Source organism: Streptomyces sp. NPDC034111 (genome assembly GCF_055575375.1).
In genome coordinates, this window is the sequence record NZ_JBVIST010000003.1 from 510,264 (window position 1) to 605,187 (window position 94,924).

Below are 94,924 nucleotides of genomic sequence, written 5' to 3' on the forward strand. Positions count from 1 at the left end.
GTACGGTCATCGCGGTCAACGGCGTCCTCGTCGTGCTGCTCCAGATCCCGGTCACCCGCTTCATCGAACACCGCAGCCCCGCGATGCTCCTGATCGGCTCGGCCCTGCTGGCCGGCTACGGCTTCGGGCTGACCGCGCTGGCCGGCTCGGTCGCCATGTACGCGGTTGCGGTCACCGTCTGGACCCTCGGCGAGATCATCAACTCCCCCACCCAGATGGGACTGGTGGTCCGCCTCTCCCCGCTCCACGGCCGCGGCCGCTACCAGGGCATGTACTCGCTGTCCTGGTCCATCGCCTCCCTGACGGCCCCTCTGCTCGGCGGCACGGTCATCGACCACTACGGCGCGGACGCGCTGTGGGCGGGCTGCGCGGCGGTGGGCACGGTGGCGGCCCTGGGCTATGGGCTGCTGCTGCGGAACCTGCCGTCGTCGGGGTCGGCGCCTGCCGCGGCTTCGGCATCGGACTCGGCGTCTGTTGCGGCTTCGGCGTCGGCGTCGGACTCGGCGACTGTGGCGGGGTCAGCGTCATCGTCGGCTTCGCCCTCGTCGTCGGCTTCGGGCTCCCCCTCGCCGTCGGCGCAGAGCGAATCGGTGGTGTGACGAGCGGGGACGGCCCCGGCACTCAGTCGTAGTGCCTGAGGGCGTCCGCCAGCCGGCGGCCCTCCGGGGCTCCGCGGCGCAGGAGCGCCGAGGCCGTGGTGTGCAGTTCGTTCCACGCGTGGGGGCGGCCGATGTCGGATGCGTCGGGGACGCTCGCCAAGGCTGCGGCCACGGCTTGTTCGGCTTCCCCCGCTGCCGCGTGGGCATGGGCGAGGCAGGCTCGGTACCAGGTGAGGTCCCGCCGGTAGTCGGCCGGGAGGACAGCGAGCCCGGTCGTGAGGTGGCGGGTGGCTTCGTTCCAGTCGCCGAGGTGCATGGCGGCCATGCCGCGCTGGAGGGTGAACCACGTTTCGTCGTAGAAGTACATCCACGGCGGCTCGTCCTCCGGGTGCTCGGCTGCACGGCCGATCAGGTCTTGTGCCTCATCGAGCAGACGGCGGGCGTCGTCAGGGGCCTGGCTGAGCGCATGGCCTCGTGCCTGCATCTGGGCGGCCATGCCCCGTACGCCCAGTGACGTACCAGGCGCCGACCATCGGGCGGCCTCCGCGAGCCGTACACACCGGGGTCCGCGTCCGCCGGACCAGGCCATATGGGCCTTCATGCTGAGCGTCGTGGCGGCCATGTCGGCGTCACCGGCCTCCAACGCCCACTCGTGGGAGCGGTCGTACCACGCCAGTGCGGCGGCCGACTGCCCCTGATCCTGAGCCATCCACGCGAGGAATTGGGCGTGCTCGGAGGCGAGCCGTACGACGCGCTCCGCCAACGGGCCACGCGCGCCTGCGTAGAGGTTCACCACTGTGCGGAGTTGCTGGCTCATCACCTCGACGAGCGGCCGGGAGCCGATGAAGTCCTCGGCCCTGCGGTGTTCGGCCAGGAGCCGATCGAGCCAGTCCAGCGTCGCGCTGTCGACCCGGTGCGAACCATCCACCGCGTTCGTCACGCGCGCCAACAGGTCCTCGTCAGGCGCGGTGCCCGAGAACGCGAGCCCGGGGACCGGCAACGCTTCCGCACCCTCCGCTGTGACCGGCAGCCGCTCCGGGGGGATGCCGAGCCCCGCGATGATGCGTTGCCGCACCTCGACGGACGTAACCCGGCGCCGCCCGCGCTCGATCTCGGAGACATCGGGCTGGACGAGGCCGACATGCTCACCGAGCTTCATCTGACTGACGCCCGTGAGCCGTCGGTACGTACGGAAGACGGCCCCCCAGTCCTCGTCAGCGAGGGCCGCCATGAGCCGAGGGTGGGACCACAGGTCCGTATCAAAGTCACCCATGCCTCCAATATAGGGCGGCCCTATAGCGAGTTGGGATGGGATCGCCCGGCGATCAGCACGAGGGTCATGCACGACAGCGCCCGCGACCGCGCCAACGGTCCGGGCACGGCCTACCGACGAAAGCAGATCTCCATGACCGAACCCGACCCCGGCCCCACCCCCCGCCTCCTCCCCTGGACCGCTCCCGGTGGCAAGCCCTGTTACTTACTCACCGACGGGGACGGGGGGTATCTCTCCCGGTATGCCGATGACATCGAGGCGTTGCAGCTCGGGATGGGGGTCGGGCTGCTGGAGCATGCGCGGGTGATGGTCGACGATCCGGCGTCGGATGCGCGGCAGTTGCGGTTTCTGGCGGTGCAGTTGAGTGCGGCGCTGCGGGATGCGGTGCGGGTGGCGGAGAGCCGTGGGGTGGTGCGGGGTCGTGGTAGCCACACCCCCGAGAGGGGAGGTGCCACGGTCGATACGGACGGTCCTCCCCGCGAGGCTGGAGGCTGACGGCGCGCGGCAACAGAGCCGACCGTGCCGGCAGTGGCGACCGAGGGGGAGTTGTGCGGGCGAACGGTACGGGGGGACGAGGGGCGCGGCGGGCCGTGCTGGTCGGGGCGCTGGCGGCGGGGGTGCTGGTCGCGGTGCCGGCGGGGGCACAGTGGGCGTCGGCCGGGCCGGGGGAGGGCGGGGGCGCGAACGGCCCCGTACACGCGGCGGGCGCCGCCACCCACCGGGCTCGCCTGACGCTGCCCGCGCCCACCGGTCCGTATCAAGTCGGCACGGTCGCACTGCACTTGGTGGACCGGAAGCGTCCGGACCCGTGGGGCGGCGGGCAGGCGCGGCCGGCGCACCGGGAGCTGATGGTCAGCGTCCGGTATCCGGCGCGGGCGGGTGCCGGGCGGTATCCGCGCGCACCGCAGATGTCGGCGCGCGAGGCGGCGGGGTTCGACGCGCTGAACAACTTCTCGGAGCGGGTGCCGCGGGGGAAGGTCGCGTGGGGGGCGACGCGTACGTACGCGCATGAGGGGGCGCCGCCCGTGGCGGCGGCTCGGCATACCGGGGGGCGGTTGCCGGTGGTGCTCTACTCCCCCGGCGCGGGCGATCCGCGCTCGTTCGGCAGCTCGCTCTGCGACGATCTGGCGTCCCGCGGCTTTGTGGTGGTGACCATCGACCACACCTACGAGGCGCCCGCGGTGGAGTTCCCGGACGGGCGGGTGGCGCGCAGTGTGATGCGGTCGGAACTGGCGAAGGCGAAGAAGGCCGGGCGGATCACGCAGTTGATGAGGAAGGTCAGCGGGGTACGGGTGGCCGATACCCGGTTCGTACTGGACGAGTTGGCGAAGCGGGGACAGGCCTCACCCCTTCCGGGCGGGCTTCGGGGGGCGCTGGATCTGGACGCGGTGGGGATGTTCGGACAGTCGGCCGGCGGGTTCACGGCGGCGCAGACGATGCATGACGACCGGCGGATCAGGGCCGCAGTGAACATGGACGGGGTGTTGGGGTACACCGAGCGGGATGACGATCCGTCGAACCCTTCGACGGTCGGTCGCGACGGTGTGGACCGACCGTTGATGCTGATGGGCAGCGAAGGGGACACCCATCACACGGTGGCGTCCTGGGGCGCGGTGTGGCGGCACAGTACGGGCGCCGGGGCCTGGCTGCGGGACCTGACGCTGCGCGGCAGCCGGCATGCCGGCTATACGGACGCGGAGGCGCTGATTCCGCAGATCGCCCGGCAGTTGGACCTGCCACGGAAGGACGTGGTGGAGATGGTCGGGACGGTCGATCCGACGCGGGCGATCGCGGCACAGCGGGCGTATGTCTCCGCGTTCTTCGACCGGTGGCTGCGGGGGCGGGACGACGGCGGGCTGCTGGGCGGTCCGTCGGGGCGGTACCCGGAGGTGCGGTTCGTGCCGTAAGGGGACGTCAGGGAAAGCCGGGGGGAACGGGGGAACGGGGGAACGGGGAACGGGGGGAACGGGGGGGAACGGGGGGAACGGGGGGAACGGGGGCGGGGCGCCCGGCCGGATGAACCGGTCGGGCGCCCCCTTGGCTGCCTTGGCTACGTTCTCTGCCTCGGCTGCCGGGCCCCGTCAGGCCGCGGTGCCGAAGTGCACGGTCTTCGCGGTCAGGAGGAAGAGGTCGGGGCGCCGGTCGACGCCCGCCGGGTCGGACGGGTCGAGGAGGCGGTCCAGGGTGGTCAGGTCCTCGTCGTCGAGGAGTCCGGTCAGCACGTCGCGGTAGCGCTCCAGGGTCCGCCGTGCCGAGAGCCGTACAGACCCGCCGACGGACCCGCCGACGGACCCGCCCGGGCCCTCCGCGAGCGGTGCCGGGTGGTCCACCAGGAAGGTCTTGCTCCGTACGCCGGTGAGTCCCGCGGCCCTCAGCATGCCGGGCCAGTCCTCGACGACCGGCACCGATCCGGGCAGCTCGGCCCGCATCCGTCGGTAGCGGTCCGCCTGCGCCACGTCGAGCCGTTCCTGGAGGCCGGGACGGCCGAAGCCCAGGTCACGCGGCAGCCAGCGGGGCGGCAGACCGCCCTCGACGAGGGCGAGTACGCCGCCGGGGGCGAGCAGCCCGGCCAGGTGGTTCAGCGCGTTCTGCTGGTCGCCTACGTGGTGCACGACCTGCGCCGACCACACCAGGTCCGCCGGGCCCAGGCCGGCGAGGCCTGCCGGGAACTCGGCCACCTGGGTCCGCAGCCGTACGCCGAGCCGCTCGGCCCGCTCCTCGGCGCGGGCCAGCAGCTCCGGTGTGCCGTCCACGGCCGTGACCTCGGCCTGCGGGAAGGTCTCCGCGAGCCGGCAGGCCGCGACGCCGGGGCCGCTGCCGATGTCCAGGACGCGGCGTGGGGTCAGATGCTTCAGCTCTTCCAGGGCCTGGCGCACGTAGGGGCTGTGGGTCTCGCCCTCCAGCTCCAGCAGATCGGCCATCGCGGCCCAGTCGAACTCGTCGTCGTGGCCGAGGTTGTGGTGACCGTGGTTGTGGCCGTGGTTGTGGTGGCCGTGACCGTGTGCGTGGCGGTGGTGGGGGCGGGTGTCGGCCCCGCCGGCCGGTACTTCTTCCATGGTGGGCACCTCCTGGCGCCGACCATGCGCCCGGGAGGGAGAAGGCGGCAAACCTTGTTGCCGTTTCCGCAAATGGCCCCGGGGCGGATGCCGCGGGAGCGGCTTGGGGCCTGTCTCGTTTCCCCCGGAGTTTCCCCCGGACAGGACTACGCCTCGGGGCCGCTGTCCCGCGTCAGATGCGCGAACGCCTCCAGGTTGCGGGTGGACTCCCCGCGCGAGACCCGCCAGGCGTACTCCTTGCGGATGGCGGAGGCGAATCCCAGCTCCAGGAGGGTGTTGAAGCTGCCGTCGGCGTTCTCCAGGACCGTGCCGAGGATGCGGTCGAGCTCGTCGGGGGTGACCGCGGCGAGCGGGAGTTTGCCGACGAGGTAGACGTCGCCGAGCTGGTCGATCGCGTAACTGACGCCGTAGAGGCGGGTGTTGCGCTCCAGCAGCCAGCGGTGCACGGCCTCGTGGTTCTCGTCGGGGCGGCGGACCACGAAGGCGTTGATGGAGAGGGAGTGCTTGCCGACGATGAGCGAGCAGGTCGTGGAGAGCTTGCGGGTGCCGGGGAGTTTGACGACATAGCTGCCGTCGGAGGGGGATTCCCAGTCGAGGCCGGCCTCGTCCAGAGCCGTCTCGATCACCTGTCGCGGGTCGTCAGCCATGGGCCGATCGTAGGTGACGGCGCCGTTCCTGCATGGCTGCGGTGTAGACCTCGGCGGTCGCGGCGGCGGCGGTGTCCCAGCCGAAGGACTGGGCGTGGCGGGCGGCGTCGGCGCCCATACGGCTGGGCAGGGCGGGGTCGTCGAGGAAGCGGCGCAGGGCGCGGGCGTAGTCGGCCGGGTCGTGGCCGGCGACGAGGAAGCCGCTGACGCCGTCGCGTACGGCCACCGGCAGACCGCCGACCGCGGCCGCGACGACGGGGGTGCCGCAGGCTTGGGCCTCTATGGCGACCAGCCCGAAGGACTCGCTGTACGAGGGCATGACCAGCACGGAAGCGGCGCGGTACCAGTCGGCGAGCTGCTCCTGGCCGACCGGCGGGCGGAACTGCACCAGATCGGCGATGCCGAGCCGGGCGGCCAGCTTCTGCAGCCCCTCGGGCTTGGCCAGCCCGGTGCCGCTGGGCCCGCCGACGACCGGGACGATCAGGCGGGAGCGCAGCGAGGGGTCCTCGGCCAGCAGGGTGGCGGCCGCGCGCAGCAGGATGTCGGGGGCCTTGAGCGGCTGTATGCGGCCGGCGAAGAGCGGAATGACCGCGTCCTGCGGCAGGCCCAGGCGGGCGCGGGCGGCGGCCCGGCTCTCGGCCACATCACCACCGGTGGGCCGGAACCGGTCGAGGTTGACGCCGGGGTGGACGACGGCGACCTTGCCGGGCGCGGCCTCGTAGTGCCGTACGAGCTCGTCGGCCTCCTCGGCGGTGTTGGCTATCAGGCGGTCCGCGGCCCGGACGATCTGGGTCTCGCCGATGACCCGGGCGGCCGGTTCGGGGGTGTCGCCGGCGGCCAGTGCCGCGTTCTTGACCTTCGCCATGGTGTGCATGGCGTGCACCAGCGGGACGCCCCAGCGTTCGGCGGCCAGCCAGCCGACGTGGCCGGAGAGCCAGTAGTGGGAGTGGACCAGGTCGTAGTGGCCGGGGCGGTGGCCGGCCCAGGCCTGCATCACGCCGTGGGTGAAGGCGCACAGCTGGGCGGGCAGGTCCTCCTTGGCCAGGCCTTCGTACGGGCCGGCGTCCACATGCCGTACGAGGACGCCGGGGGCGAGCTCGACGGCGGGCGGGAGGGTGCCCGTCGTGGCGCGGGTGAAGATCTCCACCTCGATGTTGAGCGAGGCGAGCTTCCTGGCGAGCTCGACGATGTAGACGTTCATGCCGCCGGCGTCGCCGGTGCCCGGCTGGTGCAGCGGGGAGGTGTGCACGCTGAGCATCGCCACCCGGCGCGGGCGCCGCGGGCCGCCGGGCAGGCGCAGCCGTGCCTGGGCCGCGAACGGGCCGTGGGGTCGGCTGCGGAGCCGGGACACGTATTGGCTCACGTCGAGCTACCTCCTAGCCGGGGCGGGCGGCACGCCTCCGAACCCCTGCAACAACAAGCCCCGGCCATCCATTTCCGTCCGGCGCACCGAGTGCGTACTTTGCCAAAGCGTGACCAAGGCCCGAGGCTCGGGTACGGAGCCCGGCCGGCGAGCCCATACTCTCGAAGCCATGGCCCGCCGCTCCGCCCCCTCCCCCGCCCCGCCGTCCCGGCCCGTCGGCAACGCCACCCGCGGGACCACCAACCCCAACCGGCTGCGCCGTATGGACCGCTGGATAGCCGCCGAACACGGCGCCGTGCTGCGCCGCGCCGCCGACCCCGTCGCGGTCGACCTCGGCTACGGCGCCGCGCCCTGGACCGCGGTGGAGCTGCTGGGCCGGCTGCGTACGGTCCGGCCGGACGCCCGGGTCGTCGGCATCGAGATCGATCCGGCGCGGGTCGAGGCGGCCCGCCCGTACGAGAAGCCGGGCCTGGACTTCCTGCACGGCGGCTTCGAGGTGCCGCTGCCGGGCGCGCGGGGGCGGGCGCCGGTCCTGATCCGGGCGGCGAATGTGCTGCGGCAGTACGACGAGGACGAGGTGGCCGTGGTCTGGCGGCGGCTGTGCGCCCGGCTGGCGCCCGGCGGGCTGCTGGTGGAGGGCACCTGTGACGAGATCGGGCGGCGGCACGTATGGGTTGCCCTCGGCCCCGAGGGCCCCCGTACGGTCACCTTCGCAACCCGGCTCGGCTCCCTCCAAACCCCCTCCGACCTGGCAGAACGCCTTCCGAAGGCGCTGATCCACCGCAATGTGCCGGGCGAGCCGGTGCACGCCTTCCTACGGGACTTCGACCGCGCCTGGGCCGCGGCCGCCCCGCTCGGGGCGCTGGGCGCACGCCAGCGGTGGCGCGCCGCCGTCGCGGCCCTGGCGACGGACTGGCCGCTGACCGGCGATCCACGGCGGCGGCGCCAGGGCGAGGTCACGGTGCGCTGGGAGGCGCTGGCTCCGCGGGGGTAGGCGCCGGTGCGCTGAGAGGCGCCGGTTCCGCGGGCGTAGGCGCCGGTGCGCTGAGAAAGCACTTGCTCCTCCGCGGGGGCAGGCGCCCGTGCGCTGGGAACGTCCTAGGCAGCACCCGCCGGCGCGACCCGGGCCCGTGCCGTGCTCACCTCGGGCCGGGCGGCCGTGGCCGGCCGGGCCGCAAGCTCCCGCAGCCGCCGCTCGGTGTCCGAGCCCCGCGGGGCCGTGTACGTCACCAGGGCCTGGTCCTCGTCGGTGGGCAGCCGGAAGCTCTCGAAGGTGATGACGAGCTCGCCGACGTCCGGATGCCGCAGGCGCTTGGTGCCGCGCAGACACTCGTGCACCGACTGGGCCTCCCAGAGCCGCCGGAAGTCCGCGCTGTGGGTCAGCAGTTCGTTGACCACCTCGCAGATCCGCGGATCGTCGGGGTGCCGGCCGCTGTCGGCACGGAGGTTGCCCACCACGTCGACGGCGTTCGCCTCCCAGTCCGGGTGCAGGGCGCGCGCCGCCGGGTCGAGGAACATCAGCAGGGCGCCGTTGCGCCGGTCCGGGTCGAGTGCGTCCAGGTCGAAGCCGACCCGGGCGCCGAGCGTGTTCCAGGCCAGGACGTCCAGACCGCGGCCGACGATCATGGCCGGGACGGTGCTCTCCATGGCGTCCAGCAGCTGCCGGATCTCGGACCGTACGGTCTGCCGCGGGACCCCACCGTCCGCACCGTCCGCACCCCGCGCACCGTCCGCACCGCCGCCCGCCGCGCTCCGCCTCCGCGGCCCGGCGACATTGCGCAGATACGTCACCTCGCCGCCGGACAGCCGCAGCGCCCGCGCGATGGCGTCGAGCACGGAGTCGGAGATCGCGTGCGCCCGGCCCTGCTCGATCCGGGTGTAGTAGTCGACGCTGATCCCGGCGAGCTGGGCGACCTCCTCACGCCGCAGCCCGCGCACCCGTCGGCGTCCGGCCCCGCCGAGCAGGCCCAGGTCGGCCGGGTCGAGCGCGGCGCGGCGCGCCTTGAGGAACGAGCTGATCTCGGTTTCCGCGTGCAGCATGCGTCCAGTATGCGGCGGGCGGGCCGCCGCCTGGGGGGTTCTGCCGGACCCAGGCTGCAACGGGCCTGGTCCGCCCTCCGCCGCGGCGCCAAGGTGGTGCAGGCACCCACTCGGGCACGTATCACCAACGAACAGACGGCAGGAGCAGTTCATGCAGCGCAGGATCCTCGGCGGCACCGGCATCTCGGTCAGCGAGTACGCGCTGGGCACGATGATGCTCGGCGCCTGGGGCAACACCGACCACGACGACTGCGTACGGATCGTGCACCGCGCGCTGGACGCCGGTATCAACTTCGTCGACACCGCCGACGTCTACGCCGCAGGCGAGTCCGAGGAGATCGTCGGCAAGGCCCTCAAGGGCCGCCGCGACGACGTCGTACTGGCCTCCAAGTTCTTCAACCCCATGGGCCCGGACGCCAACCACGGTGGCAATTCCCGGCGTTGGATCGTCCGCGCGGTGGAGGACAGCCTGCGCCGCCTCGGCACCGACCACCTCGACCTCTACCAGGTGCACCGCCCCGACCCGGCCACCGACATCGACGAGACGCTCTCCGCGCTCTCCGACCTCGTACGGTCCGGCAAGGTGCGGGCGATCGGCACCTCCACGTTCCCCGCCGAGCAGATCGTCGAGGCGCAGTGGACCGCCGAGCGCCGCGGCCACGTCCGCTTCCGCACCGAGCAGCCCCCCTACTCGATGCTGGCCCGCGGTATTGAAGGCTCGGTGCTGCCGACCGCGCAGAAGTACGGGATGGGCGTGCTGACCTGGGGCCCGCTGAGCGCCGGCTGGCTCTCCGGCCGCGACCTCTCGGTCAGCTCACGGGCCGGTATGGAAACCCAGAAGTTCGACCTCACCGTCCCGGAGAACGCCCGCAAGGCGGAGGCGGTCACCGCCCTCGCCGAGGTCGCCGCCGAAGCGGGCCTGACCCTCCCCCACCTGGCGACCGCCTTCGTCCGCTCCCACCCGGCGGTGACGTCCGTCATCATCGGCCCGCGGACCATGACCCAGCTCGACAGCCTCCTGGAGGCCTCCGACACCACCCTCGACACCGCCACCCTCGACCGCATCGACGCCATCGTCCCCCCGGGCACCGACCTCAACCGCGCCGACAGCTACTACCTGCCGCCGGCCTTGACGGACGTTTCACTGCGGCGGCGGTGACGACGGGGACGGCGGGCCTGTCGAGGCCTGACCAGGAGGGCGCGGCACAGTCAGCGGGCGGCGCCCTCCTGCCGAGCAATCAGACCGCGCAGAGACGCCAGCGCGGACTCGCGCGGCTCAGCACGGGCAAACCGGCGCACCAAACGCTCACGTGGAGAGAAGGCTTTACGAGGCGAAGAGCCAGGCACCGGCGAAGGCCACAGCCACGACACCCAGGCCCGCCGCAAGCAGCATTCCGTGCCGTTCCTTGCGCCATCCCACCACGGCGAGGACCGAACAAAGGAGAAGGACAAGGTTGATCACGATGAGCATTGCCTTGGAATCGCCTCTGCTGATGCCGACGACATCCGAGGCAGTGACCAGCAGCGTGATCCCGCATATTCCCACGGCGATGCGAGGGGGATAGTGGTCCGGCACAAAGGACATGGCCCGCCCTTTCCTTCAATCTGCTCGGAACAGGCGGAGAAGTTCGGCGCCGCTCGTGGTCCGATACGCCCCGTGAGTACCGTAGCGCAGGCATAACTTGGCTCAGTACTAGGCCAGATGCAGCGCCGCCAGCAAAGCGTCCACCAAGGGCCGGTCGCGTTCGTGGGTGAGGCGGGAGCGGGCGGCGGCGGGGGGAAGCCAGACGAGGCGGTCGACCTCGGTGCTGGGGGTGAAGGCGCCGGCCAGGGCCTCGGCGGCCCAGTAACGGACCTGCTTGGGGCGGCCGTTGGCGAGGTAGGAGGAGGTCGGGAGGGGGGCGCCGGGGCGGCAGTCCATGCCGGTCTCCTCGGCCACCTCGCGCACCGCGCCCGCCAGGGCGTCCTCACCGCGCTTCAGTTTGCCCTTCGGGTGGGACCAGTCGTCGTACTTGGGGCGATGGATGAGCGCGATCTCCAGGCCATCCTTGCGCCGCCGTTGACAGGCAGACGCGCGCCGGGCGCCGCCTCCGACGAACGAGGGCCGCCCGGCGGGCCCGGACAAGGTTCAGCGGGCGGCGCCCTCCGGCCACAGCACCCGCACCGGAACGCCGTTCCGCTCGGCGTACGCCACCACATCCGCCGTACCGCCATACCCCCGCGCCGGGTTCCCGTCCCACACCGCCAGCAGCTCGTCCACCAAGCCCACCAGGATTTCGGAACCGGCCATGTGCGCCTCGGAATCCGACGTCGTCAACCCGGTGTCGTGCACCTCCGCCGCGCAGCGCACCAACTCGTCATAGACGGGATGATGCGATGCAGGCAGGCCCTCTCGGTACTCGGCCGCCGGGACGACAGCCTCAAGCCGACCGCCGTGAGCGAGCACCGCCTCGGCAAACCAGGCGTCGGGCCCGTCCGCGAGGCACGAGACGCCCACCAGATCACCACCCGGCGAGCAGTCCCGTACGGCGTCGTCCAGAAGCCGCCGCACCTGCCGCTCCACGTCAGCGCCCAGCCCACGGTGCCCAGTGATCCCCACTCGCATCGGATGCCCTCTCACATATAGACGCCGTGCAGGCGCTCATCAAAGTCGCGCACTACCTTGGGCGGCGTGGCGGTGGTGAGGAACCGGCGCACAGTCCGCGCGCGCTCCACGATCCGGCCGGAACGGTACGTCAGACCGGTATCCAGCGCACGACCGGCAAGCGCAAAGGCCGCCTCGATACGACCGCCTGCCAGATGCCCCGCGGCGATGTCGAGCACGAGCAGCGCCTTCTGCTTGGCGTGGCCGGTGGCCAGGGCATCGACGCCACCCCCGGGAACCCAATCCGGGAGACCGAGCCGCGCCCCACAAGCAACCCGGCAAGCGGCGACCTTCTCCGGAGTAAAGGTGAATACCCACGGCCAGGGTGGCGTCTCCTCCGGCAGCGCTTCCGCAGCCGCGCGGCTTGCCGTCAGTGCTTTGTCGGCCACCCGCCGGTTACCTGCCGCTGCATGCGCAAGAGCCTCCACCGACCACAGCCACGCATCAGCCACGGCAGGACGCTGCTCGCCCAGCGCCCTCCGGGCCCGGCGGGTGAGGTTGAGAGCTTCGATGGCGTTCCCGGCGTGGGCCTCGAATTGGGCGAGGCTGCCGGTCTGGTAGGCGAGCAGAAGCGGGCTACCAGCTGACCGTGCGGCTTTGACCGACGAGCCGTACCAAGTGCGTGCCGACCCGTTGTCGCCCATGTCCCATGCCAGCCACCCGGCAAGGCTCGCAGCCTCACTGCCGACGGCAGCAAGGCGGGACCGCTCGGTGTCGGTGGATGCCGAGCGCGTGATGGTCTGGATCAGCCGCACGTGGGAGTGCACGGACTCGGCCAGGTCTCGGGATGGGGTGGAGCCGTCCAGTCTCCGGTACGCCGTGGTGCTCAGGCGCAGAGCTGCGGCTTGCCCAAGGGGGCCGTCCGCCGGCTCGGGCAACGCAGCCAATAGCGGGGCCGCCGCCGCAGCCGCAGCCCCGCCGAGAAATGTCCGTCGTTCCACGTTGTCACCGTTCACCTGCACCTGCGTGCGGCTGTCCGCGAGCCCCACCAGTGCCGGTGGGATCCCGAGATGTGCGGACGCCGCTGCCAGAATGTCCGTGCTGTAAGCGCTCGTGCCGCGTTTCTCCAGACGGGAGACGGCGGACTGAGAGAGCCCGCACGCCTGGCCCAGCTGAATCTGGGTCATGCGCTGGTCCCGCCGGCGGGTCAGCTCGATGACTCGCCCGTAGTCCCCGGCCCGGGACGCATCCCGGACCGCCACCGACTGCCAGTTCACTGCACACCCCCACGCTAAAAGTCCCCGCGGCACTGGACGCGCGTCCGTACCCGCCCAGTGCATATCCGGATGCGGGTGCCGCATACGCAATGGTCCCACGACCGTGTCCGCTCGTTAACTGTCAGTCACCACCCGCCAACTCGGGCCATGGTGAACCGAGTTCGGTGCTGCACATCGCGGGCGCGTCCGCGTACTCCCCTCTGGATACGCCCGCCTCAGACCGAGACGAAACGAGGCGAGGACTTGACGAAGCGAACACCCACCTCCCGGCACCTCGGACTGGGTCACTGGGACCATCCGCTGCTCGGCCGCCGGGTCGTCGACCACGGCCATGGCAACCGGATCGGCGTCCTGCGGGCCATTGCCCCGGATTCGAAGGACAACCCGTTCAACTTGGTGGTGATGGTGCCCGATACGCCGCCGGTCGCCTGGCTGTCGCCTCCCGGCGGAGGCCGGGAGTGGACGACCGCACTGGATGCGATCGAGGAGGCGGCGCGATGAGCGACGGCCGAGGCCCGCGAGTCGGCGACGAGGTTGAGTACGGCCACGGCCGCCTGGCGATCGTGACCGATATCCGGAACGACGTTCCGTACTTGCGTGTTGACGGGCGCGAGGAGTGGCCCGCAGCGGACCCCGAAAACCTTCGGGTGTGGCGGTCCCGAGAGCAGCGGATCGCGGATGGCGATTTCCGGTGAGGGGGCCGTACGCCCAGTTCTCGCCACAGCGGTGCTGCTCTGGGCGGCGCGGATGGGGGGGTGGGCGGTGGGGGTATTGGGCGGCCGCCGATACCCAGCCCTAAGGCCGCGCCGATTTGAGGCGAGCAAGGCTCCGGGCCCGTGCCGACAGGCGCCGGACGGCGGGGAGTTGGCGGTAGGGGCGTAGGCCCTTTCTCAGAGTGGCGAAGTGCTCGTCACCGCGGGCGCTGGAGATGCCGGTGTAGTCGTCCAGGAAGCGGTCCCACTCGGAGCACGCCTCCTCCACGTGCCGCATCTCCGTCAGGCGCGTGGCGAGCAGCCCGGTGGCATGGACGCGGCCCTGCCGCTCACCCTCGGGCCGGTGGTGGTTCGACCGGCGCAGCGCCTCGACCGAACCCTCACGGTCGCCCAGCTCCCACAGCACATGGGACACATGGAACTCGTAGGCTGCGCGGTCGTAGCCGCCCAGGTGGTCGTTCCGGCCATCCGCCCGGCTCAGCGCGTCCTCGGTCTCCCGGAGCCGGGCAAACGCCTGTCGGCGGTCCTTCACCATCGCCGCCCCGTGGGCCTGCTGTCCGCGAAGGAACGCCACCAGGCGCGGCCCGGACGCCGGGGCGGCTTCGGCAGCGGAGTCGGCCAGTTCCAGGGCCCGCTTGCCGTAGCCGAGGTTGGACGCCTGCAAGGCCATGCCGCGCAAGGTGCGGCAGTAGGTGACGTGGTCTCCGGCCTCGCCTGCGAGCTTGAGGGCCTGGACGTAGTACTTCTGCCCCAGGCCGTGCTCGCGCTCGTACATCGCCATCCACCCCGTCAGATACACGAGGTCGGACGCCGCGCTCCGCATCGCCTTCTGTGCCGCTTCGGTGCCTGCCGCCCGCAGGTAGGGGCCGACGGTGTTGACGAGGAATGCCGCGGCCATCGGCCGGGCGTGGCCGCCGCCAAGGTCATCGAGGATGTCCGCGACCTTCTCCGTCATCCTCCGGACCGTGGCGACTTCGCCCCCACCGATCCGGACCGTCGGCGCGGCCGCGGCCGTCCCGCCCCTCGGGGTCACCTCGTCGAAGCCGGGCACCACCAGCGCCGCCGAGTACAGCCCGGTGCCCAGTACCGCGCGCCGCGAGGGATCCATGTCGCTCCTACCCAAATCCACCACTCCCGCGGCCACATCAGGCGATTCGACCTGCCCGGCGGCCTGGCCGAGCTCGCCGAGACCGGCCTCCGTGGACGTTACGGGCCGCCCCAGCAGCCGGGAGAGTGCTTCGGTCACCGCCGGTCGCGCATGCGGTTTCGGCATGGACCCCTTGAGCCAGTGGGACACCGAGCTTTTGTCGTAGTGCAGAGGGACTGAGAGCTCAGCGCCGACACGGTTCACCGCCCGCGCGAGCTGCGCATTTCCGATTCCCCCTTCTCGCATCAGGCCCGCGAGGGCGAGGTTCGGCGTTGTTGATCGCGGTGCCATCTCGTGGACCCCCAGGCGTTCAACCAGTTCAACGGTCTTTCCACTGTGCTCTCTTACCCACGACGCCGCAGGAGAGTTGAGTGATTACCGGCCGTCGGGAGTCCGCTTCCGGCGGCTGGTTGACAACTCTGACGCGTCTCTCTGAGAGGGAGCGGCAGGACACCGACTCTCGATAGCGAGCTGCACGATGACCACGCGAACTCCCCCCTACCGGGACCTCGGACTGGGTCACCGGGATCACCCGCTGATCGGCCGCCGGGTCGTCGACCACGGCCATAACGGGCGCATCGGCGTCCTGCGGGCCATTGCGCCCGATACAAAGGACAACGCCTTCAGCCTGGTCGTCGTGGTGCCGGACACACCGCCCGTCGCCTGGCTGTCGCCCCCAGGCGGCGGCCGGGAATGGACGACCGCCCTGGACGCGATCGAGGAGTTGGCGCGGTGAGCAGCAAACGGCGACCGCAGGTCGGCGACGAGGTGGAGTACGCCCCAGGCCGCCTGGCGATCGTGACGGACATCCGGAAGGGCGTCCCGTACCTGCGGGTGGGCGGGCGCAAGGAGTGGCCGGCAGCGGACCCCGAAAATCTTCGTGTCTCGCGGCCCCGGGCCCAGCGGATCGCGGAGGGTGATGTGCGGTGACCGGGCATGCCCAGCCGGCGGGCTGTCGCGGCTGGGCGGTGTCTTCCCCCTAGATGATCAATTCCAAGGGATGCCTGCGGAGGGTGTGGGGTGGGCGGCGGCCGAAGCCACCGCGAGACGGTCAGGCGGCGGGCTGCCGGCCCTGGTTGTCGAGGTGGCAGCGGTGGTCAGGCGTCAGGGTCGACTTCGGGGTGCGTGAACCGCACGGGCTTGCCCAGCGACCGGGCGTAGGCGATTTCGGCTCGGGTGCTGTCTCCGATGTAGTCGCCGACTACGAGCACCTCATCAGCGAGCCGGATCTTCGCCCGGTGCAGAACGTCGAGTCGAACCTTCAGCGCCTCGGCCTCGACAGGATCGGACCAAAGTTCGTGCGGCGACTTCATGTCACAGCCCGGTTTGACGACAATCTTTCCGGCTTTGGTCTCCCGCAGATCGGCCTCGTTCATCTCGGTCATGAAGCGGGTGGAGCCGCAGATCACGACGATACGCGGGAGGCTCAACAGCTTCTTCGCGTCGGCGAGCTTCTCCTCGGGGGTGAGCAGTTGCGGGTATGCCACTGGTTCCTCCTGGTGGTGTGGTCCAAGGGGTGCCTGCGGAGACGAGAACGAGGGTCTCCAAGATCGTTTTGTGACGAACGACGTGGACACCCTCGCGACAGCACTCTATGCGACGACCGACGACATGCTGAAGGAGCATCCCGACCTGGCGCCGTGGCGCCCGCCGGTCGGCATTACGCCCCGCCTGAGCGATGCCGAACTGGTCACCCGCGCCACGATGCAGGCCATACTCGGCTACACCTCCGAGGCCAAATGGCTCCGCCATGCCCGTGCCCACCTGCGCCACCTCTTCCCCTACCTGCCCCAGCAGCCCGGCTACAACAAGCGGCTGCGCAAGGCCGCCGGTCTGATGCGAAGCGTCAACTGGATCCTGGCCACCACAACCTCGGTGTGGAGCGACGACGTATGGGTCGTGGACACTCCACCCCGGTGGAATGCGGCCGCTCCCGCGAGACCGTCAAACGCTCCGACCTGGCAGGTTGGGCCGAATACGGCTACTGCGCCAGCCACAGCCGCTTCTTCTGGGGCCTGCGCCTGCACCTGGTCTGCACCCTTCAGGGCCTGCCCATCGCCTTCGCCCTGACCAGGGCCAAGTCCGACGAACGCGAGACCCTCCTTGACCTCCTGGCGGCCGAATGCGAGCTTCTGCGAGAGCGCCCCCGACAGACTCTCATCGGCGACAAGAACTACTTCGGCCGTGGTTTCGAACGCGAACTGTTCGAGCATGGAGTCCAGTTGCTGCGGCCTGCCCGTAAAGGTGAACGGGAACGGCCTGGCGCAGCCCTGTTCAAGCCGCTGCGACAGGTCATCGAATCGATCAACGAGACCTTCAAGGGACAGTTTGACCTCGAACGGCACCGAGGGCGCACACCCGGAGGTGCCATAGCCCGCGTCATGCAACGCATCCTCGCGCTGACCGCCGCGATCTGGCACAACGACGCCACCGGACAAACCGTCCTACGCTCACTGATCGCCTACGATCACTGACTCCTTGGAATAGATCATCTAGGCCAGGTGCAGCGCCGCCAACAGTGCGTCCACCAAGGGCCGGTCGCGTTCGTGGGTGAGGCGGGCGCGGGCGGCGGCGGGGGTGAGCCAGACGAGGCGGTCGACCTCGGTGCTGGGGGTGAAGGCGCCGGACAATGCCTCGGCGGCCCAGTAACGGACCTGCTTGGGGCGGCCGTTGGCGAGGTAGCTGGAGGTCGGGAGCGGGGCGCCGGGGCGGCAGTCCATGCCGGTCTCCTCGGCCACCTCGCGCACCGCGCCCGCCAGTGCGTCCTCGCCGCGCTTCAGTTTGCCCTTCGGGTGGGACCAGTCGTCGTACTTGGGGCGGTGGATCAGCGCGATCTCCAGGCCGTCCTCGGACGCGGCGCGGCGCCACAGCACACAGCCCGCTGCCCGTACCGGCTTCCGAGGCGTCGTCACACCCTCATCTCCTTTGCCCCCTGTCCCCTGCTGTCACGGTCATTGTCCGTCGCCCCTCAGGAGAGCCACACCCGGCCGAAGGCGAAGCGGGCCGCTTCCACCTGGTGGCGCTGGTCGGCGTGCAGCACGCCGAGGGCATAGGCGGTGGCCGGGGCGATTCTGGGGGTGCGGGCCGCGGCGGCGGCTGCGGCGGCGGCCTCGGCGGCGTCGCGGTGGGACTCCAGGGCCCGGGCGGCCTCGTCCAGCCGGGGATCGGCGTACTCCGGGGCGATCAGTTCCTGGGCGTAGCGGCTCAGCCGTACCAGGAGGCGGACCTGGTGCCAGGGCGCGTCCTGGCGGTGGTCGGCGGTCAGCGCCTCGGCGTTGTACGGGTGCCCCGCGCGGGACAGCGGCAGGGCGGCGACCGCCTCCGCGAGCTGCCGGTGGGCCTGCTCGGCGAGCGGCGGCAGCGCCTCGGCGGCCGGCAGCTCGGCGGTGGTACGGGCCAGTGGCGCCTCGGAGGCGAGTACCGCGACGGAGTCGGCGACCGCGTGGAAGCGGGAGGAGCCCAGGGCCTGCAACGCGGCGGAGTGGGCGCGCGTACGGGCGAGGGTGAGCTGGCGGTCCAGCAGCGCCCCGGCCCGGGCGGCTCCGGCGGCCAGCGCGCCGTCGGGGTCCGGTTCGGGGGACGCCGAAGCGGAAGCCGAAGCGGAAGTGGAAGTGGCGACAGAGGTGGTGGTGTTGGGGGTGCGGTCCTGGGTTTTGGTGCGTTCTGCTCTGGCTCCGCGGGGGCTCCGCTCGGCACGCTCGGGCCGTTCCCCCCGGCCCGTCAGCCGCTGGAGCGCCGCCATCAGCCGGTCGCGGCGGGCCGCGCAGGCCTGTTCGCGGGCCAGGGTGCCGGACAACCAGCCGAGTTCGGCGAGGAGCTGGTCGGCCCAGGCCTCCTCGGTCAACGGGTGGAAGGTGTGCAGGGTGGCGCTGATCCGGCGGGCGGCGCGGCGCAGCTGGCGGGCGGCCTCGCCGGCGCCCTCCGCGTCCGAGCCGCTTTCGCGGTGCAGCCGCAGACTGCGCAGGAATTCCGAGGACTGGTGGTGCAGATAGCCCGCCAGTACCTCCTCGGCGGTGCGGTCGGTGAGGGCGGTGCCGAGGGGGGAGTCGGGGCCGGGGTGGGTGGCGGTGACTCTCTCGCCTGTCCCCGTTGCCGTTCCCGTTCCCGTCCCCGTCCCCGTGCCCGTCCCCGTGCCGTGGGGCAGGGCGGGGCCGCGAGCCGCGGGGTCGGCGCCGTACGGGCCGTCCACCACCGCGGAACGGGCTCCGGGCGAACCGCCCGGCTCGTATCCGATACCGAGGAGACCGGCCGGCCCCCCGGTCGGCTGGTCATGTCGCTGGGCCACGCCGGCGCCTCCGGGCGTCAATGAGCATTTCCTGTACGTTGCGCAGCGGCGCGCCGTCCGCGTCCACGGCGCGCCGGGTCCAGTCGCCGTCCGGGCCGAGGTGCCAGGAGGACGTGGAGTCCGAAGTCCCGGTCTCCAGCAGCCGGTTGAGGGAGGCGCGGTGTGCCGGGTCGGCCACCCGCACCAGCGCCTCGATCCGCCGGTCCAAGTTGCGGTGCATCATGTCGGCGCTGCCCAGCCACACCTCGGACTCGCCGCCGTTGCCGAACGCGAAGATCCGGGAGTGCTCCAGGAAGCGGCCGAGGATGCTGCGGACGCGGATGTTCTCGCTCAGGCCGGGGACGCCGGGGCGCAGCGCGCAGATGCCGCGCACCCAGACGTCGACCGGTACGCCGGCCTGGGAGGCACGGTAGAGCGCGTCGATGACGGCCTCGTCGACCATCGAGTTGACCTTGATGCGGACGTAGGCGGGGCGGCCGGCGCGCTGGTGCGCGATCTCCTTGGTGATGCGCTGGATCAGGCCGTCGCGCAGGGACTTGGGGGCGACGAGGAGACGGCGGTAGGTCTCGCGGCGGGAGTAGCCGGAGAGCCGGTTGAAGAGATCGGAGAGGTCGGCGCCCACCTGTGGGTCGGCGGTCAGCAGGCCGAGGTCCTCGTAGAGCCGGGCCGTCTTGGGGTGGTAATTGCCGGTGCCCACATGGGAGTAGCGGCGCAGCATGTCGCCCTCCTGGCGGACCACCAGCGAGAGCTTGCAGTGCGTCTTGAGTCCGACCAGGCCGTACACGACGTGGCAGCCGGCCTCCTCCAGCTTCCGCGCCCACTTGATGTTGGCCTGCTCGTCGAAGCGGGCCTTGATCTCCACGAGGACGAGGACCTGCTTGCCGGATTCGGCGGCGTCTATCAGGGCGTCGACGATCGGGGAGTCGCCGGAGGTGCGGTAGAGCGTCTGCTTGATCGCCAGGACGTCGGGGTCGCCGGCGGCCTGCTCCAGGAACGCCTGGACGGACGTGGAGAAGGAGTCGTAGGGGTGGTGGAGGAGGACGTCGCGGGCGCGCAGCGCGGCGAAGATGTCGGGGGCGGAGGCGGACTCCACCTCGGCGAGGTCGCGGTGGGTGCCGGCGACGAACTTGGGGAACTTCAGCTCGGGCCGGTCCAGTGCGCCGATCCCGAAGAGGCCGGTGAGGTCCAGCGGGCCGGGCAGCGGGTAGACCTCGGCCTCGGAGATCTTCAGTTCCTGGACCAGAAGGTCGAGGACGGCGGGGTCGATGGACTCCTCGACCTCCAGGCGCACCGGGGGGCCGAAGCGGCGCCGCATCAGCTCCTTCTCCAGGGCCTGGAGGAGGTTCTCGGCGTCGTCCTCCTCGACCTCGAGGTCTTCGTTGCGGGTGACCCGGAACATGTGGTGCGCGCGCACCTCCATGCCAGGGAACAGCTCCTCCAGGTGGGCGGCGATGACGTCCTCGATGGGGACGTAACGCTGCGGGGAGGCCTCCAGGAAGCGGGAGAGCAGCGGCGGCACCTTGACCCGCGCGAAGTGGTCATGACCGCTGACCGGGTTGCGTACGACGACGGCCAGGTTCAGCGAGAGGCCGGAGATGTACGGGAAGGGGTGCGCGGGGTCCACCGCCAGTGGGGTCAGCACCGGGAAGATCTGCTGGCGGAAGAGGGTGAACAGGCGGGCCTGTTCCTTCTCGGTGAGCTCGGGCCAGCGGATCAGATGGATGCCCTGGTCGGCGAGCTCGGGGGCGATGTCCTGCTGGTAGCAGGCGGCGTGCCGGGCCATGAGCTCACGTGAGCGGGTCCAGATCAGATCCAGCACCTCACGGGGCTGGAGCCGGGACGCGGAGCGGGTGGCCACGCCGGTGGCTATCCGCCGCTTGAGTCCGGCGACCCGGACCATGAAGAACTCGTCCAGGTTGCTGGCGAAGATCGCAAGGAAGTTCGCCCGTTCGAGCAGGGGGGTGGCCGGGTCCTCGGCCAGTTCCAGCACCCGCTCGTTGAACGCCAGCCAGCTGCGTTCGCGGTCCAGGAAGCGGTCGCCGGGCAGCTCTTCGCCGTCCGCTCCGACCACGCCCTGGTCCTCGTACGCATCCGGATCGGCGTCCAGGTCGGGCTCCAGGCCAGGCACCGTCCCACGGACCGCGTGGGGGCGGTGCGCGGCGATGGAGCCCACGGAAGGCTGAACGGCGGGGGCCGGGGCCTGCGGGGGCTTCGGGGTCGGCATCTCGGGCTGGACCTGTGCCTGAGCGCTGGGCTGCTGGTTCATGGCCTTATTCTTCCGCGTCCCGGGGGTTCCAGGCGCGTCAGGAGGTGCTGGCGCGAGATGAAGCCTCGGGGTGGGGACGTTCGGCACAGCGGGCTGCATTCAGCGATGCTCGCAACCGACATTGAATCGCCGGTAACGCGGATATGGCGGACAGGCAATCGGGGTGCTACGGCGAGGGGCCGCCGGACGGCCGGGGCCCGGGGCCCGGTCCTTGGTGCGCCTGCTGGTGCCTCCCCCGCGCCTGCCCCGGCCACACCCGCCGTTACCCAGGAGATATAAGCCTGGGCCCGGACCTCAGCCGTGCCGGCGCCGCATCACCCGGAAGGCGACGACGGTCAGCGTCACCGCCACCGCCAGCACGATTCCGGCCTCGGCCCAGGCCAGCGGCCAGTGGTGCGAGACCGGGTGCTGATCGACGTACTGACCGGTCACCACGTGCTCACGCACACAGGTGGCGTAGTCGTGCTCGCTGAGGCAGTCCAGGTCCTCTGCGGTCAGCCGGGCGCCGGAGCCGGTGGTGTAGCCCTGCCCCTGGCCCCAGCTGCTGTCCGGCAGCTCGATCGACTCACGGAGCCCGAGCTCGGTGCTCACCACCGGCATCAGATGTGGCCTGAGCAGCGAGAACGCATACTGCGCCGGACCCATCACGGCGAGTGTGACGACCATCGACGCCACCGTACGGCGCACCAGCAGACCGGTCAGTGCCCCGGTCGTCAGGCCCAGCAGGGCGTAGGCGACCGGCACCGGGCCCAGCGAGTTGAAGCCGAGGGTGGAGTACCAGTAGGAGCCGGAGACCTCGTCGCCGCCGACCTGCCAGAGCCAGGCGAAGACGGCGGAGAGCCCCGAGGTGGCGGCGAGCACGAGCACGGCGGGCAGCGCGAGCTTCGCCGCGAACCAGCGCAGCGGGCCGACGGACTGGGTCAGTACGAGCTGGTGGGTGCCGGCCTCCAGCTCGCGGGCGATCAGCGGTGCGCCGAGGAACACGCCGATCAGGGCGGGCAGCACCAGCAGGCCCAGCTCGACCATCCGGAGCGAGGGGCCGTAGGCGAGACGGAAGGCGGTGACCGCTTCCTGGGTGCCCTCGCAGTGAGGCACCAGGGAGATCATGGAGCAGCCCGCGATGTGGTGGTCCTCGATGTACCCGGCCATCCGGCCGCGCAGCACCGTGCACCAGACCGCCCCGGCGGCCGCCCCGGTGAGCAGCAGACCGAGCACCATCCGGTGCTGGCGCCAGACCAGCCAGAGCACCCCGCGCAGGGGTGCGCGGCCGGTCTCCGGCCGGCCGCTGTCGTGGCCGGCGGCGGGTGCGTGCCCGTCCGCCCCGAGGTGTGCCGTGGTGCTCATGCCGCCGCTCCCTTGTCGCTGTGGTGGTGGTACGGGGTGGGGGACGCGCCGCCCCGCACACCCCACTGGCCGGGTACGCCGTTGCGCGGCATACCGGGGATGCCGGGCCGGTGACCGGGCCCGGCGCCGGGCCTGCGGTGCGCCCGCGGGACGAGCGGCCCGGCGCCCGGCGCGAGCGGCCCCGGCACGTCGGGCGCCCGCAGATAGGCGAGCAGCAGCTCCTCCAGGGACGGCTCGGACACCTCCCAGGGCCCGGCGGCCAGAGTGCCCTTGAGCCGGACGACCGCCATGAAGTGACGGGGGGTCAGCTGGGCCTCGATCACCGTGTGCGCGGCGATCTCGCGCGGCAGCCCCGCGCCCCGGCGCTCCCCCGTCACCAGGGCGTGCGCCCCGATGACGTCATCGGCGTCGCCCGCCAGCCGCAGCCGGCCGCCACCCAGCACCAGCAGATGGTCACAGACCCCGTCCAGCTCGGCCAGCAGCCGCGAGGACAGTACGACGGTGGTGGCGTGCTCGGCGGCCCGGGCCAGCAGCAGCGCCGTGATCCGGTGCCGGGCGAGCGGTTCGAGGTCCGCCAACGGCTCGTCGAGCAGCAGGAGTTGGGGGTTCTTGGCGAAGGCGAGGGCCAGGGCGAGGAAGGTGCGCTGCCCGGCGGAGAGGGCGCCGACCCGGGCGCCCAGGGGCAGTCGCCCCTCCCGCACGGTCTCCTCGGCGCACCGGACGCTCCAGCGTCCTGGGTTGAGCGCACGGCCCAGCCGCAGGGTCTCGGCGACCGTCCACCAGGGGTAGAGCGGCTTGCCCTGGGCGACATACGCGAACCGGGCGCGGCCGGACGGGCAGGACGGGCTCTCGCCGCAGACCCGTACGGTCCCCTCGGTGGGCCGGATCAGCCCCGAGGCCAGCGAGAGCAGCGTGCTGGTGCCCGCGCCGGCCGGGCCGGCCAGTGCGCAGATACGGCCGGCCGGCAGCCGGAAGGTGCAGTCACGCAGCACCCAGCGGCGGCGGTACCGCTTGCCGAGGCCGGTCGCCTCGACGGCGGCGTACCCCGCGGTCCGGCCGGCCGGCTCACCGGCGGCTGCCGGCCGTATCACCCTGCCTCGCAAGCCCGTTACCCCCACCGACTCATTCCACTAATTAAGTAGTGGAATGGTGGGGGAAGTGAGCTGCGCCTGTCAACTGTCCTGCCTACGCTGGCTCCGTGCCCACACCTTCCACACACGTTGCGCCGACGCCGTACACCCCCGACTACCCGATACGCACCGCGCGGCTGGATCTGCGCCCGGTCACCGACGACGACTTCGCCGCGATATACGCCTACCAACGGCTTCCCGAGGTCTGCCGCTACCTCTACTGGGGCCCCCTCGACGAGGAAGGCTCCCGGACCTCCGTCGCCGCCAAGTCCGCCCGTACGACGCTGCGCGCGTCCGGCGACGTGCTCCAGCTCGCCGTGGTCGTCCGCGAGACCGGCACGCTGGTCGGCGACGTCACATTCGTCTGGACCAGCCGCGAGCACCGCCAGGGCGGCATCGGCTATGTCTTCAACCCGGCCCACGCCGGGCAGGGCTACGCCACCGAGGCGAGCCGCGCCCTGCTCAAGCTGGGCTTCGAGGAGCTTCACCTGCACCGCATCCAGGCCGAGTTGGACGGCCGCAACACCGCCTCGGCCCAGCTCCTCGAACGGCTGGGGATGCGCCGCGAGGGACATCTGAAGGAGAACGAGTTCCTCGACGGGGAGTGGACCGACGAGGTCGTCTACGCGATGCTGGCGCGCGAATGGCGCGCGCAGCAGGGGCAGCGCGAGCAGGAACCGCGAGAGCAGGGCCGGTAGCGGCCGTCATACGGCGAGCGGGGCGGACCGCCGGTGGTCCGCCCCGCTCGCCGTAGCTGCGCCACGGCGCTCAGGTCTCCGAGCGGTACATCAGATCCGTCTCGTGCGTGACGAACCCCAGCCGCTCGTACACGGTCACCGCCGCCACATTGTCCGCATCGACGTACAGCATCGCGGTCGGCAGCCCCTGCCCCGCCAGATGCCGCAGCCCGATCGAGGTCAGCGCCTTGCCCAGGCCGCCGCCCTGGGCGCCCGGCCGCACCCCGAGCACATAGACCTCGCCCAGGCCCTCCTCGGCATGCACCTTCGTCCAGTGGAACCCGACCAGCCGGCCGCCCCGCTCCGCCAGGAAGAAGCCCTTCGGGTCGAACCACGCCTCGCCCTTGCGGTCGTCCAGGTCGCGCTGGGTCAGCGAGCCCTGCTCCGGGTGGTGCGCGAACGCCTCCGCGTTCACCTCCAGCCAGGCCGCGTCATCGGTGCCCGGCTGGAAGGTCCGTACGGTGACCCCCTCGGGGAGCACCGGTTCGGGCAGCTCCAGATCCGCCAGCGAGCGCCGCATCTGCCGCAGTTCCCGGAACATCGTCAGCCCCAGGGTCTGGGCAAGGTGCCGGGCGGACGGGTGCCCGCCGTGGGCCCAGACCCGCACCCGGCGCCCTGACTGCTCCATCAGCTCGCTGCCCAGTGCCCGGCCGTGCCCGCGGCCGCGGAAGCCGGGGTGCACCACCAGTTCGGCGGCCGGCGCCTCGACCGGGTCGGTGTCCTCCAGCTGCCCGTACCCGACCAGCTCCTCGACGTCGTCCGCGCTCGCGTACACCAGCACATGGCGTACGCCCTCCCGGCGGCCTCCGCGCAGCTGGAGCCGTCCCTGCTCGGACACGGCGGGCTGCCCGTCGGTGCGTGCCGCCCGCTCGATCAGCGCGAGGACGGCCGCGGCCGCTTCCGGCGCGAGCTCGTCCACCACCTGGACCCTGCGGCCGGTCCGGCCCTTCTCCTGTGCAGCGTCAGTCATGTCTGAAGCGTACGACTCCCCCGGGGCCCGGCAGGGCCGCCACCCGCACTCCCGCCGCTCCCCGGCAACCAGGCCGTAACCCGTGCCCCCCTGTTGCGCTACGCGCGTCGACAATATGCTGCGGTCCGCTCAGATCATCCGGGAGGGGAACACATGCCAGCGACACCGCAACGGCGCCGTACGGTAAGCAGATTGACGATCGGGGCCGCCGTACTGGCCGCCGCCGTGGGGGCCGCCACCGCGGGCAGCGCCCTGCCGGCCGGCGCCGACAGCGGCCACGCGGACCGCAGCGGGGGCACCGTCGACGTACAGCTGCTCTCCTTCAACGACTTCCACGGCAACCTCGAACCGCCGCAGGGCTCCTCCGGCACGGTCGAGGAGCGGCAGCCCGACGGCACGAAGAAGGCCGTACCGGCCGGTGGCGTCGAGTACCTGGCGCAGTCCCTGCGCACCGCCCGCAAGGGCCACCCCTACTCGGTCACCGCCGCGGCCGGTGACCTGGTCGGCGCAAGCCCGCTGCTGTCCGGTCTGTTCCACGACGAACCGACCATCGAGGCCATGAACAAGCTCGGCCTGGACGTCACCTCCGTCGGCAACCATGAATTCGACGAGGGCCGCGCCGAGTTGACCCGTCTCCAGAAGGGCGGCTGCCACCCGAAGGACGGCTGCTACGAGGACGGCAGGAAGTTCCGGGGCGCCGGCTTCCCCTACCTCACCGCGAACGTCACCGACGACAAGACCGGCAAGCCGCTGCTGGCGCCGTACACCGTCTGGCGGCACAAGGGCGTCAAGATCGGCTTCATCGGGGTGACCCTGGAGGGCACCCCCGACATCGTCAACGCCGACGGCATCAAGGGCCTGAAGTTCCACGACGAGGTCGAGACGATCAACAAGTACGCCAAGGTGCTCAACAAGCAGGGCGTGAAGGCGATCGTCGCGCTCATCCACGAGGGCGGTCTGCCCGCCTCCACCTCGTACAACTACAACTGCGACAGCCCCGGCCCGGGCGACGGCATCTCCGGCCCGATCACCGAGATCGCCAAGCATGTGACGCCCCGGGTGGACGCCCTGGTCACCGGCCACACCCACCAGGCCTACGCCTGCACCGTCCCGGACCCGTCCGGCCGGCCCCGCACGGTCACCTCCGCGGCGTCCTACGGCAAGCTCTACACCGACACCACGCTGACGTACGACCGCCGCACCCACGACATCGTGCGCACCAGCATCAAGGCGCCCGGCGCGGTCAACCACGTCGTGGACCGCGGTCAGCCCAAGGCCGCGGACATGACCTCCCTGATCACCCACTGGAACAAGCTCGCCGCGCCGGTCGCGAACCGTCCCGTCGGCCATATCGCCGCGGACATCGAGGGCCGCGGCGCCGGGACGCCCGAGTCCCCGCTCGGCGATGTCATCGCCGACGCCCAGCTGGAAGCCACCAAGGCGGCCGACAAGGGCGGCGCCCAGCTCGCCCTGATGAACCCCGGCGGCATCCGCTCCGACCTCGCCTTCAAGGCGTCCGGCCCGGAGGGCGACGGGGTGGTCACCTACGGCGAGGCGTTCACCGTCCAGCCGTTCACCAACATGATGAACGTGGTCGACCTCACCGGCGCCCAGCTGCTGACCGCCCTTCAGCAGCAGGTCAGCGGGCCCAACGAGGCCTCCCCGAAGATCCTCCAGGTCTCCAGGGGCCTCACCTACACCCTCGACATGACCAAGTCGGGTGCCGACCGCGTGGTCAAGGACTCGGTCAAGCTGGACGGCGCCGCCCTCGACCCGGACAAGACCTACCGCGTGGCGATGAACGAGTTCCTGGCCGGCGGCGGCGACGGCTTCCCCGCCTTCAAGGGCGCCAAGAACAAGTACGTCGGCCCCTCCGACCTGGATGCCTTCACCGGCTATCTGACCGCCCACTCCTCGGCGGAGAAGCCCCTCACCCCGCCGAAGGCGGACCGCATCACGATCGTGAAGTAGTCCGCACCGCCCCGCGGTAGCGCACGGGGGCTTCCTCTCGTTGCTCCGGCCGGAGCGCCACACTCGGCCCCGGCAGCAGAGAGGAAGCCCCCGTCGTCATGCCGGTCAGGAGAAGTCGGCGGCGTGATCCCTGGCCCACTGGGCGAACGTCCGGGCCGGGTGGCCGGTGACCCGTTCGACGGCGTCGGAGACCGGGAACGGCGGGGCGTCGACCATCTTGCCGAACATCCGGACCAGTTCCAGCGCGGCCTCCTTGGGGAGGTGCGGCCCGGACATCGCCTCGGCGGCCGCCTCCTCGGTGATCTGCTCGACCCGGGTCTCGCGGCCGGTCGCGCGGCCGATCTCGGCGACCTGCTGGGCGACGGTCAGGGTCTCGGGGCCGGTGACGACATAGGCCTGGCCCTGGTGGGCGCCGGTGCGGTCCAGCAGGGCGACCGCCGCGACATCCGCGAGGTCGGCCTCGTGGACGGGGACGCCCTGGGCACCGGGGTGGGCATCGCGGACCACACCGGTCGCGCGGATCGACGCGGCCCAGGCCAGCGTGTTGGTGGCGTAGTTGGCGCCGCGGACGAAGGTCCACTCCAGTCCGGAGTCGCGCACCGCGCGCTCCAGGGCGGCATGCATCCGGGCGATGAGGTTCGACTCGTCGGCCGGCGTATCGGTCACCGCGACCGAGGAGTTGAGGACGATACGGCGGACACCGGCCCGTACGGCGGCGTCGATCAGCCCGGCCGCGGCCCGGTCGCCGCCCGCCGCGAGGTTGAGGAAGAGCGCCTCGGCGCCGGCCAACAGCGGCAAAAAGTCCTCGCCTCCGGCGAGGTCGGCGCGTACCACCTCGGCGCCGGCCGGCAGCGCGGCGCGCGCCGGATCACGCGTCAGCGCGCGTACCGCGGCGCCTTCGGCAAGGAGCCGGTCGACAAGACTGCGGCCGATGTTGCCGGTTGCTCCGGTTACCACGATCATGGGGCCACCTCACAAGAAAGACGATGACCGGCTGCCGGTCGTTGCAGCCGGTATGGCAAGAGAGGTGACGGTAGTTCAGTTCGCCCTCCGCTGGTGACAATTTTTTCACCAAGAGCGACCGGACAACCGTCATGTACCCGACATACCGGTGGTAGGAGTTGCGTTCAAGGGTCGTACTCATGGTGGGATGAGTGGATGCGAACCCCCATACGCATATCTTCACCGTCGCCCTCGGCCACCGGCCGCCCCGCCTCCCACACCCCTGCCCCGGGCACCGAGGACGACACCACCGGCGACACCAGAACGCTCTCCCCGGTCAATCCGTACGCGGATCTGGCGGCCCTCGCCGAACCCGAGCCGGAGTACGGCTCGTACGACGTCCCCGGGCCCACCCGGCGGCGCAGCTACCTCAACGAGCGTGACGACAGCGACGATCCGCTGGGCCTCGGACTGCGCGCCGATGACGAGGACGAGACCTGGAAGCGACCGAACCACCGCCGGGCCAAGCGCGGCGTCAGCCGCTTCGCGGCCGTCCCGATCACGCTGAAGCTGCTGGTGGCGGTCCTGGTCTGCACCGCTTTCCTCGCCCTCTTCGACCGTTACGCGGTGCTCTACGCGCAGGACAAGACCGCGGAGAAGCTGCGGGATTCGCTGCATCTCAACGCCACCCCGGAAGTCGACATCCAGGGCTTCCCGTTCCTCACCCAGGTCCTGAACAAGCGCGTCGACCAGGTGCACGTCTCCATCCCCGACGTGGCCGCCGACCGGATCTCACTGGCGAAGTTCGAGGCGACCGCGAACGACATCCGCCTCGACGGCGATCTGCCCAGCTCCATCAAGGGCGCCACGATCGGCGGGATGCACGGCACGGTCCTGCTCGCCTTCGACGACATGAACCGCGAACTGGGCGCCTCGCAGGTGAAGTTCAGCGAGCTGGGCCCGAACTCGGTCCGGGCGGTCGGACAACTTCCCATCGCCGGCCATGAATTGCGGGTCCAGGCCGAGGCGCGCATCCAGCGCGCCGGCGACCGCGGCATCTCCACCGAGATCAGCCGGATGCGCCTGGACATCGGCGATGTCGCCGTCTACCGCCCCGGCACCGGCAAGGAGGAGGGCCTGCGGCTGACCCGCAAGGCGGCCGCCCAGCTCAGCCGGGAGGCCGCCAAGGTCAAGGCGATGCTGAGCATCCCGGCGATCGCCGACCGGATCGGCATCCCCAAGCCGTACATCGAGCAGGCGCTGCACAGCGACAACACCCTGCACCAGCTGACCGGCTCACCGCGCTTCGTCCACCAGCTGATGAAGGTCAACCTCGTCGACGTGGTGATGGACCACCCGTGGCTGCTGGAGAAGGTCGGCATCGACCCGAAGATCCTCGGCACGCTGAGCGGGCTGACCAAGCCACAGCTCGCGGACCGGCTGTCGCTGTCCTTCCAGCTCCCCAAGACGCCCGGCGACATCCGGCTGCGCCATATCTCCGTCGAGCGGGACGGCATCCGCGCCGAGCTGGCGGGGTCGGAGCTGCCGGTCGGGGACGCGGCGAAGAAGAAGTAACGCCGCCTCAGCCGCGCTGGTCCGGCCGCGCCGGCGGCTCCTCGGGCAGCCGCGGCGGCGGGGTCGGCGCGCCCGGCAGGGTCAGCACCGCCTCGGTGCCACCGAGGTCCGCGGACCGCAGCCGCACCGCGCCGCCCGCCTGCTCCGCCGTCCGCGCCACGATCGACAGGCCCAGCCCGCTGCCCGGCAGGCTGCGGGCGGACGGCGAGCGCCAGAACCGCTCGAAGACATGCGGCAGTTCGTCCTGCGGAATGCCGGGCCCGTGATCGCGTACGGTCAGCTCGCCGCCCGCCAGCCGGACCTCGACGATGCCGCCGGCCGGGCTGAACTTCACCGCGTTGTCCAGCAGATTGACCACCGCCCGCTCCATCCCGGCCGGCTCGGCCCGTACGTACCAGGGGGCGATATCGGCGGCGAAGGTCAGCGAAGGACCGCGCAGCCGGGCCCGCTCCAGCGCCGAGCCGACGATCTCGTGCAGCGCCACGACCTCGACGGCACCGTGCCCGGGCTCCGGCACCCGCGACAGCTCCTGGAGATCGCCGATCAGCGCCGCCAGCTCCCCCATCTGCGCCTTCACCGACACCAGCAGCGCCTCCTTGTCGGCCGCCGGGATCGGGCGGCCGGACTGCTCGCTGCGCACCAGCAGATCGATATTGGTCCGCAGCGAGGTCAGCGGCGTCCGCAGCTCATGACCGGCGTCCGCGATCAGCTGCTGCTGGAGATCGCGGGAGGCCGCCAGCGCCGCGGTCATCGCGTTGAAGGAACGCGACAGCCGGGCGATCTCGTCCTCACCGTCCGCCGGGATCCGGATGGTCAGGTCCTGGGTGCGGGCGACATGCTCGACGGCATCGGTGAGGCGGTCGACGGGCTTGAGGCCGGCCCGGGCCACCCACCCGCCGGCGGTCGCCGCGCCCAGCACCCCGACCCCGGCGACGATCAGCAGCACCAGCGCGAGCTGGTTGAGCGGGTCGGTGACCTGCTTCATGGGCACCGCCACCGAGATCGCCAGCCGATTGCCCCCGGAGTCGGTGAGCGGACCGCCGTACGGCTTGGTCCACACCCGCATCTCGGCCCCGTCCTGGGCCCTGGTGGTGTGCACCGTGCTGTCCACCCGCCCCTGGGCCACCGCCGCGTCCATCCGCTGCGCGGGGATCGGGGACTTCTCCGGCGAGGTGCAGACATAGCCGCCCGCCGACACCAGCTGGATGGTGTACGGCGTGGGCTGGAAGTGCACCCCGTCCGGGTTGACGCAGTACGCGCTGAGCGCCTGGACGTAGCTGGTGGGCACCTCGACGCTGCTGAGCTGCGCATCGAGCTGTTCGGTCAGCCGGTCGCGGGTGATCAGCCAGCAGGCGGCGGCCGAGAGGGCCACCGCGAAGGCCACCGCCACCGCGGTGAGCATCGCCAGCCGCGAGCGCAGCGGCAGCTGCCGGAACCGGGTCATGGGGCCGGGTCGACGTGCGCTCATTCCGCCCCGCCGTCCGCCCGCAGCACATAGCCGACCCCGCGCACCGTGTGCACCAGCCGCGGCTCGCCGCCCGCCTCGGTCTTGCGGCGCAGATACATCACATACACATCGAGCGAGTTGGAGGTGGGCTCGAAGTCGAAGCCCCAGACCGCCTTCAGGATCTGCTCACGGGTGAGGACCTGCCGCGGATGCGCGAGGAACATCTCCAGCAGGGTGAACTCGGTCCGGGTCAGCTCGACCCGCCGGCCGCCCCGGGTCACCTCGCGGGTCGACAGGTCCATCCGCAGATCGGCGAAGCTCAGCGTCTCGCCCTCGGCGGGCTGCGCCCCGGCCGCCGCGTACGAACTGCGGCGCAGCAGCGCCCGGATCCGGGCCAGCAGCTCGTCCAGCTCGAAGGGCTTGACGAGGTAGTCGTCGGCGCCGGCGTCCAGCCCGGTGACGCGGTCGCCGACGGTGTCCCGGGCGGTCAGCATCAGGATCGGTACGGTCACCCCGCTCGCCCGCAGCCGGCGGGCGGCGGTCAGCCCGTCCATGCGGGGCATCAGCACGTCCAGCACGATCAGTTCGGGATCATGGGCCGCGACCTTCTCGACCGCGTCCAGCCCGTCGACCGCCTGCTCGGTGCGGTACCCCTCGAAGGCGAGCGAGCGTTGCAGCGCCTCACGGACCGCGGGCTCGTCGTCGACGATCAGGATGCGGGCGGGCTGATCACCGTGCTCGGCGGGGCTCATGTGCGTGGTTACCTCGGTGCGGATACGGAACGGTCGGCTGCTCTTCAGCCTTGCACGGCGGCGGGGGCGCGGGGAATCAGACGCCGCGGTTGCCGCCGCCGCTCCCGCCGCCGCGCAGCGCGTCGAGGTCGGCCTTGACGGTGTTGATCGGGATGGCGAAGCCCAGGCCGACGCTGCCGGCCGTGCTGCTGGTCGCCGAACTCGGTGAGTACATCGCGGAGTTGATGCCGATGATCTGGCCCTGCATATTGATCAGCGCGCCGCCGGAGTTGCCGGGGTTGAGCGAGGCGTCGGTCTGAAGGGCCTTGTACGAGGTCTTGGACGCGCCGGTGTCGCCGTTGTACTCGTTGCCGCCGAACTCGAACGGCCAGCCGCCGTCGCCCTGGCCGCGCTGCTGCCGTCCGCCGTCCTCCTTGGGCACGGTGACGTCCCGGTTGAGGGCGGAGATGATGCCGCTGGTCACCGAGCCGGTCAGGCCCTCGGGTGAGCCGATCGCGACGACCTGGTCGCCGACCGCGAGCTTGTCGGAGTCGCCGAGCGAGGCCGCGGTCAGGCCCTTGGCGCCGCGGATCTTGACCAGTGCCAGGTCCTTGTCGGGGTCGGTGCCGACGACCCTGGCGGTCTTCCTGCTGCCGTCGCTGAAGGTGACGGTCACGGTGTCCGCCCCGGCCACCACATGGTTGTTGGTGATGATCTCGCCGCCGCTGGTGATCACGACGCCGGAGCCGGTGGACTCCCCGCCCGCCGTCCGCGCCTTGATCTCCACGATCGCCGGGCTGACCGCCTTGGCCACCCCCGAGACCCCGCTGCCGCTGTTCTTCCCCGCGTTCACCAGCGGCGTGGAGACGGTGTTCTGGCCGTTCTGCGTGGTCGCCCCGGCGATCAGCGCCGCGCTGCCGCCCCCGATGAGACCGGAGGCCAGCGCCACCGCCGCGAGCAGCGCGATCGGCCGCCGTGCCCGGCGCCCTGCCCCGGGCGGCTCTGTGGGCCCGGCGGGGCCCGGCGCGTACGGGGGCGGCGGCGGAACCGCCTGCCCGCCGCCGTGCTCGCCGTACTCGGTGCCGTACGCATACGGCCGGTCCTGTGGCATCTCATCGCCGCTTCGGCGGTAGCTCTCGGTCATGCTGAAGACAATGCGACCGGTCCATGAGAACCGTCTGAGAACGCCCTGAGAGACCCGACAGAAGTGGGTATGCCCGGTATAAAGACCGCTCGCGCGGGCTCGTCAGCCGTCGCAGCCGCACGAGCGCCGGACGACCAGCCGCGACGGGAACTGCCGCAGCCGCTCCCGCCGGGAGCCGACGATCCGCAGCCCGTCGTCCAGCACCAGATCGACCGCGGCCCGCGCCATCGCCTCGCGGTCCGAGGCCACGGTGGTCAACGGCGGATCGGTGAGCGCGGCCTCCTTCACATCGTCGAAGCCCGCAACCGCCAGCTCACCGGGCACATCGATCCGCAGCTCACGGGCGGCCCGCAGCACACCGATCGCCTGGTCGTCGGTCGCGCACATGATGGCCGGCGGCCGCTCCGGCCCGGCCAGCAGCTTCAGCGCCACCTGATAGGCGTCATAGCGGTTGTACGGCGCCTCGAAGTAGCGGCCGTCCGGCGACTTCCCGGACTCCAGCATGGCCCGGCGCCAGCCCTCGACGTGGTCGGTGACCGGGTCGCCGGACTTCGGGGTCTCCTCCGTACCGCCGAGGAAGGCGACGTACGGGTGGCCGTGCTCCAGCAGATGCCGGGTCGCCAGCTGCGCGCCCCACACATCGTCCGTCATCACCGCGACATCGTCGATGGCGTCCGGCCGCCGGTGCAGCAGCACCACGCGCGCATCCCACGCATCGATCTCGGCGGCGGCGTGCTCACTGGGGCCCTGGCTGATCAGGATCAGCCCGGAGACCCGCATCCCGAGGAACGCACGCAGATAGTGCACCTCGCGCTCGTCGAGGTAGTTGGCGTTGCCGACCAGCACCATCTTGCCGCGCTCGGCGGCGGCCTGCTCGACCGCGTGCGCCATCTCCGCGAAGAACGGCTGCCGGGTGTCCGGCACGATCAGGCCTATGAGGTCGGTACGGCGGGACGCCATCGCCTGAGCGACGCGGTCCGGCCGGTAGCCGAGCTCCTTGATGGCGGCGAGCACCCGCTCGCGCGTGGCCGGGGCAACCGGCCGTGGTCCGTTGTTGATGACGTAACTGACAACGGCGGTGGAAGTCCCCGCCAGTCTCGCCACATCATCCCGCGTCACCTTGGCCACGCGCGGCAGTCTACGCGGGTGGTGCTACCGGCGGGCAGGCCGTGCGCCGGCGGAGTCGGAAGCCGCGGCGACCGCCCTCCCGGAGCCGTCACCGTCCCCGGCCCCCGGCCCCTCGACCGGCTCGCCGTTGTGGGCGGACTTCGCCGCCTTCCCGGCGTCGTCCTTCCCCTTGCTCTCCGCCTTCTCCGGCGTCACGAAGCGGTAGCCGACGTTACGGACCGTGCCGATCAGCGACTCGTGCTCGGGGCCGAGCTTGGCGCGCAGCCGCCGGACGTGCACATCGACCGTCCGCGTACCGCCGAAGTAGTCATAGCCCCAGACCTCCTGGAGGAGCTGGGCGCGGGTGAAGACCCGACCCGGGTGCTGCGCCAGGTACTTCAGCAGCTCGAACTCCTTGAAGGTCAGGTCCAGGACCCGCCCCTTGAGCTTGGCGCTGTATGTCGCCTCGTCCACCGAGAGATCGCCGTTGCGGATCTCCATGGGGCTGTCGTCGGTGGTGATCTGCTGGCGGCCCATCGCCAGCCGCAGCCGCGCCTCGACCTCGGCGGGCCCGGCGGTGTCCAGCATGACGTCGTCGACGCCCCAGTCGGCGGTGACGGCGGCCAGCCCGCCCTCGGTGACCACCAGGACCAGCGGACAGCCGGGCCCGGTGGAGCGCAGCAGCTGGCACAGCGAGCGGACATGCGGAAGATCACGGCGGCCGTCGATCAGTATGACGTCGGCCCCGGGGGTGTCGATGAGAGCCGGGCCCTCCGCGGGGGCCACCCGCACGCTGTGCAGCAGCAGGCCGAGCGCCGGCAGCACCTCCGTCGAGGGCTGGAGTGCATTGGTCAGCAGCAGGAGCGAACTCACCTCCGACCACCTGCCCGGTTTCCGGAGCGTTCGAACCTGTTCTGCTCTTGGTCCTGCCTGCTTCGCTCGCCCATGACGTCTGGTTCCTCCTCGGTCCCTGCGACGGGGGCACCACCCGGCTTGGCCGGGGGAGTCTGCGGCTCTGCTTCGTACGGTCCTCGCAGCCACGAAAAGGTGGCTGAAAGCACAAAAGGACCCGGGGGCAACGCTGCCCGGATCCTTCTTGCTCAGCAGGATAGCTCACCTGCCCTCCGGACCGGAGGACGATTTTGCGCGTTCTTGTGTTCCCTCGGTCACGGTGCGCTGCGCTTGGGCGGCCTTCCCACGTTTTCGGCTGTCCCGCCGTGTGGGTTTGTCGCCGTTGCTCCCCCACTGCCTGAAGGGCGTGGGAGGTACCCCCACGCGGCGGGCGGTGCCGCTGCGCGGGGCTGTCGGGTGCGGTGACGGTCCTCCGGGGCAGGGTGTCCGGACTGCTTCGCTTTACGTCCGGACACCCTGCCCCTCCGGCCCGTCCCCTCCCGTTGAGGGGAGGAAAAAGACCGTGGGGGTGCCCGTAAGTGGGCCGGTGCACGCTATGGGGACCCAGTAACCGGCCACCGGACCCTCAACGCCCGCCCCCACCGGCCTCTTCCCACCCACCACGGGAGGGGCCGCGCCGCAGGACGAAGTCAGGAGGAGCGGCACCGCACCCGACAAACCCACGCCCGCCGCCAGGCGCAACGGCGAACAACCACCACGGCGCCGCAGCCGACAACGTGGGATGCCCCGCCAAGGGCGCAACGGCGAGACACCACCACGGCGGGACGGCCAAAAGCGTGGGAGGTCAAGCCACCGGCTCGGCGAATTGGGCCGCGTAGAGCCGCGCGTACGCCCCGCCCGCCGCCAGGAGCGCCTCGTGGGTGCCCTGCTCGACGAGGGAGCCGTTCTCCATGACGAGGATGGTGTCGGCGTCTCGGATCGTGGAGAGGCGGTGGGCGATGACGAAGCTGGTGCGGCCGGTGCGGAGCTGGGCCATGGCGTGCTGGATGAGGACCTCGGTGCGGGTGTCGACCGAGCTGGTGGCCTCGTCCAGGACGAGGATGGCGGGCTCGGCCAGGAAGGCGCGGGCGATGGTGATCAGCTGCTTCTCGCCCACCGAGACATTGGCGCCCTCCTCGTCGATGACGGTGTCGTAGCCGTCGGGGAGGGTGCGGACGAAGCGGTCCACGTGGGTGGCCTTCGCGGCCGCGACGATCTTGTCCATGGAGGTGCCGGCCGGGGCGCCGTAGGCGATGTTCTCCGCGATCGTGCCGCCGAAGAGCCAGGTGTCCTGGAGGACCATGCCGATGTTGGCGCGCAGCTCCTCGCGGGCCATCGCGGCGATGTCGGTGCCGTCGAGGGTGATCCGGCCGCCGTTGACCTCGTAGAACCGCATCAGCAGGTTGACCAGGGTGGTCTTGCCGGCGCCGGTGGGGCCGACGATGGCGACGGTCTGGCCGGGGTGGACGGCCAGGGACAGGTTCTCGATGAGCGGCTTGTCGTCGGTGTAGGAGAAGGAGACGTCCTCGAACGCGACATGGCCGCGGACCTGTCCGGGGCGGGCCGGCGCTTCCGCGTCGGGGGCCTGCTCCGTGGCGTCGAGGAGTTCGAAGACCCGCTCGGCGGAGGCGACGCCGGACTGGACGAGGTTGGCCATCGAGGCGACCTGGGTCAGCGGCTGGCTGAACTGGCGGGAGTACTGGATGAAGGCCTGGACGTCACCGATGGAGAGGGCTCCGGAGGCGACCCGCAGACCGCCGACGACGGCTACCAGGACGTAGTTGAGGTTGCCGATGAACATCATCGCGGGCTGGATGATCCCGGAGATGAACTGGGCCTTGAAGCCGGCGGCGTAGAGGGCGTCGTTCTGCTCGCGGAAGAGCTCGGCGGACTCCTTCTGGCGGCCGAAGACCTTGACCAGGCTGTGGCCGGTGTACATCTCCTCGATGTGCGCGTTGAGCCTGCCGGTGGTCTTCCACTGCTGGACGAACTGCGGCTGCGCGCGCTTGCCGACCTTGGTGGCGACGACGACCGAGACCGGGACCGTGATCAGGGCGACCAGCGCCAGCAGCGGGGAGATCCAGAACATCATGACGAGCACGCCGACGATGGTCAGCAGCGAGGCGACGATCTGGCTGAGGGTCTGCTGAAGCGTCTGCTGGATGTTGTCGATGTCGTTGGTGGCCCGGGAGAGGACCTCGCCGCGCTGCTGCTTGTCGAAGTAGCTCAGCGGCAGCCGGGCCAGCTTCTCCTCGACCTGTTCGCGCATCCGGAAGACGGTGCGCTGGACGACGCGGGTGGCGATCCGGGCCTGGACGAAGCCGAAGAGGGACGCGCCGGCGTAGATCAGGGCGGCCCACAGCAGGACCGTGCCGACCGCGCCGAAGTCGATGCCCTGGCCGGGGACGACCGGCATCGCGTCGAGCATGTCGGCCAGCCCGCCCTGGCCGTGGGCGCGCAGCTGGGCCGCGGCCTGGGCCTTGGTCACTCCGTCGGGCAGCCGGCGGCCGATGATGCCGGACATGATCAGGTCGGTGGCGTGGCCGAGCACCTTGGGGCCGATGACGGTGAGGGTCACGCTGAGCACGCCCAGCAGCAGCGCCACCGCCATGCCGGCGCGCTCGGGGCGCATCTGGGCCAGCAGCCGTCTGCCGGAGCCCTTGAAGTCCATGGACTTCTCGGTGGGCTGGCCGCCCATGAACCGGGCGGGGCCGACCGCCGGGGCCGGGCCTCGGCCGGGGGCCTGCCCAGGGGTAGTCCCGGTGGCTGCCGGGGTCCCGGCGCGCGCGGCCGTCCCCTTGTCCGCGGTGGTCACGCCGCCTCCTGCTCGGTGAGCTGGGAGAGCACGATCTCCCGGTAGGTCTCGTTGTCGGCCATCAGTGCGCTGTGGGTGCCGGAGCCCACGACCCGGCCCTCGTCCAGGACGACGATCCGGTCGGCGCCGCGGATGGTGGAGACCCGCTGGGCGACGATCACGACCGTGGCGCGGTCCGTCTCGCGGGCGAGCGCGGTGCGCAGGGCGGCGTCGGTGGCGTAGTCCAGGGCCGAGAAGGAGTCGTCGAAGAGGTAGATGCCGGGCTTGCGGACCAGTGCCCGGGCGATGGCCAGGCGCTGGCGCTGGCCGCCGGAGACATTGGTGCCGCCCTGGGCGATGGGGGCGTCCAGACCGCCGTCCATCCGCTCGACGAACTCCCGGGCCTGGGCGGTCTCCAGGGCGTGCCAGAGCTCGTCGTCGGTGGCGTCCGGATTGCCGTAACGGAGGTTGGTGGCCACCGTCCCGGAGAAGAGGTACGGCTTCTGCGGGACCAGGCCGATGGCCCGGGCCAGCGTCTCCTGGTCGAGGGTGCGTACGTCCTCGCCGTCCACCAGGACCTGGCCGCCGGTCGCGTCGAAGAGCCGGGGCACCAGCCCGAGCAGGGTGGACTTGCCGCTGCCGGTGGAGCCGATGACGGCGGTGGTCTCGCCAGGGCGGGCGGTCAGCGAGATGTCCTTGAGGACCGGCTGTTCGGCGCCCGGGAAGCGGAACTCGACGTTGCGCAGCTCCAGTTCGCCGCGGCGGCGCAGCTCGGTGACGGGGTTCTCGGGCGGGACGACGCTGGAGTCCGTCGTCAGCACCTCCTGGATGCGCTCGGCGCAGACCTCGGCGCGCGGCAGCATCATCACCATGAACGTCGCCATCATGATCGACATCAGGATGTACATCAGGTAGCTGAGGAACGCGGTCAGCGCGCCGATCTCCATCCCGCCGCTGTCGATGCGCAGCCCGCCGAACCAGACCACGGCCACGCTGGAGAGGTTCACGATCAGCATGACCAGCGGGAACATCATCGACATCAGCCGGCCGGCGCGTACCGACACGTCGTACAGCTCGGTGTTGGCCCCGGCGAACCGCTCCCGCTCATGGGTGTCCCTGACGAAGGCGCGGATGACGCGGATACCGGAGATCTGTTCGCGCAGCACGCGGTTGACGGTGTCGACGCGCTCCTGCATCCCGCGGAAGAGCGGGCGCATCCGGCGCACGATCAGTGAGACGAGGATCCCGAGGACCGGGACGATGACCAGCAGGAGGCCCGACAGCGGTACGTCCTGGTTGAGCGCCATGAGGATGCCGCCGACGCACATGATCGGCGCGGAGACCATCATCGTGAACGTCATCAGCACCAGCATCTGGACCTGCTGGACGTCATTGGTGGTGCGGGTGATCAGGGAGGGCGCGCCGAATGCGCCGACCTCCCGGGCGGAGAAGGACTGCACCCGGTCGAAGACCGCGGCGCGGATGTCCCGGCCGAGCGCCATGGCCGTACGGGCGCCGAAGTAGACGGCTCCGATGGCGCAGACGATCTGGAGCAGCGTGACGGCGATCATGAAACCGCCGAGGCCGAGGATGTAGCCGGTGTCCCCCTTGACGACGCCGTTGTCGATGATGTCGGCGTTGAGGGTGGGCAGATAGAGGGTGGCCAGGGTCTGGATCAGCTGGAGCAGCACGATCAGGGATATGGAGCGCTTGTGGGGCCGCAGATGCGCCCGCGCGAGTCGGACCAGCACCCCATGAGCGTAGGTGAACGCTTGCCTTCGGCAATCGAATTTCCCCGGTTCGCCCAGGACGGACCGGACCCTTTGCCAGACCTTGCCCGGAACCGGATCGGCCGCCGCGTGCGCCATCATGGAGGCGGCAACGACGGAGTGCCCGCCACCACGGGCAGCCCCGACCGACCGACACGACGAAGAGGCCGCCGTGACAACAACTGGCACCGTGCGCTACTGGGCCGCGGCCAAAGCCGCCGCCGGCACGGCAGAGGAGCCGTATACGGCGGCGACGCTCGCCGAGGCACTGGACGCGGCACGCGCGGCACATGCCGCCAACCCCGAGTTCGCACGCGTTCTGCTGCGCTGCTCGTTCCTGGTGGACGGCGATCCGGTGGGCACCCGCGACCATGCGGCGGTGCCGCTGGCCGAGGGTGGCACCGTCGAGGTACTGCCGCCGTTCGCGGGAGGGTGAGCAGCCGATCATGAGCGACCACCAGCACTACGGCCACCGTCCGCACCAGCAGCCGCACCAGCCGCACGATCCCTATGCGCAGCAGGATCCCGCCTACGGGCAGCAGGCGTCTCACGGCCGGCACGCCGGGCAGCCGTCGTACGAACCGCAGACGGGCCATGGCGACCCGTACGGGCAGCAGGCGTACGACCCCTATGCGCAGCAGCGGCAGCCGCACCCGCCACAGCAGCCGCAGCAGCCGCGTCAGGACCCTTACGGGCGCGACCAGTACGGGCGCGACCAGTACGGGTACGACGCGTACGGCCAGCACCAGCAGCCGCAGCAGCCCCAACAGCCGCAGCACCAGCACCAGCACCAGCACCAGCCGCCGCAGCATGCGCAGCCCCAGTACCCACAGCCGCAGCAGCCCCCGCACTACCGCCATCTGCCGCCCCAGCCCGCCCAGCACCAGGGCGCGCTGCCGGCCGAGGAGCCGTACGCCCGCCGGCAGCCGCAGTCCCGGCCGGCGCCCGCCGCGGCCGCACCCGCCGCCGCGGCGCCCGCCGCCCCGTCGCTCCCCACCCGGCCGATGGCACCCAACCAGCGGGCCCGCGCCGAGGGCCGTTCGCCGATCATCCCGCCCGGCATCCAGCCGGCCGCGCTGACCGCCGGGCTCGCCCTGCTGCTGGCGCTGACCGCGCCGCTGGCCCGCCCGGTGCTCGCCGTACCGGTGGCGCTGCTCCAGGCGGTCACCGCCGCCGGCTGGTTCCGGCTCAACGGCATGTGGCCGGCCCGCCAGGGCATCGCGCTGGCGTTCCTGGCCGGACTGGCCACCGATGCCGCGCTGCTGGCCACCGACCGCGCGAGCGCGCCCCTGGTGGGCCTGGGCACGCTCGGGGTGTGGTGCCTGCTCGTGCTCATCCTCCAGCTGCGCAACCGCAGCAGCGCGGACGAGCGGATGTACGCGCTGACCGCCGGGCTGACCTCGACCGCGCTGACGGTGCTCGCCGCCGGACAGCTCGCGGCGAGCCCGCACGCCGTGGTGGTCGGCGCCGCCGCGGTCGCGGTGGCCACCCTCGCCCGGGCGCTGCCGCTGCCCTCCCTCGTCTCGATCGGCGTCTGCCTGGTGGCCGCCGCCGGGGCGGGCATCGGGGCCGGCCAGCTGACCGGCCTGGGGGCGTCCGGTGCGCTGCTCGGCCTGGCGGCCGGCGGCTGCGCCCTGACCGGCCTGCGGGTGGCCAGCTACGACTACCCGTCCCGCTTCGTGCACATGACGGCCGGGGTGGCCCTCCCGCTGGCCCTGGCCGCGCCCGCGGTGTACGTCCTGGGGCGGGCGCTGGGTTAACGGGCATACGGACCGCCGCGGCGGCCGTCGGGGAGCGCCGGGTGCGCTCCCGGGCGGCCGCCGCTCCCGTTGGGCCGAAGGCGTCCTCTAGGGTCTGTCCCGGAAGCGCAGGCCGGGGGCCTGCACGGATGAGCAGGCCGGGATCCGGCCCAGTGTGGGGGAAGTGGTTCGATGCGTGCACTTCGGGTGCTGTTGATCATCCTCGTCATATGCGGCGGACTGTTCGTGGCCGCCGACCGGGTGGCGGTGAATCTCGTGGAGGACCAGGCGGCGGACAAGATCCGCAGCAGTCAGGGGCTCGACAAGGCCCCGGAGGTCTCCATCAAGGGCTTCCCCTTCCTGACCCAGGTGGCGGGCCGCAGTCTGGAGGAGGTGGACGCCGAGCTCGGGGGCATCGAGGCCCGGGCCGAGGGGCGCACCCTGCGCATCGACCGGCTGTCGGCGCAGTTCCACGACGTCGGGCTGACCAGCGACTACATGTCCATAGAGAGCGCCGCCTCGGCCACCGGCAAGGCCCGGATCAGCTACGCGGACCTGACCAAGGCGGCCGGCGGCGGCGTCAAGATCACTTACGGCGGGCAGAAGAACGGCCGCAGCCAGGTCAAGATCTCTCCGAACGTCCCGGTGCTCAGCTCGCTGGACGTGACCGGCTCGCTCACCATCGTGGGCGGCAACACCGTCCGGCTGCGCGCCGACGGCCTCCCCGGGATGTGCCGGGCGCTGCCGGGCTGTGAGTCCCGGGTGCGCGCACAGACCGACCACGACTGGAAGCTGGACCAGCTGCCCGGCAATCTGAAGCTGGAGAAGGTGACGACCCTGGCGGACGGCATCTCGGTCTCCGCGTCCGGCAAGGACGTCAAGCTCCCCGGCTGACCGGGCGCCCACGGCGGGCCGCCCCACCGGCCCGCCGTCCACTTTCTGAGACAGCCCGGTCCGTACGCCAGACCCCCCACCTGCGCGGCCGCCCCCGGGCCCGGCCCCCGACGGCTGCACGGCGCTCCCTATCCCGTAATACGGACAATCACGTCTCGCTATTTGACACGCCGGTGACATGCCCGGCTTCGCGTCCCTACGATCGGTGCCATGCAGAGCGCATTGAGCCGTCTCCGTCCACGGGGACTGGCGGTACTGACGAAGCGGCGGGCAGTCGACCTGTGCCGCGTCGCCGCCATGCTCTGTCGCCCTGCCTGACGGGTCTTCGCACCCCGTCCTCACCGGCCGGCCCCGCAGGCCTGCCTCCGCGTGTCCCGCACCGCGCCAGCCCGCCCCGTACGAATGTGATGGTCCGTCCGGAAACGGTCCGGCGCGCACCCGGCGTACCCGCGTGCCACTCCGCAACCGCCCCCGCAACTGCCCCGGAGGAGAAGAACATGAGCCGTAGCGACGTCCTCGTAGACGCCGACTGGGTCGAGGCCCACCTCGATGACCCGAAGGTCGTGATCGTCGAGGTCGACGAGGACACCTCGGCCTACGACAAGAACCACATCAAGAACGCGGTCCGCATCGACTGGAAGAAGGACCTCCAGGACCCGGTGCGCCGCGACTTCGTCGACCAGGCGGGCTTCGAGGCGCTGCTCTCGGCCAAGGGCATCGCCAACGACGACACCGTCGTCCTCTACGGCGGCAACAACAACTGGTTCGCCTCCTACGCCTACTGGTACTTCAAGCTCTACGGCCACGACAGCGTCAAGCTGCTCGACGGCGGCCGTAAGAAGTGGGAGCTGGACTCCCGCGACCTGGTCGACGGCTCCGAGGTCCCCAACCGCCCGGCCACCGCCTACAAGGCCAAGGCCCAGGACACCTCGATCCGCGCCTTCCGTGACGACGTCGTCGCCGCGATCGGCAGCCTCAACCTCGTCGACGTGCGCTCCCCCGACGAGTTCAGCGGCAAGCTGCTCGCCCCGGCGCACCTGCCGCAGGAGCAGTCGCAGCGCCCCGGCCACGTGCCCAGCGCCCGCAACATCCCGTGGTCGAAGAACGCCAACGACGACGGCACCTTCAAGTCGGACGAGGAGCTCAAGGCCCTCTACGAGCAGGAGTCGGTCGACCTGGCGAAGGACACCATCGCCTACTGCCGCATCGGTGAGCGCTCCGCGCTGACCTGGTTCGTGCTGCACGAGCTGCTCGACCAGTCCAACGTCAAGAACTACGACGGCTCCTGGACCGAGTACGGCTCCCTGGTCGGCGTCCCGATCGAGCTCGGCGCCAACAAGTAACCCCGAAGCTTCTCCCCCGAACCCCTCAAGGAAGTACCGCTATGTGTGGAGCACAGGCCGGCGGCCCGGACGCCTCGACCATCAAGCCCGGTGAGACCACGATCCAGGGCAGCGTGACCCGCGACGGCGAGCCCGTCACCGGTTACGTCCGACTCCTGGACAGCACCGGAGAGTTCACCGCCGAGGTTCCCACCTCCGCGACCGGACAGTTCCGCTTCTACGCGGCCGAGGGCACCTGGACCGTGCGTGCGCTCGTCCCGGGCGGCACCGCGGACCGCACCGTCGTCGCCGAGAAGGGCGGTCTGGCGGAGGTCGCCATCGCCGTCTGACGACGGTTCCAGTACGTACCTTCCGTACGGCCGGAGGGCCGCACCCCAGAGGTTTGGACGCCTTGAGCAGGGGTGCGGCCCTCTTGCGCTGCCCCGTGCGCGGCCGGCTTCTTTCCCGTCCGCCGCGGACTTACCGTGGAGTTATGTACGCGCACCACCGGTCGCCCGCAGAGCGCCGTCATCGCCGGTACTTCCTGCTGATGGGCGTGTGCCTGGTGCTGTTCGTGCTCGCCTGGGGCGTGGTGCGGCTGTGGTCGGTACCGGCCGCGGTGGCCATGTGCCTGGTCGCCATGGTCATCCCGCCGGTCGCGGCGGTCATCGGCAACCGGCGGGAGCCCGGCGAGCGCTGGTGGGACGAGTCCGGCGACCCCGAGTCGGACCGCTGGTGGCGCGAGCTGGACGACCGCGGCGACGACAAGCACCCGCGGTAGCCCGCCCGTAACGGCCCGCGGCCGCTCAGTACACCAGCGCCTGGACGTCGTCCGGCATGATCTCGCTGACGAACACCTGGGCGCCGGCGATGCCCGCCCCCTCGATCAGGTCCTTCTGCTCGATGTCACGCCGGGCCGCGCACTGGGTGCAGACCGTGATCGCCCCGCCGCCCGCGCGGATCCCGTCGATCAGCTCCGGCAGCGGAGCGGCGTGCGGCAGCTCGAACTCGGCCGCCCGGCCCGGCAGCGCGAACCACACCGACTCCCCGGTCAGCCACAGCGAAACTTCCACCCCGCTGGCCACCGCCACCGCCGCCACCGTGAACGCCTGCGAGCACCGCTCGGGCGCATCGGCGCCCGCCGTCACCTTGATCACGAGCTTATTCGCCATGAGGCAAGAGTAGGGCCGGGGCCGGGAGGACGGACCTCACAGCGCCGCGGTCCGCCCCGCCGACTAGACTCGCAGGCGGTCCGTTACACCCTCACTCCGTCCAAGGAGCGCGCTCGTGCTTGAGGCATTCTTCACCACCCTGCTGGTTCTGGTCGCCGTCGGCGTGATCGCGTTCGCCGGGCTGACCTGGAAGAAGCTGTACCAGGGCCAGCGCTGACCTCCCCCGGAACATCCCCTCTCTACAGATCGCCTGAGCTGTCATGATCGAGATTCCGTCCGACCTGAACCCGGCCCTGGTGCCGCTCGCCTTCCTCCTCGGCAACTGGGAGGGCGCCGGCGTCGCCGACTTCCCGGGCACCGAGAAGTGCAACTTCGGGCAGGAAGTCAGCTTCACCCACGACGGCCGTGACTTCCTCGAATACACCTCGCACAGCTGGGTGCTCGACAGCGAGGGCAAGAAGGTCCGCCCGCTGGAGACCGAGAGCGGCTACTGGCGCATCGACGCGGACCGCAAGGTCGAGATCGTGATGATCCGCGACCAGGGCGTGGTGGAGGTCTGGTACGGCGAACTGGCCGACCAGAAGCCGCAGATCGACCTGGCCACCGACGCCATCGCGCGCACCGCCGCCTCCGGCCCGTACAGCGGCGGCAAGCGGCTCTACGGCTACGTCAACAGCGACCTGATGTGGGTCGGCGAGAAGTCCACCCCGGACGTACCGTTGCGCCCGTACATGTCGGCGCACCTGAAGAAGGTCGCCGACCTGAAGGAGTGGGCCGAGAGCCTGCCCGACGACATGCCCGACGGAGTGGCCTTCTTCAACCCGGACGGGACTCCGTACCAGGGCTGAGCTGCCCTCCAGCGTGACGCGCCCCGCGGGGGAAGTCCGGTGAGAGTCCGGCGCTGACCCGCAACGGTAAGCGGAAGCATCCTTTCCGTAAGCCCGATCGCCCGCGGCGGCGTCCGATCCTGACAACTCGCCGTGGACTGCGAGGGGACGCCGCGCGGCCGCGCGCTCCGGGCCGCCGCTCCGTTCCTCCCCAAGCTCTCAAGGAGCAGGGGGGACCCCCACGCCCGCGGCCCGAGCCGAAGGCGTACGTCCCTTGGCACGCCCCGCCCGCACCACCCCGCTGGTCGCCGCGCTCTGCGCCGCCCTCCTCGGCTCCCTGATCTGCGGCGTCGGCCTCGGCGCCGCCGGGGTGAGCTGGGCACAGGTGGTGCGCTACCTCGGCGCCGGACTCACCGGCGGCACCCTCACCCCCGACGAGGTCGCCGCCTACACCATCGTGTGGGAGCTGCGCTTCCCGCGGGCCGTGCTCGCCGCGGTCGTCGGTGCCGGGCTGGCCGCCATCGGCGTCGCCGTACAGGCCCTGGTCCGCAACGCCCTCGCCGACCCCTTCGTCCTCGGCATCTCCTCCGGCGCGGCCGTCGGCGCCAACGCCGTCCTGCTCTTCGGGGCGCTCGGCGCGCTCGGCGTCTGGGCGCTGTCGGCCGCCGCGTTCGGCTCGGCGCTGCTCGCCATGGCCCTGGTCTACGCGGCCGCCCGCACCGCCCACGGCCTCACCCCGCTGCGCCTGGTCCTGACCGGCACCGCCATGTACTACGGCTTCTCCGCCGTCACCACCCTCATGGTGTTCACCGCCGACCGCGGCGAGGCCGCCCGCTCGGCGATGATGTGGCTGCTCGGCAGCCTCAGCGGGGCCGGCTGGGAGTCGCTGCCGATCGCCGCGGCCGCGGTGGCCGCCGCACTGGTCCATCTGCTGCTGTCCGCGGGCCGGCTGAACGCACTGGCCATGGGCGACGAGACCGCGGCCACGCTCGGTGTGGACGCCGGACGGCTGCGCCGCGAGCTGTTCGTGGTCGCGGCCGCGGTCACCGGGGCGGTGGTCGCGGTCAGCGGGGCGATCGGCTTCGTCGGACTGATGGTGCCGCACCTCACCCGGATGCTGGTCGGCGCCGACCACCGCCGGGTGCTGGCCGTCGCCCCGCTGCTCGGCGCGGTGCTGCTGGTGTGGGTGGATCTGCTCTCACGGGTGCTGCTGGCCCCCGTCGAACTGCCCGTCGGGGTGCTCACCGCGGTGATCGGTGTGCCCTGTTTCGTGCTGCTGATGCGGCGGCGCGGCTACACCTTCGGAGGCGGCGCCTGATGCGGCTCGACATCGAGGGCCTGTCCGTGGAGGTGGCCGGCCGCCGCCTCGTCCACGACATCGCGCTACGGGCCGGCAGCGGGCGGCTCGTCGGCCTGGTCGGCCCCAACGGCAGCGGCAAGTCGACCCTGCTGCGCTGCGTCTACCGCGCACTGCGCCCGGCCGCCGGCAGGGTACGGCTGGACGGCACGGATCTGCACGCCATGGACGCGCGGGAGGGCGCCCGGCTGCTGGCCGCGCTGCCCCAAGAGGGCGGTACGGAGTTCGACTTCACCGTGGACGAGATCGTCGCGATGGGGCGGCTGCCGCATCAGCGCGGGTCGGGCCGGCCGAGCGCCGCCGACACCGCGGTGTGCGAGCGGGCGCTGGCCCGGGTCGGCGCCGGACATCTGGCCGGGCGCGGCTTCCTCAGCCTGTCCGGCGGCGAGAAACAGCGGGTACTGATCGCCCGGGCCCTGGCCCAGGAACCGGCGGTGCTGGTGCTCGACGAGCCGACCAACCACCTCGACATCGCCCAGCAGTTGGCGGTGCTGGCCCTCGTACGGGACAGCCGGCTGACCGTGCTGACCGCGCTGCACGACCTCAACCTGGCCGCCGTGCACTGCGATGAGCTCCATGTCCTCGCCGGCGGCCGGATCGTCGCCTCCGGGCCGCCGTACGACGTGCTGACGCCCGAGCTGCTGGCCGAGGTCTTCGGCGTACGGGCGCACCGGGTACGGCACCCCGAATCCGGCGCCCTCCAGCTGCTGTTCGCCCCCCTCACCGACACCCCCTAAGGACCCGTCATGCCCCGCCGCCCCGCAGCGCTGCTCACCGTCCTCGCCCTCGCCCTCCCGCTGGCCGTCACCGGGTGCGGCGCCAGGATCGCCGACGACGGCGCGCACGGCGGGGCGGCCGCCCGGAAAGGCGCCGGACGCTACCCCGTCACCGTCGAGAACTGCGGGGTGCGCACGACGTACGACAAGGCGCCCCGCCGCGTGGTCACCAATGACGTCGGCATCACCGAGATCATGTTCGCGCTGGGCCTGGAGGACCGGATGGCGGGCTATGCCATGCCCGACGACAAGGGGGATCTCGGCGCCGTCCCCTGGAAGGCCGCCTACGACAAGGTGCCCCGGCTCTCCAAGAAGGCCCTCACCAGGGAAATGGCGCTCGATGCCAGGGCCGATCTGGTCTTCGCCGGCTGGAACTACGGCTTCGGCGAGGACAGCGGCCTCACCCCCGCCGCCCTCAAGAAGCTCGGCATCGGTGCTTACGTCCTCACCGAGTCCTGCCGCCACGGCCGCGACTCCGGCAGCCGCGGTGTGATGCCGCCCCTCGAGGCGCTGTACACGGATCTGACGACGCTCGGGAAGATCTTCGGCGTCGAGGACCGCGCCGCCGCCCTGGTGAAGAAGTACCGCGCCCAGGTCGCCGAGGCCGCCGCCAAGGCCCCCGCACCCGGCCGCCGCCCGTCCGTCTTCCTCTACGACGACGGCCGCGACAAGCCGCTGACCGCGGGGCGGTACGCCGGTCCGCACGACATCATCACCAGGGCGGGCGGGGTCAACGTCATGCGGGACCTCAAGGACTCCTGGACGACCGTCGGCTGGGAGACCGTGGTCGCCCGCAACCCCGACGTCATCGTGATCAACAACTACGGCGATACCTCCGCGGCACAGAAGAAGGCCTTCCTGACCTCCTATCCGCCGCTCGCGCACGTCTCCGCGGTCAAGCACCGCCGGATCTACGTCATGGACTACGCCGAGCTCGTCGAAAGCCCCCGCAATCCGGCCGCCGTCAGCGCCCTGGCCCGCTATCTGCGCGGCCTGAAGACGGCCGGCTGAGACCGCGGCGCCTACGCACCCGCCGCCCGCCCTCCTACACTGGCGGTGTGGTGACCACCGACTGGCAGAGCGACCTCCGCAGGCGCGGATACCGCCTGACCCCCCAGCGTCAGCTCGTGCTGGAGGCCGTGGACAGGCTGGAGCACGCCACCCCGGACGACATCCTCACCGAGGTGCGCAAGACGGCGGGCGGGGTGAACATCTCCACCGTCTACCGCACCCTGGAACTCCTCGAGGAGCTCGGCCTGGTCAGCCATGCCCACCTCGGGCACGGGGCGCCCACGTACCACCTCGCCGACCGTCACCACCACATCCATCTGGTGTGCCGGGACTGTACGGACATCATCGAGGCGGACCTGTCGGTCGCGGAGCCGTTCACCGCGACGCTGCGCGAGCAGTTCGACTTCGAGACGGACATGAAGCACTTCGCGATCTTCGGGCGCTGTGCGTCCTGCCGCGCCAAGGCCGCCCAGGGTGACGGCTGAGGCAGCAGCGCCCGGGTCGTAGGCTGGGCCCATGCCGCGACACTCACACACCAGTCCCCTGCTGTCGCTGCCCGGCGCCGTCCCCGCCGAGGCTCCCGACGAAGGCGTCGCCGCGCACTACGGTGACCTCTTCCGGGAGCAGCGGGCCCTTGCCGACGGCGCCGGCTTCGTGGACCTCTCCCACCGCGGGGTGGTCACCGTCTCCGGCCCCGAACGGCTGAGCTGGCTGCACCTGCTGCTCACCCAGCACGTCAGCGAACTCCCGCCCGGCCAGGCCACCGAGGCGCTGATCCTCTCCGCGCACGGCCACATCGAGCACGCCCTCTACCTCGTCGACGACGGCGAGACGACCTGGATGCACACCGAGCCGGGCAGCCAGGAGGCGCTGATCGCCTACCTGGAGAGCATGAAGTTCTTCTACCGGGTCGACGTCGCCGACCGCACCGACGAGATCGCCGTGGTGCATCTGCCGGCCGGCTCGATCACCGAGACACCCGCGGACACCGTCGTACGCGAGACCGCGCACGGCCGCGATCTGTTCCTGGCGCGCGAGGGCCTGGAGGCCTTCGCCGCGGCCCACGGGCCGGCGATCGGCGTGCTGGCACTGGAGGCGCTGCGGGTCGAGGCCCACCGCCCGCGGCTGGGCCTGGAGACCGACCACCGCACCATCCCGCACGAACTGGGCTGGCTCGGCAGCGCCGTACACCTCCAGAAGGGCTGCTACCGCGGCCAGGAGACCGTCGCGCGGGTGCACAACCTGGGGAAGCCGCCGCGCCGGCTGGTCTTTCTGCACCTGGACGGCAGCGAGGTGCACCTGCCGCCGCACGGCACCCCCGTACGCCTCGCCGCGGACGGCGAGGAGGGCCGCCAGCTCGGCTTCATCACCACCTCGGCCCGGCACCACGAGCTCGGCCCGATCGCGCTGGCACTGGTCAAGCGGAACGTGCCGGTGGACGCCGAGCTGATGGCGGGCGGGACTGCGGCGGCGCAGGAAGTGGTCGTCGAGCCGTAGCGGGACACCGGCCACGGCCGCGGCCGCCCGGTGAAGTCCGGTGCCGGTGGAGGCCGGTCGCCTCGTGGCGCCCTACACCTCCACCAGCACCGTGAACGGCCCGTCGTTGGTCAGCGACACCTTCATCTGGGCGCCGAAGCGGCCGGTCTCCACATGGGCGCCCAGTGCCCGCAGCTGGGCGACGACCTCGTCGACCAGCGGTTCGGCCACCGGTCCGGGGGCCGCGGCGTTCCAGGTGGGGCGGCGGCCCTTACGGGCGTCACCGTAGAGAGTGAACTGGCTGATCACCAGCAGCGGCGCAGAGGTGTCCGAGCAGGACTTCTCACCCTGAAGAATCCGCACCGACCACAGCTTGCGGGCGAGCTGCGCGGCCTTCTCGGGAGTGTCGTCGTGGGTGACCCCCACCAGCACGCACAGCCCCTCGCCCACGATCTCCCCGACCGTTTCGCCCGCCACCTCGACGCGGGCGCCGTCAACTCTCTGCACCACAGCTCGCATACCCGCCATCATGCCGGGCGGCCGGACGGCTTCGGACAGCCGTACCCCTACGGGGGCCGTTCGGGTGCCATGGCCCTGCATAAGGACCGCCCAGAGTGGCACGATGCGTGCACGTGGTGCGTTTCACGGACAACATGCCCTGGACGCGTCACCGGACGAGGGGACGGAACCATTCATGAGCACTGTGGGCGCCGGACAGACACCCGGTCCCGTACCAACCGCCCGTACGACACCGGCCGGACGGACCCCGGCCGCTGCCGCGTCCGACACCGGGTCTGCCACACCCACCCCTCCGACACCACCGTCCGCGTCCACGACGCGCACCACCGCCGCCACCACCGCCCCACCCACCACTACGACCACAGCAGCGGCTCCCCCGGAGCCCACCGCCACCGAGGACGGCCCCATGCTCCAGGCAGGCCAGGCGCAGCACCCCCGCCCCCCGCAGCAGCGCGACCACTGCCGCCCGGCCGTCACCCCCGATCTCTCCGGGCTGGGGCTGCCCGAGCTGCGGGTGGTACGGCGTGACTCCCAGCAGGAGGAGGCCGATCTGAGCTACCTGCGGCGGCTGCTTCAGGGCCGTATCGACATCCTGCGGGCCGAGATCGCCCGCCGCAGCGCCCAGCACTCACCGCTGCTCGACCGGCTGCCGGAGATCCTGACGGACCTGCCGTCGCGGCACCGCTCCTCCGCGCGGCATGTGACCCTCGGCACCCCGCACAGCGAGGAGTACCGCAGGCTCGCCGAGGAAATGCTCGGTGAGGTGGAGCTGTCCGACCTCACCGCGCGCACGGACCAGGAGCTGCACGACGCGATGGGCCGGCTGATCCGCTACGAACGGCAGGTGTCGCGGCGGCGCCAGTCGCTACAGCGCACCACCGACGATTGCAGTGCGGAAATCGCCCGCAGGTACCGTGAAGGCGAAGCGCAAGTAGACGACCTGCTGTCCTGACCAGGCCACAAACCTCCGGGGCAGGGTCGAACTCCCCACCCCCGGAAGGCTGCCGATGACCTCGTCCTCGCCCACCCCGATAGCCGAGCCGGCCGCGCAGTCCGCGCCCGTCCCGGTCTCCCCCGTCCTCGCCGAGGTCGTGCGCTCCGGCTTCGTCGAGGGCCGGCACCGCGGCTCGCTGGTGGTGCTCGCGGCCGACGGCAGCGTGGAGTGGGCGCTGGGCGACGTGACCGCCCCGGTCTTCCCCCGGTCGACGAACAAGCCGATGCAGGCCGCGGCGGTCCTGCGGGCGGGCCTGGACCTCTCCGGCGAGCGGCTGGCGCTGGCCGCCGCCAGCCACTCCGGTGAGGCCTTCCACCTCGATCTCGTACGGACCATGCTCGCCGAGCACGGCCTGACCGCCGACGCGCTCCAGACGCCGCCCGACCTGCCGCTGGACCCGCAGGAGGCGGAGAGCTACCTCGCCTCGGGCCAGGTCCGCGACCGCCTTGCCATGAACTGCTCGGGCAAGCACACCGCGATGCTGGCCGCCGCGGCGCTGAACGGCTGGCCACTGGCCACCTACCTCGACCAGGACCACCCGCTCCAGCAGCTGGTGGCCGAGGGCGTGCGCACCGCGAGCGGCGAGGACGTCAGGCACGTCGGCACGGACGGCTGTGGCGCACCGCTGCTCGCGCTCTCCCTGACCGGCCTGGCCCGCGCCTTCCGGCACTTCGTCATGGCGGAGCCCGGCACCCCCGAGCGGCGGGTCGCCGATGCCATGCGCGCCCACCCGGAGTACGTCGCCGGCACCCGCCGCCCCGACACCTGGCTGATGCAGGCGCTGCCCGGCACCCTGTCGAAGATGGGCGCCGAGGCCGTGCAGGCTCTGGCCCTGCCCGACGGCCGCGCCCTCGCCTTCAAGATCGACGACGGTGCCATCCGCACCCTCGGCCCCATCCTCGCCCGCGTACTGCGCCGGATGGCCATCGACGACCCCGTCCTGGCGCGCCTGGAGGACGCTCCGCTGCTGGGTGGGGGCGTGCGGGTGGGGGAGATCCGGGCGGCGTTCTGAGCGGTGGGCGGTCGTACGGGCCGGGCGGAGTCCGGGCGGGGCGCGGGGGCGGGAGGTGGGGGTGACGCGGGCGGGCCGTGAGGGCGTGGACGCGCGGGGCGGCGGGCCGGCTCCGGGGACGCGCCCGACCGTCGCCACCATCGGCCCGCGACCGCTGCCGCGACGACCATGGCCTGCATAAAGTGGCGATGACAGGGCACGCACGCACCATCCACCACAGCAGGAGGCCGGCGACATGAGCGACGCGAATCCCCAGCCGCAGAGGCCCGAGGCGGTCGAGCACGCGCACGACCCGGAGGTACTCCAGCTCGCGGCGAAGGTCTTCGACCTGGCGCGGCACGGCGACACCGATACCGTCGCCGCGTACGTGGACGCGGGCGTACCCGCCAACCTGACGAACGACAAGGGCGACTCGCTCGTGATGCTGGCCGCCTACCACGGCCACCCGGCCACCGTGGAGGCCCTGTTGCAGCGCGGTGCCGACCCGGACCGCACCAATGACCGCGGTCAGACGCCGCTGGCCGGCGCGGTCTTCAAGGGCGAGGACGAGGTCGTCAAGGCCCTGGTCGCCCATGGCGCGGACCCGTCGGCGGGCACCCCGTCGGCGATCGAGACGGCCCGGATGTTCCAGAAGGCGGACCTGCTGAAGCTCTTCGGGGCGGAGTGACGCGGTGACACGGAGCCGCTGAGGCCCTTCCGGGCGGGAGGGGCGCCGCACCGGTGCCCCTCGCGGCGATTGACCTCAAGTTCGCTTGAGGTCCTAGCGTCGAGTCCCGACGGCGACACCGCCGCCGACTCCCCGCTACGCCACGCCACGAAGGGCCCCGCATGTCCCAGCACCCCTACCGCCTCGCAGTGATCGTCGCCAGCACCCGGGAGGGCCGGTTCGCGCCCGTCATCGCGAACTGGTTCACCCGGCACACCGCCGGTCACCCCCAGATCGACGTGGACGTCATCGACCTGGACACCCTCCGCCCGTACACACTCCGCCACGGCAGCGAGGAGTACGAGACCTTCGCCAAGCGCGTCGACGAGGCGGACGCCTTCGTCGTGATCACCCCGGAGTACAACCACTCCTTCCCGGCCCCGCTCAAGCACGCCATCGACCTGCTGCACCGCCAGTGGCAGGCCAAGCCGGTCGGCTTCGTCTCGTACGGCGGGATCTCCGGAGGCCTCCGCGCCGTCGAACAACTGCGCCTGGTCTTCGCCGAGTTGCACGCGACGACCGTGCGCGAGACGGTGAGCTTCGCCATGGCCGGCAACCTCTTCGACGACGCGGGCCACCTGCACGATCCGGCCCCCGCAACCCAGGCCGCCGACACCCTGCTGCACCAGCTGACCTGGTGGGCCGTGGCACTCCGCGACGCCAGGGCGCTCCGGCCGTACGGGGGGTAGCCGCACGGGGGGGCGGAGGAGGCGCGGCGGGCAGGAGGGCGGAGCCTGCGGGCTCCGCCGCCCGAGGCGGTGCGGCTCGTCCGTGGCGCCTACGCTCCGCCCTCCGCCGCCCCTACGCCCTCCGGACCGATCGCGCGGTCGACGAGCGCCGAGATCAGCCCGTCGGTCTCCTCGGCCGGCACCACGCCCGGCAGCGTCAGCTGCTCCAGCATCAGCCCGGTCATCGCGAGGTAGATCAGCACCACCGCCGTACGGTCACCGGGCAGCCCGCCCTCCAGGTGGAAGCGGATGTCGTCGTCGAGCGTCGCCCGGATGGCCCGGGTCAGCTCCGCACGCAGTTCGGGCCGCCGGGTGGCCTCCAGGCGCAGCTCCAGCATCGCCAGATAGCCGGTGCGGTTCTCGGTCACCCGGCGGTTGATCCAGCCCATCAGCTCGGCGACCAGCGCCCGGCTCGGCGGCGCCGCCATCACCGCGGTGACCTCGTCCGGATCGGGCGCGATGCGCTGGTGGATCTGCCCGGTGACCTGGGCCAGCAGAGCGTCCCTGCTGGCGAAGTAGTTGGAGGCGGTGCCCTTGGGCACGCCTGCGGCCGTATCGACCGCCCGGAAGGTCAGTCCGCGCGCGCCGTCCCGCGCCAGTACCTCGATCGCGGCATCCACCAGCGCCGTCCGCCGCTCAGGGTTACGCACCATGCCGTCGCCCACCTCGCTCCATCTCGCCCACGCTCCCTCCGTACGAGCCCTGCCCGGAAAGCCGCCTGGCAGCCTCGCAGCCTCTCCGTACTTTCCGTAAAGGGGCTTACTTTCCGTAAAAGGCTTGCAACCACTACATCCAAAGTACTACAACTGGAGTTGTTGCCGCGGCCGGACCCGCCTGCCGCGAACGGAGAGGATCACCATGCGCTTCACCAAGCTCGGCACCGCCCTGCTCACCGACGACGTCGCCGCCAGCACCCGCTTCTACGTCGACCACTTCGGCTTCCAGGCGCTTGTGGAACTGGACTGGTACGCCAGCCTCCAGCACCCCCAACACCCCGAATACCACCTGGACTTCACCCAGCGCGGCCATGAGGCCATGCCCGAGGACTTCCGCACCCAGGAGACCGGCGGCGTACTCCTCGGCTTCCTCGTGGAGGACGCCAAGGCGGAGGAGGCCGCACTGCGCGCCAAGGGCATAACGATCGCCGCACCCGTCCGCGACGAGCCCTGGGGCCAGCGCCGTTTCAACGTCTGGGCCCCTGAGGGCACCCTGATCGAGGTCCTCCAGAACATCGACCCCGACCCGGAATGGCTCGCCGCCCAGGGACTGTGAGGGACGGTAGCGACGGAGCGGACACAGCGACTGGGCGGACGGCAGCGAGCGAGCGGACTCAGTGACTGAGCGGACGGCAGCGACTGGGCGGACCGCAGCGATGGGGTAGACAACAGCCGAACGGTCCGCGGCTGCCCAATACTTGATCCGCGAGGGGATCCCGGGGTGGGGACGACGCGAGGGGGAAGTGGACCATGAGCGCACGCAAGGGCCCGTACACATGCGGGCTGGACGCCGCGGTGGACGTCATCGACGGCAAATGGAAGGTGCTGCTGCTGTGGGCGCTGGCGCAGCGTCCCCAGCGGTTCGGGGAACTGCGCCGCGGGCTGCCGAAGATCACCGAAAAGGTGCTGACCCAGCAGCTGCGCGAACTGGAGGCCGACGGCATCGTCCACCGCGAGGTCTTCCCCGAAGTACCGCCGAGGGTCGAGTACTCGCTCACCGCGGCCGGCACCTCGCTGAACGAGGCGCTGGCTCCCCTGGGCGACTGGGGTCGCGCCCACATGGCACACCTGGAGGCCACGTACCCCCAGCGCCATCCGGCCTGAGCGGGGCGGTCCAGGGGGTGTCCTTCGGACCGGGCGCGGCGCGCAGCGCTACCCCCGGTCCCCCCGCCGCACGGCCGTGGCGATATGCACCGTCATCGCACACGGAATCCGCCCGTCCGGCAGGGCGGACGCCGCCGACTCGGCCTCGAAGCGGGCCCGTAGCTCCGCCGTGACCGCAGGATCGAGCGGTCCGAACTCGTAGTGACCACCGAGGGTCGCCCAGACCTGCTCCGGCGGTCCGGTCAGATCGATCCGTACGGTCTCCCACGCCACGGGCCCGAACCCCGCCGGGCCGAAGACCGCATCGAACCCCTCGCGGGTCCGCAGCCGCCGGTCCCCGAGCGTCGGAATCCGCTGCTCCGCAGGCGCCGCCCTGAGCAGCGGCCCTGACAGCCGCAGAAACCTCTCGTACGCCTCCCCGCCGGCCGCGCCGCCGCCCAGGACGACCGCCAGCGTGCCGCCCGGTGCCAGCACCCGCGCCACCTCGGCCGCCACCCGCTCCGCGTCGTTCATCAGCATCAGCGCCATATGTGACACACATCCGTCGAACTGCGCTGCTTGGAAGGGGAGTTGCTGCGCGCGCCCGGCACACAGCCCCGCCGTGCCGAGCCCCGGCCGACGGCGCGCCAGCGCCAGCTCCTCACCGGTCAGATCCAGCCCGACAAGCACCCGGCCGGACTCACCTCGCAGGTCCGCGGCTCCGCCCTGGCCGCACACCGCCTCACCCCGCGGATCCGCGGCCTCACCCCGCCGGCCCGCGACCTCACCCCGCGGGCCCGTGGCCTCACCCCGTGGGCCCATGACCTCAGCCCGTTGGCCCGCGGCCTCGTCCTGGCGGCCCGCCGCCGCGACTCGCGGGCTCGTGGCCTCGTCCCGGCGGCGCGCGGCGAGCAGCTCCAGCAACAGCCCGTCGCCACAGCCGAGATCCAGCACCCGCGCGCACTCCGCCACCCGGTCCCGCAGGATCTCGTAACTCGACCGGCCGTCCGCGGCCCGGCCGTGCGCCATCGCCCGCACCGTCACCGCCGGATGCGCCGCGTGAAAGGCCCGCAGAAACGCTTCCTGATCCGTCGCCATCCGCCGATCGTAGGAGCCCCGGCGCACCCTACGGGCGCGTTCCAGCCGCTCACTCCCGGCAGGCCACTCACTCCTCGACCGGCCGCTCCTGGAGGGCCCAGCCGTTCCCGTCCGGATCGCTGAAGTAGACGAACGAGTTCCATGCCCCGCCGGGCCCCTCAGCCATCGCACCGTCCTCGACATGCTGTACGGGCCCGGCCGCCACTCCCCGTTCAACCAACTGCGCACGAGCCGCGGCGATATCGGACACCGCCAGTTGCAGACCCTGCACCGAGCCGGGCGGCACCGCCGTCACACCGTCCCCCGCTCCGATCACGATCGAGCAGCCCGAACCCGGCGGCGTCAGCTGCACGATGCGCACCTCGTCACCGACGCACATGTCGTGATCGACGGCAAAGCCCAGCTGCTCGCTGTAGAAACGCTTCGCCCGCTCCACATCCGACACCGGAACCGGCACCAGTTCGAGCTTCCAGTCCATGGCGCGCCGCCCTTCCGTACGGACGAGGGCCCTGCACGGCCACCGTCGAAACCGGCCTTGTCGCGCTGCACAAACCTGCCGCAGCAACCTGCTGCACAAGCCTGCCGCCAAGACTTGCCGCAGGCCTTGCTGCAAAGACCTGCCGCAAAAGTTGGCTGCGCTGCAAAGTCTAGGGAGCGGGCGGGGGATGCGCGCCCCGTTGACGGAGTGAGCACTCACTCCATACCGTGGGGTGATGACGCCACAGCCCGCCCCACCCCGTCGTCGCGCCCCCGGCATGAGCGTCGAGCAGCGCCGGGCCATGATCGTGGCGGCCGCCCTGCCGCTCGTGGCGGAGTACGGCGCGGCCGTCACCACCAGCCAGATCGCCCGCGCCGCCGGCATCGGGGAAGCCACGATCTTCCGCGCCTTCAAGGACAAGGACGAGGTCCTGGACGCCTGCGTAGCGGAGGCGACCGGCACGGACCACGTCCTGCGCGAACTGGCCTCGCTCCCCCTGGACCAACCGCTCACCACCCGGCTCAGGGAGGCCGCCGAAGCCCTGCGCGCCCATATGGAACGGATGGGCACCGTCATCGGCGCCCTCCAGGCCTCCGGTCACCGTCGCGGCCGCCCGCCCGGGACCGGGCCTCAGAGCGCCGGCGAAGGCCCGCCGCCGGACGCCCGGGCGCAGTCCGTCACCGCCCTGCGCAACGCCCTCGTCGAACTGATCGAACCGGACCGTACCGCCTTCCGCCTGCCCGCCGAGAAGGTTGCCTCCGCCTTCCTGGGCCTCCTCTTCACCCGCCTCCAGTCACCACTCCCGGAGTCCGAGTCCCCCCTCACCCCCGAAGAACTCATCGACCTCCTCCTCCACGGCACCCTCCTCCCCACCCCGACAACGCCTGAGGGCACCACCCCTTGACCACCACCCACCCCGACAACGCCTGAGAGCGGCACCCCTTGACCACCACCTAGCCTGAGACCGCCTGAGGCTGCCGCCCTCAAACGCCACCAGTGGGGGCTGGATGACCGCGCGGCCCAACCCCGCGCCTGAGCCCGCCAGATGGCCATGCTTCCCCGACCACCGGCCTAGAGACCCCGACCCTGACGGCTCGGGCGCCGCCTTCCCCCTGACCCCCTCAGATGAACGCTCTACTTCGGCCAACAGCAGGGAGCCCTGACGAGTGCTCTCGCTCAACCACCGTCCTCGGCCCGCCAGATGAACGGTCCCTGAACAGCGGCGCCCAGGACCGCCTGAAGTCGATACCTGCCTCGACCACCAAGCGGGGCCCCTGACAGCCGCGCGCACCGCTACACCACCGGCCGCGTCCCGGCCCCCGCAACCACCCACCCTCGCATACGAGTTCGCCATGCCACGACGCCCGACGACCACCCAGGAGCGCCTGATGCCCATATCCCTCAACCACACCATCGTCCCGGCCGCCGACCACCGCGCAGCCGCCCACTTCTTCGCCTCCGTCATGGGCCTCCCGGAACTCCCACCGGCCGGCCGCCACGGCCACTTCGCCCCGGTCCGGGTGAACGAGTCACTCACCCTCGACTTCATGACCCTGCCGGACGCCGAGGGCCACCACCTCGCCTTCGACGTCGACCACGAGACCTTCGACGCAATCCTCGCCCGCCTCCAGGCGGCCGGCATCCCCTACGGCAACGACCCCGCCACCCCCGACAACGGCCGCATCGATCACCCCCTGTGCCCCCGCGGCCTGTTCTTCCGCGACGCCTCCGACAATCTGTACGAGCTCATGTCCTCCGCGTAGCCGCCACTCACTTTCCCGCGCTCACCCCCACCCTTTCTCGCGCTCACCACTCACCGTCGGCCGCTCACCGCCGACCGCTCACCGACCACCGCTCCGGGTCTCTCCCCCGGGCCCCGCCCCTCCCCTCCCACCCCCACGCACCTCTCGCCCCACCCCTCCTCGCACCCCTGGCGCCGATACCTGGCGCCCGCTCCCCGTCGCCCGCTCCCCATCACGGGTGCGTCCCGGCTCGCCCCGACGTCCCGACCGCACCCGCCGCGTAGCCGCCGCCACACCGCCCTGCCCGCCCCCGGCCGTCGCCGAGCCCCGCAGTCGACGTGCCCGCGCACCCCGCCTACGCAGCCGCCGCCCCACCGCTGCTGCTGCCGGACTACCGCCCGGCCGCACTGCCGCCACACCGCCCCCAGCGCTCCCGACGGCAGCCCTCGGCCTCCCCTCTCAGCGACCGCCGTCCGCGACCACGGTTCTCAGCCGTCGACGAAGGTCATGCTCACCTCGTCGTAGCGCGTGCCAGCTATCTGGGCGGCGGGGGCCGCGGCGTCTATCGCAGCGAGTTCGTCGGCGGACAGTTCGATGGCCAGCGCGCCGAGGTTCTCCTCCAGGTACTTCTGTCGGCGGGTGCCAGGGATCGGCACCACGTCGTCGCCGCGGTGCTGCACCCAGGCCAGGGCGAGCTGGCCGGCGCTGACGCCCTTATCGGCGGCGAGTTCGTTCAGCTTCTCGACGATGGCCAGGTTCTGCTCAAGGTTGCCGTCGGCGAAGCGAGGCTGGGTCCGGCGCAGGTCGGACTCCGGCAGGCCCTTCACCGACGTGTACCGCCCCGTCAGGAAGCCTCGCCCGAGGGGCGAGAACGGCACCAGGCCGATGCCGAGTTCACGGCACACCGGCGCGATCTCCTGCTCCAGGTCGCGGGTCCACAGCGACCATTCGCTCTGGAGCGCGGCGATCGGATGCACCGCATGCGCCCGTCGCAGCGTCGCTACGCCCGCCTCGGACAGTCCGAGGTGTCGCACCTTGCCGGCCGCGACAAGTTCCGCCATCGCGCCGACGGTCTCCTCGATCGGCACCTCGGGGTCGACACGGTGCTGGTAGTAGAGATCGATGTGGTCGACCCCGAGCCGGCGCAGCGATGCGTCACATGCCTGCCGTACGTAGGCGGCGTCGCCCCGGATCGCGGTCGGCTCACCGAGTCGGTTGGCGAACCCGAACTTCGTCGCCAGCACCACCTCGTCCCGCCGGCCGGATATCGCCCGGCCGATCAGTTCCTCGTTGTGCCCCGCACCGTAGAAATCGGAGGTGTCCAGCAGGCTGACGCCGAGGTCGAGTGCGCGGTGGATGGTGGCGATCGACTGCGCGTCGTCCGATGCGCCATAGCCGTGGCTCATCCCCATGCAGCCGAGCCCCTGCGCGGAAACCACCAGTTCACCGAGCTTGCGTGAAGGAATGTTCGTCGTCATGCTGCTGCTACCTCCTGGACCGGGTCCGTCCCGGAATTCCGTTCTGGACGGTATGAGTTGGAGTGCACTCCAAGTCAACACGCAGCCGGTGGCGGTCCAATGGGGCCGGTCGTGGTCCCGCCGTGCTCCCTCAGACGGCGTCGCCCGCTATGGCCCGCAGAGCCTGGCAGTGGGCGGCGAAGGCGGCTCGGCCGTCGGCCGTCAGGGCCAGCCAGGTACGCGGACGCTTGCCGACATAGCCCTTGGTGACGGCGACGTAGCCGGCCTTCTCCAACGTGGCGACCTGCCGCGACAGGACCGAATCGCTCACCTCGACGGCGTCGCGGACGAAGGCGAACTCGGCCTTTTCGGCGGCGGCCAGTGTCGCCACGATGGAGAAGCGCACCGGTGCGTGAATCACCTCGTCGAGCCCGTGGCGCGGGTGGGTTCCCTGGTTGGGGTCGGTCACCGCCGGGCCTCCATATAGCCGCCTATCAGCCCGGGCAGAGCCACCACCAATGCGCCGGGCACCCACCACGTCACCGCACCATGGAACCAGATCGTGCCGGGCAGCAGCACCGCTCCGTAGAGCAACGCCCAGGCGAGGATCATGCCTATGTGCCGTCGGCCGTAGCCTCGTCGGGCGACGCTCTGGCGAGCCGAATACACCGTCAGCCCGGCGATGGTGGCACACCAGAAGGCGATGCCGATCGCCACCCCGTACGGGTGCTCCAACAGCCCGACGGCCAGCACTAGGACCGCGGCCGCGCAGCCGTAGATGACCTGATGGCGGACGTACCACTTCGCGCCGTCCCGCACCGTCGAACTCAGCTCCTGCGCACGGGCCAGTGCGGCCGCCGCGTCTGCGGCTGTAGGTGCGGCTGCGGGTCCATGCTCCGCCATATCAGTTCCCCCTGACTGCTCTTCGGGCCTTCGACCCTCGGCCCTTCTCCCCGTGCCGGTTCTTCTCCGGCCCCTCGCCGGTCTGGTCCGGCTCGATGTATTCATCGTGACAAGTACTTTCCAATCTGACAAGTACTTTCCAGCCATAGCTGTTCGATGGTGGCTGACGCGCACGCCCTCGCTCGCCGGGATCGGCACCGCGGCGCAGGCGGGAGCACAGCACGGGGAGAGGCTTGGCCCAGTGCTGAGCGGCAAGTTCGCAGGGGTACCCGTCCTCGCCGTCCTCGCCGTCCCCGCCGTCCCCGCCGTCCCCGCTGAGGTCTTACCGCGTGAACGCCAACTCCCCTTTCAGTGCGGCCTTCGTCCGCCTCACCGAGCCGCATGCCGCCTGGGACGTCGAGCAGTTGGAAGCCTTCAACACCTTTCTGCGGGCGCCGCGGCAGCCCGCACCACGGGCGCCAGGTGCACAGACCAGCCCGCCGGACCGCCCAGGTGCACCGACCCACCCGGCCGACGCGCCCCGCCCACCCGGCGCAACCGCCGTCTGTGCGCAGCGCCCCAGGTCAGGTACTGTTGCCCGCTCCAGCAGTGGACCGACCGAGGAGGTGAGACCGATACCCCGCCAGACCAGGCAGGCGCTCCCGTCTCACGCCCGTGCGGTCCCTCCGGTTCGGATGGCCGTCCGACACACGTGACCCGGGAAGCGCCCTCGGCGTCCCGAAAGGCTCACATGTCGTCACAGTCGTCACACCAGAAGCCGTCAGCTCAGATGTCTTCACCTCACCTGTCGTCCCTCCCGTCGCTTCTCCCAGCTCCTCCCTCCGCGCCGCCCCTCCCCCATCCGGACATCGCCGCCAGGCTGCGCGCCGCCGGCTGTGTCTTCGCCGAGGACGAGGCGGAGCTGCTGCTCTCCACGGCACGTACGCCGGACGAACTCGCCGCCATGGTGGAGCAGCGCGTCATCGGCCTTCCCCTTGAACACGTCCTCGGCTGGGCGGAGTTCCACGGTTTGCGGGTCGCCGTCGACCCGGGCGTCTTCGTACCGCGCCGCCGGACCGAGTTCCTTGTGGGCCAGGCCGTCGGCCTGGGCCTCCAGGCCACCGCCCCCGGCCACGGCCGCGGGCCACACAACGCCGACCGCTCCCGGCGGCCCACGGTCGTCGTCGACCTGTGCTGCGGCTCCGGAGCGGTGGGCACCGCATTGGCCGCCTCCCTGGGGCGGGTTGAGCTGTACGCGGCCGACATCGAGCCCGCGGCGGTGCGCTGTGCCCGCCGTAACGTCGCCCCCATGGGAGGCGAGGTCTACGAAGGCGACCTCTTCGACCCGCTGCCCACCGGGCTCCGCGGCCGTATCGACATCCTGGTGGCCAACGTCCCCTACGTACCGACCGAAGAGGTCGGGCTGCTGCCCCCGGAGGCGCGCGAGTACGAGCCGCTGGTGGCCCTTGACGGCGGTGCGGACGGGCTCGATGTGCTGCGGCGGGTGACCGCGGCCGCGCCGCAGTGGCTGGCGCCGGGCGGTCATCTGCTGGTCGAGACGAGCGAACGGCAGGCGCCGCGGGCCGTAGAGGAGTTCGCCCGGATGGGCCTGCATCCCCAGGTTGCCTCCTCCGACGAGCTGTACGCGACGGTCATCATCGGGACCCGTCCCCGTGAGGAGCAGCAGACCATGGAGCAGCAGTCCGAAGAGCCGCAGGACGAGGAGCGGCAGACCGAGGAACAGCAGGCCGGCGAGCAGCAGACCGACGAGCGACCAGAGCGGTAACGGGGAGGGCCCCGGCCCAAAAACCCGCGAGCCACCGAGCCCACGAGCCACCGAGCCCCAGAACCCCCACAGGCCACCGAGCCCGTAAAACCCGTTGGGGGCTCACCCCCACCCCGGTCTACCGTGACGTCATGGCTTCGATGAGCTACGAGCGCCACTGTGCCGAGATCGTCGCGCAGACCACCGAGTTGACCTCCTGCCTCGCGGGCACCGGTCTGACGGCACCCGTGCCCACCTGTCCCGGATGGAACCTCGCCCAGTTGCTGCGTCACCTGGGCGGGGCGCATCGGTGGGTGGAGACGATCGTCCGGACCCGGGCGACGGAGCCCGTCTCCGACGAGCAGGTCAACCACTTCTCCGACCGTACGGACAAGGACCCCGCCGCGCTCGGCGCCTGGCTCATGAAGGGCGCCGAGCAACTGGCGGACACCCTGCGGACGGCCGGTCCCGAGGCCGAGGTGTGGACCGTGGCGCCCGGTGGGACACCGGTCTTCTGGGCCCGCCGTATGGCACACGAAACGGTCGTCCACCGCGCCGATGTGACCTTCACGGTCGCCGCCGCTTCCGCACCCTGGGCAACCGGACCCGCCGGCGTGCCGTCGCCCGGCCGGACGGGGGCCGTCGACGGACCGGACTTCACCGTCGACGAGGACGTGGCCATCGACGCCCTCGACGAGTGGATGAGCTTCGGCTCGCTGCCGCAGGTCTTCGAGACCAAGCCCGGGCTGCGCACGGCGATGTCGGGCGGCCGCACCCTGCACTTCCACGCCACCGACACCACGCCCGGCAGTGCCGCGGACTGGCTGGTCGGCCTCGACGGCGACCGCCTCACCTGGCGGCGCGCGCACGCCCCGGCCACCGTCGCCGTCCGTGGCCCGCTGGCCGAACTGCTGCTGCTGATCTACGGCCGGCGCGCCACCACCAGCAGCCGCCTCGAAGTCCTCGGCGACACCTCGCTCCTCGACACCTGGCTCGACGGCCTCAGCTTCTGGCTCAAGGAATGAGCCCCACGGCTTCTGGCCGAAAGAGTCAGCCCCGCGGCTTCTGGCCCAAGGAGTAAGCCCCGCGGCTTCGGGCCGAAGGAGTCGGCCCCGCGGCTTCGGGCCCAGGAGCGAGCCCGCGGCTTCTGGTGAAGAGCCCCGCGCCGGGCGGCCAGTCACCCGTGGGCAGTCACCCGCGCGCAGCCCACCCCGGCACCGTCGGCAGCACCTTCTCGGCGACCCGGAGCAGCACCGCGTCGTCCGGCACCCCGCCGTCCGTGCGCCACAGGGCCAACTCGAAGGAGCCGCCGCTGTCCTTTGCGTCCTGGGCCACGCTGAGGACGCGTGCCGGGACGCCGGGACCGCTGTTGGTGTCGCTCCCGTCGAGGCGGAAACTGATGCTGATGGTGCGGTCCGAGTAGAGGACCGCCGGGCGGTCCAGAACCTTCTGCTGCCGTGCGCCGTCCCCCAGAAGTGCGGCGGACCCGGCCACCGGAAGACGGTCGTAGGTGGCGGACAGCGTCGCGGTGTAGGTCTCGAACTCGACCTGGGCAGACGGAGTGGCGATCTCCTTGCCGCCGGCGAGTTTGACGGAGCTGCCGCTGCCACCGGCGGTCTTCGCGATCTCCCCCGGTGTGCCCAGCAGTTCAGCGAGGTCGGAGCGGTGCAGCGCCTTGCACAGTTGCGCCCCGGAGACGTGCCGGGACGCCTTGTCGGCCTCCCCGCCCGAGCATGTGGCGGGCGTCGGGGAACTGTCCGAGGCCGACGACGTCTTCCCGAACGTCCACAGGCCGAGACAGAGTGCCGCCACCAGCGCCACGGCCGCGACGGCCTGCCCCCACGCGCCCGCTGCCTTCGCAGGCGCGCCGATATTGTCTGCCATGTCCCCCGCCTGCCCTGATCCCCCGATACGTGCCCGCGGACCTTAACCCGGGATCATCAGGCGGACAAGCAAATTGGCCGTGCTCGCGGTGCCCACCCTGGTCGGTGCGCAAACCCTGCCCGCCTGCGGGCCATGGCGGCGATGATGTCGCCATGGACTTCTCGACAGGGTTCACGAGGTTGTTGGGGGTGCGGCATCCGATTGCGCTGGCGCCGATGGGCGGGTCGGCCGGCGGTGCGCTGGCGGCGGCTGTCGCTCGCGGTGGCGGGCTCGGGGTGGTGGGCGTCGGAGGCGGGGAACGGCCGTTGCTGGAGCGCGAGTTGCCGATCGTCGCCGCGGGCACCGACCAGCCGTGGGGTGTTGGTTTCCAGACGTGGGCGATCGAGGCCGGGGCGGTTGAGCGTGCGCTCGAATTCGGCCCCAGGGCGGTGATGTTGTCGTTCGGTGATCCGAGCCCGTTCGTGGACGTCATCCGCCGGGCGGGGGCAACCCTGATCCTTCAGGTGACCGATCTGGAGGAGGCCCGGCAGGCCGTCGATCTGGGCGCCGACGTCATCGTGGCGCAGGGCACCGAAGCGGGTGGTCATGGTGCCCGGCGCGGGCGGTCCACATTGCCGTTCGTTCCCGTCGTGGTGGATCTCGCGGCGCCGGTGCCGGTCCTGGCGGCCGGGGGGATCGCCGAGGGGCGCGGCCTCGCCGCTGCCCTGGCCCTGGGCGCGGCCGGGGCGTTGATCGGCACCCGCTTCCAGGCCACCACCGAGGCTCTGGTCGGTCCCGCGGTCACCGAGGCCCTTGTCGAAGGGCGTGGTCAGGACACCGAACGCAGCAGCGTGCTGGACCTCGTCCGCGGCTCTCGATGGCCGTCGTCGCACTACACCGCTCGTACCCTCGGCCATCCCCATCTCGACCGGTGGCGCGGCCGGGAAGCGGACCTGGCCGGCGACGCTCAGGCCAGACAGGACTACGAGAGCGACGTGGCGCGGGGCGTCATCCCTCCCCTGCCGGTCTGGGCCGGGGAGGCCGTCGACCTCATCACCGACGTACCCTCAGCAGCCGACCTGGTCACGACCCTGGCCACCCAGGCCGCGGACGCTCTGGCCCGCGCCGGGAGGCCTGACCCCTAGGGCGCCTCCCCCCCGGGTGTTCCGCGGCGTCCTGATGTCCTTGACGCAACGCGGCGTCCTAACGTGGCGGGTCATGAACATCCTGATCGTAGGCGGCAGTGGCTTCCTGGGCCGCGAGTTGGCTCAGCAGGCATCGGCAGCCGGGCACGCCGTGACGGCGACCTTCGCGACCCGCGCCGGCGACATCCCGGGGGCCCACTGGCTGCCCATGGACCTACGTCGCGGCGAGGAGATCACACCGGCACTCAGGGAGGCCCAGCCGGACGTGGTCATCAACGCGGCGTACCGCAAGGCCGACTGGGCAACCACGGCCGACGGCGCGATCCGTTTGGCGATGGCCGCCACTCGGCACGGATCCCGGCTGGTGCAGGTGTCCAGTGACGCCGTCTTCTCCGGCGCCGACGTCCGCTACGACGAATCGGCCACGCCGGATCCGATCACCCCCTACGGGGCCGCGAAGGCCGCGGCCGAAACGGGGATCCGCCTGTGCGCCCCGGACGCCGTCATCGCTCGCACCTCGCTGATCATCGGCGAGGGTGGCTCCGTGCACGAGGCGTTCATCCACGATCTGGCCGCCGGGCGACGAAAGGGCGTGCTGTTCACCGATGTCATCCGGTGCCCCGTTCATGTCACCGACCTCGCCCGGGCCCTTCTTGAGCTGACCACCTCCGGTCACACAGGCGTGTGCCACCTTGCGGGACCGGATGCGGTGAGCCGTCATCAGCTCGGCGCCCTGATCGCCGGCCGCGACGCCTTGGACGTCTCCCTGCTGACCGCCGGCCGCCGCGCCGATACCGGCTACCCGGGGGCACTGGACGTCCGCTTGGACAGCGCCCGGACGCAACGCACCTTGCGTACCGACCTGCGCGGCGCCCGCGAATTCCTGCGTCGCGAGCGCTGATCCGTACCTCTCTCGGCATGGCGCGGTCCAGCGGTTTGGCGTTCAGCTCGCCGCGGAGGAGGCCCTCGCATTCCCCGCAGTGAGCCCAGCGGGGAGCATGAAGCATGCGACCGGATGACTGGCAACTCACCGAAGACGTCGACGACTTCCTCGCCCGAGCCGGACACTTCCTGCGCTCACGGCCCGCCCTGCACAACACGCCACTGACGGTGATCGAGAGACTGCGAACGCTCGGGGCGGACGCATACGGCGCCGGAGCCACCGTATTCGGCCGACTGGAGCTGGAGGGCGAGGTCCGCGCCATCTTTTACCGCCTCCCGTCCCGCGGCCTGAGCCTCACCCCCCTCACCTCCGAGCAAGCCGACACCCTCGCCGACCGCCTGTCCGCCCTCGGGCACTCCCTTCCCTACGTCAGCGCGGACCGCAGCACCGCCACTGCTTTCGCCGAGGCATGGCAGCGGCACACAGGCGCAGCGCCGACACTCGGCAAGCGGATCCGTCTGTACCGTCTCGGCACGCTCACCCCACCGGAGCCGTTCCCAGAGGGCCGGGGGCGCGTCGCGGGCGAGCAGGACCATGAGCAAGTCGTCTGCTGGTGCGGCGAGTTCTGCGCCGCCGTCGGAGAAGTCCCCTCCGTGGACGCCGGCTCCTGGGCCGGCTCGCGCTTCGCCGACAGACACTTCACGTTCTGGGAGACCCCGGACGGCACTCCCGTCTCCATGGCGGCCGTGACCTCGATGGTCGCCGGCATGGTCCGGGTGGACCCTGTCTACACCCCGGCTCACCTCCGGGGGCGTGGCTACGCGGGCGCCGTGACGGTCGAGGTGAGCAGGGCCGCGCTGGCCGCGGGCGCGACGGACGTCGTGCTCTTCGCGGACCCCGCCAACCCCACCAGCAACGCCCTCTACCAACGCATCGGATATGTCCCGGTCACCGACTGGGCCGTGTACGACTTCGCGTATGCCGAACCGGCAGCCGGCCAGGAAGGCGACAGGCAGGCTGACCGTGCCATCAGATGACGTCGCCCGCCGAGACCCCCACCACTTTTGCTAGCGCTTGCTTGCAATAGTTAGCACGAGGGGGCACCATCAAGGCATGGCATCACTCAACGTCGGCAATCTCGGCGCGTTTCTGCGGGAGCAGCGGCGCACGGCGCAGCTGAGTCTGCGGCAGCTGGCGGATGCCGCCGGGGTGTCCAATCCGTATCTCAGCCAGATCGAGCGCGGCTTGCGCAAGCCGAGCGCGGAGATCTTGCAGCAGCTCGCCAAGGCGCTGCGGATATCCGCCGAGACGCTGTACGTCCAGGCCGGGATTCTGGACGAGCGGCAGGGGCTGGACGGGGTCGAGGTGCAGACCGCGATACTCACCGACCCGGCGCTGAACGAGCGACAAAAGCAGGTCCTGCTGCAGATCTACGAGTCCTTCCGCAAGGAGAACGGGCTGGTCAGCGGCGAGGACAACGCTGCGAGCGGGCATGAGGACGAGCGCGACACGGCGTCCCACGAGCACGGCACGGACCCCCGTGAGACAGAGGCCGACGGCGGCCCGCACGCCACCTGAGCAACCGATTCGTTTCCAGGAGGAACAACGCCATGGCCATCAACACCGATGACCTCCGTAAGGCCCTGACCGACGCGACCCCGCTGTATGCGCTGGCCGGCACGGTCGACCTGGCCGCCGAGAAGCTGGGCGAGGTACCGCAGATCGTCGAGAAGATCCGGACCGAGGCGCCCAAGCGCTTCGAGTCCGTGCGCAGCACCGACCCCAAGGACGTCCAGGCGCTGGTCACCAAGCAGGCCAAGGACGCCCAGGACAAGCTGTCCGAGCTGCTGGAATCGCTCGACGGCGACTTCAAGAAGTTCCGCGACCAGGCGCAGGAGCTGGCGCTCCAGGGCGTGGGCCGGGTCGCCGAGACCGCGGTGCGGGCCCGTGAGGGCTACGAGGAGCTGGCCGAGCGTGGCCGGGGCGCGGTGGCGACCTGGCGCGGCGAGGTCGCGGAGCGTGCCGAGGACGTCGCGGTGGCGATCGAGCCGGAGCCGGCCCCGAAGCCGGCGCCGAGGCCCGCGGCCAAGAGCGGTACGAAGACCGAGTCCGCCAACGGGGCCCGGACGACGCAGGCCAAGGCCGGCTCGTCGACGCAGACCAAGCCGGCGTCCACGGCGAAGAAGCCGGTCGCCCAGCGCAAGCCGGCGCCGGCGAAGAAGAGCACCCCGCCGTCCGCGAAGTGAGCCGTCTCACAGTTCACTGAGGACGCGGATTCACCGGGCGGGCCGGGCACACTTGACGTGCCCGGCCCGTTGTCCGGGTACGGTGACCGCACGGCCGGCAGACGGCCGTGGCAGAACGAGGCGACACAAGACGACACGACTGGCGAACGGGCGGTGGATGGCGTGCTGATTTACGGGTTCCAGAGCCTTCTGGACTGGGCGCAGCTCGCCCTGGGCATCTACGCCGCCGTGATGCTGATCGATGCGGCGGTGCGCCGTGAGGACGCCTACCGTGCCGCGAGCAAGCAGACCAAGGGCATGTGGCTGATCTTCCTCGCCCTTGCCACGGCGCTGCTCTTCATCCTTCCGATCATGTCGTTCCTGCCGGTCATCGGCGTGATCGCGGTGATCGTCTACACCGTCGACGTGCGGCCGGCGCTGCGCACGGTCACCGGCGGCGGGCGCGGCCCGCGGCGCGGTGGCTCCAGCTCGGACGGGCCGTACGGGCCCTACAACGGCGGGCGCTGAGCAGCGGTAGGCGAGACCCCTGGGGCAGCGGCACGGCGGCGTGCGGCTGCCCCTTCTTTTTTCCGCTGTCAGCGGCGGTCCAGGAGTCTTTCCGCCGTCAGCGGCGGTCCAGGAGTTATTCCGGCGTCAGCCTCGGTCGAGCAGGACGACGGCCACGTCGTCGGTCAGCTCGCCGCCGTTGAGGTGGCGCACCTCCCGGACGGCGGCGTCCAGCAGTTCCTCGCCGTGCAGACCGGCCTCCATCTGGCGGGCGACCAGCTCGGTCATGCCCTCCTGGCCGAGGCGCTGGTTGCCCTTGCCCATCCGGCCCTCTATCAGGCCGTCGGTGTACATCATCAGGCTCCAGGCGGCGCCCAGTTCGACCTGCCGGCGCGGCCAGCGGGCCTGCGGCAGCAGGCCGAGCGCCGGGCCGCCGAATTCGTACGGCAGCAGCCGCGGGGGCTCGCCGGCGCGGGCCAGCAGGGGCGCGGGGTGGCCGGCCAGGGAGAGGCCGGCGCGGTGGCCGTCGGCGGAGATGTCGACGGTGCACAGCGTCGCGAAGATCTCGTCGTCGGAGCGCTCGTGCTCCAGCACCTTCTGGAGGGTGGCGAGCAGCTCGTCGCCGCACAGTCCGGCGAAGGTCAGCGCGCGCCAGGCGATGCGCAGCTCGACGCCGAGGGCAGCCTCGTCGGGGCCGTGGCCGCAGACGTCACCGATCATCGCGTGGACGGTGCCGTCGGGGGTGCGCACGGTGTCGTAGAAGTCGCCGCCGAGCAGCGCACGGCTGCGGCCGGGGCGGTAGCAGGCGGCGAAGCGCAGGTCGGAGCCGTCGAGCAGGGGCGTGGGCAGCAGGCCGCGCTCCAGACGGGCGTTCTCCTGGGCGAGCATCCGCGACTCGGTGAGCTGGCGCTGTGCGAGGTCGGCGCGTTTGCGTTCGACGGCGTAGCGCACGGCGCGGCTGAGGATCGCGCCGTCCAGCTCGTCGCGGAAGAGGTAGTCCTGGGCGCCGACGCGTACCGCGTTCGCGGCGCGCTCGGCGTCCGTCTCGTAGGTGAGGACGAGGACGGCGTGCGAGGGCGCCAACCGCAGGACGTCGTGGAGCATGCCCAGCTCGTCGTCGGGGGTGCCCGGCCCGTCGCTGTCGCGGCCGGCGCACTCCGCCGGGGGCAGATCGAGCAGGATGCAGTGCACGTCGTCGGTGAGCAGCCGCTCGGCCTCGGTGAGGTTGCGGGCGGTGCGCAGACGCACCTTGCGGCCCGCCCAGTCCCACATCTCGGGGACATGACTGTTGGGGTCCTCGCCGATGAGGAGCAGGGTCAGGCCCTGGTGGACCGGCACGTGGTCGGCCGAAACTCGCTGTTCGCCGATGAGCGGCTGATCGGTGCTCTGGAGGCCCTGGAGCATCACGTGAGCGGTCTCCGATCCGGTGCCGGCCTCCGGGGCGCGCCGGCTCCGGTCCGTCGCATCCCCCGCGCCCGGCATGCCGGCGACCGGAGCGGTATCCGCGCAGGCGTCGTCCGCCGGTCCTGCCTGGTGCGGCAGCACGACCGTCCGCTGGTGCGGTACGGGTACGGGCATCGGTCTGATTCCTTCCCTCCCCCCGAGGGGCGCGATGGGCGCCGACCGGCGCGCCACCATGCCCGGTTCCACACCGCCCGTCGGTCATTCGAACGGGGGCACTCCAGGCACTGACAGGCGACCATAGCGTCAGTCCGGAGGGGGAGGGAATGGCCGAAGGCAATCGGCCAATGTCATATGCCCTGGCCGATAAGCCTTTTGACCTGGGCCGGGCGGAATGCGGAATGACGAACATCACCCTGCTTGGGTGCATTCAGCTACGCCACGACAACCCTCGGATAGCAAACAATCCGGTCATTTATCGCCCGGAGTGAGCTGCGTCATCGTGGCGGGCGTCACCATCGGGGCGGACCACACCGAGGATCGGCATGGAGCCGGCGCCGGTGATCGTGACCTGCCGGCCGGGCCGCGGGGCATGCACGATCGCACCGTCACCGAGATACATCCCGACATGGCTGGCATCGGAGAAATAAATGATCAGATCGCCCGGCCGCATGTCCTTGAGGGCGACGCGCGGCAGCTGCCGCCACTGCTCCTGCGAGGTCCGCGGAATCGTCCGGCCGCCGTGCTGCCAGGCCCGCAGCGTCAGCCCGGAGCAGTCGAAGGTGTCCGGCCCCTCGGCGCCCCACACGTAATCCTTGCCGATCTGCGCGGTGGCGTACGAAATCGCCTTCTTGCCCAGGGCCGATGCTTTGTTGCTGATGGCTTTGAGGATGCCGGAATCGAGCCACTTCTGCTGCTGCCGGAAGGCCTGCTCGTCCTCCAGCTTCAGCAGCCGGGCCTTTTCCTTGGCGGCCAGCCGGGATTCCAGCTGCTTTGCCGCCTCGATCTTTTTCTTGATGTCCCGCTGGGCGCTTTCCTTCTTCTTACGGTTCGCCTCCAGCCGCTCCCAGCGGTCCGTCGCGGAATCCGAATAGTTCTCCAAGTCCCCCTGGAGATTCGCAAGTTGGCTGATCACGCGCTTCGCGGCGAGCTGCCCCTTACGGGCCAGCGTGGCATTGTCGAGAAAGCCCTCGGGATCGGCATTGAGCATCAGCTTCGCCTCCGCCGGCACTCCGCCGCCCCGGTACTGGGCGCTGGCCAGCGCGCCGGCCTGCCGCTTGAGGGCGGCCAGCTTGCGCTGGGTGGAGTCGATACTGCGGGCCAGCCTGACGATCTCCTTCTGCTGGAGCTCGACCTGCTCCTTCGCCGCATTGTAGGCCTCGGTCGCCTGCTCGGCCTTGCGGTAAAGGGCCTCGATCTTCCGTCGTACGTCGTCGAGGTGCTGGGCGTCGGGGTCGGAGGCGGAGCCGCCGCCCGGGGCGGGGTCCGCGCCGGATCCGGGCTTGGGGTCGTCGGCGTACGCGGCGCCCGCCGAGGTGCCCAGCAGGCCCATGACACAGAGGACGACGGCGGTGCACGCCACCAGGCGGCGGCCCAGACCATCCCGGTCGTCCCGGACACCGCGCCCGCCCCACAAGCCCCGCCCGCCTCGCAAGCCCTGCCCGTCCCGCATGCCCCACCCACCCCGTATGCCGTGTCCGCCCTGCCGTCCCGGTGGCTCCGCCACGCCCCGAACGCCCTGCCCTGCCCCCTGGCGCCCCACCAGCCACCTCCGGTCGTTCCGCACGGTTACCACGTGTTTCTGTATGTTCCTCCGGCGCGGATGCTGCCATACCGGCTGGTAATTCAACAGGGCGACGGGCTGTTTAGTACGGGCGGGCGAACACTTCTTCCCCCGCACCCATCCGATGGCCGAGGTTCACCCGGCGTTCACTCTCCTCCATCGGCCGCTTCACTTGATCTGCCTAATTTCAGCCGTACCGAGTGCGCGCCATGCCCTTGTGGCAGGCGCGCCACGGCTAGGACTTGCCTGGCCGGCACACCGCACCCCACGGCGGTCACCACCACACAAATCACCACTCAGCACGCCGATGATGCGGCGCGCCCCAGGAAGGAATTCCCGACAGTGAAGCTTCAGCGCAAGAACCGGGTTCGCGCCCTCGCCGTTGGCGCTCTCGCCGTCTCCGGTGCCCTGGCCCTGACGGCGTGCGGCTCCGACGACACCACCGGCGCAGACGGTGGCGGCGGCTCCGCCAAGACCTCGAACATCAAGTGTGAGGGCAAGGGCAAGCTGCTCGCGTCCGGCTCGTCCGCGCAGAAGAACGCCATGGACGTCTGGGTGCAGAACTACTCGGGCGCCTGCAAGGACACCGAGATCAACTACCAGCCCACGGGCTCCGGCGCCGGCGTCACCACCTTCCTCCAGGGGCAGACCGCCTTCGCGGGCTCCGACTCGGCCCTCAAGCCCGACGAGGTCACCAAGTCGAAGCAGGTCTGCAAGGGCGGCCAGGCCATCGACCTGCCGATGGTCGGCGGCCCGATCGCGGTCGGCTACAACGTCCCCGGCGTGGACAACCTCGTGCTGGACGCCCCCACCCTCGCGAAGATCTTCAACTCGGAGATCACCAAGTGGAACGACGAGGCGATCAAGAAGCTGAACCCGGACGCCAAGCTGCCGGACCTCAAGATCCAGGCGTTCCACCGCTCCGACGACTCGGGCACCACCGACAACTTCACCAAGTACCTCAAGGCCGCCGGTGGCTGGAAGCACGAGCCGGCGAAGAAGTGGGAAGGCGAAGGCGGCCAGGCTGCCTCCGGTTCGGCCGGTGTCTCCTCGCAGGTCAAGCAGACCAGCGGCGCGATCTCCTACTTCGAGCTGTCCTACGCCACCTCCAGCAAGGTCCCCACGGCCAAGCTGAACACCGGCGCGAAGGCGCCGGTCGAGGCGACGGTCGACAATGCTTCCAAGGCCATCTCCGAGGCCAAGCAGGTCGGCAAGGGGAATGACCTGGCCCTGAAGCTCAACTACACCACCAAGGCCGAGGGCGCGTACCCGATCACCCTGGTGACGTACGAGATCGCCTGCGACAAGGGCAACAAGGCCGAGACCCTGCCCGCCACCAAGTCCTTCCTGACCTACATCTCCAGCCAGGACGGCCAGGCCGCGCTGAAGGACCTGGGCTACGCCCCGCTGCCGACCGAGATCGCCGACAAGGTCCGCGCGACCGTCAAGACGCTCTCCTGACCTACCCCGGGCGGCGGCCCCGACCGTCGCCGTACGGCCTGAGGGGCCCCTTCACCAGGGCCCCTTTCGGGCCGCCGCCCGTCCGGTGCACCGCCGCGCCAGGAGCTTCCACCGGCTCCGCAGACCGGAGAATTCATGACTCACGACTCCTCGATAACCGACCAGCCGCCCGTGCCACGGGGTGACTCCCCCGTCTCCGGCAAGGCGGTCCGCCCCGGTGACCGGATCTTCCTCGGGCTCTCCCGGGGCTCCGGTATCGCCCTCCTGGTGATCATGGCCGCGATCGCGGTCTTTCTCACCTACCGGTCCGTGCTCGCCATCTCCGGCGACAAGGCCAACTTCTTCACCACCCTCGACTGGAACGCCACCGGCCTGGAGCCGAAGTTCGGCATCGCGGTGCTCGCGTTCGGCACGCTGGTCAGCTCCGTGATCGCCATGGTGATCGCGGTCCCGGTCGCGGTCGGTATCGCCCTGTTCATCTCGCACTACGCGCCGCGCAGGCTGGCCTCGCCGCTGGGCTACGTCATCGACCTGCTCGCCGCGGTGCCCAGCATCATCTACGGCCTGTGGGGCGCGCTCTTCCTCGTCCCGCACCTGACCGGCCTGTACAGCTGGCTGAACGACTACCTCGGCTGGACCGGGATCTTCAGCTACTCCCAGGGCGCCCCCCGCTCGCTGTTCACCGTCGGCATCCTGCTCGCGATCATGATCCTGCCGATCGTGACCAGCGTCAGCCGTGAGGTCTTCCTCCAGGTGCCGAAGATGCACGAGGAGGCCGCGCTCGCGCTCGGCGCCACCCGCTGGGAAGTCATCCGGATGTCGGTGCTCCCCTTCGGCCGCTCCGGAATCATCAGCGCCTCCATGCTGGGCCTGGGCCGCGCGCTCGGCGAGACCATGGCCGTCGCCACGGTCCTCTCGCCCAGCTTCCTCATCAACACCAGCCTGCTGGACCCGGGCGGCGGCACCTTCGCCCAGAACATCGCCAGCAAGTTCAGCGAGGCCGACCAGTTCGGCCAGGACGCCCTGATCGCCTCCGGCCTCGTCCTCTTCGTGATCACGCTGCTCGTCAACGGCGCGGCCCGCCTGATCATCGCCCGTCGCAAGGAGTACTCGGGAGCCGCCGCATGAGCGCCGTGACTGACCACCGCCCGCTCACCGACGGCGGCACCCCGCTCCCGGTCACCCTCAAGCACCCCAGGCTGCCCCGCTGGGCCGCCCCGGCCCTCGCGCTGGTCGCGGCCGGCGCCGGCTGCGGCATCGGGCTGGGCGCCGGCCTGGACAGCACGGTCCAGTGGGGTCTGATCGCCGCGGTGCTCTTCATCCTCGGCACGTTCGCGCTGGCCGCGGGCGTCGAGGGCCTCCGGCAGGCCAAGGACCGGCTGGCCACCAGCCTGGTCTGGGTCGCCTTCCTGCTCGCCGTCGTACCGCTCGCGTCCCTGCTGTGGGAGACCGTCGCCCGGGGCAGCAAGGTCCTGAACGGCTACTTCCTGTCGCACTCGATGGGCACCCTCCCGGACGCGATGCCCGGCGGCGGTATCTACCACGCGATCATCGGCACCCTGGAGCAGGTCGGCCTGGCCACCGTGATCGCCGCGCCGATCGGGCTGCTCACCGCGATCTACCTCGTCGAGTACGGCCGCGGCCGGCTCGCCAAGGCCGTCACCTTCTTCGTCGACGTGATGACCGGTATCCCCTCGATCGTGGCCGGCCTGTTCATCCTGTCCGTGTGGATCCTGATCCTCGGCTTCGGCCCGTCCGGCTTCGCCGGCGCCATGGCCCTGGCGATCCTGATGATGCCGGTCGTGGTCCGCTCCACCGAGGAGATGCTCAAGCTCGTCCCCAACGAGCTGCGCGAGGCCTCGCTGGCCCTGGGCGTCCCCAAGTGGCGCACCATCCTCAAGGTCGTCCTGCCGACGTCGATCGGCGGGATCACCACCGGCGTGATGCTCGCCATCGCCCGTATCACCGGTGAGACGGCGCCCGTGCTGCTCCTGGTGTGGGGCGCGAAGACGATCAACAACAACCCCTTCGAAGACGCCCAGCAGTCGCTTCCGCTCTATGTGTTCCAGCAGTGGCAGCAGGGTTCCGAGGCCTCCTACGACCGCGCCTGGGCCGCGGCACTGGTCCTCATCGCCTTCGTCATGATCCTCAACCTGGTGGCCCGCGGCATCGCCCGCTGGAAGGCCCCCAAGACCGGCCGCTGACCGACCGGCGACAGAAAGAAGCAGTGATTTCCATGGCCAAGCGAATCGACGTCAGCGGCCTCTCCGCGTACTACGGCACCCACAAGGCCATCGACGACATCTCGATGACCGTCGAGCCGCGCTCCGTGACGGCCTTCATCGGCCCGTCCGGCTGCGGCAAGTCGACCTTCCTGCGCACCCTGAACCGGATGCACGAGGTCACCCCCGGCGGCCGCGTCGAGGGCAAGGTGCTGCTGGACGACGAGAACCTCTACGGCGCCGGGGTCGACCCGGTCGCCGTGCGCCGCACCGTCGGCATGGTCTTCCAGCGCCCCAACCCGTTCCCCACGATGTCGATCTTCGACAATGTCGCGGCCGGACTGCGGCTGAACGGCTCGTACAAGAAGAGCGAGCTCAAGGACATCGTCGAGAAGTCCCTCAAGGGCGCCAACCTCTGGAACGAGGTCAAGGACCGCCTCAACAAGCCCGGCTCGGGCCTCTCCGGCGGCCAGCAGCAGCGGCTGTGCATCGCCCGCGCCATCGCGGTCGAGCCCCAGGTGCTGCTGATGGACGAGCCCTGCTCGGCGCTCGACCCGATCTCCACCCTCGCCATCGAGGACCTGATCGGCGAGCTGAAGGAGCGCTTCACGATCGTCATCGTGACGCACAACATGCAGCAGGCCGCCCGTGTCTCGGACCGCACGGCGTTCTTCAACCTCGCCGCCGTCGGCCAGCCCGGCAAGCTGATCGAGATCGACGAGACCGAGCGGATCTTCTCCAACCCCTCGATCCAGGCCACGGAGGACTACATCTCCGGCCGCTTCGGCTAGGCCGGCCCCGGCCGACGCCCCTCAAGCGTCCTGCGGTGCTGCATGGCGGTGCCACCGCAAGACGAAGGGCCCGCCCCTCCTTCCCGGGGGGCGGGCCCACTGCTTTTCCGCGTCAGCGGTTCTCGTCGGACGTCAGCCGAAGGCCAGCTGGATGAGCCAGTACGCCAGGGCCGCAACGCCCGCCGCCGCCGGCATGGTGATGAACCAGCCGGTCACGATGTTCTTGGCGACGCCCCAGCGCACCGCGCGCGTGCCCTTGGTCGAGCCGACGCCCATGATCGCGGAGGTGATGACATGGGTCGTGGAGATCGGCGCGTGGAACATGAAGGACGCGGTGTACATGACCGAGGCGGCCGTGGTCTCCGCGGCGAAGCCCTGCGGCGGGTCCAGCTCGATGATCCGGCGGCCGAGCGTCCGCATGATCCGCCAGCCGCCGGCGTACGTACCGAGCGAGAGGGTGATCGCACAGGCCAGCTTGACCCAGAGCGGGATGGCCGCGTTCTGGTCCTCGACATCGGCGATGACCAGGGCCATCACGACGACACCCATGGTCTTCTGGGCGTCCTGAAGACCGTGGCCGAGTGCCATGCCCGCGGCGGAGACGGTCTGGGCTATGCGGAATCCACGCTTGGCCTTGTGCGGGTTGGCCTTACGGAACATCCACAGGATCACGACCATCACCAGATAGCCGAGCACCAGACCGACGACCGGTGAGATGAACATCGGCAGGACGATCTTCTCGACCACACCGGACCAGATCACCGTGGTGCCACCGGCGAGCGCCGCACCGACCATGCCGCCGAACAGCGCGTGGGAAGAGGACGAGGGCAGCCCGAAGTACCAGGTGACCAGGTTCCAGACCACCGCGCCGAGCAGCGCGGCGAACAGGATGCCCATCCCCTTGCTGCCGTGGGGAGTGGCGATCAGCCCTTCGCTGACCGTCTTGGCGACCCCGCTGCCGAGGAAGGCACCGGCGAGGTTCATCACGGCGGCCATCGCCAGGGCGGCCCGCGGGGTCAGTGCCCGGGTCGAGACCGAGGTCGCGATGGCGTTGGCGGAGTCGTGGAAGCCGTTGGTGTAGGTGAAACCGAGCGCGACCGCAATGGTCACGACAAGCGCGAAGGTATCCATGGCCGGGGCTCAGGATTCCTTTACCGCGATGGTCTCGACGGTGTTGGCGACGTGCTCGAAGGCGTCCGCCGCCTCCTCCAGGATGTCCACGATCTGCTTGAGCTTGAGCACCTCGATGGCGTCGTACTTGCCGTTGAAGAGGTGGGCGAGCAGCTTGCGGTGGATCTGGTCGGCCTGGTTCTCCAGGCGGTTGACCTCGATCCAGTACTCGGTGAGGTTCGACATCGTGCGCAGGTTCGGCATCGCCTCGGCGGTCAGCTCGGCCGCCCGCGCCAGCACCTCGATCTGCTGCTCGACGCCCTTGGGCAGCTCCTCGACCTTGTAGAGGACGACCAGATCGACGGCCTCCTCCATGAAGTCCATGATGTCGTCGAGGGACGAGGCGAGGTTGTAGATGTCCTCGCGGTCGAACGGCGTGATGAACGACGAGTTCAGCTGGTGGAAGATCGCGTGCGTCGCGTCATCTCCCGCGTGCTCCGCCGCACGCATCCGTTCGGCGATCTCGGCCCGCGCGGAGGCGTCCGCCCCGAGCAGTTCCATCAGGAGTTTGGAGCCTGTGACGATGTTGTCCGCGGAGGCGGCGAACATGTCGTAGAAGCTCGTCTCCCTGGGGGTCAGACGAAAGCGCACGTGAAATCCTCGGGGTGCATCGGATTCGGTCGAGTTGATGCTAGGCGCATCATCCAGCCACTGCTAACCGGCATTCCTTCAGTGTCGCCCATCGGGCAGCATGCTCTGCACGGGGTACCGCCGATGCCCGCAAAGTTCGGTAGCATATACCCACCAGGGGTATATGGATCGCCTAAATACCACGGGAGACGGCCATGACGACCACGGACGCCGACGCCACCGGCAGCACCGCAGCCGCCGCGGCCTGCCACCCTCAGGGCGAGACCCCGACCGTGACGGATGCCGCAGAGACTTCCGCACCGGCCGGTGTGCACGGCTACGCACAGCAGAAGGACGCACACATCAAGCGACTGCGCCGGATCGAGGGCCAGATCCGCGGTCTGCAACGGATGCTCGAAGAGGATGTCTACTGCATCGACATACTCACCCAGGTCTCGGCGAGCACGAAGGGCCTCCAGTCCTTCGGTCTCCAGCTCCTGGAGGAGCATCTGCGGCACTGCGTCGCCGACGCAGCGGTCAAGGGCCCCGAGGCCATCGACGCCAAGGTGCAGGAGGCGACCAAGGCGATCGAGCGGATGCTGCGCACCTGAGGAGCGCTACTCCGGCTCCCCGGCCGGGTCCCGGTGCTCCCCGTCCACGTCCAGCACCTCGTCGATACGGTCCGGGCTGAGCCGCTCCTCGCTGGCCGCCGCGGCCGCGATCATCAGCTCGCCGGTCAGGTCGATCTCGACGAGGGCTACGTGGTCCTGAACGGTCGTGGGTCGGTTGCCGGCCACGTACAACACCTCCTCCTTCGAGCGCCTTCCCACACCTTGGTGGTCAACGCCCAGCGTAAAGACGGGCGCACGCTCCGCGCATGGCACGGATGGACCATTTCCGCCATGGGGCAAACGCCGCTGTCACATGCCGCACCCCGGACATCTCGCCCTAAGGGGAAGCCGAAGCGATCTTTCCCGCATAGATGTCACGCCGGTCAGGGAGCCGCACCGCGACCCGGGCACCGAACCCGGACAGCTCCGTCGTCGAGGTCACCGACGCCCCGTTGGGCGCGCCGTTGGCGAACCGGAACCGCTGACGCACCTTGCGCAGCCGCCCGGCCTCGTCCAGGTACGCATCGAACGGCACCACGTCGGTGGTGAACCCGTGCTCCGCGGCGGCCAGCGCCGGCCGGCTGCGCGGTGACGCCGCCCGGGCGGCGTCGGCAATGTCCGTCGTGCCCCGGTAGTGCCGCACCCGTACGCCATCCATCCGCTCCTCTCCCTGATAGGTCACCTCCCGTGCGCCGCGCAGCAGTTCGGCCGCGGTCAGCGGGTCGGTGGCGCCGCCGGTGACCAGATTCCCGTCGGCGAGCGAGACGGTGTCGATCCGCACCCATTTGTCGGCCGGCACCCCCGCCCCGCGGTTCTTCATGTACAGCGCGCCGGGCGCGAGGATCTCCGTGATCGGCTGACGGCCCTCACCGGGCCGGCCCGCCGGGTCGGGCAGGACGACGCGCAGTCGCCCGGTGCTCGTGGTGAAGTCGTAGCCGCCGGTGCCCCGGATGGCGACGCGGGTGCCGCCGCTGACCGTCTCCATGGCCGTACGGACCTCGGCGGAGCGGGCCCGGACCAGGGCGTCGGCGCTGGCGCGGACCGCCTCGGCGGCCGCGGCGGCGGACCGGCCGGGCGGCTCCTGGTCGTCGGCCGCGGCGCCCTCGGAGGAACAGCCCGTCGCCAGCAGCCCGACCGCCAGACCCGTCCCGCACGCCACGGCAACCGCGGCCGCGCCGCCTCGCCTGTCCTGCACCACCATCGCGTACGAGCCCCCTCGGCCGCTGTCTTCGGGACCGGTCTGGGCGCCCGGTCCGCTCGGGAGGGTCGGACGTTCCGCAGGCGCCGAGTCTGACGTTCCGTCGACCGCTCCGTTCAACGACCGTTACGGGGGCTCGTCACGCATCGGCACCTGGGGCGCGTAGCGTGGACGGGTGCCCGACCGACTCCCCCATGCGACCTCCACCACCGAACGCGGGTCCTTCTGTACGGCCCGTTGTGTCTGCGGGTGGCGGGGGCCGGCCCGGCGCGCCCGTTCACAGGCGCGCACGGATGCGGAGCGCCATCTGACCGAGTCCGCGGGCCTGGATACCGGCCGCCCGCTGGAATGAGTCAGTCCGTTCCAGGAACCCCGAAAGCCCGTACGGCATCTGGGTAGTCAGGGAAGCAACAGCACCGCGCCCGTAACGGAATTCAAGGGCGGAAACCGGACAGTTCCGAACAGCGCGGAGTGCTCCTGGGCACCGCGGTCCACGGGGGACGCGCCGCCGCACCGCCCGGATGCTGTGCTCCCCCGCACGCGCCCCGCGGTCACGGCCGGCGGCGCCGGCCGCGCCGCCACCGGTGCCCCGGTCCGCTCCGGGCCCCCGCAGGCGGGGCGAGACCGTACGACATCGAGGGGGACTCATCCCAGTGAAGCGGCGCACTCTCCTACAGGCCGGCACCGGACTGGCGGCGACCTCGGTCGCCTTTGCCACGGGCTGCGACAAAAAGGCCGGCGCGGCGGGCGCGGCCCCCGCCACCGAGGCCGCGGCCGGCGCCGGTGCCGCCCAGACCAACGGGGTCTCCGCCGCGGGCGCCTCCCGGGCCACCCAGGCCAACTGGAGCGCGCTCGGCAAGAGCCTGGACGGACGGCTCATACGGGCCTCCGACGCCGCCTATGCGGCCGCCCGCCGGCTCTACAACACCCGCTACGACAGCCTGAAGCCGTCGGCCATCGCGTACGTCAAGCACCCGTCCGACATCGCCGAATGCCTGGCCTTCGCCCGGCGCTACGGCACCCCGGTCGCCATCCGCAGCGGCGGCCACTCCTACGCGGGCTGGTCCAGCGGCAACGGCAAGCTGATCATCGACGTCTCGGCGCTGTCCAAGGTGGGCGCCCCGTCCGGCGGCACCACCCGCATCGGCGCCGGCGCCAAGCTCATCGACGTCTACGAGGGCCTGATACCGCACGGGGTGACGCTGCCCGGAGGCTCGTGCCCCACCGTCGGCATATCCGGCCTCACGCTCGGCGGCGGCCATGGTGTGGTCTCCCGCGCGTACGGTCTGACCTGCGACAGCCTCGTCGGGGCCACCCTGGTCACGGCCGACGGCAAGACCGTCGAGTGCGACCGCAAGCAGCACGCCGACCTCTTCTGGGCGCTGCGCGGGGCCGGCAACGGCAACTTCGGTGTGGTCACCGAGCTCCGCTTCCGTACGCATCCGGCGCCGCGCGCGGTGATGGCGTACATGACCTGGCCGTGGTCCAAGGCGGCGAAGGTGGTGGCGTCCTGGCAGAAGTGGGGCCCGACGCAGCCCGACGAGATATGGTCCGCCTGCCATCTCGACGCGCGCCCCGGCGGCACCCCGTCGGTCTCCGTCGCCGCCTTCTCCCTGGGCGGCTACCGCGAGCTCCAGAACGCCGTCGACAAGCTCGCCGACCAGCCGGGCGGCCCGGGCCCCGCCACCACCGTCCGGCTCACGCCGAAGGGCTACCTGGACGCGATGGAGGCCTACGCGGGCTGTTCGTCGAAGTCCACCGCGCAGTGCCACGCGCCCGGTTCACTGCCCGGCCAGACCGGCGCCGGCCAGCTGGGCCGGGAGACCTACGCGGCCCGCTCGCACTTCTTCGACCGCGCGCTGTCCGCGGCCGGCATCCAGACCATGCTCCAGCAGATCGAGAGCGGCGGCCGCAAGGGCGTGGGCGGCAATGTGGCGCTGACGGCGCTGGGCGGTGCGATCAACCGCGTCGGCCGCACCGACACCGCCTTCGTGCACCGCAAATCGCTGTTCCTCGCCCAGTACTTGGCGTCCTGGTCGCCGAACGGCTCGTCCGGCACCCGCACAGCGTGGCTGAATTCGTTCCATGACGCGATGCAGCGGTACTCCTCGGGCGCCGCGTACCAGAACTACACCGACCCGGGCCTGACCAACTGGAAGTCCGCCTACTACGGCGCCGCCGCCGGCCGGCTCGCCGAGGTCAAGCGGACCTACGACCCGCAGCGGCTGTTCAGCACCTTCCCGCAGGCGCTCTGAGCGCGCCGGAGAGCCCGCCGGACGAACACGGACGGCCCGGTCCCCGCGAGGGGTCCGGGCCGTCCGCATCCGCCAGGTCCTCACCGGCCCTCACGGGCCGGGAACTTGCCGCCTCAGGCCGCCAGATCCTTGTCCCGCTCCTTCTGGCCGCTCGGCAGCGCCGGTCCGGTGGCCACCACCCGGCTGCCCTCGGCGTCCCGCCCGGACCGCCCGCCGGCCGGCTCGACCGGCACGCCCGGCGCCCGGACCAGCCAGGCCAGCTTCGAGCGGCCGATCGCCGTCGTCAGCGGCACCAGCAGCGCCTGGGCGAGCGGGGCGAGCAGCAGCGCGACGGCGGTGCCCAGCGCGAAGCCGCCCACCACGTCGGTCGGGTAGTGCACGCCCATGTAGACGCGGCAGAAGCCCTCGGCGAGCGCCAGCGCGATCCCGATCAGGCCGTACTTGCGGTGGGCGACGAACAGGCCGACGCCGACCGCCATCGTCAGCGTCGCGTGATCGCTCACGAACGAGAAGTCGCTCTTGCCCTGGATCAGCACTTCCAGCCCGGCGTGGTCCTTGAACGGCCGCGGCCGCTCGACGAACCCCCGGATCGGGATATTGGCCAGCAGCGCGATCCCGGCGGCCAGCGGCGCCCAGACCAGACCCGCGACGACGGACGGCGCGCCCGGCCGGCGGCGCGCGGACCACCAGGCGACCAGGCACAGCACCGCGAGGGCGGCGATGATGCCGTACTCGCCGATGTACTCCATGGCCTTGTTGACCCAGTGGGGGGCGTCCTTCGCGAGGCCGTTGATGCCTTCGAGCACGTCGACATCGGGGTTCGGCCCCTCGAGTGCGAGTCCAGCCATCTGCCGCGGCCCCTTATCTTTCGCGCGCGCGAGCGCGTTGGTGTGCTGCCAACCCCCGTGGTCGTCGAGCGTGTGCTGCTTCGAGCGCTGCTACGTCCCCACGCAAAGGAAACGCCATGCCCGGGCCGGGCGTTCCATCCTCCACGGGATGATCACCAGGACGTTATCGAAGCTTGACTCATCGCTGCAGTTCAGGGCCTTATGTTCACGCAGCGTTCGTAGCGGGGAGCGCTTTTGCGCCATCGGAGGTGACCCGGGTCGCCCCGATGTAATCCGGTGTGTCGATCTTGTCGAACCGGATCACGGCTCCCGTATAGGGCGCATTGATCATGTACCCGCCACCCACATAGATCCCCACATGGTGGATCGACCGCGGATCGTTCAGGTCGTACGCGAAGAACACCAGGTCCCCGGGGAGCAGCTCACTCCGCTTCGGGTGCGGACCGGCGTTCCACTGGTCGTTCGCCACCCGCGGCAGCTCGATGCCCACCGAGTGGTACGCCGCCTGGGTCAGCCCGGAACAGTCGAACCGCCCGCCCTGCGCGGCCGTGCCCGTCCCGCCCCACAGATAGCGCGTCCCGAGCTTGTCCTGCGCGAAGTAGATGGCGCCCGCGGCCTGCCGGGACGGCGCCACCGGCCCGGCCGGCGCCTCGAAGCTCTTCGCCAGCGTCGTGATCGTCTTCACGTAGTTCTGCGTCTCGCGGTACGGCGGCACCCCGTTGTACTGGATCACGCGGTACGCCCCGGCGTTGTACGCCGCGAGCATGTTGTGCGTGGCGTTGCCCGGCGCGCGCTTGACGTAACTGGCCAGCTCACAGTCGTACGACGCGGCCGACGGAATGGCGTCCTCCGGGTCCCAGACGTCCCGCTTCCCGTCGCCGTTGCCGTCCACCCCGTGCGTCTCCCAGGTCCCCGGGATGAACTGCGCCATCCCCTGCGCGGCCGCCGGGCTCTGCGCCCTCGGGTTCCACCCGCTCTCCTGATAGAGCTGCGCCGCCAGCAGCGCGGGGCTTATCGCCGGACAGAGCGTGCCCCACTTCTGCACCAGAGCCTGATACGCGGCCGGCACCGCCCCCTTCGCCAGTCCGGCCGCCCGGCCGCCCGCCCCGGCCAGCCCGGCCGCCACCGTGTACGTACCGATCACGAGCAGCGCGAGCAGGCAGCACAACAGACCTGCCCCGAGCCCACCGGCAACCCAGAATTTCCGCACCCCACAACCCTCCCTCATTCAGGCGCGGTTCACTGCCTTTTTCCGGCCGCTTGCTGCGCGTTGCGTCACACGGGAGGCGCAGGGGGCGCTCCGGCCGGGCGCGATCCCGCTCACACCGACACCCACCGCACCGCCGGATGCGCGACACTGCACACGGACCCCGAACCAGGACGAGAGCCATGGACCCGAACAATCAGAAGCAGCTGAACCGTCACCTGTGGTGGCGGGTGGCGTATTTCCTGTTCGCCATCCACCTGGTGGCACTCGTCATGATCTTCGCCATGTCGCACGCCCCGAAGTAGCCGCAGGACGCCGGGCGCGCACCCCTGCGCCGCCGGCCCGATGATCATTGCTCAGGGTTATCCACCGTGATACACACGGTGAGACCAGTCGGTTCAATGGACGGCGTACGCGCACCCGTACACGCCGCCCCCATCGGATCCGTCGAAGAAAGGCGCCGAGTCGTCTTCTGACGGCGCGTTCGTCAGCGAAGATAGAAGTCCGGCCTGTGCCGCACCGGCACAGAGCAGACAGCGAACGACCCATAAAGGGGCGGTGAGTTCACACATGGCGCAGATGTCACACATGCTTCTTGCGGCCGAAAAGGGCGACATCACCACCATCATCGGCGGAATCGCCCCGGACTGGGGCCCGTTCGGAAGCCTGGGCAACGAAGCCCGGGTGATGGTCGAGGTGGTCATGGCGGTGGCGATCCTGCTGTGCCTCGGCATCGCGATCTGGGGCGCCGCCAAACAGCGCATCGGCGCCACCGCGCTGCGCGACACCTTCAGCGCCGAACAGGGCAAGGGCCTGATCGTGGCCGGCCTGACCGGCGTCTTCATCATCGGCTCCCTGGGGACGCTGTTCACCATCGTCTACGGCATGGCGGTCTAGAACGTGCCCGCACGGCCCTGACCGCCCCCGGCACGGCGGCCTGCCCTGGCAGCGCTCCGCGGCCCGGCAGCCACCACCGCCGCCGGCACCGACCCGCGCACCCGGGGCAGGCGCCCGTCCCCGCGCCGCCCCCATGCGCCCCCGCCCGTCCTCTCTCCGCCGCCCCGTGCCTCCACCCGCTTCCACCGGCCGCACCTTCCCTGCCGAGGCCCCATGCTGACGCCCACTCACCCCGGCCCGTCGGGGCCCGACGCATGCCCTGATCACCCCCGCCACCAGCGGACCGATTGGGCTGCCCGCCGCGCGGGGACAGGTGGACCCGGGGGCCAAGCGGGTCCCCGAAGGCCACGACGGACGCGGAGCAGACGATGAGCACAAATAGCCCAGAGTCCCCCATTCGCCTCCGCCGCACCGCATCTGAGGACCCGTCACGGTGAGATGTACTCGTACCACTGCGCCCGAGCTGCCGCCCACGCGGCTACGGTCATATGAGGGCGGCACAACGACGGCACGGACGGCGGCAGAGGGGGCACAGGCGCGATGAGTCTCAGTGACGACAGCGGCTACGGCGGCGACGGCCACCGCGGCTCCGGGACGGGCCAGACCCGGACCAGACTTCCCGACAGCGAGGGCGACCTCTACGGCTCGGCCCGCCGGCCGCGGGCCGGCATGTCCAGCCGCAACCTCGTCACGATCGTCGGCGTGATCGTCCTGCTGCTCGCGGCCATCGCCTTCGCCAACCGCAGCGGCAGCGGAAACAACGACTCCCCCGGCGACTCCGCCAAGGACGCCGGCGCGGGCCCCGCCCGCCCCACGGCCCCCACCGGCACCAAGCCGGTCACGGGCAGCAGCGGCGGCATCGCCTCGGGCTTCGCCAAGACGGAACAGGGGGCGCAGTCGGCGGCGGCGAACTACGTGGTGGCGCTCTCCAGCGACGGGATGTACAAGTCGGACCAGCGCGATGCGATCGTCAACGCCGTCTACACCCCCTCCGCAGCCGCGGCGCGCAAGGACAGCCTGCGCAAGGTCTACACGGACCCGAAGTTCCTCGGCCGGGCCGGCCTCAAGACGGACGGCAGCGTGCCCGCCGGAATGACCTTCGTCGCCCGGGCCAACCCGGTCGGAACGAAGACCGAGCAGTTCAAGGGCACCACCGCCAAGGTCGCGGTCTGGTACTCCCAGTTGTTCGGCCTCGCCGGCCAGGGCTCCCAGACCCCGGTTGCGGAGAGCTGGTACACGTCCACGATGCAGCTCCAGTGGGTGAACGGGGACTGGAAGGTCGCCGGCCTCAGCCAGAAGGCCGGCCCTGCCCCGGTCGGCGGCGACCAGACCGCCGCGACGGCCACGGACATGTCCAAGGCCGTCCAAGGGTTCGGAGGGTTCACATATGCGAGGTAACAACCGACGCCGGGCCCTCGCCGTCGCCTCGGCACTCACCGGCCTGCAGACGACGCTGATCGCCCTCTCCTCCCGTGCGTTCGCGGCTCCCGACCCGAAACCGACCGACGGCGCCTGCGATCTGCTCACCGACAAGGCCAAGGAGCTCTGCGAACAGCGGAGCACGGGCGGTGGCGATGGCGGCACGTCCAACCCGGGCGGCGGCCTCACCGACTCCAACCCCCTGGACCCCCTCACCTCCCTCGCCAAAGGCTGTGCCAAAGCCGCCGCCTGGATCGTCGACAAGCTGTCCGACGCCGTGAACGCCACCTCCCAGGTGGACTTCACCAATGCCGCGTTCCTGCGGCAGTACGCCGTCGTCTTCGCCGCCTCCACCGTCCTCACGCTGGTGCTGTGGCTGCTGGCCGTCGCCAAGCGGGCGGTCCGCGGGGTGCGGCTCACGGAGGCGATCAGTGAGGCGGTCGGGCTCCTCTGGCTGACCGTGCTGGCCTCCGCGTTCACCCCGCTGATCCTCTACACGGTCGTCTCGGCCACGGACGGCGTCACCAAGATCATCGCCAAGGGGACGGGCGCACAGACCGACACGTTCTTCGGAGCGTTCTCGCAGGCGCTCACGAAGGGCACCGACATCGGCGGCGGCCCGATCATGCTGATCGTGGTGTCGCTGGTCTCCGTGCTCGCCGCCGGTGTGCTGTGGCTGGAGCTGGTGATCCGGGCCGCGCTGCTGTACGTGGGGGCGCTGCTCGGCACGGTCGTCTACGCCGGGCTGGTCGACAAGAACATGTGGGGCCATGTGCGCCGCTGGGCGGGCATCATGATCGCGGTGATCATGGTGAAGCCGGTCATCGTGATCGTGCTCGGCATCGCCGGGGCGCTGTCGTCCAACAAGGGTCCGAACGCCATCTCCGCGGTGGTCTCCGGCCTCTCGATCATCCTGCTGGCCATCTTCGCCAGCGCGGTGCTCTACCGCTTCGTCCCCGGCTTCGGCGACGAGATCGCGGCGTCGAGGAACAACCGGATGAGCCGGGGCGCGGAGAACGCCGCGGCCGCCGTGCTCAGCTCCCCTGCCGCGCTGGTGTCCCAGGGCATCAAGACCCACAGCTCCCGCAGCTCCGGCGGCGACGGCGGTCAGCAGGGCGGCGCGGGCGGCCAGTCCCGGCCGGCCGACGCCGTCTCCGGTGGCGTCGCGGCCCACGGCTCCCGCTCCGGCGGCGGCCGCGCCCCGTCCGCCCCCGCCACCCCCGCTCCCCGTACGAACCCCGGTCCCGGCAGCAGCTCCCGCACCGGCAAGACAGCAGGAGGTGAGGGGCGTTGAGCACCCAGTCCCACCCGATCACGCCGCGCCGCACCTATCTGATCGGCCGGGCCCGGCCCAATGCGATCGTCGGCAAGAACCGCGAGACCGGCGAGATCGCGCTGATCATCGCGGGCGCGTTCCTCGGCATGATGTGCGGGCTGCTGGTGCCCGTCCTCTCGCTGCGGATCGTGACGCTCACCGGCTTCCCGATGCTCGCCCTCGCCGCCGTCTACGTCCCGTACAAAGGCCGCACGTTCTACAGGTGGTTCGAGATCCGTCGCAGCTTCCGCCGTACGGTCCGCAAGGGCGCCGTCTACCGTTCCGGAGCCGCTGAGGCGGGCGTACGGCTGGACGGCCGCGAGGTCGAGATCGGCCCGCCGCCCGGCATCGGACGGATCAACTGGCTGTCCGCGCCGTTCGGCCCGGACGAGATCGCCGTGCTGCTGCACGCCGACCGCCGTACCGTCACCGCCGCCATCGAGATCGAGGGCCCCGGCGTCGGACTGCGCGACAGCGAGGACCAGGAGGCCCTGGTCGACCGGTTCGGGACGCTGCTCAAGCACGTCGCCAACGGGGACGGCTTCGTGACGCGGCTCCAGATGCTGGCGCGTACGCTGCCCGCCGACCCGGACGCGCACGCCAAGGACGTCGCCCAGCGCGGCGACGCCGCCTCCCCCAGCTGGCTCCAGGAGTCCTACGACCAGCTCCAGTCGATGGTCTCCACCTCCTCCGAACAGCACCGCGCCTACCTCGTCGCCTGTATGCACTACACCCGCGAGCTGGCCGTCGAGGCGCAGACCATGGCGCGCGCCGCCCGGATGCACCAGGGCGGGCTGCTGCGCAAGAAGCTGGACCGGGACGCCGGTCTGGCGGTGGTGATGGCCCGTGAGCTGACCGACATCTGCGCCCGGCTCGCCGAGGCCGACATCCGCGTCCGTCAGCCCCTCGGCCAGGCCCGGCTCGCCTCGCTGGTGCACTCGATGTACGACCCGGACCACCCCATCGACCACATCCAGGCGATGAGCAAGCGCAACGCCTGGCCGGCCGAGCTCGATGCGATGGAGCCGACGTACCTCCAGGCCAAGACCCGCGAGTCGTCGACCCGGGCGCCGTGGTGCCATGCCACCGCCTGGGTCAAGGAGTGGCCGCTGACCCCGGTGGGCGTCAACTTCCTCGCGCCCCTCCTGGTGCACACCCCTGACGTGATCCGTACCGTCGCGGTCTGCATGGACCTGGAGCCCACCGAGGTCGCCATCGAGCGGATGCTGACCGAGAAGACCAACGACGACGCGGAGGCCAGCCGCGCGGCGAAGATGAACCGCGTGGTGGACCCGCGCGATGTGGCGCACCACGGCCGGGTCGACCAGCGCGGTGAGGACCTGGCGTCCGGCGCGGCCGGCGTCAACCTCGTCGGCTACCTCACGGTCTCCTCCCGCTCGCCCGAAGCGCTCGCCCGCGACAAGCGCACCATCCGCGCCTCGGCCGGAAAGTCCTACCTCAAGCTGGAGTGGTGCGACCGCGAGCACCACCGGGCGTTCGTCAACACTCTGCCGTTCGCGACCGGGATCCGCCGCTAAAGCCGCTGGGAGGCGCGTACGTCATGGCCATGTTCGATCCGCTCGGTGCCCTCACCGACGCGTTCACCAGCTTCCTGTTCGGGAAGGTGGAGACGACCCGGCTGCCCGTACGCACCTCCACCGGTCAGGCCCAGGCGGTCTATCTGCCCACCGCGGCCCCCGGCCTCGGCGACTCCGGCGTGATCATCGGCCGCGAGGTCTACAGCGGCAAGGGCTATATCTACGACCCGTTCCAGCTGTACGGCCAGCAGCTCCCGGCCCCGCACTGGCTGGTCCTCGGCGAGTCCGGCAACGGCAAGTCCGCGCTGGAGAAGACCTATGTCCTGCGCCAGCTGAGGTTCCGCGACCGGCAGGTCGTCGTCCTGGACGCCCAGGGCGAGGACGGTGTCGGCGAGTGGAACCTCATCGCCCAGGAGCTGGGGATAACGCCCATCCGCCTGGACCCGACCGCCGCCCTCAACGGCGGCATCCGCCTCAACCCCCTCGACCCGTCGATCACCACGACCGGCCAGCTGGCCCTGCTGCGGACGATCATCGAGGTCGCGATGGGCCACGGCCTGGACGAACGCTCCGGCTTCGCCCTCAAGGTCGCGCACGCCTACGTCAACGAGACCATCACCGACCGGCAGCCCGTCCTCACCGACATCGTCGAGCAACTGCGGCACCCGGAGGCCGAGTCGGCCGAGGCGATGAACGTCGACATAGACGACGTACGGGCCTGGGGCCTGGACGTCGCCCTCGTGCTGGACCGCCTGGTCGACGGCGATCTGCGCGGCATGTTCGACGGCCCGACCTCGGCAGGCATCGACCTGGACGCCCCGCTGATCGTCTTCGACCTCTCGCACATCGACCGCAACTCGATCGCGATGCCGATCCTGATGGCGATCGTGGGCGTATGGCTGGAGCACACCTGGATCCGGCCCGACCGGAAGAAGCGGATCTTCCTGGTCGAGGAGGCCTGGCACATCATCAACTCCCCGTTCGTGGCCCAGCTCTTCCAGCGTCTGCTGAAGTTCGGCCGCCGGCTCGGCCTCTCCTTCGTGGCCGTCGTCCACCACCTCTCCGACGTGGTCGACGGGGCGGCCGCGCGGGAGGCCGCGGCCATCCTCAAGATGGCCTCCACCCGGACCATCTACGCCCAGAAGGCGGACGAGGCGAGGGCGACAGGCAGAGTCCTCGGCCTGCCCCGCTGGGCCGTGGAGATCATCCCCACCCTCACCCCCGGCATCGCCGTCTGGGACGTCAACGGCAACGTCCAGGTCGTCAAACACCTCATCACCGAGGCGGAACGCCCGCTCGTCTACACCGACCGGGCGATGACCGAGGCCTCCGCGATGCCGACGGACGAGGCGCGCGCCCTCGAAGCGGCGGCGGACGCCGAGGCCGAGGCGCGCGCCGAGGCGATGGCGATGGAGCGCCGGTGGAGAGACGAGTCGAGCGAGACGGTGGCGTGAGGCGCGGATACGACGACGAACGAGACGGCGGCCGCGGCTACCGCGATCCGCACGCCAGCCGCGGTGGGCGCGGCATCCCCGACTCCCTGCTGGTCGGGCTGCTCGCCTTCCTGCTGGGCCTGACGCTGCTGGTGTGGACGGCGACCGGCCTGGCCGGCCTGTTCGCGCACGGCGCCTGGCCGGACGGCGTGGACTACTCCGGTACGCCGATGGCGCTGCGCCATCTGGTCTCCGCACCGCACGACATCGCCGCCGCCTGGCCCGAAACCCCCAAGGGCCAGCTCTCCGGCTACGGCCTCTTCTGGGGCATCCTCATCGGCGAGCTGATGGTGCTGCTGGTCCTGACCATCTTCACGATGGGCACCGTCACCCGCTACCGCGCCGTACGGGCCGCGCGGCGTACGAAGGCCCGACGGGCCAACGAGGACGCCCCGGCCGCGCGTTCACTCCACACCCCGCAGGAAACCACGGCCCCCCAGGAGCCCGCCCCGGCGCCCTCGGCAGCCCCGACCACTCCGCTCACCCCGTCCCCGGACGCCTCACCGTCCCCGGACGCCTCACCATCACCGGCCACCCCGCCGACCGCTTCCGCCGCCCCGCCCACGGCCGGCACCGCCCCCGTCACGGCCGACGCCACCACCCCCGGCACCCCTCCCACCGGCCCCGTCCCGGAACAGCGCACCGCCTCCCCGGCCGCCCCCACCCCCGGCAGCGAACTCCCGCTCCCCCGCGTCCAGTTCTCCACCTCCGACCGGGCCGCCACCCTCGCCGCGGCCGTCGCCACCGCCACCGCGGCCCCCGGGCCCCTGATCGTCGCCACGACGGACCCCACCCTCTGGGCGGAGACCAAGGACGCCCGCGCCAAGCTCGGCCCGCTGCTGACCTACGACCCGACCCACCGGCTCGACACCCCCGCCCGGCTGCGCTGGTCGCCGACCTCCGGCTGCGACGACCTCGCCACGGCCACCGCCCGCGCCACCGCCCTGCTGGCCCCCGTACGGCCGTCCGGCACCCTGGATTCGGCGGTCGCGGACGCCGCGCAGACCCTGCTGCGCTGCTGGCTGCACGCCGCCGCGGTGGACGGCCGCCCCTTCCGCCAGCTGCACCGCTGGGCGCACGCCACCGGCGCCGCCCAGGAACCCGTACGCATCCTGCGCACCAGCCCCAAGGCGTCCGCCGGCCAGGCCGGCGAGCTGGAGTCCGTACTCACCGCCCACGCCGAACGCCGGGAGCTGGCCAAGGAGTTGGTCGGCCGGGCACTGACCGCCCTCTCGTCCATCCACATCCGGGACGCCTGCAATCCACTTCGAGCGGATTCGGCCATTCTCGAATCATTTATCGATGAGGGGGGAACGCTCTACGTGGTAGGCGAACCCATCGAGGATCCGCGTACCGACCCGGGTGCGATGCCACTGCTCACCGCACTCCTCTCGAGCGTGGTCGAGCACGGCCGCCGCATGGCCGAACGGTCATCTGACGGTCGGCTCGACCCACCACTCACCCTCGTCCTGGACGACATCGCGGCCCTCGCCCCGCTGCCCGCGCTCCCCGACCTCCTGGAAACCGGCCGGACGCGCGGCCTGCTCACCCTCGCCACCATGCGCTCCCAGGAACAGGCCCGGGCCCGCTGGCCCCACCGCTCACTGCCGGTCTGACCCCCGGCCCCCTCGGCGACACCACCACGGCCCGCGAGCGCGACCGCCCACTGTTGTCCCCCTCGCCCCAATCACCCCTCTCACCCCTCCCTCCTCTTGAGCACCATCTCCCGCTCCACAGCAGCCGCATTCTTCGGATCAGCCATGGTCCTTCCCGTCGCCACAAACCCCCTCGCCCGATAGAACGCCTCGGCCCGCCCGTTCTCCTCGTGCACCCACAGCCGTACCCGGTCCACCGCCGGCTCCGTAAGCCCCCAAGACCACTCCATGGCCGCGCCGAACAGCTCCTGCGCCAGCCCGCTCCCCCGGCACTCCGGCCGCACATACACCCCGACCAGATGCGTCTGCGGCACCTCCTTGTCCTCCTCCACCAGGACGACCACCATGCCGCCCCAACTGCCGTCCGCCGCTTCCCCGATGAAGGTGGTCCCTCCCTTGCGCGCACCGACCCGCCCGGCCCGCCGCTGCCAGACCTCGTCCGGGTGGGCTTCCGCCTCCTCAAGGGTCTCGTTGAACGCCACCCGGGCCACCGGATCGCCCAAGGCCGCCAGCCTCAGCTCCCTGAACTGCTTCCACTCATCCGCCTTCACCGGCCTGATCACATAACCCATACGGCTCAGGATCCCAGCGGAAACGCAAAAAAGCCCCGTGGGAACAAAGTTCCCACGGGGCTTTTCTCAAAATTTGTTCGGCGGCGTCCTACTCTCCCACAGGGTCCCCCCTGCAGTACCATCGGCGCTGAAAGGCTTAGCTTCCGGGTTCGGAATGTAACCGGGCGTTTCCCTAACGCTATGACCACCGAAACACTATGAAGTTGACCAACCCGGCAAAACACAGGTCGTTACTTCAGAACCTACACAGTGGACGCGAGCAACTGAGGACAAGCCCTCGGCCTATTAGTACCAGTCAACTCCACACCTTACGGCGCTTCCATATCTGGCCTATCAACC

Annotated in this window: 97 protein-coding genes, 1 rRNA gene and 1 pseudogene (1 of these 99 running past the window's edge); 55 read left to right on the plus strand and 44 right to left on the minus strand. The window is 71.2% G+C overall.

What is annotated here, in order from left to right; all coding sequences use genetic code 11:
* Positions 1-599 carry the final stretch of an MDR family MFS transporter gene (locus ACZ55A_RS11640; protein WP_468837651.1) on the plus strand. 796 nt of this gene lie to the left of the window's left edge, so only the last 599 of its 1,395 coding nucleotides appear in the window; the start codon falls outside the window, past its left edge; it ends in the stop codon at positions 597-599.
* A gap of 22 nt (positions 600-621) precedes the next feature.
* Here the strand turns inward: ACZ55A_RS11640 and ACZ55A_RS11645 are convergent, their stop codons facing one another.
* Positions 622-1,830 carry a helix-turn-helix domain-containing protein gene (locus ACZ55A_RS11645; RefSeq protein ID WP_468837654.1) on the minus strand — a complete coding sequence of 403 codons (1,209 nt, stop codon included), beginning with the start codon at positions 1,828-1,830 and terminating at the stop codon, positions 622-624.
* A gap of 108 nt (positions 1,831-1,938) precedes the next feature.
* Between ACZ55A_RS11645 and ACZ55A_RS11650 the strand changes: the two genes are divergently transcribed.
* Positions 1,939-2,367 carry a hypothetical protein gene (locus ACZ55A_RS11650; RefSeq protein WP_468837657.1) on the plus strand — a complete coding sequence of 143 codons (429 nt, stop codon included), beginning with the start codon at positions 1,939-1,941 and terminating at the stop codon, positions 2,365-2,367.
* A 53-nt stretch (positions 2,368-2,420) separates the two neighbouring features.
* Positions 2,421-3,779, plus strand: coding sequence for an alpha/beta hydrolase family protein (locus ACZ55A_RS11655; RefSeq protein WP_468837660.1), 1,359 nt, complete (start codon positions 2,421-2,423; stop codon positions 3,777-3,779).
* A 174-nt stretch (positions 3,780-3,953) separates the two neighbouring features.
* Here ACZ55A_RS11655 and ACZ55A_RS11660 read toward each other — a convergent pair whose 3' ends face one another.
* From ACZ55A_RS11660 to mshA, 3 genes are all read right to left on the minus strand, one after another.
* A complete protein-coding gene (locus tag ACZ55A_RS11660) occupies positions 3,954-4,928 on the minus strand; it encodes a class I SAM-dependent methyltransferase (RefSeq protein WP_468837663.1) in 975 nt (324 codons plus the stop codon).
* Positions 4,929-5,074: 146 nt separating this feature from the next.
* Entirely contained in the window at positions 5,075-5,575 is a 501-nt protein-coding gene (locus ACZ55A_RS11665; RefSeq protein ID WP_468837665.1) for a type III secretion system chaperone family protein, read from the minus strand.
* Positions 5,568-6,938: a D-inositol-3-phosphate glycosyltransferase gene (gene mshA, locus ACZ55A_RS11670; RefSeq protein ID WP_468837667.1), complete on the minus strand. Its 1,371-nt coding sequence runs from the start codon at positions 6,936-6,938 to the stop codon at positions 5,568-5,570. Before mshA ends, ACZ55A_RS11665 begins: the two co-directional genes overlap by 8 nt.
* 169 nt (positions 6,939-7,107) lie before the next feature.
* On the opposite strand from mshA, the gene ACZ55A_RS11675 reads away from it, so the two are divergent.
* Positions 7,108-7,932: a class I SAM-dependent methyltransferase gene (locus tag ACZ55A_RS11675; protein ID WP_468837669.1), complete on the plus strand. Its 825-nt coding sequence runs from the start codon at positions 7,108-7,110 to the stop codon at positions 7,930-7,932.
* A gap of 104 nt (positions 7,933-8,036) precedes the next feature.
* On the opposite strand, the gene ACZ55A_RS11680 is transcribed toward ACZ55A_RS11675, so the two are convergent.
* Entirely contained in the window at positions 8,037-8,978 is a 942-nt protein-coding gene (locus ACZ55A_RS11680; protein WP_468837672.1) for a helix-turn-helix domain-containing protein, read from the minus strand.
* Between the two features lie 151 nt (positions 8,979-9,129).
* Between ACZ55A_RS11680 and ACZ55A_RS11685 the strand changes: the two genes are divergently transcribed.
* Positions 9,130-10,137 (plus strand): aldo/keto reductase, encoded by a 1,008-nt coding sequence (locus tag ACZ55A_RS11685; RefSeq protein ID WP_468837675.1) that lies wholly within the window; start codon positions 9,130-9,132, stop codon positions 10,135-10,137.
* 165 nt (positions 10,138-10,302) lie between these two features.
* On the opposite strand, the gene ACZ55A_RS11690 is transcribed toward ACZ55A_RS11685, so the two are convergent.
* The 4 genes from ACZ55A_RS11690 to ACZ55A_RS11705 all read right to left on the minus strand — a co-directional run bounded on the left by ACZ55A_RS11690 (position 10,303) and on the right by ACZ55A_RS11705 (position 12,839).
* On the minus strand, positions 10,303-10,563 hold the full coding sequence (locus ACZ55A_RS11690) for a hypothetical protein (RefSeq protein ID WP_468837677.1): 261 nt from the start codon (positions 10,561-10,563) through the stop codon (positions 10,303-10,305).
* A 108-nt stretch (positions 10,564-10,671) separates the two neighbouring features.
* Positions 10,672-11,103, minus strand: coding sequence for an NUDIX hydrolase (locus ACZ55A_RS11695; protein ID WP_468837680.1), 432 nt, complete (start codon positions 11,101-11,103; stop codon positions 10,672-10,674).
* A 3-nt stretch (positions 11,104-11,106) separates the two neighbouring features.
* Complete coding sequence (locus ACZ55A_RS11700) at positions 11,107-11,583, minus strand: hypothetical protein (RefSeq protein WP_468837683.1); 477 nt, start codon at positions 11,581-11,583, stop codon at positions 11,107-11,109.
* 11 nt (positions 11,584-11,594) lie between these two features.
* On the minus strand, positions 11,595-12,839 hold the full coding sequence (locus ACZ55A_RS11705; protein WP_468837685.1) for a helix-turn-helix domain-containing protein: 1,245 nt from the start codon (positions 12,837-12,839) through the stop codon (positions 11,595-11,597).
* A gap of 243 nt (positions 12,840-13,082) precedes the next feature.
* Here ACZ55A_RS11705 and ACZ55A_RS11710 point away from each other — a divergent pair, with 243 nt between their 5' ends.
* Both ACZ55A_RS11710 and ACZ55A_RS11715 read left to right on the plus strand, forming a co-directional pair.
* A complete protein-coding gene (locus ACZ55A_RS11710; protein ID WP_468837688.1) occupies positions 13,083-13,340 on the plus strand; it encodes a hypothetical protein in 258 nt (85 codons plus the stop codon).
* Positions 13,337-13,534, plus strand: a complete 198-nt coding sequence (locus ACZ55A_RS11715) for a hypothetical protein (RefSeq protein ID WP_468837691.1) — start codon at positions 13,337-13,339, stop codon at positions 13,532-13,534. Before ACZ55A_RS11710 ends, ACZ55A_RS11715 begins: the two co-directional genes overlap by 4 nt.
* A 100-nt stretch (positions 13,535-13,634) precedes the next feature.
* Here ACZ55A_RS11715 and ACZ55A_RS11720 read toward each other — a convergent pair whose 3' ends face one another.
* On the minus strand, positions 13,635-14,990 hold the full coding sequence (locus ACZ55A_RS11720) for a hypothetical protein (protein WP_468837693.1): 1,356 nt from the start codon (positions 14,988-14,990) through the stop codon (positions 13,635-13,637).
* 187 nt (positions 14,991-15,177) lie between these two features.
* Between ACZ55A_RS11720 and ACZ55A_RS11725 the strand changes: the two genes are divergently transcribed.
* Positions 15,178-15,435 carry a hypothetical protein gene (locus ACZ55A_RS11725; protein WP_468837696.1) on the plus strand — a complete coding sequence of 86 codons (258 nt, stop codon included), beginning with the start codon at positions 15,178-15,180 and terminating at the stop codon, positions 15,433-15,435.
* The gene (locus ACZ55A_RS11730; RefSeq protein WP_468837699.1) at positions 15,432-15,629 is read left to right on the plus strand and encodes a hypothetical protein; all 198 of its coding nucleotides are present in this window, start codon (positions 15,432-15,434) and stop codon (positions 15,627-15,629) included. The genes ACZ55A_RS11725 and ACZ55A_RS11730 overlap by 4 nt, the downstream gene beginning before the upstream one ends.
* A 167-nt stretch (positions 15,630-15,796) precedes the next feature.
* Here the strand turns inward: ACZ55A_RS11730 and ACZ55A_RS11735 are convergent, their stop codons facing one another.
* On the minus strand, positions 15,797-16,186 hold the full coding sequence (locus ACZ55A_RS11735; RefSeq protein ID WP_468837702.1) for a hypothetical protein: 390 nt from the start codon (positions 16,184-16,186) through the stop codon (positions 15,797-15,799).
* A 70-nt stretch (positions 16,187-16,256) separates the two neighbouring features.
* Here ACZ55A_RS11735 and ACZ55A_RS11740 point away from each other — a divergent pair.
* Positions 16,257-17,173: pseudogene (locus tag ACZ55A_RS11740) on the plus strand (IS982 family transposase).
* An 18-nt stretch (positions 17,174-17,191) separates the two neighbouring features.
* On the opposite strand, the gene ACZ55A_RS11745 reads toward ACZ55A_RS11740, so the two are convergent.
* The 5 genes from ACZ55A_RS11745 to ACZ55A_RS11765 all read right to left on the minus strand — a co-directional run bounded on the left by ACZ55A_RS11745 (position 17,192) and on the right by ACZ55A_RS11765 (position 23,697).
* Positions 17,192-17,611, minus strand: a complete 420-nt coding sequence (locus ACZ55A_RS11745) for an NUDIX hydrolase (RefSeq protein ID WP_468837705.1) — start codon at positions 17,609-17,611, stop codon at positions 17,192-17,194.
* A gap of 56 nt (positions 17,612-17,667) precedes the next feature.
* A complete protein-coding gene (locus ACZ55A_RS11750) occupies positions 17,668-19,005 on the minus strand; it encodes a CHAD domain-containing protein (protein WP_468837708.1) in 1,338 nt (445 codons plus the stop codon).
* Positions 18,968-21,250, minus strand: a complete 2,283-nt coding sequence (locus ACZ55A_RS11755) for an RNA degradosome polyphosphate kinase (protein WP_468837711.1) — start codon at positions 21,248-21,250, stop codon at positions 18,968-18,970. Before ACZ55A_RS11755 ends, ACZ55A_RS11750 begins: the two co-directional genes overlap by 38 nt.
* Before the next feature lie 294 nt (positions 21,251-21,544).
* On the minus strand, positions 21,545-22,594 hold the full coding sequence (locus ACZ55A_RS11760; protein ID WP_468837714.1) for an ABC transporter permease: 1,050 nt from the start codon (positions 22,592-22,594) through the stop codon (positions 21,545-21,547).
* Positions 22,591-23,697, minus strand: a complete 1,107-nt coding sequence (locus ACZ55A_RS11765) for an ABC transporter ATP-binding protein (protein ID WP_468837716.1) — start codon at positions 23,695-23,697, stop codon at positions 22,591-22,593. The genes ACZ55A_RS11760 and ACZ55A_RS11765 overlap by 4 nt, the downstream gene beginning before the upstream one ends.
* Positions 23,698-23,792: 95 nt before the next feature.
* On the opposite strand from ACZ55A_RS11765, the gene ACZ55A_RS11770 reads away from it, so the two are divergent.
* Complete coding sequence (locus ACZ55A_RS11770; RefSeq protein WP_468837719.1) at positions 23,793-24,422, plus strand: GNAT family N-acetyltransferase; 630 nt, start codon at positions 23,793-23,795, stop codon at positions 24,420-24,422.
* A gap of 70 nt (positions 24,423-24,492) precedes the next feature.
* Here ACZ55A_RS11770 and mshD read toward each other — a convergent pair whose 3' ends face one another.
* A complete protein-coding gene (mshD, locus tag ACZ55A_RS11775) occupies positions 24,493-25,431 on the minus strand; it encodes a mycothiol synthase (RefSeq protein WP_468837722.1) in 939 nt (312 codons plus the stop codon).
* 153 nt (positions 25,432-25,584) lie between these two features.
* Between mshD and ACZ55A_RS11780 the strand changes: the two genes are divergently transcribed.
* On the plus strand, positions 25,585-27,402 hold the full coding sequence (locus tag ACZ55A_RS11780) for a bifunctional metallophosphatase/5'-nucleotidase (RefSeq protein ID WP_468837724.1): 1,818 nt from the start codon (positions 25,585-25,587) through the stop codon (positions 27,400-27,402).
* 105 nt (positions 27,403-27,507) lie between these two features.
* On the opposite strand, the gene ACZ55A_RS11785 is transcribed toward ACZ55A_RS11780, so the two are convergent.
* On the minus strand, positions 27,508-28,365 hold the full coding sequence (locus ACZ55A_RS11785; RefSeq protein ID WP_468837727.1) for an NAD(P)H-binding protein: 858 nt from the start codon (positions 28,363-28,365) through the stop codon (positions 27,508-27,510).
* Between the two features lie 195 nt (positions 28,366-28,560).
* On the opposite strand from ACZ55A_RS11785, the gene ACZ55A_RS11790 reads away from it, so the two are divergent.
* Positions 28,561-29,919, plus strand: coding sequence for an LmeA family phospholipid-binding protein (locus ACZ55A_RS11790; RefSeq protein ID WP_468837730.1), 1,359 nt, complete (start codon positions 28,561-28,563; stop codon positions 29,917-29,919).
* 7 nt (positions 29,920-29,926) lie between these two features.
* On the opposite strand, the gene ACZ55A_RS11795 is transcribed toward ACZ55A_RS11790, so the two are convergent.
* The 7 genes from ACZ55A_RS11795 to ACZ55A_RS11825 all read right to left on the minus strand — a co-directional run bounded on the left by ACZ55A_RS11795 (position 29,927) and on the right by ACZ55A_RS11825 (position 39,784).
* A complete protein-coding gene (locus ACZ55A_RS11795) occupies positions 29,927-31,387 on the minus strand; it encodes a HAMP domain-containing sensor histidine kinase (RefSeq protein ID WP_468837733.1) in 1,461 nt (486 codons plus the stop codon).
* Positions 31,384-32,118 (minus strand): response regulator transcription factor, encoded by a 735-nt coding sequence (locus tag ACZ55A_RS11800; RefSeq protein ID WP_468837736.1) that lies wholly within the window; start codon positions 32,116-32,118, stop codon positions 31,384-31,386. Before ACZ55A_RS11800 ends, ACZ55A_RS11795 begins: the two co-directional genes overlap by 4 nt.
* A gap of 76 nt (positions 32,119-32,194) precedes the next feature.
* Positions 32,195-33,241 (minus strand): S1C family serine protease, encoded by a 1,047-nt coding sequence (locus ACZ55A_RS11805; protein ID WP_468837739.1) that lies wholly within the window; start codon positions 33,239-33,241, stop codon positions 32,195-32,197.
* 102 nt (positions 33,242-33,343) lie between these two features.
* Entirely contained in the window at positions 33,344-34,369 is a 1,026-nt protein-coding gene (locus ACZ55A_RS11810; protein WP_468837741.1) for a LacI family DNA-binding transcriptional regulator, read from the minus strand.
* A gap of 24 nt (positions 34,370-34,393) precedes the next feature.
* On the minus strand, positions 34,394-35,221 hold the full coding sequence (locus ACZ55A_RS11815) for a response regulator transcription factor (RefSeq protein ID WP_468837743.1): 828 nt from the start codon (positions 35,219-35,221) through the stop codon (positions 34,394-34,396).
* Between the two features lie 823 nt (positions 35,222-36,044).
* The gene (locus ACZ55A_RS11820; protein WP_468837982.1) at positions 36,045-37,937 is read right to left on the minus strand and encodes an ABC transporter ATP-binding protein; all 1,893 of its coding nucleotides are present in this window, start codon (positions 37,935-37,937) and stop codon (positions 36,045-36,047) included.
* Positions 37,938-38,050: 113 nt separating this feature from the next.
* Positions 38,051-39,784, minus strand: a complete 1,734-nt coding sequence (locus ACZ55A_RS11825) for an ABC transporter ATP-binding protein (protein WP_468837745.1) — start codon at positions 39,782-39,784, stop codon at positions 38,051-38,053.
* A 208-nt stretch (positions 39,785-39,992) separates the two neighbouring features.
* On the opposite strand from ACZ55A_RS11825, the gene ACZ55A_RS11830 reads away from it, so the two are divergent.
* The 7 genes from ACZ55A_RS11830 (at position 39,993) to ACZ55A_RS11860 (ending at position 44,538) form a co-directional block, all read left to right on the plus strand.
* Positions 39,993-40,238 carry a MoaD/ThiS family protein gene (locus ACZ55A_RS11830; RefSeq protein WP_468837984.1) on the plus strand — a complete coding sequence of 82 codons (246 nt, stop codon included), beginning with the start codon at positions 39,993-39,995 and terminating at the stop codon, positions 40,236-40,238.
* Positions 40,239-40,248: 10 nt separating this feature from the next.
* Positions 40,249-41,562, plus strand: coding sequence for a hypothetical protein (locus ACZ55A_RS11835; RefSeq protein ID WP_468837748.1), 1,314 nt, complete (start codon positions 40,249-40,251; stop codon positions 41,560-41,562).
* A gap of 171 nt (positions 41,563-41,733) precedes the next feature.
* Positions 41,734-42,435 (plus strand): LmeA family phospholipid-binding protein, encoded by a 702-nt coding sequence (locus tag ACZ55A_RS11840; protein WP_468837751.1) that lies wholly within the window; start codon positions 41,734-41,736, stop codon positions 42,433-42,435.
* Positions 42,436-42,645: 210 nt separating this feature from the next.
* Positions 42,646-42,753, plus strand: a complete 108-nt coding sequence (locus tag ACZ55A_RS11845; RefSeq protein WP_425356955.1) for a putative leader peptide — start codon at positions 42,646-42,648, stop codon at positions 42,751-42,753.
* 179 nt (positions 42,754-42,932) lie between these two features.
* The gene (locus tag ACZ55A_RS11850; protein ID WP_468837754.1) at positions 42,933-43,778 is read left to right on the plus strand and encodes a sulfurtransferase; all 846 of its coding nucleotides are present in this window, start codon (positions 42,933-42,935) and stop codon (positions 43,776-43,778) included.
* Positions 43,779-43,819: 41 nt separating this feature from the next.
* Positions 43,820-44,107 carry a DUF1416 domain-containing protein gene (locus ACZ55A_RS11855; RefSeq protein ID WP_468837757.1) on the plus strand — a complete coding sequence of 96 codons (288 nt, stop codon included), beginning with the start codon at positions 43,820-43,822 and terminating at the stop codon, positions 44,105-44,107.
* Positions 44,108-44,250: 143 nt separating this feature from the next.
* Complete coding sequence (locus ACZ55A_RS11860) at positions 44,251-44,538, plus strand: DUF3099 domain-containing protein (RefSeq protein ID WP_468837760.1); 288 nt, start codon at positions 44,251-44,253, stop codon at positions 44,536-44,538.
* 25 nt (positions 44,539-44,563) lie between these two features.
* On the opposite strand, the gene ACZ55A_RS11865 is transcribed toward ACZ55A_RS11860, so the two are convergent.
* Positions 44,564-44,929: a DsrE family protein gene (locus tag ACZ55A_RS11865; protein WP_468837762.1), complete on the minus strand. Its 366-nt coding sequence runs from the start codon at positions 44,927-44,929 to the stop codon at positions 44,564-44,566.
* Positions 44,930-45,189: 260 nt separating this feature from the next.
* Between ACZ55A_RS11865 and ACZ55A_RS11870 the strand changes: the two genes are divergently transcribed.
* From ACZ55A_RS11870 to ygfZ, 6 genes are all read left to right on the plus strand, one after another.
* Positions 45,190-45,777: a heme-binding beta-barrel domain-containing protein gene (locus ACZ55A_RS11870; RefSeq protein WP_468837765.1), complete on the plus strand. Its 588-nt coding sequence runs from the start codon at positions 45,190-45,192 to the stop codon at positions 45,775-45,777.
* A 253-nt stretch (positions 45,778-46,030) separates the two neighbouring features.
* Positions 46,031-47,074 carry a FecCD family ABC transporter permease gene (locus ACZ55A_RS11875; protein WP_468837768.1) on the plus strand — a complete coding sequence of 348 codons (1,044 nt, stop codon included), beginning with the start codon at positions 46,031-46,033 and terminating at the stop codon, positions 47,072-47,074.
* Positions 47,074-47,850, plus strand: a complete 777-nt coding sequence (locus tag ACZ55A_RS11880; protein WP_468837771.1) for an ABC transporter ATP-binding protein — start codon at positions 47,074-47,076, stop codon at positions 47,848-47,850. Before ACZ55A_RS11875 ends, ACZ55A_RS11880 begins: the two co-directional genes overlap by 1 nt.
* 9 nt (positions 47,851-47,859) lie before the next feature.
* Positions 47,860-48,900 carry an ABC transporter substrate-binding protein gene (locus ACZ55A_RS11885; RefSeq protein WP_468837774.1) on the plus strand — a complete coding sequence of 347 codons (1,041 nt, stop codon included), beginning with the start codon at positions 47,860-47,862 and terminating at the stop codon, positions 48,898-48,900.
* Between the two features lie 47 nt (positions 48,901-48,947).
* Positions 48,948-49,385 carry a Fur family transcriptional regulator gene (locus ACZ55A_RS11890; protein WP_468837776.1) on the plus strand — a complete coding sequence of 146 codons (438 nt, stop codon included), beginning with the start codon at positions 48,948-48,950 and terminating at the stop codon, positions 49,383-49,385.
* A gap of 31 nt (positions 49,386-49,416) precedes the next feature.
* Entirely contained in the window at positions 49,417-50,397 is a 981-nt protein-coding gene (ygfZ, locus tag ACZ55A_RS11895; RefSeq protein WP_468837779.1) for a CAF17-like 4Fe-4S cluster assembly/insertion protein YgfZ, read from the plus strand.
* Positions 50,398-50,469: 72 nt separating this feature from the next.
* On the opposite strand, the gene dtd is transcribed toward ygfZ, so the two are convergent.
* Entirely contained in the window at positions 50,470-50,895 is a 426-nt protein-coding gene (dtd, locus tag ACZ55A_RS11900; protein WP_033266304.1) for a D-aminoacyl-tRNA deacylase, read from the minus strand.
* A gap of 175 nt (positions 50,896-51,070) precedes the next feature.
* On the opposite strand from dtd, the gene ACZ55A_RS11905 reads away from it, so the two are divergent.
* The 4 genes from ACZ55A_RS11905 to ACZ55A_RS11920 all read left to right on the plus strand — a co-directional run bounded on the left by ACZ55A_RS11905 (position 51,071) and on the right by ACZ55A_RS11920 (position 54,296).
* The gene (locus ACZ55A_RS11905; protein WP_468837783.1) at positions 51,071-51,847 is read left to right on the plus strand and encodes an RsiG family protein; all 777 of its coding nucleotides are present in this window, start codon (positions 51,071-51,073) and stop codon (positions 51,845-51,847) included.
* Between the two features lie 55 nt (positions 51,848-51,902).
* Positions 51,903-52,901 carry an asparaginase gene (locus tag ACZ55A_RS11910; RefSeq protein ID WP_468837785.1) on the plus strand — a complete coding sequence of 333 codons (999 nt, stop codon included), beginning with the start codon at positions 51,903-51,905 and terminating at the stop codon, positions 52,899-52,901.
* Positions 52,902-53,136: 235 nt separating this feature from the next.
* On the plus strand, positions 53,137-53,568 hold the full coding sequence (locus ACZ55A_RS11915) for an ankyrin repeat domain-containing protein (RefSeq protein WP_468837788.1): 432 nt from the start codon (positions 53,137-53,139) through the stop codon (positions 53,566-53,568).
* Positions 53,569-53,729: 161 nt separating this feature from the next.
* Entirely contained in the window at positions 53,730-54,296 is a 567-nt protein-coding gene (locus ACZ55A_RS11920) for an NADPH-dependent FMN reductase (protein WP_468837790.1), read from the plus strand.
* An 89-nt stretch (positions 54,297-54,385) separates the two neighbouring features.
* Here ACZ55A_RS11920 and ACZ55A_RS11925 read toward each other — a convergent pair whose 3' ends face one another.
* Positions 54,386-54,988, minus strand: coding sequence for a TetR/AcrR family transcriptional regulator (locus ACZ55A_RS11925; protein WP_468837793.1), 603 nt, complete (start codon positions 54,986-54,988; stop codon positions 54,386-54,388).
* 205 nt (positions 54,989-55,193) lie between these two features.
* Between ACZ55A_RS11925 and ACZ55A_RS11930 the strand changes: the two genes are divergently transcribed.
* Both ACZ55A_RS11930 and ACZ55A_RS11935 read left to right on the plus strand, forming a co-directional pair.
* A complete protein-coding gene (locus ACZ55A_RS11930; protein WP_468837797.1) occupies positions 55,194-55,607 on the plus strand; it encodes a VOC family protein in 414 nt (137 codons plus the stop codon).
* A gap of 194 nt (positions 55,608-55,801) precedes the next feature.
* Positions 55,802-56,155, plus strand: coding sequence for a winged helix-turn-helix transcriptional regulator (locus ACZ55A_RS11935; protein WP_468837800.1), 354 nt, complete (start codon positions 55,802-55,804; stop codon positions 56,153-56,155).
* A 48-nt stretch (positions 56,156-56,203) separates the two neighbouring features.
* Here ACZ55A_RS11935 and ACZ55A_RS11940 read toward each other — a convergent pair whose 3' ends face one another.
* On the minus strand, positions 56,204-57,232 hold the full coding sequence (locus ACZ55A_RS11940) for a class I SAM-dependent methyltransferase (protein WP_468837803.1): 1,029 nt from the start codon (positions 57,230-57,232) through the stop codon (positions 56,204-56,206).
* A gap of 67 nt (positions 57,233-57,299) precedes the next feature.
* Positions 57,300-57,710, minus strand: coding sequence for a VOC family protein (locus ACZ55A_RS11945; RefSeq protein ID WP_468837806.1), 411 nt, complete (start codon positions 57,708-57,710; stop codon positions 57,300-57,302).
* 301 nt (positions 57,711-58,011) lie between these two features.
* Here ACZ55A_RS11945 and ACZ55A_RS11950 point away from each other — a divergent pair, with 301 nt between their 5' ends.
* Both ACZ55A_RS11950 and ACZ55A_RS11955 read left to right on the plus strand, forming a co-directional pair.
* Positions 58,012-58,614 carry a TetR/AcrR family transcriptional regulator gene (locus ACZ55A_RS11950; RefSeq protein WP_468837986.1) on the plus strand — a complete coding sequence of 201 codons (603 nt, stop codon included), beginning with the start codon at positions 58,012-58,014 and terminating at the stop codon, positions 58,612-58,614.
* Between the two features lie 484 nt (positions 58,615-59,098).
* Positions 59,099-59,473, plus strand: a complete 375-nt coding sequence (locus ACZ55A_RS11955; RefSeq protein WP_468837809.1) for a VOC family protein — start codon at positions 59,099-59,101, stop codon at positions 59,471-59,473.
* A gap of 467 nt (positions 59,474-59,940) precedes the next feature.
* On the opposite strand, the gene ACZ55A_RS11960 is transcribed toward ACZ55A_RS11955, so the two are convergent.
* From ACZ55A_RS11960 to ACZ55A_RS11970, 3 genes are all read right to left on the minus strand, one after another.
* Positions 59,941-60,930: an aldo/keto reductase gene (locus ACZ55A_RS11960; RefSeq protein ID WP_468837811.1), complete on the minus strand. Its 990-nt coding sequence runs from the start codon at positions 60,928-60,930 to the stop codon at positions 59,941-59,943.
* Positions 60,931-61,060: 130 nt separating this feature from the next.
* Entirely contained in the window at positions 61,061-61,378 is a 318-nt protein-coding gene (locus ACZ55A_RS11965) for a winged helix-turn-helix domain-containing protein (protein WP_468837813.1), read from the minus strand.
* Complete coding sequence (locus ACZ55A_RS11970) at positions 61,375-61,812, minus strand: hypothetical protein (protein WP_468837815.1); 438 nt, start codon at positions 61,810-61,812, stop codon at positions 61,375-61,377. The genes ACZ55A_RS11965 and ACZ55A_RS11970 overlap by 4 nt, the downstream gene beginning before the upstream one ends.
* Positions 61,813-62,581: 769 nt before the next feature.
* Between ACZ55A_RS11970 and ACZ55A_RS11975 the strand changes: the two genes are divergently transcribed.
* Both ACZ55A_RS11975 and ACZ55A_RS11980 read left to right on the plus strand, forming a co-directional pair.
* Positions 62,582-63,577 carry a putative protein N(5)-glutamine methyltransferase gene (locus ACZ55A_RS11975; RefSeq protein WP_468837817.1) on the plus strand — a complete coding sequence of 332 codons (996 nt, stop codon included), beginning with the start codon at positions 62,582-62,584 and terminating at the stop codon, positions 63,575-63,577.
* Between the two features lie 131 nt (positions 63,578-63,708).
* A complete protein-coding gene (locus ACZ55A_RS11980; RefSeq protein ID WP_468837819.1) occupies positions 63,709-64,581 on the plus strand; it encodes a maleylpyruvate isomerase N-terminal domain-containing protein in 873 nt (290 codons plus the stop codon).
* A 166-nt stretch (positions 64,582-64,747) separates the two neighbouring features.
* Here ACZ55A_RS11980 and ACZ55A_RS11985 read toward each other — a convergent pair whose 3' ends face one another.
* Positions 64,748-65,440, minus strand: a complete 693-nt coding sequence (locus ACZ55A_RS11985; protein WP_468837822.1) for a DUF6215 domain-containing protein — start codon at positions 65,438-65,440, stop codon at positions 64,748-64,750.
* A 152-nt stretch (positions 65,441-65,592) separates the two neighbouring features.
* On the opposite strand from ACZ55A_RS11985, the gene ACZ55A_RS11990 reads away from it, so the two are divergent.
* The 6 genes from ACZ55A_RS11990 to ACZ55A_RS12015 all read left to right on the plus strand — a co-directional run bounded on the left by ACZ55A_RS11990 (position 65,593) and on the right by ACZ55A_RS12015 (position 70,200).
* Complete coding sequence (locus ACZ55A_RS11990; RefSeq protein ID WP_468837825.1) at positions 65,593-66,564, plus strand: NAD(P)H-dependent flavin oxidoreductase; 972 nt, start codon at positions 65,593-65,595, stop codon at positions 66,562-66,564.
* A 73-nt stretch (positions 66,565-66,637) separates the two neighbouring features.
* The gene (locus ACZ55A_RS11995) at positions 66,638-67,465 is read left to right on the plus strand and encodes an SDR family oxidoreductase (protein WP_468837828.1); all 828 of its coding nucleotides are present in this window, start codon (positions 66,638-66,640) and stop codon (positions 67,463-67,465) included.
* A 104-nt stretch (positions 67,466-67,569) separates the two neighbouring features.
* Entirely contained in the window at positions 67,570-68,484 is a 915-nt protein-coding gene (locus tag ACZ55A_RS12000) for a GNAT family N-acetyltransferase (protein ID WP_468837831.1), read from the plus strand.
* Positions 68,485-68,560: 76 nt separating this feature from the next.
* Positions 68,561-69,025, plus strand: coding sequence for a helix-turn-helix domain-containing protein (locus ACZ55A_RS12005; RefSeq protein WP_468837834.1), 465 nt, complete (start codon positions 68,561-68,563; stop codon positions 69,023-69,025).
* Positions 69,026-69,057: 32 nt separating this feature from the next.
* Positions 69,058-69,693 (plus strand): hypothetical protein, encoded by a 636-nt coding sequence (locus ACZ55A_RS12010; protein WP_468837836.1) that lies wholly within the window; start codon positions 69,058-69,060, stop codon positions 69,691-69,693.
* A 162-nt stretch (positions 69,694-69,855) separates the two neighbouring features.
* Positions 69,856-70,200: a DUF2516 family protein gene (locus ACZ55A_RS12015; RefSeq protein ID WP_468837839.1), complete on the plus strand. Its 345-nt coding sequence runs from the start codon at positions 69,856-69,858 to the stop codon at positions 70,198-70,200.
* 126 nt (positions 70,201-70,326) lie between these two features.
* On the opposite strand, the gene ACZ55A_RS12020 is transcribed toward ACZ55A_RS12015, so the two are convergent.
* Complete coding sequence (locus ACZ55A_RS12020; RefSeq protein WP_468837842.1) at positions 70,327-71,757, minus strand: PP2C family protein-serine/threonine phosphatase; 1,431 nt, start codon at positions 71,755-71,757, stop codon at positions 70,327-70,329.
* Positions 71,758-72,055: 298 nt separating this feature from the next.
* The gene (locus tag ACZ55A_RS12025; RefSeq protein WP_468837988.1) at positions 72,056-73,132 is read right to left on the minus strand and encodes a C40 family peptidase; all 1,077 of its coding nucleotides are present in this window, start codon (positions 73,130-73,132) and stop codon (positions 72,056-72,058) included.
* 573 nt (positions 73,133-73,705) lie between these two features.
* On the opposite strand from ACZ55A_RS12025, the gene pstS reads away from it, so the two are divergent.
* The 4 genes from pstS (at position 73,706) to pstB (ending at position 77,837) form a co-directional block, all read left to right on the plus strand.
* Positions 73,706-74,824, plus strand: a complete 1,119-nt coding sequence (gene pstS, locus ACZ55A_RS12030; RefSeq protein WP_468837844.1) for a phosphate ABC transporter substrate-binding protein PstS — start codon at positions 73,706-73,708, stop codon at positions 74,822-74,824.
* A gap of 135 nt (positions 74,825-74,959) precedes the next feature.
* The gene (gene pstC, locus ACZ55A_RS12035; protein ID WP_468837847.1) at positions 74,960-75,952 is read left to right on the plus strand and encodes a phosphate ABC transporter permease subunit PstC; all 993 of its coding nucleotides are present in this window, start codon (positions 74,960-74,962) and stop codon (positions 75,950-75,952) included.
* Entirely contained in the window at positions 75,949-77,028 is a 1,080-nt protein-coding gene (pstA, locus tag ACZ55A_RS12040; protein WP_468837850.1) for a phosphate ABC transporter permease PstA, read from the plus strand. Before pstC ends, pstA begins: the two co-directional genes overlap by 4 nt.
* 32 nt (positions 77,029-77,060) lie before the next feature.
* Positions 77,061-77,837, plus strand: a complete 777-nt coding sequence (gene pstB / locus ACZ55A_RS12045; protein WP_468837853.1) for a phosphate ABC transporter ATP-binding protein PstB — start codon at positions 77,061-77,063, stop codon at positions 77,835-77,837.
* Between the two features lie 132 nt (positions 77,838-77,969).
* On the opposite strand, the gene ACZ55A_RS12050 is transcribed toward pstB, so the two are convergent.
* Positions 77,970-78,968, minus strand: coding sequence for an inorganic phosphate transporter (locus ACZ55A_RS12050; RefSeq protein WP_468837855.1), 999 nt, complete (start codon positions 78,966-78,968; stop codon positions 77,970-77,972).
* 9 nt (positions 78,969-78,977) lie between these two features.
* Complete coding sequence (locus ACZ55A_RS12055; protein WP_468837857.1) at positions 78,978-79,598, minus strand: DUF47 domain-containing protein; 621 nt, start codon at positions 79,596-79,598, stop codon at positions 78,978-78,980.
* A 194-nt stretch (positions 79,599-79,792) separates the two neighbouring features.
* On the opposite strand from ACZ55A_RS12055, the gene ACZ55A_RS12060 reads away from it, so the two are divergent.
* Positions 79,793-80,188, plus strand: a complete 396-nt coding sequence (locus ACZ55A_RS12060; protein ID WP_468837860.1) for a metal-sensitive transcriptional regulator — start codon at positions 79,793-79,795, stop codon at positions 80,186-80,188.
* Positions 80,189-80,194: 6 nt separating this feature from the next.
* Here ACZ55A_RS12060 and ACZ55A_RS12065 read toward each other — a convergent pair whose 3' ends face one another.
* Together ACZ55A_RS12065 and ACZ55A_RS12070 are read right to left on the minus strand one after the other, a co-directional pair.
* Positions 80,195-80,383, minus strand: a complete 189-nt coding sequence (locus ACZ55A_RS12065) for a hypothetical protein (protein ID WP_468837862.1) — start codon at positions 80,381-80,383, stop codon at positions 80,195-80,197.
* Positions 80,384-80,525: 142 nt separating this feature from the next.
* The gene (locus ACZ55A_RS12070) at positions 80,526-81,389 is read right to left on the minus strand and encodes an SCO4651 family lipoprotein (protein ID WP_468837865.1); all 864 of its coding nucleotides are present in this window, start codon (positions 81,387-81,389) and stop codon (positions 80,526-80,528) included.
* A gap of 650 nt (positions 81,390-82,039) precedes the next feature.
* On the opposite strand from ACZ55A_RS12070, the gene ACZ55A_RS12075 reads away from it, so the two are divergent.
* Positions 82,040-83,641, plus strand: a complete 1,602-nt coding sequence (locus ACZ55A_RS12075; RefSeq protein WP_468837868.1) for an FAD-binding oxidoreductase — start codon at positions 82,040-82,042, stop codon at positions 83,639-83,641.
* A 113-nt stretch (positions 83,642-83,754) separates the two neighbouring features.
* Here the strand turns inward: ACZ55A_RS12075 and ACZ55A_RS12080 are convergent, their stop codons facing one another.
* Together ACZ55A_RS12080 and ACZ55A_RS12085 are read right to left on the minus strand one after the other, a co-directional pair.
* Positions 83,755-84,489, minus strand: coding sequence for a phosphatase PAP2 family protein (locus tag ACZ55A_RS12080; RefSeq protein WP_468837871.1), 735 nt, complete (start codon positions 84,487-84,489; stop codon positions 83,755-83,757).
* Positions 84,490-84,694: 205 nt separating this feature from the next.
* Positions 84,695-85,699, minus strand: coding sequence for a C40 family peptidase (locus ACZ55A_RS12085; RefSeq protein WP_468837874.1), 1,005 nt, complete (start codon positions 85,697-85,699; stop codon positions 84,695-84,697).
* A 179-nt stretch (positions 85,700-85,878) separates the two neighbouring features.
* Here ACZ55A_RS12085 and ACZ55A_RS12090 point away from each other — a divergent pair, with 179 nt between their 5' ends.
* From ACZ55A_RS12090 to ACZ55A_RS12120, 7 genes are all read left to right on the plus strand, one after another.
* Positions 85,879-86,001 (plus strand): hypothetical protein, encoded by a 123-nt coding sequence (locus tag ACZ55A_RS12090; RefSeq protein ID WP_275540846.1) that lies wholly within the window; start codon positions 85,879-85,881, stop codon positions 85,999-86,001.
* A 283-nt stretch (positions 86,002-86,284) separates the two neighbouring features.
* Positions 86,285-86,593 carry a hypothetical protein gene (locus ACZ55A_RS12095; RefSeq protein ID WP_468837990.1) on the plus strand — a complete coding sequence of 103 codons (309 nt, stop codon included), beginning with the start codon at positions 86,285-86,287 and terminating at the stop codon, positions 86,591-86,593.
* A 540-nt stretch (positions 86,594-87,133) separates the two neighbouring features.
* On the plus strand, positions 87,134-87,991 hold the full coding sequence (locus tag ACZ55A_RS12100; protein WP_468837877.1) for a DUF8175 domain-containg protein: 858 nt from the start codon (positions 87,134-87,136) through the stop codon (positions 87,989-87,991).
* A complete protein-coding gene (locus ACZ55A_RS12105; protein WP_468837880.1) occupies positions 87,981-89,306 on the plus strand; it encodes a hypothetical protein in 1,326 nt (441 codons plus the stop codon). The genes ACZ55A_RS12100 and ACZ55A_RS12105 overlap by 11 nt, the downstream gene beginning before the upstream one ends.
* The gene (locus ACZ55A_RS12110; protein ID WP_468837883.1) at positions 89,303-90,865 is read left to right on the plus strand and encodes an SCO6880 family protein; all 1,563 of its coding nucleotides are present in this window, start codon (positions 89,303-89,305) and stop codon (positions 90,863-90,865) included. Before ACZ55A_RS12105 ends, ACZ55A_RS12110 begins: the two co-directional genes overlap by 4 nt.
* Positions 90,866-90,894: 29 nt before the next feature.
* Positions 90,895-92,319: an ATP-binding protein gene (locus ACZ55A_RS12115; RefSeq protein WP_468837992.1), complete on the plus strand. Its 1,425-nt coding sequence runs from the start codon at positions 90,895-90,897 to the stop codon at positions 92,317-92,319.
* Entirely contained in the window at positions 92,316-93,974 is a 1,659-nt protein-coding gene (locus ACZ55A_RS12120; protein ID WP_468837885.1) for a TraM recognition domain-containing protein, read from the plus strand. The genes ACZ55A_RS12115 and ACZ55A_RS12120 overlap by 4 nt, the downstream gene beginning before the upstream one ends.
* An 80-nt stretch (positions 93,975-94,054) precedes the next feature.
* On the opposite strand, the gene ACZ55A_RS12125 is transcribed toward ACZ55A_RS12120, so the two are convergent.
* Together ACZ55A_RS12125 and rrf are read right to left on the minus strand one after the other, a co-directional pair.
* Positions 94,055-94,585 carry a GNAT family N-acetyltransferase gene (locus tag ACZ55A_RS12125; RefSeq protein WP_468837887.1) on the minus strand — a complete coding sequence of 177 codons (531 nt, stop codon included), beginning with the start codon at positions 94,583-94,585 and terminating at the stop codon, positions 94,055-94,057.
* Between the two features lie 75 nt (positions 94,586-94,660).
* A 5S ribosomal RNA gene (gene rrf, locus ACZ55A_RS12130) occupies positions 94,661-94,777 on the minus strand.
* Between the last annotated feature and the right edge of the window lie 147 nt (positions 94,778-94,924).

Excerpts from the sequence above, each read along its gene's own strand:
- ACZ55A_RS11645 (WP_468837654.1), bottom strand. The coding sequence starts at position 1,830 with ATGGCGGCCCTCGCTGACGAGGACTGGGGGGCCGTCTTCCGTACGTAC.
- ACZ55A_RS11650 (WP_468837657.1), top strand. The coding sequence starts at position 1,939 with ATGCACGACAGCGCCCGCGACCGCGCCAACGGTCCGGGCACGGCCTAC.
- ACZ55A_RS11660 (WP_468837663.1), bottom strand. The coding sequence starts at position 4,928 with ATGGAAGAAGTACCGGCCGGCGGGGCCGACACCCGCCCCCACCACCGC.
- ACZ55A_RS11665 (WP_468837665.1), bottom strand. The coding sequence starts at position 5,575 with ATGGCTGACGACCCGCGACAGGTGATCGAGACGGCTCTGGACGAGGCC.
- ACZ55A_RS11675 (WP_468837669.1), top strand. The coding sequence starts at position 7,108 with ATGGCCCGCCGCTCCGCCCCCTCCCCCGCCCCGCCGTCCCGGCCCGTC.
- ACZ55A_RS11680 (WP_468837672.1), bottom strand. The coding sequence starts at position 8,978 with ATGCTGCACGCGGAAACCGAGATCAGCTCGTTCCTCAAGGCGCGCCGC.
- ACZ55A_RS11685 (WP_468837675.1), top strand. The coding sequence starts at position 9,130 with ATGCAGCGCAGGATCCTCGGCGGCACCGGCATCTCGGTCAGCGAGTAC.
- ACZ55A_RS11690 (WP_468837677.1), bottom strand. The coding sequence starts at position 10,563 with ATGTCCTTTGTGCCGGACCACTATCCCCCTCGCATCGCCGTGGGAATA.
- ACZ55A_RS11700 (WP_468837683.1), bottom strand. The coding sequence starts at position 11,583 with ATGCGAGTGGGGATCACTGGGCACCGTGGGCTGGGCGCTGACGTGGAG.
- ACZ55A_RS11715 (WP_468837691.1), top strand. The coding sequence starts at position 13,337 with ATGAGCGACGGCCGAGGCCCGCGAGTCGGCGACGAGGTTGAGTACGGC.
- ACZ55A_RS11720 (WP_468837693.1), bottom strand. The coding sequence starts at position 14,990 with ATGGCACCGCGATCAACAACGCCGAACCTCGCCCTCGCGGGCCTGATG.
- ACZ55A_RS11725 (WP_468837696.1), top strand. The coding sequence starts at position 15,178 with ATGACCACGCGAACTCCCCCCTACCGGGACCTCGGACTGGGTCACCGG.
- ACZ55A_RS11755 (WP_468837711.1), bottom strand. The coding sequence starts at position 21,250 with ATGAACCAGCAGCCCAGCGCTCAGGCACAGGTCCAGCCCGAGATGCCG.
- ACZ55A_RS11760 (WP_468837714.1), bottom strand. The coding sequence starts at position 22,594 with ATGAGCACCACGGCACACCTCGGGGCGGACGGGCACGCACCCGCCGCC.
- mshD (WP_468837722.1), bottom strand. The coding sequence starts at position 25,431 with ATGACTGACGCTGCACAGGAGAAGGGCCGGACCGGCCGCAGGGTCCAG.
- ACZ55A_RS11780 (WP_468837724.1), top strand. The coding sequence starts at position 25,585 with ATGCCAGCGACACCGCAACGGCGCCGTACGGTAAGCAGATTGACGATC.
- ACZ55A_RS11785 (WP_468837727.1), bottom strand. The coding sequence starts at position 28,365 with ATGATCGTGGTAACCGGAGCAACCGGCAACATCGGCCGCAGTCTTGTC.
- ACZ55A_RS11790 (WP_468837730.1), top strand. The coding sequence starts at position 28,561 with ATGCGAACCCCCATACGCATATCTTCACCGTCGCCCTCGGCCACCGGC.
- ACZ55A_RS11795 (WP_468837733.1), bottom strand. The coding sequence starts at position 31,387 with ATGAGCGCACGTCGACCCGGCCCCATGACCCGGTTCCGGCAGCTGCCG.
- ACZ55A_RS11800 (WP_468837736.1), bottom strand. The coding sequence starts at position 32,118 with ATGAGCCCCGCCGAGCACGGTGATCAGCCCGCCCGCATCCTGATCGTC.
- ACZ55A_RS11805 (WP_468837739.1), bottom strand. The coding sequence starts at position 33,241 with ATGACCGAGAGCTACCGCCGAAGCGGCGATGAGATGCCACAGGACCGG.
- ACZ55A_RS11820 (WP_468837982.1), bottom strand. The coding sequence starts at position 37,937 with ATGGGCGGCCAGCCCACCGAGAAGTCCATGGACTTCAAGGGCTCCGGC.
- ACZ55A_RS11835 (WP_468837748.1), top strand. The coding sequence starts at position 40,249 with ATGAGCGACCACCAGCACTACGGCCACCGTCCGCACCAGCAGCCGCAC.
- ACZ55A_RS11840 (WP_468837751.1), top strand. The coding sequence starts at position 41,734 with ATGCGTGCACTTCGGGTGCTGTTGATCATCCTCGTCATATGCGGCGGA.
- ACZ55A_RS11845 (WP_425356955.1), top strand. The coding sequence starts at position 42,646 with ATGCAGAGCGCATTGAGCCGTCTCCGTCCACGGGGACTGGCGGTACTG.
- ACZ55A_RS11850 (WP_468837754.1), top strand. The coding sequence starts at position 42,933 with ATGAGCCGTAGCGACGTCCTCGTAGACGCCGACTGGGTCGAGGCCCAC.
- ACZ55A_RS11855 (WP_468837757.1), top strand. The coding sequence starts at position 43,820 with ATGTGTGGAGCACAGGCCGGCGGCCCGGACGCCTCGACCATCAAGCCC.
- ACZ55A_RS11860 (WP_468837760.1), top strand. The coding sequence starts at position 44,251 with ATGTACGCGCACCACCGGTCGCCCGCAGAGCGCCGTCATCGCCGGTAC.
- ACZ55A_RS11865 (WP_468837762.1), bottom strand. The coding sequence starts at position 44,929 with ATGGCGAATAAGCTCGTGATCAAGGTGACGGCGGGCGCCGATGCGCCC.
- ACZ55A_RS11870 (WP_468837765.1), top strand. The coding sequence starts at position 45,190 with ATGATCGAGATTCCGTCCGACCTGAACCCGGCCCTGGTGCCGCTCGCC.
- ACZ55A_RS11880 (WP_468837771.1), top strand. The coding sequence starts at position 47,074 with ATGCGGCTCGACATCGAGGGCCTGTCCGTGGAGGTGGCCGGCCGCCGC.
- ACZ55A_RS11885 (WP_468837774.1), top strand. The coding sequence starts at position 47,860 with ATGCCCCGCCGCCCCGCAGCGCTGCTCACCGTCCTCGCCCTCGCCCTC.
- ygfZ (WP_468837779.1), top strand. The coding sequence starts at position 49,417 with ATGCCGCGACACTCACACACCAGTCCCCTGCTGTCGCTGCCCGGCGCC.
- dtd (WP_033266304.1), bottom strand. The coding sequence starts at position 50,895 with ATGCGAGCTGTGGTGCAGAGAGTTGACGGCGCCCGCGTCGAGGTGGCG.
- ACZ55A_RS11905 (WP_468837783.1), top strand. The coding sequence starts at position 51,071 with ATGAGCACTGTGGGCGCCGGACAGACACCCGGTCCCGTACCAACCGCC.
- ACZ55A_RS11910 (WP_468837785.1), top strand. The coding sequence starts at position 51,903 with ATGACCTCGTCCTCGCCCACCCCGATAGCCGAGCCGGCCGCGCAGTCC.
- ACZ55A_RS11915 (WP_468837788.1), top strand. The coding sequence starts at position 53,137 with ATGAGCGACGCGAATCCCCAGCCGCAGAGGCCCGAGGCGGTCGAGCAC.
- ACZ55A_RS11920 (WP_468837790.1), top strand. The coding sequence starts at position 53,730 with ATGTCCCAGCACCCCTACCGCCTCGCAGTGATCGTCGCCAGCACCCGG.
- ACZ55A_RS11925 (WP_468837793.1), bottom strand. The coding sequence starts at position 54,988 with ATGGTGCGTAACCCTGAGCGGCGGACGGCGCTGGTGGATGCCGCGATC.
- ACZ55A_RS11930 (WP_468837797.1), top strand. The coding sequence starts at position 55,194 with ATGCGCTTCACCAAGCTCGGCACCGCCCTGCTCACCGACGACGTCGCC.
- ACZ55A_RS11935 (WP_468837800.1), top strand. The coding sequence starts at position 55,802 with ATGAGCGCACGCAAGGGCCCGTACACATGCGGGCTGGACGCCGCGGTG.
- ACZ55A_RS11940 (WP_468837803.1), bottom strand. The coding sequence starts at position 57,232 with ATGGCGACGGATCAGGAAGCGTTTCTGCGGGCCTTTCACGCGGCGCAT.
- ACZ55A_RS11945 (WP_468837806.1), bottom strand. The coding sequence starts at position 57,710 with ATGGACTGGAAGCTCGAACTGGTGCCGGTTCCGGTGTCGGATGTGGAG.
- ACZ55A_RS11950 (WP_468837986.1), top strand. The coding sequence starts at position 58,012 with ATGATCGTGGCGGCCGCCCTGCCGCTCGTGGCGGAGTACGGCGCGGCC.
- ACZ55A_RS11955 (WP_468837809.1), top strand. The coding sequence starts at position 59,099 with ATGCCCATATCCCTCAACCACACCATCGTCCCGGCCGCCGACCACCGC.
- ACZ55A_RS11960 (WP_468837811.1), bottom strand. The coding sequence starts at position 60,930 with ATGACGACGAACATTCCTTCACGCAAGCTCGGTGAACTGGTGGTTTCC.
- ACZ55A_RS11970 (WP_468837815.1), bottom strand. The coding sequence starts at position 61,812 with ATGGCGGAGCATGGACCCGCAGCCGCACCTACAGCCGCAGACGCGGCG.
- ACZ55A_RS11975 (WP_468837817.1), top strand. The coding sequence starts at position 62,582 with ATGTCTTCACCTCACCTGTCGTCCCTCCCGTCGCTTCTCCCAGCTCCT.
- ACZ55A_RS11980 (WP_468837819.1), top strand. The coding sequence starts at position 63,709 with ATGGCTTCGATGAGCTACGAGCGCCACTGTGCCGAGATCGTCGCGCAG.
- ACZ55A_RS11985 (WP_468837822.1), bottom strand. The coding sequence starts at position 65,440 with ATGGCAGACAATATCGGCGCGCCTGCGAAGGCAGCGGGCGCGTGGGGG.
- ACZ55A_RS11990 (WP_468837825.1), top strand. The coding sequence starts at position 65,593 with ATGGACTTCTCGACAGGGTTCACGAGGTTGTTGGGGGTGCGGCATCCG.
- ACZ55A_RS11995 (WP_468837828.1), top strand. The coding sequence starts at position 66,638 with ATGAACATCCTGATCGTAGGCGGCAGTGGCTTCCTGGGCCGCGAGTTG.
- ACZ55A_RS12000 (WP_468837831.1), top strand. The coding sequence starts at position 67,570 with ATGCGACCGGATGACTGGCAACTCACCGAAGACGTCGACGACTTCCTC.
- ACZ55A_RS12005 (WP_468837834.1), top strand. The coding sequence starts at position 68,561 with ATGGCATCACTCAACGTCGGCAATCTCGGCGCGTTTCTGCGGGAGCAG.
- ACZ55A_RS12010 (WP_468837836.1), top strand. The coding sequence starts at position 69,058 with ATGGCCATCAACACCGATGACCTCCGTAAGGCCCTGACCGACGCGACC.
- ACZ55A_RS12020 (WP_468837842.1), bottom strand. The coding sequence starts at position 71,757 with ATGCCCGTACCCGTACCGCACCAGCGGACGGTCGTGCTGCCGCACCAG.
- ACZ55A_RS12025 (WP_468837988.1), bottom strand. The coding sequence starts at position 73,132 with ATGGGCCTGCTGGGCACCTCGGCGGGCGCCGCGTACGCCGACGACCCC.
- pstC (WP_468837847.1), top strand. The coding sequence starts at position 74,960 with ATGACTCACGACTCCTCGATAACCGACCAGCCGCCCGTGCCACGGGGT.
- pstA (WP_468837850.1), top strand. The coding sequence starts at position 75,949 with ATGAGCGCCGTGACTGACCACCGCCCGCTCACCGACGGCGGCACCCCG.
- pstB (WP_468837853.1), top strand. The coding sequence starts at position 77,061 with ATGGCCAAGCGAATCGACGTCAGCGGCCTCTCCGCGTACTACGGCACC.
- ACZ55A_RS12050 (WP_468837855.1), bottom strand. The coding sequence starts at position 78,968 with ATGGATACCTTCGCGCTTGTCGTGACCATTGCGGTCGCGCTCGGTTTC.
- ACZ55A_RS12060 (WP_468837860.1), top strand. The coding sequence starts at position 79,793 with ATGACGACCACGGACGCCGACGCCACCGGCAGCACCGCAGCCGCCGCG.
- ACZ55A_RS12070 (WP_468837865.1), bottom strand. The coding sequence starts at position 81,389 with ATGGTGGTGCAGGACAGGCGAGGCGGCGCGGCCGCGGTTGCCGTGGCG.
- ACZ55A_RS12080 (WP_468837871.1), bottom strand. The coding sequence starts at position 84,489 with ATGGCTGGACTCGCACTCGAGGGGCCGAACCCCGATGTCGACGTGCTC.
- ACZ55A_RS12090 (WP_275540846.1), top strand. The coding sequence starts at position 85,879 with ATGGACCCGAACAATCAGAAGCAGCTGAACCGTCACCTGTGGTGGCGG.
- ACZ55A_RS12095 (WP_468837990.1), top strand. The coding sequence starts at position 86,285 with ATGCTTCTTGCGGCCGAAAAGGGCGACATCACCACCATCATCGGCGGA.
- ACZ55A_RS12100 (WP_468837877.1), top strand. The coding sequence starts at position 87,134 with ATGAGTCTCAGTGACGACAGCGGCTACGGCGGCGACGGCCACCGCGGC.
- ACZ55A_RS12105 (WP_468837880.1), top strand. The coding sequence starts at position 87,981 with ATGCGAGGTAACAACCGACGCCGGGCCCTCGCCGTCGCCTCGGCACTC.
- ACZ55A_RS12115 (WP_468837992.1), top strand. The coding sequence starts at position 90,895 with ATGTTCGATCCGCTCGGTGCCCTCACCGACGCGTTCACCAGCTTCCTG.
- ACZ55A_RS12125 (WP_468837887.1), bottom strand. The coding sequence starts at position 94,585 with ATGGGTTATGTGATCAGGCCGGTGAAGGCGGATGAGTGGAAGCAGTTC.